Source organism: Flavobacterium panacis, assembly GCF_024649945.1.
Taxonomy (GTDB): domain Bacteria; phylum Bacteroidota; class Bacteroidia; order Flavobacteriales; family Flavobacteriaceae; genus Flavobacterium; species Flavobacterium panacis.
The window spans coordinates 1-115343 of sequence record NZ_JANKMS010000012.1 but is presented as its reverse complement, the minus strand read 5'-3'; the positions used below and the strand labels follow the sequence as shown (position 1 = coordinate 115343).

Genomic DNA, 115343 nt, shown 5'->3' with positions numbered 1-115343 from the left:
AATTCTAACGAGTTTATTTGGTGAATATAAAATCACAAAAAAGCTAACTGCTAAAGTGGCTGTAAGTGGCGACGTTTTAAATACCAAACAAAATTATTATGCGCCGTCTAATACCACAACCGGAGCTGGTACTAAAGGTTTAGCCTCTGTTGGAGATCGTTTGGTTGGTTCTGTTTTGAATGAAAACACTTTAAACTATAACACCAATTTCGGAGAAAGTCATAAGTTTTCTGCTTTAGGAGGTTATACGCTTCAATATACAAAAGGTGAAGTCGTAAATGCAGGAGCTAATACGTTTGTAAATGATGCGAATACTTACAATGCGCTTCAGGATGGAGTCGCTGTAAAACCATATAGTGAAGCTTACGAAAGTGTTTTAAAATCGTGGTTGGCAAGGGTAAATTATTCTTATAAAGGTAAATACAACTTTACACTTTCAGGACGTGCTGACGGATCTTCTAGATTTGGTACGGAATCACTTTGGGGTTATTTCCCATCAGCAGGATTTTCATGGAATATTACTGATGAAGAATTTGCCAACAACATCAAAGGTGTAACCGAAGCCAAACTTAGAATTACAGCGGGAACAACTGGAAACCAAGAAATTGGAAATTATCTTTCTCTTGCTTCAATGGGTTCTGTAAATTATTCTTTCGGCGGAACTTTATACACTGGAATTGCTCCTACCCGATTGGCAAATCCGGATTTGAAATGGGAAAAAACAACGCAATATAATGTTGGACTGGATTTATCCTTATTAGATAGAAAAATCAATTTTGTTTTTGATGTGTATTACAAAAAAACAAACGATTTATTAATCAGCGTTCCAGTTCCGTTGAGTTCTGGTTATGCGACTGTACTTCAAAATATTGGTGGAGTTGAAAATAAAGGTTTTGAAGTTGGTTTGACAACCGAAAATGTCAAAACAGAAAACTTCGCTTGGAATTCTAACATCGTATTTTCTTTAAACAGAAATAAAGTTACCGAGATCGGAAATGGTGTAAACGAATTTTTCCCAGTTGTTCCAAATGGTTCTTTATTACAGCAACAGCCTGTTATCGTAAAAGTAGGTTTGCCTTTAGGAACTTTTTGGGGATATAGAACAAACGGAATTTTCCAAACCCAGGAAGAAGTGAATACTCAACCAAAAATCAACAGTTTGGCCAATACAAAAGTTGGAGACCGAAGATATGTTGATACAAATGGAGATGGTGTAATTACTGCTTTGGACAAAGGAAACTTAGGAACTTCTCAGCCAAAATTTGTTGGAAGTTTCAGCAATACCGTTTCGTATGGTGATTTCGATTTGAATTTCTCTTTTCAAGGATCTTACGGAGCTAAAATCTTCAACGCTTTAAATCAGCAATTGGAAATTTCTACTCTTGGAACAAATGCTGCAGCGACTTTAAATAATCGTTGGACACCAACAAATCCGAGTAATGAAATTCCGAGAGCGACAAGTTCTCCTTTAGGAATTGTTTCTGAAAGATATGTGGAAGATGCTTCTTTCTTACGATTGAAATTAATCACATTAGGATATACTTTACCCAAAAGCGTTTCTAAAAAATTGGGAACAAAAAGCGTAAAAGTATATGTCTCTGCAGAAAACTTAATTACATGGACGAAATATACTGGATATGATCCAGAGGTAAGTTCATACGAACAAAACAACTTATATCCGGGAATTGACTTTGGTTCTTATCCAAACTCCAAAACATTCATCTCGGGCTTGAACGTAACTTTCTAAGTAAAAAAATATATCAAAATGAAAAAGATCCTTATAACATTCCTTTTAAGTGCCGGTTTATTGGTATCGTGCACGGAGCTTGAGGTAACACCAGCCTCTTTTGTAACCGAAGACAATTATTTTATAACACAAGATGATGCTGTTGCAAGTGTAACTGCTGTCTACGCTTCATTAAGTCTTGATCCAGGCGAACAGAGTTTGTTTGGAAGAAACCTTTATTTCTTAACAGATATGGCTTCTGATTATGCTGCAGCGGGAGTTTCTGCTACGAATCCACAAGTTAGGGCTTTGAGTAGTTTGACTCATGACGCCACTTCAGATCGTGTTCAGGTGGCTTGGAGACAAATTTATGCGGGAATCAATAGAGCAAATGTTTCTATAGATAATATTCCGAAAGTTTCGGGTTCTGAGGTTATCAAAACAAGATTAATTAACGAAGCTAAATTCATTAGAGGTTTACTGTATTTCCAAGCAGTTCGACTTTGGGGTGGTGTTCCAATTGTTTTACACGAAGCGACTTCTATCAAATTGGGAGATTTAAAAACCAACCGCGCTACAGTTGATGAAGTTTACGCTCAGATTATTAAAGATTTAACAGATGCTGAAAGTTTACCTGCAACTTATAGCGCTGCAGATGCTGGACGCGCGACTTCTGGAGCTGCAAAAGCGATTTTGGCTAAAGTATATATCACTAGAAAAGATTGGCCTAACACTATTTTAAAAGCCAGAGAAGTAATCAATGGTGGTTATGGATATGCTTTGTTTGAAGATTTTCAAGACATTTTCACTAAAACCAAAAAGAACGGAAAAGAGCATATTTTCTCTGTTCAGTTTGAACCCAATCAAGCTGGAAATGGTTCTAGCGGAAGTACTTTCCAAGCTACATCTTTCACCGGATTTACAGCTACTGAACCAGCCGATATTATCTCAGATGTTGCTTTATTCTATGACATTTATGCAGCTGGAGATAAAAGAAGAGATGTGAGTTATGCGAAACAATTGCTTAATCCGACAACGGGAACGCTTTATACTTTTCCGAAACCAATCTTTAAAAAATACTTGGATTTAACAAATCTGGCAACGCCTTCAAACGTAGCGATTAACTTTCCTGTGATTCGTTATGCAGACATTCTTTTGTCTTTAGCGGAAGCGATCAATGAACAAAGCGGTCCAACGGCAGAAGCTTACGAATTGATCAATCAGGTTAGAAGAAGAGCTTTCGGAAAAGCAATTACAACACCAGACGTAACCGTTGATTTAGTAGCGTTGAATCAGACCACTTTTAGAGCGGCAATTCAGGAAGAACGTAAAAAAGAATTTGTTCAGGAAGGACAAAGATGGTTTGATTTGGTGAGATGGGGAACTCTAGTTACCGAAGTAAAAAAAGTAACCGCTAAAAACTCTGTTTCGGAAAGAAATAATCTGTATCCGATTCCACAAAGTGAAAGAAATATCAATCCTGATGGATTACCACAGAATCCTGGATACTAAAATTTTAAACACATAGAAACATAGATTTTAAATTATTAATAAAGGAAGTAAAAGAGAAACTCGTTTCTCCACACATAGTTGCTATGTGAATTGAAACTAGTGAAACGCCTTTACAACAAACAATGTCTATGATTCTATGTGTTTAGAAAAACTATTAAAAAAGCCATATAACTAAAAAACTATACAACAATGAAAAATTTAAAAAATAGCATTGCAGTCAAAAGTCCGAAAAAAGGACTTTTGATTACCGCTTTCTTAATTGCTCAATTGGGAATAGCGCAGGAAAAAACAGAATTTAAAGGAACAATTGGAAAAACGTTGGCCGATTCTAAAGAATATTGGCCAGATCCAGTAACAGCCCCAAAAGGTGCTCCGAATGTAGTTTGGATTTTGCTAGATGACGTTGGATTTGGAGCTGCAAGTGCTTTTGGAGGATTGATCAACACACCAACTTTTGATAATTTGGCCAACAACGGTTTACGTTATACCAACTTTCATACAACAGCGATTTGTGCTCCTACCCGTGCCGCTTTGTTGACAGGAAGAAATTCGGGAAGAGTGCATGTTAGTGGATTTTCACATACTATTTTATCGGCAGGTTTTCCAGGTTGGGACGGAAGAATTCCTTCTGACAAAGGAACAATTGCAGAGATCTTACGTGAAAACGGTTACAACACTTTTGCCGTTGGAAAATATGGTGTTACGCCAGATGAAGACGCAACAGATGCAGGTCCGTTTGACAGATGGCCGACCGGAAAAGGTTTCGATCATTTCTACGGATTCTTAGGTTCTCAAACCGATCAGTACAATCCTGATTTGGTGGAAGATCAAACTCATATTAAACCTGATGGCCGCCATTTGAATGAATTGATTACAGACAAAGCCATCAGTTATATTCAAAAACAACAAAAAGCGGCGCCTGGAAAACCATTTTTCTTGTATTATGCGCCTGGAGCAGTTCACGCACCTCATCAGGTTGCTGAAAAATGGGTAGAACCTTACAAAGGCAAATTTGACGAAGGTTGGGATGTTTACCGCGAAAAAGTATTAGCAAACCAAAAGAAATTGGGTGTAATTCCTGCAAATGCCGTTTTACCAGAACGTAACGCTTTAATTACAGAATGGAAAAAATTATCTCCAGATCAAAAGAAAGTTTACGCAAGATTCATGGAAGTTTACGCTGGATTCTTGACGTATACTGATTATGAAATTGGAAGAGTTGTCGATTATTTAAAACAAAGCGGACAACTTGATAATACTTTGATTTTTGTTGCCATTGGTGATAATGGAGCAAGTAAAGAAGGAACTTTACAAGGAACAATTAGCCAAAGTTTATTCTCTCAAGGAAAAACGGATGAAGAGAACTTCCAAAGCAATTTGAATAATATTGGAGAAATCGGAACTGCAAAAGGTTTAAACACCAATTATCCTCTAGGATGGGCTCAGGCAACCAATGCTCCTTTCAAAAACTGGAAACAAGACGCACATTCAGAAGGTGGAACTCGTAACCCATTGATTGTATTTTATCCAAACGGAATTAAAGACAAAGGCGGCATCAGAAATCAATATAGCCACGTAACCGATATTTTGCCAACCACTTTGGATATTGCCGGAATTAAAGCTCCAGAATATATCAAAAACATCAAACAAGATATTATTCAAGGTTCAACTTTCAAAGCTTCAATCGATAATCCGAAAGCAGAATCTTTACATAAAGTACAGTATTACTACATTTTCGGAAATAGAGCGATTTATAAAGACGGATGGAAAGCTTCGGCAGCACATTTACCAGATTCATTCGCAGTGAAAAAATCTTTAGGAAATAATGAAAAACCAGCAGCAAGTAATTTTGATACTGATGTTTGGGAATTATACAACCTAAACGAAGACTTCAACGAACGCAACAATTTGGCAAAAAAGTATCCTGAGAAACTAGCCGAACTTCAAAAATTGTTTGATGAACAAGCAAAAGAAAACAACGTTTATCCGTTGATTGACTGGCAGGATGTTTACAACAGAAGAATTCACAACACTGGAGCTGACAAAGGAAAAACAGTTTCAGATTTAATCAAACAGGCTACAAAACCTGGAGGAACAAATAACTAATTAGTATTCAATGAAAAATTTAAAATATAACAGCACTATCAAAAGTCCTCAAAAAGGGCTTTTGGTTACTGCTTTACTTGTTGCTCAATTCGGTTTTGGGCAATCAAAACCAGATCCAAATTATAAAGGCGTTATCGGAAAAACCTTAGCCGATTCTAAAGAATATTGGATCGAACCTGTAAAAGCGCCAGAAGGTGCACCAAATGTAGTTTGGATTTTATTAGATGATGTCGGTTTTGGAGCAACAAGCGCTTTTGGTGGTTTAATTAATACACCAACTTTTGAAAAACTGGCGAATAACGGTTTGCGTTACACCAACTTTCACACCACAGCGATTTGTGCGCCAACACGTTCGGCTTTATTAACAGGACGTAATTCACATGCCGTTCATGTGGGTGGATTTTCGCATACTTCTATGTCTGCAGGTTTTCCTGGTTGGGATGGAAGACTTCCTTCTTCGGCAGGAACGATTGCAGAAATTTTACGTGATAACGGTTACAATACTTTCGCAGTTGGAAAATATGGTGTTACGCCAGATGAAGACGCCACAGATGCCGGTCCGTTTGACAGATGGCCAACTGGAAAAGGTTTCGAGCATTTTTACGGATTTTTGGGTTCTCAAACCGATCAGTACAATCCTGATTTAGTAGAAGATCAAACGTGGTTAAATGGAAGTACGAAATTAAACGGAGCCGAAAAAGACAAATCTAAAAATGAGTTTACAACTGATTTGAAAGGAAAACATTTAAGCGAATTAATTACAGATAAAGCGATTACGTACATCGACCGTCAGAAACATGCCGCTCCAAACAAACCTTTCTTTTTATACTATGCGCCGGGAGCAACTCACTCTCCGCATCAGGTAGAAAAACAATGGAGCGATAAATACAAAGGTAAATTTGACGATGGCTGGGATGCTTACAGAGATAAAGTAATTACCAATCAGAAAAAATTAGGATTGATTCCTTCTGACGCTAAACTGCCAGTTCGTGATTCTTATGTTCCTGCTTGGAATACATTATCTGCAGAGGAGAAAAAACTATACGCTCAGTTTATGGAAATATATGCCGGATATTTAGAATATACCGATTACGAAGTAAGCCGAATTGTAGATCATCTGAAATCAATTAATCAGTTAGACAATACTATTTTCTATGTTATTTTAGGAGATAACGGAGCGAGTAAAGAAGGAACTTCAATTGGATTGGTGGACGAAACTTTCAGAAAGCTTTCTGATCCTAAAATTAAAGAGGAATCTTTGAAATCTAATTTAGCTAAAACAGCTTTATTAGGAACTCCAGCTGCAACCAAAGAAAATTATCCGCACGGCTGGGCATTGGCGGCCAATACTCCGTTTAGAAATCTAAAACAAGATGCACATTCTGAAGGAGGAACTAGAAATCCGCTGATTGTTTATTATCCAAAAGGAATTAAAACACCTGGAATTCGTACGCAATACGGACACGTAATTGACATTTTGCCAACTACTTTAGAAACTGTCGGAATCAAAGCACCAGAAACCATCAGAGGAATTGCACAAGATTCTATTCAGGGAACTTCTTTGGCGTATTCTTACGCTGATGCAAAAGCGCCTTCTAGACATAAAATTCAGCATTATTATATTTTCGGTTCAAGATCTTTATACAAAGACGGCTGGAAAGCTTCGGCACCTCATCATCCAGATTATATTGACATTACTCAAAATGATGCTTTATCTAAAAAAGACGAACCAAGTAATTTTGACAATGATGTTTGGGAATTGTATAACCTCAATACCGATTTTAACGAAAGAGTTGATTTGGCTAAAAAATATCCTGAAAAACTAAAAGAACTTCAGGCAGAATTTGACAATCAGGCAAAGAAAAACAATCTCTATCCGTTAATTGATTGGCAAGACGTTTTGAGACAGCGCATTCACAAGAAGAATCAGTAAACTTTCTTCCATTTAAGAAAAAATACATTTTAAAATTCGACTAAATCTACAGAATTAAATCTTTAATATTAACTTAAAACGAACAATATGAAACGAATAGATTATGAAATTATAGGAAAAAAGATTGTCGTTGGAATAATCTTGTTTTTAGTACCATTGGCCATTTTGGCTGGAGGTTTAACCATTATTAATCAATTTTTAAAATAAGAAATCATGGCAATAGTTCAAAAAGAAAAATTAGTAAGAGACTTAACTATAAGTTTCTTTATTTATTCGCTGCCAGTATTGGCAATATACCTTTATTTTCAACTTGGAGGCGGCTCTGTAAGCGAATCACATTTAACAGTACCCTCATTTTTACAATTTCTACAACCTGTTTTTGCAAACATTAGATCTTGGGGATTAATCGTATTTATGATTGTTCTAGGAATAATCGAATTTGCAGCAGGTTTATACGATGACGAATGGACAGGCGAAGAACGCAAAATTGATATTGTTTCTTTCTTAGCACCAAAATTAATTCTACCTCCAATCATTGCTTTTTTCAGCTTAACGGCTTTACCCTATTTATTACCAAATGCAGCGAATGCTTTATCATGGGTTCCATTTTGGGGAGGCTTTTTCCTAATTGCCATTGCCGACGATTTAACACAATATTGGTACCACAGACTGCACCATCAGGTTCCGTTTTTATGGCGTTTTCACAGAACACATCATTCTGCACCATACATGGGAATGGCGATGGCTTCGAGACAAAACTTTATTTACACCGTTTTCTTTTCTCAAATTTATTTGACAGCCACTTTAACGTATTTAGGTTTAGGATTGCCTGCTTTATTTGTATTAGTAATTAAAAGTTTTATCACTTTAGGAGCACACTCAAGCATTCCATGGGATAAACCTTTCTACAAATACAAAGTGCTTCATCCAATTGCTTGGGTTTTAGAAAGATTGATTTCTACTCCAGCAACACATCAGGCACACCACGCCGATACCAGCGGAGACGGGGTTGGACATTTTAAAGGAAACTTTGGAAATATGTTCTTCATTTGGGATATCATTTTCGGAACGGGATTAATCACTCGAAAATATCCAAAAACATTCGGAACAAAATCATACAAACAAGAAGAATGGTACGCACAATTTCTTTGGCCGATATTCAAATCTAAAAAAGAAGGAAGTTCTCTTGCCGAAGGTGTATTGGCTTTTCCGTCAAAACCTAAAGAAATTGTTGTTGAAGAAACTCCTGCTCCAGTTTTGGAACAAGTTTAATCGAGCTACAATGAAAAATCAAATTTTAAAAACCAGTTTAACAGCAATTGCCTTTTTATGGGCAATTGTTGTTTTTTCTCAAGGACAAAGTGCCAATGTACTTTTAGATGCTTTTTATTCAAAAATCAAAACACAAAAAAGTCCGCAGATAATTGACGCAAGAGGTGCTGATGAATTTACGCTAAACCATATTGAAGGTGCTGTAAATTTCAATACAAAGTCAGAAGATTTTGAAAAACGAGTTGCAGAATTGGATCCCAAAAAACCAGTATTTATCTATTCAATAGCAGCTTACAGAAGTGGTCTTTTATCTACTGAATTATCTAAAAGAGGCTTTTCAGAAATATATATTCTCGAAGGCGGAATTGCGAACTGGATTGGCGGTGGAAAACCATTTTACAGCAATTTAAAAAGTAAATTATCATTAGCTGCATATAAAAAAATCATTAGTTCAAACGAATACGTTTTGGTAGATATTGGTTCAAAATATTGTGCGACTTGTAAAACCGTAAAACCCATTTTAGAATCTCTCCGAACACAATACGGAGAAAAACTAAAAATCATCGAAATTGAGCTAGAGGAAAGTCCGCAGGTAATTGCCGATTTAAAAAATGTAAAAGTCTTTCCAACTCTAATCTTTTACCAAAAAGGTAAAATCGTATTCAAAAAAGACGGTTTAGGCGATTTAAAAAATGATGTTGATGTGGCTTTAGCTTCGAAATAATCTTTTTCTACAAATATCTGAAAGACTTCCTGTTTGTCATTTCGAGGAACGAGAAATCGCACTAGAAATTCTGCTCACAGAAAGCCAATCTTTGTGGAGAAACGCGTCTGATTTCTCGTTCCTCGAAATGACAAAGCTGGACTAAAAAAACCTAAAAATAAAGTCATAATCAAAAATAAACCAAAACCAAAATATGGCAACCTATAAAAAAATAACCAAAATTGTTGTTTCCATTTTAATAGTGCTTCTCCTTCTGGCAGCATTTCTATTTTGGCCCATCAATACCGACGGAACTTTAATTAAACCAAACGAAAAATTAGTTGAAGGTAAAACAGCATTTTTAGCACAAAAAGATACTTCAACGGAAAGAAAACCGAATATCATCATTCTTCTAGCCGACGATTTAGGGAAATATGATATTTCGCTCTACGGCGGAAAATCGACTCCTACTCCGCAAATTGATTCTCTGGCGGCTTCAGGTGTTTCCTTTACAGAAGGTTACGCTTCTTCTTCTATTTGTTCGCCTTCCAGAGCAGGATTGATTACAGGAAGATATCAGGAACGTTTCGGACATGAATATCAACCAGGAGATCGTTATCCGAAAAACAATCTCGAATATTACGCTTTCAAATATGTAATGAATACGAATAATTGGAGATTAAACGATAAAATCAATTATCCAAATGATGCTTCGATTGCCACTCAAGGTTTGCCTCAGTCTGAGATTACCTTTGCAGATTTAGCCAAAAAACAAGGATACAGCACGGCAATTATTGGAAAATGGCATTTGGGACATAATAAAGGATTTTTTCCTTTAGATCGTGGTTTCGATTATCATTACGGATTTTATCAGGCATTTTCTCTTTTTGCTCCTGAAGATGATAATCCAGATATTATCAATCACCATCATAAAGATTTTACCGACAAAATGATTTGGGGTAAAGGCCGTGTCGGAATTGGTCAAATTCGTAGAGATTCTACGATTATTGATGAAAAGAAATATTTGACTGAAAAGTTTGCAGAAGAGGCGGAAGCTTTTATTGATAAAAATAAAACGAAACCATTTTTATTATATGTTCCGTTTAATGCGCCGCATACGCCATTTCAGGTAAGAAAAAAATACTACGATCGTTTTCCGAATGTTAAAGATGAAAACAAACGTGTCTATTTTGCCATGATCAGCGCGCTTGACGATGCGATTGGAAGAATTCGTGCAAAAATCAAAAAAGAAGGTTTGGAAGACAATACTCTGATTTTCTTTGCGAGTGATAATGGTGGCGCCGATTATACTTTTGCCACCACAAATGCTCCTTTAAAAGGCGGTAAATTTTCTCATTTCGAAGGCGGAATCAATGTTCCTTTTGCACTTTCGTGGAAAGGAAAAATCAAACCGAATACGGTTTACAAAAGACCTGTAAGTACCTTGGATATTTTCAGTACAATTGCAGCAGTTACGCATTCCGGATTACCAAAAGACAGAATTTATGACGGTGTTAATTTAGTTGATGTTGTAAACAACAACAAAGAAGCTCACAAAGATCTGTACTGGCGTTCTGGCGATGCAAAAGCAATTCGAAGCGGCGATTGGAAACTGATTATTAGCGGAAAAACGCATGAAACCTGGCTTTATGATTTAGCAAAAGATAAATCGGAAACCACAGATTTAGCTGCAAAAAATCCGGAGAAAGTCAAAGAATTGCAAACGGCTTTACAAAATTGGGAAAAAGGATTAATCAAACCGCTTTGGCCTAATCTAACGTATTATGAATTCGATTTTGGAAAACAAAAATACTTTGTCGATTTATGACAAAAAGAAATAGTTACTTTTTTTGATATTTTAGGTAATTATAAACAGAAGGCGATTGTATTTAGTACAATCGCCTCTTTTTATAAATAGTCAGAAATAATTAATTTCTAAACTCATTCAAAGATTTCTCGATAATCTCTAGACATTCCTGAATTTGTTCTTCGGTCATAACCAAAGGCGGCGCCAATCTAATTTTATTTCCGTGAGTTGGTTTTGCTAATAATCCGTTATCTCTGAATTTTAAACAGATTTCCCAAGCCAGATCAGATTCTTCGTCTGTGTTGATTACAATTGCATTTAAAAGACCTTTTCCACGAACTAGTGTAATTAGGTTATTTTTTTCGGCAATTTTATTCAATCCCTCTCTCAAAATTACTCCAAGACGTTCTGCATTTTCTGCTAATTTCTCGTCTTTAATCACTTCAAGAGCTGCAATGGCAACAGCGGCTGCAACGGGATTTCCTCCAAAAGTAGAGCCATGTTGTCCTGGTTTAATTACATTCATGATTTCATCATTACATAAAACCGCTGAAACTGGGTAAACTCCACCCGAAATTGCTTTTCCTAAAATTAGAATATCTGGTTGTACATTTTCGTGGTGAACCGCTAATAATTTTCCAGTACGCGCAATTCCAGTTTGAACTTCATCTGCAATAAAAAGTACATTGTGTTTTTCGCAAAGTGCTTTCGCTTTCGCTAAATAACTTTCAGAAGGAACATAAACTCCAGCTTCACCTTGAATTGGTTCAACCAAGAATCCGGCAATATTTTTAGATGAATTTAAAGCGTTTTCAAGAGCTTCTAAATTGTCATATTCAATTTTTATGAAACCGTCTGTAAAAGGTCCGAAGTTTTTACGAGCTGTTTCATCATTCGAAAATGAGATAATTGTAGTAGTTCTTCCGTGGAAATTATTTTCGCACACAATAACCTGCGCCTGATTTTCAGGAATTCCTTTTACTTCATAAGCCCATTTTCTACAAACTTTAAGCGCTGTTTCAACTGCTTCAGCACCTGTATTCATTGGCAGCACTTTATCAAAACCAAAATATTGGGTTAGGTATTCTTCGTAGTTTCCTAATTTATCATTGTAAAAAGCTCGAGAAGTCAAAGTCAATTTTTGAGCCTGTTCAATCATTGCATTCACAATTTTCGGATGACAATGTCCTTGATTCACTGCTGAATAAGCCGATAAAAAGTCATAATATTTTTTACCATCTACATCCCAAACGTAAACTCCTTCTCCACGCTCTAAAACTACGGGAAGCGGATGATAATTGTGGGCTCCGTATTTATTCTCTTTTTCAATCAAAACTTCTGATTTTGACGAAAGTGCTTTTTCTGTACTTATCATAATCTGCTTTTTATTTCTACAAAAATATCAAAATTAAATTAAAAAAGGGTTTTTAAATTATATTTTGACTTAAAAATAACAAATTTAAAGTCAAAACATATATTTTACATTTTAAAAAAAAGCAAATTTCCTTTGAGAGAAATATTCTTTAAATGATTATTAAAAAAAATAATTACTTTTATAAATTACAAAACGCAATTTTAAACGATTTTTTTTACCGCATGGAATTATTAGACGAATTTGATATTAACATTATTAAGGAATTAGAAAAAGACGGAAGAATGGCTTTTTCGGCAATCGCTACTAATTTAAAAATATCAAATACGATGGTGCATCAGCGTATTAACAGAATGATTGAACAAGGTGTTATTGGCGGGATCAAACCTATTATTCAAGAAAAGAAAATTGGTTACGACTGGGCTTCTTTTACTGGACTCACATTAAACAAAGATTCTGATTCTGAAAGAATTATTGAAGCGCTTAAAGAAATTCCTGAAATCACTGAATGTTATTATGTAACAGGTTCTTTTACACTTTACATTAAAATTATTGCCAAAAATCATGAGCACATGCGCCGCATTCTTTACGAAAAAATCGATGGAATTCCAGGTATCGATAAAACCGATTCTATTGTAGAACTGGGCTGTGCTTTTAAAAGAAATATTTCCTTATAAAAAGCTATTTTACTAAAACATTTTATTCGTTATAAACCTCACAATAATTTACTTGTGAGGTTTTTTTGTAACATAATATTTCTGATATTTGTTAAAAATTACCAAATTATGAAAAATCCCGTACTAATTTTATTCAGTGCAATCTTATTTTCCAACCTTATGAATGCGCAATTAAAACCAGTAAAATATAGCGAAGGAAGCCAGCAACTGAATGGCTTATTTATCAAATCTGCTAAAAAGAGCACTAACAATCCTGGAATCTTACTTTTACCAGCCTGGTTGGGGATCGATAACGCTTCTAAAGGAATTGCTGAAGAATTATCCAAACTAGGCTATCATGTGTTTATTGCTGATATTTATGGAGAAGGAAATTATCCAAAAAATACTGGTGAAGCAGGAAAACAAGCCGGTTTTTATAAAACAAATTATGAAGCCTATCAAAAACGCATCAATACGGCTTTACAAGAATTGATAAAATCTGGAGCCAATGCTGACAATATTGTGGCAATTGGTTATTGTTTTGGAGGAACTGGAGTTCTTGAAGCTGCCAGAGGTCATTTAAATCTAAAAGGAGTGGCTTCATTTCACGGAGGTTTAGGAAAAGATGCCACTAGAAAGACAGAAAACATAACTACAAAAGTTTTAGTTTGCCATGGAGCCGATGATCCATTTGTACCGAAAGACGAGATTACAGCATTTCAACAGGAAATGCGTGATTCTAAAGCAGACTGGCAAATGATTTATTATGCTAATTCTGTTCATTCCTTTACCAATCCGGAAGCAGGAAGCGATAATTCTAAAGGAGCAGCGTATAATGCCGTTGCAGCAAAACGTTCTTTTGATCATTTACAATTATTCCTGAATGAAGTTTTAAAGAAATAATACCACACAAAAACCGCCAAAAACAAATTAATCCAACCAAACCAATGTCACACAGTAAAATTAGAGAAGATAAAACTTGTTTAAATTGCAGGCATGTTGTAGAACAAAAATTCTGTCCAAATTGTGGACAAGAAAACAGCGACAGCCGAAAAACTTTTCATCATTTATTTATTCACTTTTTTGAAGATTTAACGCATTATGAAAATGCTTTTTGGAAAACGATAAAAAATCTTCTTTTTAAACCATCAACCTTAACTAAAGAATATCTTTCAGGAAAAAGATTGTCTTATCTGGCGCCAGTTCGACTTTATATCTTTATTAGTTTTATTACCTTTCTTTTAATTGCTTTATTTCCAAGTAATATAAGCGAAGACTTAACGAAAAATGACAAGGAAATCACGTCTAAGTTTGAAAAAGAAATTAATACAGAAAAGAAAAAATGGAATGAAAAATCATATTTGAAATCGAAAACATTGGACAAATCCTATTTTCAATTAAAAAGTATGAAGGAAATTGATTCCATTCAGAAATACGGAAAAGAAAGCGAAAAGCTAAATACAACATCGTACTGGTTTTATGAAAAAGCAGTTCATGTTACTGAAAAATACACTAAAAAAGAAATAATCATAAAATTCATAGAATCCTTTTTCCACAATCTTCCTAAAATTCTATTTATCATCATGCCATTTTTTGCCTTTTTCCTGTGGCTTTTTCACAACAAAAAGAAATGGTATTATTTTGATCACGGAATATTTACACTTCATTATTTCTCTTTTCTCTTATTGATTTTTCTAATCATGTTTATTATTGACAGATTGATTGGTTTATTTGGTGAAGACAGTCCGATGTCCTTCATCTCAGGAATTACAAACTTTGCAGGTACAATTTGGATGTGTTATTACTTTTATCCAGCACATCATCGTTTTTATGGAGAATCTAGAGCGGTATCTTTTGTAAAAAGTTTCTTTCTTTTTATAATAAATTCTCTTTTTATTATATTTTTACTTTCTTTATACGTTCTTTACACATTTATTAATTTACACTAACCATAGGAATGAAAAAATTACTCCTTTTATTACTCGTTGTTTCTGCGTATTCTTGTAAAACTGCGCAGTCTACAGCATCCAAAGACAATTCGGACCCAACCAAATATGTTAAAGCTATTAGCGAAAAAGATTTAAAGAAAATGCTTTACACGATTGCATCAGATGAAATGGAAGGTCGTGAAACAGGATCAAAAGGACAGAAAAAAGCAGGTCTTTATATGATTGATCAATATAAGAAAAACGGAATCTCTTTCCCAAAAGGAGCTTCTGATTACTATCAACATATTCCGGCAGCTTTCTTAAACGCAAGAAGAAACGAAAACTTACCTGATTCTGAGAATATCTGGGCTTACATTGAAGGATCAGAAAAGCCAGACGAAATTTTAGTGATTTCAGCTCATTATGATCACGTTGGAATTAAAGATGGTGAAGTTTACAACGGAGCTGACGATGACGGTTCTGGAACTGTAGCCGTTATTGAAATGGCAAAAGCATTTGCAAAAGCGAAAAAACAAGGACACGGACCAAAACGTTCTATTTTATTTCTTCATGTAACTGGAGAAGAGCACGGTTTGCATGGTTCTCGTTTCTATTCTGAAAATCCGTTATTTCCAATTGCAAACACAATTGCAGACATCAATATCGATATGATCGGACGTCGTGATGTCGAGCATTCAAACACAAACAATTATGTATATGTAATTGGTGCTGATAGATTATCATCTGACTTACACAATGCTGTTGTAGCTCAAAATGAAAAATATATCAAAATGGACTTGGATTTCAAATTTAATGATCCTAAAGATCCAAACCATTTTTATGAGCGTTCTGACCACTACAACTTTGCTAAACATGGCATTCCTTCTATTTTCTTTTTCAATGGTGTACACGAAGATTACCATGGAAAAGACGATACTGCCGAAAAAATTGAATATGATGCTTTAACAAAAAGAACAAAACTGGCTTTCGTTCTTGCCTGGGATTTAGCCAATAGAGAAAATAGACCGGTAGTTGATAAAAAATAGTTACAAAGGGACAAAGTAACAAAGGGACAGAGGTTTCCAATCTGTAACAAACAAAAAAGGGATGAGTTTTACTCATCCCTTTTTTTATTTTATATTTTTTTTGCTCAAAAGCGAAAACCTTTGTCCCTTTGTTACTATGAGCCTTTGTTCCTTTCAATTAATCATTCATCGAAATCAAAAACTCTTCGTTGTTTTTTGTTTTCTTGAAACGATCGTTTACAAAATCCATAGATTCTACTGGGTTCATATCTGATAGATATTTACGCATAATCCACATTCTTTGTAATGTTTTTTCGTCTAATAACAAGTCGTCACGACGTGTACTTGAAGAAGTAAGATCGATTGCAGGGAAAATACGTTTATTGGCTATCTTACGATCTAATTGTAATTCCATGTTACCAGTTCCTTTAAATTCTTCGAAGATAACCTCGTCCATTTTAGAACCTGTTTCTGTTAACGCAGTTGCTATGATACTTAAAGAACCACCGTTTTCTACATTTCTAGCCGCTCCAAAGAAACGTTTTGGTTTTTGTAATGCATTCGCATCAACACCTCCACTTAATACTTTTCCAGATGCTGGCTGAACTGTGTTATAAGCTCTTGCTAAACGTGTAATCGAATCTAATAAAATCACAACATCGTGACCGCATTCTACTAAACGTTTTGCTTTTTCTAATACAATGTTTGCAATTTTAACGTGTTCTTGTGGCTCTCTGTCGAAAGTTGAAGCGATAACTTCACCACGAACACTTCTTTGCATATCTGTAACCTCCTCAGGACGTTCGTCAATAAGAAGAACAATCAAATAAACTTCAGGATGATTGGCAGCAATTGCGTTTGCAATATCTTTAAGAAGCATTGTTTTACCTGTTTTAGGTTGTGCAACGATCATACCACGCTGACCTTTACCTATTGGTGAAAACAAATCTATAATTCGAGTTGAAATAGAACTACCTTTTTCGGCTAGTTTGAATTTTTCTGAAGGGAAAACCGGAGTTAAATGTTCGAAAGAAACTCTATCACGAACAACTTGCGGATCATGTCCGTTAATTTTAAGAACACGAACTAAAGGAAAAAATTTCTCTCCTTCTTTTGGAGGGCGAACCACTCCTTTTACTGTATCTCCAGTTTTCAAACCAAACAATCTGATTTGTGATGTTGATAAATAAATATCATCTGGAGAAGCTAAATAATTATAATCTGATGAACGTAAAAATCCGTAACCGTCAGGCATCATTTCCAAAACACCTTCACTTTCTATAATTCCGTCAAATTCGAAATCTGAATCTCTGAAATTATTATTCTTTTTATTTTTATGATTAGGATTTTGGTTGTTGTGATTTCCGTTTCCATTGCCATTCCCGTTCTGATTTTGGTTCTGATTCGGGTTTTGATTTTGGTTTTGGTTCTGATTTTTATTTTGATTCGGATTGATCTTTTTTGCAGGGGCAATAGCAGGAGTTTTTTCTGCTATTTCTGTTGTTTCGGCTACTGTTTCAGAAGGAGTTGTTTCTACAGGTTCTTCTGTTGTAGCAACTTCCTGTACCGTTTCTTTCTCTTTTTTAAGAGCTACTTTTTTCTCGTAAGCCTGTTTATTAAATTTTCCACCTTTAGGCTCTTTTTTCGCTGCTGGCGTTTTATTTTCCTGTACTGCTTCAGTTGCCGTTTCTGCAATTGGCTCAACTATTTCAGCAGTATCATATTTTTGAACAGTTTCCTCTACTTTATCAAATTCTAAAACGGGAGCATTTTTGGTATTTGCTGCTTTTGCTTTTACTGGTGCAATTCGAGCACGTTTAGGTTTTTCTTCTTTAGCTTCAGCAACAACGTTTGTTTGAGGAGCTTTAACAGGCTCAAGAGTGCTTTCCTGATGTGCTAAAATCTGGCTAATTAAAGTCTCTTTTTTGACACCGGTAATCTTTATTGTTTTAGCTAACTTAGCTATTTCTTGAAGCTCAGCAAGCTTCATTTCTTTTAATGCAGAAATATCAAACATGAATGTTCTATGAATTTAATTATTTTAAAGGAAATACTGTAAAAAGAATAGGTAGATAATAAATTTGAATTGACCGCAGTATGAAGTGCTTACGGTATTATGATGCAATAATACGAATAAAATTTTATCATACAATAGTATTTTAAAAAAAGAAAATATATTTTTGTAAAACATTTTTAGATCATGATACAAAGAATTCAAACTGTATATTTATTTCTGACTTTTGCTGTAACTGGCATTTTAATGCTTTTTGTTCCGCTTTGGACAACTGCTACGGGAAAACCTTTTTATTTTATGCAGGATATGATTTATACTTTTATCCTAGGTCTAACAACGATGCTTACCGTAGTGAGTATAATTTCATTTAAAAAGAGACAAAATCAATTTGTGTTAAACAGATTGAATATCATATTAAATTTAATTTTATTAGGATTATTTGTTTACCGATCACTAAATTTATCTGGAGAAGCGGAAGTTTCTGAGAAAGGTATTGGGATGTTTCTTCCGATTGTTGCTATCGTGTTATTAGTTTTAGCTAATAAGGCCATCAAAAAGGACGAAGATCTTGTAAAATCTGTAGATCGTTTGAGATAAACCTATAAACTTAGTTTATTGCGCGAAGAAGAACCCGAATTTTATATTCGGGTTTTTTTTGGTCTAAAACGAAATAAACGTAAGATAATTTTTCATAATTTTACTTTTTAATCAGTTTTAAAAAATGGCTTCATCAATAAAAATTCATCTCGCAGACGATCATCAGGTTTTAATTGATGGCCTCTCCAACTTATTAAAAACCGTTTCGAACTTCGAAGTGGTCGGAAGCTCACTTGATGGCACTTCTGTATATAATGATGTTGTTGCAGACGAAGCGGATGTTTTAATTCTGGACATCAGCATGCCGAAAAAAGATGGAATAGAAACGTTAAAAGAATTCAACGAAAAAGAATCTCCTTGCAAAGTTATTATCTTATCCAGTTATGATGATTTAAAAATAATTAAAGAAGTAATGAAACTGGGCGCAAAAGGTTATCTCACCAAAAATTGCGCAGGAGAAAATATCATTGAAGCTGTAGAAGCCGTTTACCAGGGACAGGAATATTTTAGCGACGCCATTAGACAAAAGATATTCAACACCTTTAAAGACAATCCGAAACTAAATCAAAATATCGTTATTGAAAGTCCAATCCTGAGTCCTCGAGAAGTTGAGATTATCATATTGATCGCCTTAGAATACAGTGGAAAAGAAATCAGCGAAAAGCTTTTTATCAGTTCGCATACCGTCGAAACTCATCGTAAAAATATTATGAAAAAACTAAACATAAAAAGCACAATTGGTTTGGTTAAATATGCTCTGAAAAACAATTTAATTAATCCCTAATTTATGTTTGGCCGTAATTTTATACTATCATTATTTTTATGTTTTGTTGTTAAAGGAACTTCTTTTTCACAACCCGTAAATACAAGTATCAATGCGAGTGGTTCTCCAACAGAAATCAAAAACAAAACAGAGCAGGATTCTATTAAAAAATCAGAACAATTACGAAATAAAAAAATAGTCAGTTTGTCTATTCTGCTCACTATTATTATCTTTTTTTTATTCTATTTTTTGTACCAGAACAATAAGTTAAAACAGAAAATAAAAAGAAAAGATACCAAACAAAAAATACTTCTTGATATCATTAATTCAGGAATTGACAGTCAGGAAATCGAACGGAAAAAAATCGCTTCTTTTCTTCATGACAACATCAATTCTCTCTTGTCATCGGCGGGATTGCATTTAAATACCTTTACGGCGCAACATGATATTAAATCTGATGAAATACAAAAAGCCAAAACTATTCTATCAGAAGCTCATGAACTCCTACGAGACATGTCACATGATCTTGTTCCTTCGCTTTTGGTTCGTTTTGGATTAATTTATGCTTTAGAAGATCTATGCGAAAAAAACTCTAATTCGGCTATTCATTTTGAATTTTCCAGTTCTATCCCAATCAGTACACGATATACTGAAAAATTTGAAATGAAGATTTACTTCATCGTCAGCGAACTGTTCAATAATATCATAAAACACAGCAAAGCCGTAAAAGCTAAAATTCATTTAATCGAAAAAAACAATGAGTTATTATTAACTATTCACGATGACGGAATCGGTTTTAAAACTCAAAAATTAAAAGATGCGGAAGGTTTTGGTTTAAATCGAATTAGAGCCCGAATTAAAAAATACAAAGGAAAACTGGCTATTACATCTAAAGAAAATGAAGGAACTAAAATTCAGATTCAGATTCCGTTGCCACTCTAAAATTATTTTTCTCCAATTTCGATGATTTCCAAATCTTTAATTTTATCATCGTCAATTACAAATCGAAGCATTGTTCTGACTTTGTGAAAACCACTTTTCCCAGCTGCACCAGGATTCATATGCAATAAATTGTTCTTTTTATCAAACATCACTTTCAAAATATGTGAATGTCCACATATAAACAATTTTGGAGGATTCAGAGCCAGCTCTTCTCTAACGTTCGGATTGTATTTTCCAGGATAACCACCAATATGTGTAATCCAAACAGAAACATTCTCACAAGAAAAACGATTGTTTAATGGAAATTCCAATCTTGCTTTTGCATCGTCGATATTTCCGTAAACAGCTCTTAAAGGTTTTAGTTTTTTAATGGTATCTGTAACGTTTAAATCACCAATATCTCCAGCATGCCAAACTTCATCTGCCTGTGCAACATATTTCAAAATAGTATCGTCAATGTGACTGTGAGTATCTGAGAGAAGAAGGATTTTAGTCATTTTTTTTTTAGGGACAAAGGTTCTGAGGTGCTAAGATACTAAGTTTTTCCTAGCATTTTAAATTGTAGAGCCCCACTGCCGTGCGTCTAATACTTTATAATATTAAAAACATCATAACATCTCTATAGAAAAAACTTAGAACCTTAGCATCTTAGCATCTTAGAACCTTTTTTCATACCTTTGCGCCTCAGAACCTTTGAACCTCAATTGTGAGATATTTTATTCAATTCGCTTATAACGGAACACATTATCATGGCTGGCAGATACAGCCAAACGCCTCTTCTGTTCAGGAAACTTTAAATAAGGCTTTTTCGGTTTTATTAAATGAACCCATTAGTATTATGGGAGCCGGAAGAACAGATACTGGTGTTCATGCTACTGAAATGTTTGGGCATTTTGATACCGAAAAAACTTTGAATATTCCGGTTTTGGTTCATAAACTGAATTCTTTTTTACCAAAAGATATTGCGATTTTTGATATTATTCCAGTTCACGATGATGCACATTGTAGATTTGATGCTTCCAAAAGAACGTATGAATATCATATCAATACAGTAAAAAATCCGTTTTTACAGGAACTGAGCTGGTATGTAAGTCAGAAACTGGATGTGGATTTTATGAATGAAGCCGCGCAGTTGTTATTGAAACATACCGATTTTCAGTGTTTTTCTAAAACAAATACAGATGTCAATACATTTGACTGCACGATTTTTGAGGCATTTTGGAAACAAGAAAATGGAAAACTGATATTTACCATTTCAGCAAATCGTTTTTTGAGAAATATGGTTCGGGCAATTGTAGGAACTTTAATTAATATAGGTTTACACAAAATTACATTGGCAGATTTAGAAAATATTATCGCCAGTAAAAACAGAGAAAAAGCAGGGTTTTCTGTCCCAGCGCATGGTTTGTATTTAACCAAAATAGATTACGATTACATTAAATAGCCCTGATTGAAGTGAAAAGCTTTTTTGAAAAAAATATAGTTTTTGTGTTTTGATAAAGCGACCAACGGAAGCTCTTAGCAAAACAATACAAAAACATATTTTTGAAAAAAACTTGTAACGGAAAGCAGGAAACAGCTCCTGAAAACAAATGAAAGCAAAAGCATTCGATACTGGATTATTCAAACGAATTTTAAAATATACAAGACCTTATAAATGGCGCTATTATGGCGTAATCATTTTTGCGGTTTCACTTTCTATTTTTGCTGCACTTCGTCCTTATCTTTTAAAAGAAACGGTTGACGGTTACATCAAAACTCATGACAAAATGGGATTGTTGATGTATATCATTTTAATGGGTGTAGTTTTATTGATGGAGGTTTTCTCTCAGTTTTACTTTGTATATTGGGCCAACTGGCTTGGACAGGATATTGTAAAAGATATTCGAACAAAACTTTTCAAACATATTTTAAGTTTCCGAATGAAGTATTTTGATTTGGTTCCGGTTGGACAGTTGGTGACACGTGCTGTTTCCGATATTGAGTCGATTGCTAGAATTTTCAGTCAAGGTTTGTTTATGATTATAAGCGACTTGATGAAAATGTTTGTGGTCCTGATTTTTATGTTTTACATGAACTGGAAACTGACTTGGATTGTAGTGGTTGCCATGCCAATTTTGGTTTACATTACTAGAATCTTTCAACGAAAAATGCAAGTGGCTTTTGAAGAAGTAAGAACTCAGATTGCTAATATGAACTCTTTTGTTCAGGAACGTGTGACGGGAATGAAAATCGTTCAGCTTTTTAACCGTGAAAAAATCGAAGCCGAAAATTTTAAAGAAATCAACAACAAACACAGAGTTGCCTGGATTAAGACGATTTTGTACAACTCCATCTTCTTCCCGATTGCCGATATTATTTCATCCATTACTTTAGGATTAGTTGTGGTTTACGGTGGATTCAGAATTTTGAATGGAGATCATTTTACGACTTTCGGAGATTTGTTTTCGTACACCATGTTTATCGGAATGTTGTTTAATCCTTTGAGACAAATTGCGGATAAATTTAACGAGATGCAATTAGGAATGATCGCTGCCAATCGCGTTTTTGATATTATTGACACGCAAGATCATATTCAAGATACTGGAAAAATTGAAGCTCCTGTTTTTAACGGAAGTATCGAATTTAAGCAAGTCCGTTTCAGTTATATCCCAGAAGAAGAAGTAATCAAAGGAATCGATTTATCTGTTTCGGCAGGACAGACTGTTGCCATTGTAGGTTCTACAGGCGCAGGAAAATCGACGATTATTAATCTCTTGAATCGTTTTTACGAAATTAACGGAGGTACTATTTCTATTGATGGAGAAAATATCGAAAACTATACCTTGGCTTCTTTAAGAAAACAAATTGCTGTGGTTTTACAAGATGTATTTTTATTTGCCGATACAATCTACAACAACATCACTTTGCACAATCAAGAAATTACTCGAGACAAAGTAATTGATGCAGCAAAGAAAATTGGAGTTCATGATTTTATTATGAACCTGCCAAATAATTACGATTTTGATGTAAAAGAACGAGGCGTTATGTTGTCATCTGGACAACGCCAATTGATTGCTTTTTTACGTTCGTATGTAAGCAACCCAAGTATTTTAATTTTAGACGAAGCGACTTCTTCTATCGATACGTATTCCGAAGAAATGATTCAGCGTGCGACAGAAACGATTACTAAAGGAAGAACTTCGATTATTATAGCACATAGACTAGCAACAATTGTAAATGCAGATAAGATTGTGGTGATGGATAAAGGATTAATTGTTGAACAAGGAACACATCAGGAATTATTACATAAAACTGATGGGTACTATAAAAATTTATATGACTCTCAATTTGCCGTCGCAAATTAAGTCATGATGATACTCTTTGAAATTTAGATTAAAAAATATTACTTCCAGACGGGCATTTGTAATTTACGTTATTGCCTCGATTCTGATTACGGTTACTTCGGTTTACATTTTGAGTAATCTGATAACTGATCTGACCGAAAAATCGAATGAAGATATGGCGCAGCGTAACTTCATTAAAAAACAGGAATTTTTATCTCAGGAATTATCCAAATTTCTAGAACAGGAAAAAAGAATTCAGCATGTTTTACAAATAAGCAGTGCTTCAAATCTTGACAATAATTTACAATTGCTTTCTTCGCTTCAGGCAAATAATAAACTGATTATACACAATTGGTTTCAGATTAATGAAAATGTTATTCATTACGGAGGTAATGAGATTTCAGAAGAAACCAAAAAAGATATTAAAGATTTTCTTTTTCAAAACAAAAACAAGCAACACATTAGTATTGTTCTTCCGCAGGGAAAAGAATGGGTTTGGCGTATTTATTTCAACCTTGTTTCAGCAAACAACACAACGGTTCGATATGGTTATGATATTGATTTAGGATTGCTTCATACTTATATTTCAAAAATAGACAAAACGGCTTCTAATTATGCTTTTGTTTTTGATAAAAAAGGAACTTGCGTTTATCATCCGGAAGCTGCTTTTATTGGAAAAAATATTTTTAAAGTTTCTTCTTTTCAGGCTTCTGATACAATATTCACCCAAAAACAAGATTTTGCGAAGAGAATTACCATGTCTGAGTTTTTAAAACTGGACGTTATCCGCTTTACTAAAAAATTAGATGTAAAAAATTCGAATTGGTTTGTTTGTGTAAACTTCCCGAAAATCTTTGTGGATGAGAATGTCGCGCAGATAAAAAAATATTCCACTTTAATTTATTCCATTACGACAGTAATGTTACTGTTGATTTTCTATCTTTTCTCTTATGCCAACAGACGTGCCTACAGAGAAAAAGGAATTGTTATTGAAGAGAAAAACAAACTCTTGGTTGAAAACGAAAAAATCATCAAAGAAAAAGCGTTGATTCAGCTGCAGCAATTAAAGGAGCAGATTAATCCGCACTTTTTGTTTAATTCGCTGAATTCACTTTATATGTTAATTGGAAGCGATATTAAAGTCGCACAAAAATTTACTTTAAACTTATCCCGAATTTATCGTTATTTAATTGATCCTCCAGAAAAGAACATTGTTCCTTTAAAGGATGAACTTTTATTTATCGAGAAATATATCTTTTTGCAGCAGACCCGTTTTAAGGAAGAGTTATTCTTTTCTATTGAAATTGAAAACGAAGCTGCATTAAACAAACATATCCCCTATCTTGCTTTTCAGATTGTGGTCGAAAATGCTATTAAGCATAATACAGCTACTCAGGAAAGTCCTCTTACTACAAAAATCCTGATTAAAGAAGATCAGGTTATCATTAGCAACAATCTTCAAAAGAAATTGAATGCTGAACCAAGTACTAAATTTGGATTAAATTATCTGAAGAGTATTTACAATTATTATTCGAAAAGCGAATTTAAGACATCAGAAAAAGATGGCACTTTCGTTTGCACGCTTCCATTACTATCCATTCACTCCTAAAAAAAATCCATTCACTCCTTTTTGTTTTTTTTCTGAACTAAAATAAAATAGTTTCGGCGAAAAATTAACCTAAACTTAACATCTGATGAAGGAAAAGAAATTCCTGCATAATTTGATAACATTTTGCATACTCCTATTATTATTATCTCCACTTACTGTTCATTCTCAAAAGAAAAAGAAAAAAGAAGATAACACTGAAATTAAAAAAGATTCTACCGATTCTAAAAAAGGTAAAAAATACAACGACCTTGTCAAAAAAGGAACGGTTAAAAAAGGGCTCTTCAATATTATTCAAGTTAAAACTGATGTTTATTTTGAAATTCAGGACAGTTTATTTCAAAGAGAATTTTTAGTTGTAAACAAGTTATCTCAGGTTCCTTTTCAGGTAAACGAAGCCGGTTTAAATAAAGGAATGAATTATGAAAACAAGATCATTAGTTTTTATAAAGATACAATCGCAAAGAAAGTCTGGGTAAAATCGTATGTTCCTAAAGTTTCTTCACCAAAAGAAGATGCGATTACAGAATCTGTAAAAAATAATTTTGCAGAATCTATTATTGAAGTTTTTGATATTGAAACTAAAAATAATGATTCGACTGCCATTGTTATTAAAGTAAATAAGATTTTTGACGGAAAACAAAAAAGCTTCAACGATGTTTTGAGTAGCACTGGTTTTGGCGGTTCTGTTAAATCTGATCTTTCTTATATTGAAGGTTTAAAATCTTTCCCTCAAAACATTGTTGTTAAATCACAACTGACAACTTCTGTAAGCGAAGGCGGTCCAGCATTGTCTGTGACGCTTGGCGTAACTAGTAATATTATTTTATTGGATAGAACTCCAATGAAACCTCGTTTTTCTGATAAACGAATTGGCTTTTTTACTGAAAAGCATTGGTACTTTGCCGATGCACAGCAGGCAATGCTTGAAAAAGAATTGATTACCCGCTGGCGTTTAGAACCAAAGAAAGAAGATGAAGAACGATATTTGAAAGGTGAATTAGTAGAGCCGAAAAAACCAATCGTTTATTACATCGATCCGTCGACTCCAAAACAATGGAGAAAGTATATTATTGATGGCGTACACGATTGGCAGGCAGCTTTTGAAAAAGCAGGATTTAAAAATGCCATTATTGCAAAAGAACCTACTGAACAAGATTTAGATTTTGATATTGATGACGTTCGTTATTCTGTCATTACGTATGCGGCTTCTCCAAAATCGAACGCCATGGGACCATCTGTAGTTGATCCAAGAAGTGGTGAAATTATCGAAGCCGATATTATCTGGTGGCATAATGTAATGACTTCGCTTCAAAGCTGGATGCGTATTCAGACTGGACCAATTGACCCAAAAGCTCGTGGAAATACATTTAGCGACGAACACATGGGTGAGGCAATTCGTTTTGTTTCTTCTCACGAAGTTGGACATACTTTTGGTCTAAAACATAATATGGGTTCTTCTTTTGCTTATGATGTGGAATCTTTACGTTCTAAAGAATTTACAGCAAAAATGGGCGGAACTGCTCCATCAATTATGGATTATGCCCGTTACAATTATGTAGCTCAGCCAGAAGATAATGTTACTGTAATTACTCCAAAAATCGGAGAATATGATAAATATGCTATCGAATGGGGGTATAGATGGTACGGTCCAAATGACAATGAGACTTTAAAGCTAAATACTTTAATTACAAAACATCAAAATGATCCGATTTATTTCTACGGAGAACAACAGGAAAATACTATTGATCCTCGTTCTCAATCGGAAGATTTAGGAAACGACGCAGTTAAAGCCAGCGAATATGGTTTGAAAAACTTAAAACGTGTTGTGGATAATATCCTAAACTGGACTTATGATAAAGATCAATCGTATTACGAAACTGGAAAATTATACATTGGAACTATCGGTCAATGGCAAATGTACAATCGTCATGTGATGAACAATATTGGCGGTGTTTATTTGAATGTAACGGTTCATGGTGACAACAAACAAAGTTATGTTCCTGTTCCAGCTACTATGCAAAAAAGAGCTGCTGACTATTTAGTGAAGAATGTAATTACGATTCCACAATGGTTATTTTTCAATGATATTTTAGACAAAACAAATCCGTTGAAAGATTCTCCTCTTGGGCCTTATGAATATACTCCATATACGCTTTCAAGAGAACTGCAGTACGACGTTATGTATAATTTATTCAGTGATGATCGTTTGCTTCGAATGACAGAAAACGAATTATATCAGCGTAACAAAACCAAAGACCCTGTTTTTACCGTAAATGACTTGTTTAAAAAAATGCATCAAAGTGTGTTTGCAGGAACCATTCAAAATAAATCTTTGAGCATTTTAGAAAGAATGACACAAAAGAATTATGTAGATGTTTTAATTGTTTCAACAAACAAATTATTTGAAAAAACAGATCCTAAAAAATTACTAGACATTCAGCAGACTTTAAACATGCCTCATTTGTGCAACTATTTAGATGATGCTCACATGGCACGAAACATCAATCAATCCACTTTGAAAAGAGTTACAGAAGTGACTTCAGATAAAAAAGGAGAATTAAGCAAAGTCCTTCAATTATTAAAAATTAAAAAGAATACTGGAGATCAATCTACCCAAAACCATTACAACGATTTAATACAACGAATCGAAAAAGCCCTGAATAATACAACCTTTTAATACACAACCAAAACATGACAAAATTTTTACAAACCCTACTGCTGTTCCTGGCCATCGCAGGATACTCGCAGGAATCCCGAACTATTTCGGGTATTGTTTTAGACGAAAATGACAAATCTCCGATTCCTGGAGCATCAATTTTTGTTGAGAACAATTCGATCTCTAGTAAAACAGCTATGGCTGGAATTATTCAGAGTGAAAGCATCGGAACTACTTCAGACTTTGATGGTAAGTTTCAATTAAAAGTACCTAAAAATGTTACCGCATTAAGAATAACATTTATGGGATACAAAGCCTATACTTTAGATTTATCTTCCTCTCAAAAAGAATATACAATCAGTTTAAAATCTGAAGTTGGAAAACTTCAGGAAGTTGTAGTAACGGGTTATCAAAAAATTGAAAAAAGAAAGCTTACTTCTGCAGTAGCAAAAGTTGATATGGCTTCTATTCAGCAAGCCGGAGTTGCAAGTGTGGACCAAATGTTGTTGGGACAAGTTGCCGGAGTTGCTGTAACTACACCATCTGGAGCACCTGGAGCACCAGCTAAAATCAGAATTAGAGGAACTGCTTCTCTTAACGGTTCTCAAGATCCTCTTTGGGTTTTGGACGGATTGCCATTAGAAGGTCGAGATGTGCCTACAAACTACGATAAAGACAACATAGATTTATTGGCAAATTATTCTATTGCAGGATTAAACCCTGATGATATTAAAGATATTACGATTTTAAAAGATGCAGCTGCAACTTCTATTTATGGTGCACGTGCTGCCAATGGAGTTATTGTAATTACCACTAAGAAAGGAAGAAGCGGTAAAATGGTAATCAATATCAACACTAACACTTTTATCACGCAAAGACCAGATTTCGATAAATTGAATTTAATGAACTCTAACCAAAAAGTTGATTTTGAACTTGGTATGGCTAGTCGTTCTGATTTAACATACAGAGATACTGGCGGTCAGGTAGCTCGTATTTTAAATGGAGCTAATGAATTAAATGCTTTCAGAACTGGGGGATTCTCTGCTTTGAGTCCAGCTACTCAAAATTCTATTAATGCTTTAAGAAACAATAATTTGAACTGGGGTAATTTAGTTTACCAAAACGCAATCAATACACAGCATGGTTTAAGCCTGTCTGGTGGAGGCGAAAAATCAGATTACTATTTCTCTACAGGTTTTTATGACGAACAAGGAACTACTATTGGAACTGGTTTCAAACGTTACAATTTAACCTTAAAAAACAACTACGAAGTATCGGACAGATTTAAAGTTGGTGTTGGAATTTTTGGTTCAGAATCTATCAAAAAATCTTACCTTACAGAAGCAAGTGGAAATACAAATCCTGCTAATTATTCAAGAAACGTAAATCCGTACCTTACACCTTACAATGCTGACGGAAGTTACAATTATGACCAGGATATTACAGGATATTCTGATCGTTACGTTCCATATAATCTTTTTGAAGAAAGAGCAAACACTTCTTACGAACTGAAAGCAAGAGCCATAAAAGCGCTTTTGGATGCTGAATACAAAATTACAGATCATTTAAAAGTAAACAGTCAGCTTGGACTTCAGTTGGACCAGACTTCTACTGATAAATTTGCTGGTCAAAACAGTTACTATACAAGAAGATACAAAGAAAAATCACGTTATTTTTCGAATGGTAATTTCAATTATTTCCTTCCAGCAGGTGGTGTAATCGAAAATTCTAATAACGACTTTTTTCAATACAATTTAAAAACAACGCTTAATTACGCAAACAATTTTGCTGACAAGCACGAGGTTGAAATTATGGTTGGTAATGAGTTAAGAAGAAATTACCAAACAATTATAGAAACTAGAGGATTCGGTTTTGATGAAAATACATTGACAACTCAGCAAATCGTTTTCCCAAATTCTGATTTTGCAAACAACGCTGAATACAGAACGTACCTGAAGTCGCAAAATGAAAATGCTTTTGCTTCTTTCTTTGCAACTGCTTCCTATACATATAACAAAAAATATACTTTCTTTGGAAGTGCACGTTATGATGGTTCAGATTTATTTGGTGTAGACCCGAAATACAAATACTTGCCACTTTGGTCTGCTTCTGGAGCTTGGTTGGTTTCTCAGGAAAACTTCTTAAGAGACAGCAACGTTATTTCTAACTTAAGACTACGTGCTTCTTATGGTTTACAAGGAAATATCGACAAAAACACTTCTCCATTTGTTGTAGGAGAAAACAAAACTACAACTATTCTTCCAGGACAAACAGAACCTACAATTGTAGTGGTTAGTCCTCCAAACGAAAAATTGCGTTGGGAAAAAACTACGAATACAAACTTTGGTGCAGATCTTGGATTGTTTCATAACCGTATTAGCATTGTTGCTGATGTTTACGGAAGAAAAAGTACCGATTTATTAGGTAATAGAGCATTACCTCTAGAAAATGGTTTTGAATTTACAAACATGAACTGGGCTCAGGTAACCAATAAAGGTTTTGAACTTTCTATTTCAACAAGAAATATCGATCGTCCAAATTTTAAATGGACTACCAACTTCAATCTTGCACAAAACAAGAGTAATGTTGACCGCATAGAAGTTCGTGATACTGATTATATGCCAAGCAGAGAAGGTCGTCCTGTAAATGCAGTTTTCGGATTTAAAACAAACGGAATCGACGAAAACGGAAATCCTTTATTTGTAAATAAAAAAGGAGAAACAGTAAACAGTCAAACTTTCTTTGGTTTATATGATTTATTTGCAGATTTCTTACCAGGAGAATTTTCGCAATCAAAATTATCTGCTGCAGAGTTTAGAGATTTATTTACTTATTTAGGAGATAGAGATCCTAAATATACAGGAGGTATTACCAATACTTTCAAAGTGGGTAATTTTGATTTAGCAGTTGTGGCTTCATTTACTTTAGACCAAACTGTTGTAGAAACTCCACCTTACAACGGAGCTGAAGTAGACAGAGGACGAAATTATTCAAGTAGAATTTTAGATGCTTGGTCGCCAACTAATACTTCCTCAAACTTACCAGGAATTACAAGCATGACTTCTGGATCAGGAGATGCTTGGATGGCCTACCAATGGTATTCTGGAGGAAACAATATTATAACTATGAATTACCTGGATACATGGGCTCGTAAAATGAGTTATATGAGATTGAACAGTATCCGTTTAGGTTATACACTTCCAAAAGCGTTTACAGATCACATTAATATTTCGAGTATTAGACTTAATGTTGAAGCAAGAAACTTATTTGTAATTAGTTCTGATTTCAAAGGTTACTTTGATCCAGAAACTTATGGAAATATTTATTCTCAGCCCGTTCCTAAGTCATTTACTGTAGGTTGTAATGTTACTTTTTAATACTATCAAAAGATGAAAAAATACTCAAAATATATATTGTTTTTTATCGCAGCGTTAACCCTAACCAGCTGTGATGATTATCTGGATGTAACACCTGTTGGTAAAGTAATTCCGGAAACATTACCACAATTTCGTGCCGTTTTAACAACAGGATATTCTACTTATCCTCAACATAAATCATTGAGCGCAGTTCGTGCAGACGAACTTACAATGAATGAATTCTTTGACGATTTTATCTATTTCAGAGATATTTACATTTGGAAAGATGCAAATCCCGACAAGATTACCACTTCTTTTCAATATCAAAATTTATATACTGTAATTTTCTACACGAATGTATTAATCAACGAAGCTTCTAAAAAAATAGGAGCTTCGGCAGAAAGAGATCAATTAATCGGAGAAGCTTATGCATTGAGAGCAATGGCATATTTTGATTTGGTTAACCTTTTTGCAAAACCTTACAATGCAGCAACTGCAACAAGCGACAAAGCAGTTCCTTTAGCATTAGAAATAGATTTAGAACAGGCATTTATTCCAGAAAGTGTAGAAGTAATTTATAATCAAATTATTTCTGACACTAACGAAGCAGAGAAATTACTTAATGTAGTATCTCAGCCAAAAGGATTAAATTACCGTTTTTCAAAAGTTTCCTTATATAGTTTAGAAAGCCGTATTTACTTGTATCAAAAACAATGGCAAAAATCTCTTGATGCTGCAAACAAAGCATTGGCAATCAAGAATGATTTAGTTGATTTAAATTCAACTAAAGTTTTAGCCAACAGATTTGATGGTGTAGAATCGATCTTAGCACTTGAAAATGTATTCAATAATAGTTTGAAATCAGTTTCATATGCTTCTCCTGACTTACTTTCGGCTTACAACAAAACAACAGATATACGTTACTCACTTTACTTTTTAGCAAACGGAAGCCGTTTCAGAATCCAAAAAGGTGGAGAAGACGCTCAAAAATGTTCTTTTAGAACTTCAGAATTATACCTGACAAAAGCAGAAACTTTATTGGAATTAAATAATTTGACAGATGCTAAAACAACTGTATTAGATTTCGCATCGAAACGTTACACTCCAGCTGGTTTAACTACCGTTACTGCTTCTGTTAATGCCATGAATGCAACTGATCTAGCCATATTTATTGGCAACGAAAGACGTCGCGAATTTGCTGCCGAAGGACACCGTTGGTTTGACTTGAGAAGAACTACTCAAAAGGAAATCGTTCATACTGTTGATGGACAAGATTATACATTGATACAAAATGATCCGCGCTATACGATTGTTTATCCTGCAAACGCGAGATTGAACAATCCCAATCTATAACACCTATTTGTTTTTTTTAAAAGGTCCGGTTTTTGTAAACCGGACCTTTTTTTATTGGAAAAACTATTTAGTGAAGTATCTTTGCAAAATAATACCAGAAAACTAAATGTTTAAAAAATGAAAATCGCTATTGTCGAAGACGAATATCTAGCTTCTAGTTATCTAAAATCCATTTTAGAGCAGCAAGATATTTTACCGATTTTAGAAATCAGTGTTTTAAAATCTGTGAAAGAAGCCGTTATTTTCTTTAGCGAAAACAAAGTCGATTTAGCCTTCATGGACATTCATTTAGGAGATGGAAAAAGTCTCGAAATCTTCGAAAAGACCATCATTGCCTGCCCTGTTATTTTTATTACAGCTTACGATTCTTATGCGATTTCTGTTTTCAAACACTTCACTATAGATTATCTTTTAAAACCATTTGAAGAATCAGAATTGCTGGAAGCACTTCAAAAATTCAAAAAAATAAAAAACAGCTTTAATAGCAATTCTACGCTTCAATCTTTAGTTGCTATAGAAAATCCCGAAAACAGTAAAATAAAGCATCATTTCCTGGTTAATCACGGTTATAAACTGATTTCTGTCAATGAAAACGAAATCAATTATTTTGCAGCGACTGGCAAACATTTGTTTATTTATTTAAAATCAGGAAACAGTTACTTGTACAATAGTACCATAACAGACATTATAAATAGTCTCGATTCATTTCATTTCTTCAAAATAAACCGAAAATATATTGTGCATCGAAACACTATCAAAGAAGTTGTAAAACATTCGCATCAAAAAGTCGAACTTATTCTTACGGTTCCTTCTGTCGAAAACGATCCGATTTTTATCAGTAAAAAAGAAATCCACAACTTTAAAATCTGGCTCGATCAATAAAATAATGGTAATTTAATCTAAATTTTACGCTTTTGCGAAAAATTAAAAACTGCATATTTCACAATTTGTGATTTAAAATCCGACTAAAAACTGCTAAAAAGATTTTAAAACGTTAAAAATGCGTTATAGAAATCATAAAATTGATGTTTCACAATCAACAAGATAGCGTTCATTTTTGGTTTATTAATTATCTTTGAGAGTATAGAAGTTAAAAAATCAAATGTAAAAGAATATGCCACAAAATCGATTTTATCCAGACGAACAGTTTAAAGAAATAGAAATAAATGCCTCATTACAATTAAAATATGCCATTTCAAACAGAGGAAGATTAATAAGCTTTACTGACGAAATTGAAAATGGCCGCATCTTAAAAGGCGGTTTAAGCGACGGATATCCAACATTCCGTTTTAAGGTTAAAAAAGACGATAAAATCGTCAACAAATATCTTTTCTTATACAAATTAGTTGCTCAATATTTTATTCCGAAAGAATCTGATGAACAAACTTATGTTTTACATCTTGATTACAACCGAAGCAATGATGATGTTAGAAATTTACGCTGGGCAACCAAGCAGGAAATGATGGCACACAGCCGCAAAAGCCCTCGTGTGATTCAGGCCAAAAAAAATCTAATAGAACACAACCTAAAAGCCGACGGAAGAAAATTAACAACTACAAAAGTAATGTTGATTAAAAAAATCCTGGCAAGACCGGAACAAAAAACACGATTGAAAATGATTGCAAAACAATTTGGCGTAAGCGAAATGCAGATCAGAAGAATTGCCAGCGGAGAAAACTGGGGACACGTGAAAGTTTAATTAGGAATTCTAAATACTGAATTCTTAATTCTTTTTTTTAATTGCAATAATAGTCACAGATTACTTAGATTAATACTGATTTAAAAATCATTCTAATCCTAATAATCTGTGACTTATTTTTTTTTTGCAAAAAACAATCAACGACCAACCAACAACCATCAACTATAAACAATTACATACCAAATCTCAAAATTCGCTTCATAATTCACAATTTGCAATTCACAATTACTTCATTTTCTGTGAAAAGACCAAAATCTCTGTCTTTAAAAACAAAATTTCAGGTGTTCATATAAAATAAATCCTTAAATTCGCAATCACAAATAACAAAAGAATAAATCGAAAGATGAGTTTCGGAATTGTAGAATTCATTTTTCGATAGTTAATACTAAAAACAAAAAAAATGAAATACGACGTTATTGTTTTAGGAAGTGGTCCTGGAGGATATGTAACAGCGATTAGAGCTTCTCAATTAGGCTTTAAAGTAGCTGTAGTAGAAAAAGAAAATCTTGGTGGAGTTTGCCTTAACTGGGGATGTATTCCAACAAAAGCTCTTTTAAAATCTGCTCAGGTTTTTGATTATTTAAAGCATGCTTCTGACTACGGATTGAAAGTTTCTGAATTCGATAAAGATTTCCCAGCTGTTGTTCAACGTAGCCGTGGTGTTGCGGAAGGAATGAGCAAAGGAGTTCAATTCTTAATGAAAAAAAATAAAATTGACGTTATCGAAGGTTTTGGTAAATTAAAACCAGGGAAAAAACTTGACGTTACGGATAAAGACAATAAAGTTACAGAATATAGCGCTGATCACATTATCATCGCAACTGGTGCTCGTTCTCGTGAGTTACCAAACTTACCTCAAGATGGTGTAAAAGTAATTGGATACCGTCAGGCAATGACTTTGCCAACACAACCAAAATCTATGATTATAGTTGGTTCTGGAGCAATCGGAGTTGAGTTCGCTCACTTCTACAACTCAATGGGAACAGACGTTACTATCGTAGAATTTATGCCAAACATTGTTCCTGTAGAAGACGAAGACGTTTCTAAACAAATGGAACGTTCTATGAAGAAAGCGGGTGTAAAAATCATGACTAACTCTTCTGTAGAAAAAATTGATACTTCTGGAAACGGAGTAAAAGCAACTGTAAAAACAGCAAAAGGGGAAGAAATTCTTGAAGCTGACATCGTACTTTCTGCAGTTGGAATCAAAACAAATATCGAAAACATCGGATTAGAAGAAGTTGGTATTGCTGTTGACAGAGATAAAATCTTAGTAAACGCTTACAACGCAACTAATATTCCAGGATACTACGCAATTGGAGATGTTACTCCAGGTCAAGCTTTAGCTCACGTTGCTTCTGCTGAAGGAATCAATTGTGTGGAGAAAATAGCTGGTATGCACGTAGACCCAATCGATTACGGAAACGTTCCTGGTTGTACTTATGCAACTCCAGAAATCGCTTCTGTTGGTTTAACTGAAAAACAAGCTAAAGAAAAAGGTTACGAATTAAAAATTGGTAAATTCCCATTCTCAGCTTCTGGAAAAGCAAAAGCTGCTGGAGCTGCTGACGGATTCGTAAAAGTAATCTTTGATGCTAAATACGGAGAATGGTTAGGATGCCACATGATTGGTGCTGGTGTTACAGATATGATTGCTGAGGCAGTTGTAGCTCGTAAACTAGAAACTACAGGTCATGAAATCCTTAAATCTATCCACCCTCACCCAACTATGAGCGAGGCTGTTATGGAAGCTGTTGCTGATGCATACGGCGAAGTAATTCACTTGTAAAAATATACAATGTAAAGATTTGTTTCTTTACGGAGTTATATATAATTTTCAATTTATAAAATCCGATTTGCGAAAGCAGGTCGGATTTTTTTTGTCTTTTAAAAAAGGGATATTCTTTATTAAAAAATCAATGTTCTAGAATTAACATTCAAGACACATTCTTTATTTAATTTCAATTTGCAAACCGTAATTAACCATTTACAGAAAAGATAGCGCAAAATAAAAATTTATCTTAAATTTTACGTAAGAAAACCTTTTTATTGTAGCAAATTTCCTATTTTTATTACCTTTAAATAGATTTGCAATGAAACTACCTTTTATAGAAATAATCGAAGCTACAACAAGTGATCCTAATTTATTAATGTGGAAGCATCATGATGAAGATAAAGAAATAAAAAATGGAGCTAAATTAACCGTTCGTGAAAGTCAGCAGGTAATGTTATTAAACGAAGGACAGCTTGCAGACGTATTTTCTCCAGGACTTCATTCATTATCAACAGCAAATATTCCCATTTTAAGCAGATTAAAGGGTTGGAAATATGGTTTCGAAAGTCCATTTAAAGCTGATATTTATTTTTTCAATACCCATCAATTTATCAATAACAAATGGGGAACTCCTGCTCCTATTCTGCTTAATGATCCGCAATTTGGTCAGATTAGAATTCGTGCTTTTGGAAGTTTTGATATAAAAATTAACGATGTCGCTAAATTTTTCCGTCAATATGCTGGAACTTATAAACAGCTCACCATTTTTGAATTACAAAACCAATTAAGAGATTTCATAGCTCCAAAATTTGGAGAAGTGCTCTCTAATGAAAATATTACGATTACAGACGTTGCTGGAAACATTACACAATTAGGTAAAAAAATAGAACCTTATCTAAAACCCTATTTTGAACAATTAGGAATCGAACTGACTCTGTTTGTGATTACGAGTGTAACCTTGCCCGAAGAAGTTACAGCGCATTACGATAAAATCACCAATATGAATATGGTAACCGACATGGATAAATTTACCAAATTCAATACTGCAACTGCAATTGGAGATAAAGGAACTGTTCTTCATGACGCTACTCAAAATGCTTTGGGAATGGGAATTCTTTTAAATCAGTTACAGCAAAACAAAGAAACTCCAAAACAAGAAACTGCAGACGATTTAACTTCAAAACTTCAAAAACTAAAATCATTATTTGATGCTGGTTTAATTGATGAAGACGAATTCAAAACAAAGAAAACCGAATTATTAAATCAGTTGTAATGGAAGAGAAAAAAGTCAATTCGTTTTTAGATAAACTGAAGCAGAAAGCGCAAAATCAAACCAATTATGGAGGAGAATACGAAACAACAGATGCACAAATGAATGCAAGAGATTGCCCTAATTGCGGCGCTGGACGTGCCAAGCAAGACGGTGTAACCCATTGCGCCTATTGTGGATTTGAATTTTTAAGCACCAAACTTTCAGACGGACTTTACATTAAAAAAGAAGATAATTCAATTTAAAAAATCAAAATAAAGTGTTCGGATTATTCAATAAAAAAAAGGAAGAAAGAGAACCAGAATGGTATCCTGAACTTCAGGAATCAAAAGAAAGATGGTTCGCTTTTCTGGAAAAACTGGAAGCCAAAATGGAAGAATTGGCAACGGCTGCAATTCCAGAGTTAAAACAAATCTTGCAGGAAGATGATGATTTATACAAAAGAACTTTTCATAATGTATATTCTGGTGTAAATGGTCAACTCAGTAACATTAGAACAAAAGCTAGGGAAACTTACGAAGAAAAAATAAACAATCTCTATTATAGTCTCAATTCTCAGGTTTCTGTACTTAGTAAACAGCATGGTGTGATTTCAGATTTTAGAAATGCTTCTTCGAACCGCTATTATGAATTTGAAAACAAATGCGAGTATTGGAGAAAACAGATTGAAAAAACAAAAGAACGCGATCTTGAAATCGAGTACCAAAAAATCTTAGCCGAATTTGAAACCATAAAAGATAAATTCAGCTGTACACAATGCGGTGGAAATTTGACTATAGACAAAATATTTTTAATCGAAACCTATGTTTCTTGTCCGTATTGCAAAACCCAAAATACATTTACACCAAGTACACTCGGAAGAAATTTACAAAATATTGCGCGAGAACTTGCAGAACAGAGAACAGCACATTTACTGGAAGAATTTGAAAACGAAGTAGAGAAAGAAAGAGAATTATATCACGAGCATCATAAGTTGAGTTTAAGTACCATTCATGAATCCAATAAAAAAGTATTGAGCGAAATTCAGTCCAAAATGAAAGACTTGGAAGAACAGAGGCAATTTGCTATTCAAAACGCACCAAAACTACGTCAGATTTATCTACGAGCAATGTACGACGAATGGAACAAAATCACTCCGGATTTGAAAGAACACAACGAAAAAATGTATCAGAATCAATTAAAATATTAAATTATTAATCCAAAAAAATCGACAAATGTTTAAAAAATTTTTTGAGTCTCTAACTGGAGATAGCAAGCAAGAAAACCAGAATTATGAAGCTTCAAATGATAATTTTGAAAATGATTATGAAGATGAATATCAGGAAGTAGAATACGATCCTGAAACTCTACATGGAACCCATTATTCTGTTGATGATTTTGATGCAGAAGTAGCTAAAAGAGCCGAAGCATGGATCGCAGATGAACGCGCAAGTGGCGAAAATTTAGAAGATAAAGACATTCAGAACATCTATTTTAATTACAGAAGAGAAGTTTACACAGAATGGAACAACTGTGATTCTGATCAAATGATTCGTTTTGAACACGCTAATTCTCTAAAATACACCGGAATTCAGACTTCAGGATTTGTAAAAGTAGAAGATAATAATCCACTATTAGAACCTGTTCACGGTGTAGATTTAAGAACTTATACTGCAATGTGCCTTAAAATAAGTGCCGGAATCGATCATCTGGAAGTTTGTAAAGCAATGGGATTTGAACCTATTATTTGGGAAGAATTAAATACCATCTGGCCACAACGTATGGGCGAAGATACTTCGTTTACGGTTACCACCCTTTTCGGGCAATATTATGCTGAAAATGTTACTGTTCCTCAATTGGAAAATCTTAAAGCAGAAATTTCAGAAGAAGGAGCCGCAAACTTAGAAAGAATGAAAAGTGATCGCTATTTTTACGAAGAATTGGCTGGCGCAAGACAAGCAGCTTACGAATACGGAATTGATGGCGCTCAATGGATTTTAGAAAACTTCGGAATCAATTTAGCAGATTTTCAATCGGTAGCGATGCAATGGATGACAGAACAAAATCAAAACTGGAACTCAGAGAGTATTCTTGAATTTTCTAATTACCAGCAGGAAAAACAAAAAGAATACGCAGCAAAATTTGCCGCAGAACAAGGCGGAAATATTGCAGACGACGTAAATTTCTAAATTCTTTTCTGATCATAAAAAAAACCGATTTGCAAAAAAACAAATCGGTTTTTTATTCGTTTAAAGTAATTCACATCCCAACAAAATCATTTAAAATACAATATAATGGAAGAAACAAAAATATTCTACGCTGACGGAGAAAGCCCAAAAATGATCGAAGCTTACAAAAAAGCTCAGGAAACTTTTAAATATTTCTGGAGAGAATTATCTTGGGAATACCGCCGCATAATTCCAGGATTGGATGTTGCTTGTGTAAAACTGGCTTTTACTCAAGAAATCGACGGCGAAACTGTAGTAGAACACATGTGGATCAATGATGTAAATTTTGATGGCGAAAACATATACGGAATCTTAGTAAACGATCCAGATGAATTAACCAATGTAAATAATGGCGACGAAATACAAATTCCGATCAATCAAATTAGTGATTGGTTATTTGCAATTAACGGCAAAACTTACGGCGCTTTTACGATTCAAGCGATGCGTTCTGAAATGAGTGAAGACGAAAGAGAATCTCACGATGAAGCCTGGGGATTAGATTTTGGAGATTATAATGATATTTTGGTGGTTAACGAACAAAAAGAAAAGCCTGAAAATTTGGTTGAACATCCAATGAGCAAAAACATGAAGGAAAGCCTTATTGATTTTGTAAAAAATAATCCAGAAGAAGTAACTCATCAAGATGAATTAGGATACACTTTTTTACATCGCGAAACGATTGCAGGAAATCAAACTTCAATTGAAGTTTTGTTAGAATCCGGAGCAGATAAAAGTGCTAAAACAGAAAATGGCAAAACTGCACTTGATTTTGCCAAAGAACTAAAATGGGAACATCTGCTGCCATTGCTTCAATAAATTACGAAAAATCCGATTTACACAAATCGGATTTTTTTTATTCCATTCTATGAGAAATAAATATTGATTTTTCGTAACAAATTGGATATTAATTTTTAATAATAAAGCTTTAATTTTGCACTGCCCAAAATCAAAATCTGACATGAAAAAATTATTGTTGCTTTTTATAATTGTTCTTTTTCTACCAAATTATTCTTCTGCACAAACCAAACCTGACCCAGAAACTATTTTTGCAAAATCTTACGATTATGTAAATGATTTTGAAAAGATCATGAGTCCAAGTCAGGCAAAAAGTTTAGGAGATTTTTTGAAAACCAGTGAAGCCAAAACAAAAAGCAAAATACTTATTGTGACAACCTCCTCTATAAGTCCTTATACAGATTTGACTGAGTACTCTTTAGATTTAGATAAATATTTGATTTCTAAGTTGAAAATTGACACTTCAATATTGATTGTAATAAGCAAACAATTAAGGCAAATTCAGGTTCAGGGAGTAGACAAGATTCGTGTTAAAATGACTGATGAAGAAATGAAAAATATCATTTCAACTTATGTGGTTCCAGAATTAAAAAAAGGCGATTATTACAAAGGTTTACAACTTGGCACTGAGCAACTAATCAAAAAAATAGAATAAAATACGCAATCCGATTTTTGAAAGAAAATCGGATTTTTTTATGTTCTGAATTTACTTTTCTCCAATAAAAACAATATCTTGTATCTGCTTTAAACCAGAAAACTATAAAAATGAACTTAGAAGAATACAAAAAAGAATTTACAGAAGATGATGCTGTCGGCTGGTTAGAAATCGATAAAGAATTTGATCGTTTATATCCTGGTCAGGAACCTAAACATTTTGCTCCTGCCCTTCCGTACATGCTTGGTGGTGATAGTCCGCTAGACGGAGTAAGCTATTACGAAAGTAAAAAACAAGAAGACCATTATCATTTCATCACTTATGGTTTTTCGGAATTGTATTATAATGAAGAAAAAGTAGATGGCGAATTTAGTAAATGGGGATTTGAACTTACCTTCAGACTAAAACCTTACGAAGCCGATAATGGAAATCCAAGTTGGGCTGTCGCATTGTTACAAAATATTGCCAAATATGTTTTCGATAGCGGAAATTGGTTCGAAGAATTTCATTATATGCCAGCCAATGGTCCGATTCGTTTAAACACCGATACCGAAATTACCGCATTGGTAATTGTGGCAGATCCTGAAGTTCCCAAAAAACAAACTCCTCATGGCGAAGTTTCGTTTCTTCAAATCGTAGGAATAACTTCTGCAGAATACGAACACATTGTAGAAAATCCAGATAAAGTGGAGGAATTAGTTAATAAACTAAAAGAAAACAATCCGTTACTTATAACCGACTTAAACAGAAAATAATGGCTAATAGTTTTTATTCCTATTCCGCTTATATATTGCCTTCTTCAAATGCAACCATTATGGCTTTAAAAGAGTATTTAGAGGAATTTTATCAAAATGAGGGCGCTGGAGAGCAACCAGAAATTAACCTGAGTGATAATCAGATTACCCTAATTTTTAATGATGAATATCGTTTCTATATTTATCTATCAGAGGAAAAACATGTAAATGAAGAAGCTTTAGAAATTACCGAAGATCTAGAAAAAGACTGGAACGAGGAACCTTTCGATAAAGAAAAATTAAAAACTGCTCAAAAAAGATTTGAATTATGGGGAGATGAGGATTTTGATATGGATTACTTTAATGATAGTTTATTTATCATAGATCAGATAGAAAAATTCTCAGACATTATTATTTTTCAAAATAATTAAAAACAGTTTTTAAAGAACATCAATTCTAAAAGAGTAAAATTTCGCATTACAAAATGATCAATTATAATAATAAAATTTTTAAACCTGTAAGCAATACCGAAAACGGAGAAACTTCCAATGAAACAACATTTCTCTACAAACAAGACGGCAATATTTTAACTTCTCAATATGCAGGAGGAAAAATCATTTCAGGTCATTTGATTGGTTTAGTGGATAATCAGGGAAATATCGAAATGCGTTACCATCAAGTAAACGAAAAAGGTGAATTAATGACAGGAATCTGTACTTCTAAACCAGAAATTTTAGAAAATGGAAAAATAAGACTTCATGAAATCTGGCAATGGACATCGGGAGACCAATCCAAAGGGAATTCGATAATTGAAGAACAATAAATTCGATTAATAACCAAACCGCATTAACCCAAAACCAAAATGAAATTTTTTCAATTAACCGCCTTTATATTTTTAACCACTATAACTTTTTCACAAACCAAAATGCGCCCCGTAAACGAACTTATAGACCAAGATGATTCTGGATGGAAACTAATAAAAGAATGGATTGACAGCGCCAAAAACAAAGTAGAAGTTCTGCCTGCCGACCCGCAAAAAGCCAAAGATGCGCTGTATCAAGTACAAGTCACTACAAAATCGCCAATGGGAGCCGTGGTTTACAAAACTGGTGGCATCTTAATCGATAACGGCTGGATTAGAATTTTAGGCTCAGGAAGTTCCAAACTTAATCGAAGTCTTCCAGACTGGAACAAAGGCAAGTCTTTTAAAGAAGCAGGAGAAACGCCTTCTTTTCTCTTAATTGCCGATGATGCCCTTGGCGGCTTTTACATTTTAAATGGCGGAGCTCTTGGCCAAGATCTTGGCAAAGTCTATTATTTTTCGCCCGATAATTTAGAATACGAACCTTTGGATATTTCCTATTCTGAATTCTTAGGCTTCTGTTTTACAAACGATCTCGACAAATTTTATGCGGGCAGCAGATGGGAAAACTGGAAAAAGGAAGTACCAGAACTTCAAGGCGATCAAGTATTTAATTTTTATCCATTTTTGTGGACAGAAGAAGGAAGCGACATTAACAAAGTGCAAAGAAAAATCATTCCTATTGAAGAGCAATACAGCTTAAATTTAGATTTAAGAAAACAGCTTGGACATTAAAATTTATCGTTCAAAATAAAGTAAGCATTTTATGGGCGTGCCCCTCCGGGTCAGGCTGTCCGTTATATCTTTTATATTCCCGATAGCCATCGGGAATATAAAAGGATGCCACTTCCATCCTTCACGCATTGTGTTTTCAAAAGAACATTTTGTGTTAAAATAATTAGTATTTTAGTAAGATCAGAGCTACAACCTAAAAACTTCTAAATCATGCTAAAACAAATTTTACTTCTCCTGTTTTTTTGTTTCGGAGTACAAATGTATTCACAAGAACTTGGTTTTACAACTCCCGATTACAAAGCGATTGAAAAAGAAATAAACAATAAAAACTCCCAATTTTTCTATCCTAAATTGATGGAAAGACTCATGAAAAATGATACTCTTTTAACACAGGAAGAATATCGCCATTTGTATCTGGGATATGTTTTTCAGCCCAAATACAATGCTTTCTGGAGATCTCCGGATGAAAAAAAACTCAATGAATTTTATAGCAAAGAAAAACTGGAAACCTCAGATTATGATGAGATCATTAAATTATCTAATCATTCTTTGAGTGAATTCCCATTCGATCTAAGACAACTGAATTACCTCTCTTACATTTATCATTTAAAAGGAGATGAAGCAGCTTCAAAAATTACCTCTTTCAAATTTCATAGCATTATGAATGTAATTCTGTCTTCGGGAGACGGAAAAAAATGCGAAACTGGTTTTCATGTTTTACTCGTTGAACATGAATATGTCTTATTAAATCTTTTTGAACTCGAATCAAAAGGACAATCATTAATCGAAAATTGTGATTATCTCAGTTTTGAAAAAGGCGCTTACAAAGTAGAAGGAATTTATTTCAATATCGAAAAAATGCTGGAAAACGAAAGAAAAGCACTTCGATAAACTGCCTTTTTTAATTTTCACAAAAGAATATTCATCACTCCAACAGAGAATAGCTGTTGGAGTTTTTTTTTGATTATTAAAATAAATTTATCGTTTATCAATAAATATTTATTACTTTAGCACAATAAACTTTAATCTTAATTACAAATGGAAATTAAAATTGGAACATCGCAAATCCTGAAAATTTTAAACATTTTATCTTGGATCATCTTTATTGGTTTATGTGTAGACGCTGGTATGTATCTCTTTAACGGAATTTACACTATGACTATAAATTCGTACAACGCACGTTTTTTAGACTTACTGGACATTTATAATTTTAATACTTCTTATTACATTCAGGAAATGTGTTTTATGAGTATTGTCGCCATTCTAAAAGCCATAATGTTTTACTTAATCGTAAAAATGCTACACGAAAAAAAGCTAAACATTGCTCAACCGTTTACTGCAGAAATGGGAAAATTTATCTCTTATATGGCCTATCTGGCTTTCGGAATTGGTTTGTTTTCACTTTGGGCAGCAAAATTCAACAACTGGCTAATGACAAACCATGTAAAAGTTCCAACATTAGAAAGCTTAAATCTAGAAGGCGGCAGCGTCTGGATCTTTATGGCAATCGTATTATTTGTTATCGCGCAAATTTTCAAAAAGGGAATCGAAATACAATCTGAAATTGAATTAACCATCTAAACGAAAAAATTATGCCTATTATAGTAAATTTAGATGTCATGATGGCAAAACGAAAAATGTCATTAAACGAACTTTCAGAAAAAGTAGATTTGACTTTATCCAACCTTTCCATTTTAAAAACCGGAAAAGCAAAAGCCATTCGTTTTAGCACTCTCGAAGCAATCTGTAAAGTTTTAGACTGCCAGCCTGGAGATATTTTAGAATTTTCTGAAGATTAAATGATGAATATTATTTCGGTTTAATTTGTATTTTCGTACAAAACAAAATTCAATTCAACAAGGAAACTAAAATGAATATTTTAATTGTTTATGCACATCCGAGCAAAAAATCGTATACTTTTAAAATTTTAGAAAGATTGAAATCGGTTTTAGATGTTGAAAAATGGAATGTCAAAGTTTCTGACTTGTATGCTTCCAACTTTCAAAGTGACATGACTGATGAAGAATATCAAAGAGAAGGTTTTGCAAAAACTAATCTTCCGATTTCTTACGATGTTTTAAATGAGCAAGAAAAAATAGAAAAAGCGGACTGTATCATTTTTCTCTATCCAGTTTGGTGGAGTGACTGTCCAGCCAAATTAAAAGGCTGGTTTGATCGCGTTTATTCTGTTGGATATGCTTACGGACAAAATGAAACTTCCAGACAAATGAAAACTATTCCGTTAGGATTGGTAATTTGCACAGCAGGACACCCTAATGTTTTTTTAAACGAAATAGAAATTGCTCAAAGCATGGAAAAAATAATGCTAGAAGATCGACTCGGCAAACGTTTCGAAAACAAAGAAATGCTTATTTTAGGCGGAACTTTAGAACTTGAAAAAGTAATGCCAGCCCATTTTGAACTAATTAATCAAATTCCACAAAAAATTAAATCTCAAATCTATACATAATGTCAACAGAAGAAAATGTAGAAAAATCCGTTTTTGAAGAAATCCCAACCGAAAAAATTTACTCAGAAAAAGCCATTCGTATTGGAACATTCTTAGCTGGACCACTAGTCGCTGGCTATTGCATAGCTGAAAATTTTAAAGTTTTTAATGATGCCGAAAAAGCACGAAAAACTTGGACAATTACGGCTATCTCATCCTTTTTTATACTTTGTTTGGTTTTTCTTTTACCAGAAAATTTTCCATCTATCGTTTTTCCCATAGTTTATTCTTTTGTAGCTTCTTACTTTTTAAAAACATATCAAGAAAAGAACATTCAAAACCATTTAAATAATGGAGGTGAAACTTATAACGGGTGGAGAGTTACCGTAATTGGGATTATCAGTCTAATTGTTTTTTTAAGCTTGATTATGAGTGTGGTTTTCTTATTTGATTATCTGTAAATCTTGTCCGAAACACACCTTAAAATTGTCCTATTAACACCTTAAACAATTGATTATTAGATTGTAAATTTACTTTACTAATCTAATAATCAATCCAAAATGCAGACAAACAATTTTACCACAACAATACTAGTTGATCATTCGTCTGAAGAAGTTTTTAAAGCAGTTCAAAACGTACGAGGCTGGTGGTCTGAAGAAATTGAAGGCAAAACAGCTGAATTAAATGACGAATTTGATTATCATTATGAAGATGTTCATCGCTGTAAAATAAAATTGATTGAAGTAATTCCGAATCAGAAAATGGTTTGGTTTATCGAAAAGAATTATTTCAAATTCACTGAAGATAAAACCGAATGGACAGGAACAAAACCTACTTTTGAAATCAAAGAAAAAGACGGAAAAACTCAATTGACTTTCACTCATTTCGGATTAGTTCCAGAAGACGAATGTTTTGAAATCTGTCGTGATGCTTGGACAAATTATATTCAGAACAGCCTAAAAAAACTTATTGAAACAGGAAAAGGAGAACCTAACGCTACAGGAAAACCGCAAACAGAAAATGAAAAGAAGTTATCGGCAGGAAATTAATTTTTCATAAATTCGTTGTACTAAATCACGAAAATTATGAATCCACTTTTTAGAAACACTTTGGCTGTTCTTGCTGGCCTTGTTATTGGAAGCATTATCAACATGAGTATTATTTCATTAAGTGGTTCTATAATTCCGCCTCCAAACGGCGCCGATGTTACAACTGCAGAAGGATTAAAAGCAACTATGCATTTGTTTGAACCCAAACATTTTCTGTTTCCGTTTTTGGCCCATGCCATCGGAACTTTTGGCGGTGCTTTGACTACAGCATTGATTGTTGCTTCAAACAAAACCAAACTGGCTTTTTTTATTGGCGCTTTCTTTTTGTTTGGTGGCATTGTCATGGTTTATACGCTTCCGTCTCCAATTTGGTTTAGCATTATCGACTTAGTTTTTGCTTATCTTCCAGCAGCTTATTTAGCTTCAAAAATTGCTACAAAAAAGAAATAATCATGAGTGATGAATCTTCTATAAAACCAGCAAAAAAATGCTACGAACATCTCGGTGGCAAACTCGGCGAATTGCTTTTGGAGAACTTTGCCGACAAAAAATGGATTGCTAAAAAATCCCCCTCCGACAAACATTTTTACATAACGGAATTGGGAGAAAAAGAATTCACTAAACTCGGTATAGACCTTTCAAAAATCAAATCGTAAGCAATTTAATTTTATAAAATTCAACTCGTTTTCTGCAATAATTATAGCGCTTAATTTCATACCTTAGTTTGCTTTAAAACATTGAATTATGACTAAGAAAGAAATCGCTAGAAACTTCCTGAATCTCGCAGCAAAAGGGCATTCTCATGAGGGTTTTCGATTATATGTCGGAAAGAATTTCAAACATCATAACGCACACTTCAAAGGCGATGCAGAAACTTTGATGCTTGCTATGGAAGAATCGGCCAGAACAAACCCGAATAAGATTTTTAAAATTCATCATATTTTGGAAGACGAAAATCTCGTTGCGGTACATTCACATCTTAAACAAACCCCTACAGATATTGGTTTCGCCGTAGTTCATATCCTAAAATTCAAAGAGGATAAAATCATCGAACTTTGGGATTTAGGACAACCAATTCCAAAAGAAACTATTAATGAAAATGGGATGTTTTAGTTTAATTGTTAATGGTAAATGGTAAATTATTAATTATATCAAGACTATAAAAACTAACTCTGAAACAAAATCGACAAACAAACATTAACAATTAACAATTTACCATTAACAATTTACCATTAACAATTATAAATGAACTTCATTACCAAAATCGCCTTCTTAGCTCTAATCATTTTAACAAGCTGTAATTCAACGGCACAGAAAAACGACAAGTATCAAAAAAGTATTGATAGTATACTTCAAAATGCCAATCCGAAATTTAATGGCGTGGTTTTGATTTCGAAAAATGGGAAGACAGTTTATTCAAAAGCAAAAGGATTTGCTAATTTTGAAACCAAAAAACCTTTGACAATCGATAGTCAATTTGAAATTATGTCTTTAACCAGACAAATTACTGCTTCTTTGGTTTTGCAAGAAGTGGAGAAAGGTAAGATCGATCTCCATACTCCGATAAAAAAATATTTGCCCAATTTAAAACAAACATGGGCAGACACAATCACAGTGCATCAGTTATTAAATCATTCGCATGGCATTACTGATTTACAAAAACCTTTGCTTTTTAAACCCGGAACTGATTTTAAATATGGTAATGAAGGTTATCCGATATTAGGTCAGATTCTTGAAGCCGTTTCTAAAAAAAGCTATTCAGAACTGGCGAATGCTTTGTTTAAAAAACTTAAAATGAATCATACCTTTTGCTACTCTAAAGACAGTGATCAAAATTTAGTTACAGGATACATGAGCAACAATACTAATTTTAAAAAAGCTGAAAATAATTTAATAAGTCCTTACAGAGTGCCTTCAAGTGGTCTTGTTTCTAACGTTAAAGATCTTTTAATTTGGAATAATAATCTTCATAAAGGGAAAATCTTAAAACCTGAATCATACAAATTAATGACCTCTTACACCATTAAAAATCAGCATAATTTCTTTGGAAAAGAAAAAGAAGGATACGGTTACGGTTTAAGAATTATCGAAAAAGAACCTGTAAAATATTTTGGACATACTGGTCTTGGAAACGGATTTTCTGCTGTAAATTTATACTTTCCTGAAAGTGATGTGAGTCTGATTGCTTTAGAAAATCAGATGCCGGAAGATGCTAACTTGTTTTATGCAACTGAATTCAAAATCAAAAATATTCTTTTTAAAAGTGATTTATTAAGTAAAAATGGCAAAAAATAAAACTACAGAAACCCAAAACAGCGTTACTGAATTTATTAATGCTGTCGATAATGAAGTTAAAAGAAATGATGCTTTTGAACTTCTTACAATCATTCAGGAAACCACAGGTTTTGAACCCAAAATGTGGGGACCAAGTATTATTGGCTTTGGAAGTTATCATTACAAATATGAAAGCGGACATGAAGGTGACGCGCCATTAGCGGGTTTTTCGCCAAGAAAAACTGCAATGACTGTTTATTTTTATCTGCCTGAAGAAAATAGAGAAGAACTTTTATCTCAACTTGGAAAACACACTTCTTCTAAAGCTTGTATCTACATTAAAAAATTAGCCGATATCGACATAGAAATCTTAAAAAAGATAATTTTACGTTCTATTGAATACACTCAAAAATTATATCCCTCCAAATAAATATGATCACATTCTTAATTCTAATACTTTTAATCGTTATTGCTTCTTACCGATTTCTAAAACATCCAAAATTTGGAAAAGCGCCTTCTGGCGAAAGACTTACTGTAATTCAAAATTCGCCTCAATATAAAAATGGTAAATTCGAAAATCAATCGTTCACTCCCGATCTTGCCGAAGGCGCAAGTATGGCGGGAGTTTTATTTGAATTCTTCTTCAAAAAAGTAGATAGAAAAACGCCAACCGATTTGATTCCGTCTGTAAAAACCAATTTAAAAGAACTTTCTGCCAATCAAGATGTTTTAGTTTGGTTTGGGCATTCTTCTTATTTTATTCAGTTGGAAGGAAAACGTTTTTTAATTGATCCAGTTTTCAGTGGCAACGCCTCTCCTATTCCCGGAACTACAAAATCTTTTAAAGGATCTGATATTTACACAGTTGAAGATCTTCCAGAAATTGATTATTTATTGATTACACACGATCATTACGATCATTTGGATTATGATACCATTCTGAAATTAAAACCTAAAACTAAAAAAATTATAACGGCTCTTGGTGTGGGTTCACATTTTGAATTCTGGGGTTTTCCTTCTGAAAATATTATCGAAAAAGATTGGTTTTCTACCATTCAATTAGATGAAAATCTAACGCTTCATACAGCTCCATCCAGACATTTTTCTGGAAGAAGTTTTAAAAGATGCAATACACTTTGGACTTCTTTCATTTTAGAAACCAAAGACTTTAAAATGTATTTGGGAGGCGATAGTGGTTATGATACTCACTTTGCCCAAATTGGCGAAAAATATGGTCCTTTTGATGTTGTTTTGCTTGACAATGGACAATATAATGAGAAGTGGAAATACATTCACAATATGCCAGAAGACGTGATTAAAGCGATGAAAGACTTAAGAGCGAAAAGAGTTTTTCCTGTACATTCTTCAAAATTTGCTTTATCGTTGCATTCTTGGGACGAACCATTAAATAGAGTAACCGAATTAAATAGTTTGTCTGACAATCCGATTCCATTAATCACACCAATGATTGGAGAAGTGATTGAATTGAAAAACGAAAAACAGGAATTTAAACAATGGTGGAAAGGAGTTAAATAATTTTAGATTGTAGATTTTAGATTTTAGATTTTAGATTGCCATGAAACTGAAAACTGTGACTGTGACTGAGACTGAAAACTGAAAACTAAGACTGAAAACCGAGACTTAAATATGAAACAAAAAACATACTATTTTTCAATTGCATTTTTATTAACGATAAACCTTTTTTCTCAAAATACTTATGTCTTTTTGGGATCTTACAATCGTGATAAAACCGCTGAAGCAATTCAGGTTTACGAATTGGACACATTGAACGGAAAATTAACCAAATTTACTTCGGTTAAGAATGTTGTGAATCCGTCTTATTTGGCAGTTTCTCCAAACGGAAAATATGTTTATGCTTGTACCGATACTAAAACGCCAAATGCAGGAAGTATCAGTAGTTTTGAATTCAATCCTAAAAATAAAAGTCTAACTTTTTTAAACAGTCAAAGAAGCGGAGGCGAAAATCCTGTCTATGTTTCTGTACATAAAAGTGGTAAATGGATTGCAAATGCTAATTATACAGAAGGAAGTGTTTCTGTTTTTCCGATTTTAGAAAATGGTAAAATAGATTCGCTTGCGCAGAATTTTCAATATTCAGATGGAAGCACTCATAAAGAAAGACAAACCAAATCACATGTACATTCGGCTGTATTTTCGCCTGAAAACGATTACCTATTTTTACCTGATTTAGGAGCTGATAAAATACGTTGTTATGCTTTTGATGAAAATCAGAAAAAGCCTTTAGTGGAAACTAAAAATCCATTTACAAAAACCGATTTAGAAGCTGGTCCAAGACATTTTACTTTTCATCCTAATCAAAAATTTGGGTATTGTATTGAAGAAATGGCGGGACAGATAAGTGTTTATAAATATGAAAATGGCACTTTGAATAAAATACAACGTATTGCAACACATCCTGATAAAATAAAAGAAGGTTTTGAAAGCTCTGATGTTCATATTTCGCTAGACGGAAAATTTCTGTATGCAACCAATAGAGGAAAAGAAAACAACATCGCCATTTTCTCCATAGACGAAAACGGATTACTAAAAAATATTGGCTATCAATCTACTTTAGGAAAACATCCACGTGTTTTTGCCCTTGACGAAAGCGGGAAATTTTTAGTCGCTTCAAATGTTCAAACCGGAAATATTGTTGTTTTTAAAAGAGATCCTAAAACCGGATTATTGAAAAAAACAGGAAAACAGGTTAAAATGGAGAATGTTTCTTGTGTACAGATTAAGAGAATTTGATTCTTGTGTCATTTCGACCGAAGGGAGAAATCACACTCGTAATTCTAAAAAGATTGGAACTTTTCTGTACGGAAATACTAGTGTGATTTCTCCCTTCGGTCGAAATGACAAACTTGACTTAATTAAAAAATCAAAAAAAAAACATAAACAATGTCAACATCAAACTTCAATTTACAGCCGGATTTCTTAGAAAACGAAATCACAAAATTAATTCCGTTAGAAGAAAAACATTTTGAAGCATTATTTGAAGCAGCTTCCGACCCGTTAATTTGGGAACAAAATCCTGTGAAAAACCGTTATCAAAGAGAAGCTTTTAAAACTTTTTTTGACATCATAATTACAAAAAGTCCGTTTTTAATTCTCGATAAACAAACCAATGAAGTAATGGGAACAACTAGTTTTTACGATTACAATCCCGAAAAATCGAGCGTTGCAATTGGATACACTTTTATTACCAGAAAATATTGGGGCGGACTTTACAATAAGTCAAACAAGCAATTATTGATTGACTATGCTTTTCAATACGTTGATTCTATACTTTTTCATATTGGGTCAGAAAATTTCCGTTCGCAAAAAGCTGTTTTAAAACTCGGAGCAGAAAAAATTAATGATTTGACATTTAATGTGAATGGCGTCGAAGTACCGTACTTTGAGTATGAATTGAAGAAATAATTGAGTCACAGTTTGCAGTTTCAGTTTGCAGTAAAATCGAATAAAAATACTTTACAGCAATCCTCTAACTTTTTACTTTTAACATTTAACTACTACAACAATGAAAAGAATAACGGTCTTCTGTGCCTCTAGCTTCGGTACAGAAAAAATATACGAAGAACAAGCTGCTGCTTTAGGAAAAACACTTGCAGAACAAAATATAGAATTAGTTTACGGAGGTGCGAATGTCGGTTTAATGGGAGCTGTTGCAGACGGAGCTTTGAACGCTGGTGGAAAAGTAATTGGTGTATTGCCAAACTTTTTACGATCAAAAGAAATTGCTCATTTAAATTTGACCGAATTAATTGTCGTAGAAAGCATGCACGAACGCAAGACAAAAATGAATGATTTATGCGACGGCGTGATTGCTCTTCCTGGCGGTTTCGGAACTCTCGAAGAGCTTTTCGAAATGTTGACTTGGGCACAATTGGGACTTCATAAAAAACCAATTGCCGTTTTGAATGTAAATGGCTTTTATGATTCTCTTATAGCACTACTTAAAACTATGACCTCCCAAGGTTTGCTTAAAGAAGTAAATAGAGAAATGCTTTTAGTAAGCGATAATGTTGAAGATTTATTACAGCAAATGAGAAATTACACCGCTCCTACTGTTGGAAAATGGATTGATAAAAAAGAAATTTAAAACAGAATAAACACTGCTTATTACAATCCTGAATAAGCAGTTTTTGTATACATTCGCAACAAATTAATCCAACCCAAAAACATGAAGAAAATTACTTTTTTATTATTTACTATTTCTTTAATCACTTTCAAAACAACAGCACAAGATTCTAAAGCAAAATTCGGAATACAAGCAGGTTTAAACTACTCAAGTCTTAGAGGTTACGATTCTTATTCAGACAAAAATCCAGGTTTTGCTTACGTATTTGGACTTTCTTTTCAACATGAAATTCAGGAAAATTTATCACTAAGAGCAGATCTGAATTATGAAAGAAAAGCTCAAAATTTTAAAGGCAAAATCGATGTTCTGAATCCGGATTTACCAACCGAACCGATTGATGGGAATTATAGATATAAAGTCACAGCCTATTTAAACTATATTGTACTTCCAATTATGTTAAAGTATAATTTCTCTGGCGATAAAAGTTTTTACATAAATGGTGGACCTTATTTGGGTTATTTACTGAAATCTGGACAAAAATCAGAATCAAATATCCCTGGTACAATTGGTTCGGATGATGAAGATACAAAATATAAAAAATCAATAGATTTTGGTTTTTCAGCCGGAATCGGAAAGGAATTCAAACTGAATGAAAACAATCAAATCTATATTGAAATAAGAGAAAATTTAGGTCTAACAAATATTTCTGATACAGAGATTATCCACAATGGTACTATTAAAACCAATTCCCTTAATTTATTACTAGGTTATAGTTTTAATTAAACTTTGGCACATTTTACTACAGTAATTTCATAATTTAGAGGTCAGAAGAAAAAAAAGAAGTTTTGAGATAAAATCGACTTCTTATATTCAACTTATAACCTCTAACTTCTAAAGAATGAAAACAGAAAACAACAAATATGCAAAGGCCGAAATGCTGATTCGAAAACCTGTTTCAGAAGTTTTTCAGGCTTTTATTGATCCTCAGATTACCAGTAAATTTTGGTTTACCAAAGGATCAGGAAAATTAGAAGAGAATCAAAAAACAGAATGGACCTGGGAGATGTATGGTTTTTCTCTCTCGGTTAAAACACTGGTTTTACAAGAAAATAAAAAGATTGTAATCGAATGGGGAAATCCTGATGAAATCACTTTGGTGGAATGGGTTTTTAATCCGTTAAACGAAAATGAAACTTTTGTCAGTATTACCAATTCAGGATTTCAAGGAGATTCAGATAAAATAATTGATCAAGTTCGTAATTCTACTGAAGGTTTTACATTGGTTTTAGCAGGCGCTAAAGCGTATTTAGAACATCATTTATTACTGAATTTAGTTTTAGATCGCTTTCCTAAAGGTTTAGCATAATTTTGATTTAACCGAAAGGTACGCAAAGGTCGCTAAGTTTTTTTAGATCCATTAAATAATAAGTTCGCAAAGCTTTGTCTTTACAATATTTCATCAGCACAAATCTTTGCGAACTCTGCGGTAAAAAAAAAGTAAAGAAACTCAACTTGAAACAAAAAACGTTATGGAAACAAAAAAACCTGAAAGTATTGACGAATACATTGGTGGATTTCCCAATGATGTTCAGGAAATTCTGGAGAAAGTTAGAATGACGATTCAGAAAGCAGCTCCAGATGCTAAAGAGAAAATCAGTTATTCGATGCCAGCTTTTGATCAGAACGGAATTGTAGTTTATTTTGCTGCTTATAAAAATCATATCGGACTTTATGCTCTTCCGAGTGGTCATGAAGCTTTTGCAGAAAAACTTTCAAAATACAAATCTGGTAAGGGCTCTGTTCAATTTCCTCTTAAAGATCCAATGCCTTATGATTTAATTACCGAAATCGTAAAATTTAGAGTTAAAGAAAATTTGGCAAAACCAAAAAAGAAATAGCGAATAAATCCTGATAAACACTTATTCAATGAAAAAATTAAACCTTCTGTTTATTGTTTTTATTCCCCTTTTAAGTAATTTGAGTTTTGCTCAGGATGAAACTGCAATCGAAAAAGAAATTTTAGAACTGCATAGAACAACTAAAAAAATTCACGACTCTATTGCTGCAATTCAAAAAGAAATTATATCAAAAATTGAAATTGAAAAGGATTCACTTATTAAAAGTCAGTTACTTCTTCGTGTAGATGATTTGGAGAACATTATAGATCAAAATGACATTAATGAATTGAAACTTGATTTTGTTTTTGCTAAAAATCATCCCAATTCGTTTCGCGCTTTGCAATTAATTCGCGTGCCTGTTAATCGTTATATCGGAATGAATTTTTATGACACTTTTGTGGAAGTTTTTGAAAATTTCACACCCGAAATTAAGAATTCTCCTAAAGGTCTAGAGATGGCTGAAAAACTTAAATACTTTAAAAAAAGTAAAGTGGGAAGTATCGCTCCAAATTTCAGTTTGGAAGACAGCAAAGGTAATATGATTTCGTTGGATGATTTTAAAGAAAAACAATATGTTCTGATCGATTTTTGGGCAAGTTGGTGTCGTCCTTGCAGAGAAGAACTTCCATACATCAAGGAGTTGTATAAAAAATACCATCAACATGGTTTTGAAATCATCAGCATAGCAAAAGATGACAAACTTGATCTTTGGGGAAAAGCCATTGCCAAAGAAAAAATTGAAAGCTGGAGGCATATTTTTTTATCACAGGATAATGCAAATATTATTAAAGACTATTTCGTTAATGGGATTCCTCACAAAGTTTTAATTGACAAAAACGGCACTATTATTGGAAAATGGAAAGGCAGTAGCGAAAACAATAAACACGATTTGCAATCGAAATTAAAAACGATTTTTGAAGCTGAATAATATATAATGAGCAAACTAACTAAACATTACGATCAACTTTATAAAACCTCTTCTGAAGCAATTTCAGCAGGAAAATATGCGATTGATTCAGAGCTTAAAAACGAATCTGATTCTAGGTTCGGGATAACACTTTTAATACGTCCAAGTGATGAAATAAAAGCCAATATTCAGCATTTCATTAACGAACTAAAAAAAGCAGAACCAGAACAGTATTTTTATCCTGATAGCGATATTCATATTACAGTAATGTCCATTATATCTTGTTCGACAGCATTTCAATTAAATCAGATTTTACCAAACGAGTACATCGAAATTATCTGCAGAAGTCTTGTTGATGTAGATAAAATCAAAATTCATTACAAAGGTGTGACGGCTTCTCCATCGGCAATAATGATTCAAGGGTTTCCTAGCGATGAAACTTTAAATAATTTAAGAAATAGATTGCGAGAGAACTTTAAAAATTCGGACTTGCAACAAAGTATTGACAGCCGATATGAGATTTCTACGGCACATTCTACCATAATGCGTTTTCAAGAAAAACTTCATGATCCTAAAAAACTAATCCAAATAGCAGAAAAATATCGTGATTATGATTTTGGCGAATTTGATGTAAAAAATATTGAATTAGTCTATAATGATTGGTACCAGCGTAAAGGAACTACTCGCGTTTTGGGCGATTTTGGTTTGAGGTAATTTCTTTTTTGCCACGAATTTCACTAATTTTTTATTTTTTAATTCGTGAGTATTAGTGAAATTCGTGGCAAAAAAATCTTATTTAAATTTTCCGAAATGCCACAAAACACCAGACGGATCATGCAGAAAACATTCGCTTCCCCAATCTAAATATTGTATTGGAGTCAATCTAGCTCCTTCATACTTTTCTGGAAGCTTTAAAGCCGTTAGTTCACTATAATAACGCTCTACATTGTCAACTTCAACAAAAATCATAGTATTGTCAATCCAATCTTGAACGTAAGCGTTTTGCACATAAAATGCAATTTCATTACTTTTAAAAACAGACATTTTTGCATCTAAAACAGTTTCTTCAAAGCCTAAATCACGATAGAAACTTCTTGAAATTTCAAAATTTTTGGAACCAATAAATGGTCGAATTGATTTTATGTTGTGCTTCATTTTACTATAAATTTATATCGTTATAATAAATTAAAAACCATTTGTTTTTGATCAGTTTAAATTGCCTTTCAACTTCAAAACCACTATCTGGAATCCAAAATCTTTCGGTGATCAATGTATCGGTTTTTACTAAAGTATGCTGGTATTCTTCAATTTCTGATTTTTCTTGAACAGGAATAGCGTGAAACTGCCAATTTTTTCGTGTCCAACTGTATTGCTCAAATCCGTAAATATGTTTTCCTTCAATTGGGAAATCAACTCTTGAAACCTGAAAAAGAGAATCCGAATGAAATTTTTTATTGAATTCATCAAAATTCTCAGGCAATTCTTTTTTGGTAGTTTTTACAATACTATCACCTTTATTAATAGTAGCTTCAGAATTTGAATTCGTTTCTTCTTTTACTTTATTACAGCTTGAAAAAGTAAAAACAATACTAAAAACAGCTAAAACAATCGAGATTTTCATAAAGATGAAATTTAGCCTTTCTTCAAAATACTTCCCAAACCACGTCCAATCTGTTCGATTGCCTCGATTCCTTTTGCCAAAGGTGAAGCTGTAAAATCTTCGTAAGCATCCATCGCACTTTCTTTACGATCATCTTGCGGATAGACAAGCATTACATTATTGGTATCAAAATATTTTTCAAACTTCTGAGGTAATCTATCAAAAATAGATTGATATGAAACTGAACCTTTTCTAGATAGATTGAAAACAACTAAATCTGTTGGTTTCATTTCATCAGAAATAGATTCAAAATCTTCCCAATCTGAAACATTCTTAAATCCTAATTTGGCATTCAATTTCAAATTATTAGCAATTTGCTGAATGGTTTCGTGCGTTTTGTATTCAGCGTAAACCACAATCGGAATGCTTAATTCTTGTGATAAACGACATATTTTCTGAAGCAATACTTGAAAACCAATTCCTCTTTCAGAAAATGGAGGACAGACAAAAACCAGTCTTTTTTCTTCAATAAAATTCTTTTGAAACCTACAGATAAACAAACTCTTATCGACATTATTGATAATCGAATCTACATTTTCTCCAAAGATTTTATCAATAAATCCTGTTTTTCTAGGCCAGCCTACAATCACAATATCAGACATGATTTCTTTAGACGTTCTGGCAATTCCACTTGCAGGATTATGGTCAATTCTAGCGATTGTATTAATTTTCACTTCTGAAGCTGAAGCCTGAATCACAAATTTATCTACCGCTTTTTTGTATTTTAAAATATTCTTTTCCGCCTGATTATTGTTTGGAACAATCGTTAATAAAGTAACAGGATTAGACGATTTTTTATCTTTTATTAAAAGAGCAAAATCTAACAAACTAGCTGTTGCAGAAGTCTTCGCCAATGGAATTAAAATGTGTTCATCTAAGATTTGATCTCTTCCTGTATCTTCTGGTGAGATTTCTTCTTCGCAAATAGCTATTTTTTTAGCTGCTTTTTCAGTTGCAAAAGAAGCTACAATACAAGTAATCAGAATTAAAATAATGGTTCCGTTTAGGATATTTTCGTCTAAGATTTTAGCTTTAAATCCTACTAAAATTACTGCCAAAGTAGCTGCAGCATGCGCACTACTCAGTCCAAAAATAAGCTGTCTTTCTGTTTTAGTATATCTGAAAACCAATTGTGTAAAAAAGGCTGCAATCCATTTTCCAAATATTGCTACAACACTCAGTGTTCCTGCAACGATCAAAGCTGTTGGTCCGCTTAAAATAACACTTACATCAACCAGCATTCCCACTGAAATCAAGAAAAACGGAATAAATAAAGCGTTTCCAATAAACTCAATTCTATTCATCAAAGCAGAAGAATGTGGAATTAAAGGATTTAACGCCAAACCTGCAACGAAAGCTCCAATAATCGGTTCTACTCCCGCAACTTCAGCCAAAAAAGCGGCAAAGAAAACTACAGAAAGTACAAAAATGTAATGAGCATGTTTTTCACTTTCTAATTTTTTGAAAAACCATTTTGCAACACGTGGAATAATCAAAAACATTATAGCTGAAAAAATAGCCAAAGAAACAATCAATTTGACCCAAAATGCCTGATTTAGATTTCCTTGACTGCTTCCCATAATGACAGCCAAAATAATCAAAACCGCTGTATCTGTTAAAATTGTTCCTCCAACTGTAATAGCAACTGCTTGATTTTTAGCAATTCCTAGTTTACTTACAATCGGATATGCTACCAATGTATGAGTAGCAAACATACTTGCCGTTAAAAAACTCGCATTAAAATCATATCTCAGTAAATAGAAACAAACTGGAAATCCGATCGAAAGAGGCAGAATAAAAGTAAAAAAACCAAACAATAAACTTTTGTTTCGATTGGCTTTAAACTCATTCATATCCAATTCTAAACCGGCTATAAACATAATGTAAAGAAGTCCAATTGTTGAAAAAAGATCGACTGCAGAGTTTTTTGCCAAAATATTTAATCCATGTGGACCAATGATTACTCCTGAAATAATAAGACCAATAATTCCGGGAATATTAATCTTTTTAAGTAAAATTGGCGAAAGCAGAATTATAAAAAGTATTAGCGAAAAAATCAATACGGGATTGGTAAGCGGCAATTCGAATTCTTGTAATAGATGTTTGAAAAATTCTATCATATTGTAAATTTATCTTCTTGTGGTATTAATATTTGTAAAAAGACATTTTCAGAATTAAAACAAAATCCAAGAGGTATTAATATAAAAAATCAAGTTCTTTATCAACTTGTTTCATTACAAAAATACCGAAAAAACGCTTACTTTCTACGAAAACCGCATATTAAGGATTTAAATTTATTTCGTTGCCAAATTATTAATATTTAATATTTTTTTTAACAAATACGCAAGATTAACATTAAAATATAAATCTTCATTGCATTATTCAATTATCTTTGTCTTAACAAAAAACGAACAATGGAAGAATGTATCTCAGTTTTTGATATGCTTAAAATTGGCGTTGGCCCTTCAAGCTCACATACTTTGGGACCTTGGCGTGCTGCCGAACGCTTTCTGGAAGAGCTTAAAGAGGAAGCTATTTTAGAAGATATAACAAGAGTAAAAGTCGATTTGTATGGCTCTCTCTCTTTAACTGGAAAAGGTCACGCAACTGATCTAGCCGTTATGTTGGGTTTGAGTGGTCAGGATCCTGAATATATTCCCGTTGAAGATATTGCAGGAATCATAAAAAAAATCGAAACTAACAACGAAATCAATTTGGGCAACCAAAAAGTGATTCCGTTTTATTTTCTCCAAGACATTGTTTTCAACAAAGATTTTCTTCCTTTTCACGCAAACGGTTTGAAATTTACTGCTTACAAATCTGACAATTCTGAATATGAATCTACTTTTTATTCTATTGGAGGCGGATTTGTGGTAAAAGAAGAGCGTACCAATGCGAAACTGAAAGAAGTTATAAAATGTGCTTTCCCTTATCCGATTCAGAACGCAGCTGAATTATTGAATTATACCATTTCTGAAAACAAATCGATTTCTGAAATTGTATATGAAAACGAAATTTCAATGCGTCCAGAAGCTGAAGTGCATTCAGAATTAATGCGTATTTGGAATACCATGTTAGAATGCATGTACATTGGTTGTCACTCCGAAGGAATTCTTCCAGGCGGACTCCATGTTCGAAGAAGAGCTTTTGATATGCATCAAAACTTGATCGGATTGTCTAATTATACCGATCCGCAAAGCTGGTTGGAAGAAATTAGAAAAACCGAGGTTAAATTCCGTCAGATTTTAAAATGGGTAAGTTGTTTTGCACTTGCCGTGAATGAAGTAAATGCTTCTTTAGGGCGTGTTGTAACAGCTCCGACTAATGGAAGTTCTGGTGTAATTCCAGCCGTTTTAATGTATTATATGGTAATTGAAAACCACAATGCAGGCGAAAAAGAAATCAAACAATTTTTGATGGTTGCAGGAGAAATTGGAAGCATCTTTAAAAAAGGTTCGACTATTTCGGCTGCTATGGGAGGTTGTCAGGCAGAAATTGGTGTTTCCTCATCGATGGCAGCAGCGGCACTTTGCGAATTAATGGGCGGAACTCCTGCTCAAGTTTTAATGGCTGCCGAAATCGCAATGGAACATCATCTTGGTTTAACCTGTGATCCAATTGGCGGTTTGGTTCAAATTCCGTGTATCGAGAGAAATACCATGGGAGCGATAAAAGCGATTAATGCTGCAGAATTAGCTTTAGAAACGGATTCTAAAAATGCCAAAGTTCCTTTAGACAAAGTGATTAATACCATGTGGGAAACCGCAAAAGACATGAATTCAAAATATAAAGAAACATCAGAAGGCGGACTTGCAATTGCGGTAAACATGGCAGATTGTTAAAAAACAAAGTTCCTTTAGCTGTCTGAAAAAGCTTTCATTGAAAATTTGATTCACTTATTAAAGGTTCTTTACAAACAAAACATCCCTACTCTATCACAATGAAAAACAGTCATTTTCAATTAGATTTCAAACCTGAGGAATTATTCTTGGTCGAAATATTCTATTATTGCTGATTCCTGTTTTACAATTATTCAATACTTTTACAATATCAAAAAAAAATAAAATGTCAGTAGCAAAGAAAGATTATAAAAGAATCACAACAAAGTCATTAATTGAAATGAAAAGCAATGGAGAAAAAATCTCTATGCTTACTGCATACGATTATACAATGGCTAAAATTGTTGACACTGCAGGTGTTGATGTAATTTTGGTTGGAGATTCTGCATCAAATGTTATGGCTGGTCACGAAACGACACTGCCAATTACGCTAGATCAAATGATTTATCATGCTTCATCTGTAGTTCGTGCTGTTGAAAGAGCTTTGGTTGTGGTAGATTTACCTTTTGGTAGTTATCAATCAGATCCTAAAGAAGCGCTGCGTTCTTCTATCAGAATAATGAAAGAAAGTGGCGGGCATGCAGTGAAATTAGAAGGTGGAAAAGAAATTAAAGAATCTATTAAAAAAATATTACATGCCGGAATTCCTGTTATGGGACATTTAGGTTTAACACCACAATCTATTTACAAATTCGGTACTTACAGTGTTCGCGCAAAAGAAGAGGAAGAAGCTGAAAAATTAATCGAAGACGCACAAATGTTAGAGAAAATCGGATGTTTTGCTGTTGTTTTAGAAAAAATCCCTGCAGATCTTGCTAAGAAAGTAGCCGACAGTATTTCGATTCCCGTAATCGGAATTGGAGCCGGAGGTGGTGTTGACGGTCAGGTTTTAGTAATTCACGATATGTTGGGAATGAATAACGAGTTCAGTCCACGTTTCTTACGTCGTTACTTAAATCTTTACGAAGAAATGACTAAAGCAATCGGTCAATATGCAGCGGATGTAAAATCTAGTGATTTCCCTAACGAAAAAGAACAATACTAAAAAAGGTCCTAAGGCTCTAAGATGCTAAGGTTCTGAGTTTTTTAGGCTCAAAGCAACAGAGGAACAAAGAAACAAAGATAATTGCCTCCAGCTTTAGCTGGAGGTTCTTTTTACAACAATATCAAAGGCTTTAGCCAAACTTCTCAATCTAAAATCTGAAATCTAAAATTCTTTTAATGAAAATCATTTCTCATAAAGACAACTTACAAATATTACACGAAGACAATCACATTATTGTGGTTAACAAACGTGTTGGCGATATTGTACAGGGAGATAAAACGGGCGACAAACCTTTATCTGATATTGTGAAAGAATATATCAAAGTTAAATACAACAAACCTGGAGATGTCTTTTTGGGTGTAATTCATCGTTTGGATCGACCTACAACAGGAATTGTAGTTTTTGCCCGAACAAGCAAAGCTTTATCCAGAATGAATGAGCTGTTTAGTAATCGTGAAACTAAAAAAACATATTGGGCTGTTGTGAAAAACAAACCAAAAGAAGCAAAAGCAAAGTTGGTTCATTATTTAAAAAGAAACGAAAAAAACAATACTTCGAAAGCACATTTAAAAGAAGTTCCTGATAGTAAATTAGCAAGTTTAGATTACACCATTATCAAAGAGCTTCAGAATTACACTGCTTTAGAAATCAATTTACATACAGGGCGTCATCATCAGATTCGAGCGCAGTTATCGGCAATCGGATCTCCAATCAAAGGTGATTTAAAATATGGAGCAGACCGAAGTAATCCTGATGGAGGCATTCATCTTCATGCTAGAAAACTTACTTTTGTTCATCCTGTTTCAAAAGAAGATATTACAATTATTGCTCCAACTCCAGAAGATCCGATTTGGAATGCTGTATGATTTTTATGATTTAATTGTTAATTTTTAAATTTTTATCGATTAACTTGCATAGAGAAAAAACAAGCGGATCGAAAAAATGGATTATAAAAGTGACATCAGATATCGAAAAGAAACACTGAAAAAGTTATTATATAACATTCAGAAAAGCGAAGATTTAATCATCAAAGCTTTATACGATGACTTTCAAAAACCGGAGTTTGAAGCTGTTGTTACCGAAACCCATTATGTAATATCAGAACTTAAAGACGTAATCAAAAACATGAATTCCTGGGCAAAACCCAAACGTGTTTTTCCGTCTCTTCTTAATTTTCCTTCCAGCGATTATATTTACAAAGAACCTTATGGTCATGTTTTGATCATTGCTCCTTGGAATTATCCTTTTCAATTAGCTTTATGCCCTTTGATTGCTGCTGTTGCCGCAGGAAACAAAGTTGCTCTAAAACCTTCTGAACTTACACCAAACACCTCTGCTATAATCGCAAAAATTATAGAAAAAACATTTCACATTAATCATGTAGAAGTTTTTGAAGGTGGTATAGAAGTTTCAAACAAATTACTGGCCCAGCGCTGGGATTATATATTTTTTACAGGAAGTGTTGCTGTTGGTAAAATTGTTGCAAAAGCAGCAGCTGAAAACCTAACTCCCGTTACATTAGAATTAGGCGGAAAAAACCCGTGCGTTGTTGACGAGACAGCAGATTTAAAACTTGCAGCCAAAAGAATTGTCTGGGGAAAATTTATCAATGCCGGACAAACTTGTATTGCACCTGATTACATATTGATTCAAAAAAATATGAAAGTCAATTTTATTACCTATTTAATTGAAGAAATCATTAAAGCTTACGGAAAAAAAATAGACAAATCACCTGATTTTGCCAGAATTATAAATACCAAAAACTGGTATCGTTTAACCAATATGATTCAAGGTGAGCATATTTTGTTTGGCGGAGAAAGCGATGCCAACAAACTTTATATTGCCCCAACTTTACTTGAAGAACCCGATTTGGAGAGTCCAGTAATGAAAGAAGAAATCTTTGGACCTATTCTACCAATTCTTATTTATGAAAATGAAAATGACATCGAAAACGTCATCAGTCGTTATGAGAAACCTCTTTCATTTTATATTTTTAGCGAAAATAAATCATTCACAAAAAAATTAATTTCAAAATACTCTTTTGGAGGCGGATGTGTTAATGATACAGTCGTTCATTTTTCTAATAAAAGATTGCCTTTTGGCGGTGTTGGACAAAGTGGAATCGGCGCATACCACGGCCAGCTTAGCTTTGATACATTTTCGCATCATAAAGCTATTGTAAAAAAAGGAAACTGGCTCGATTTGCCCATGCGTTACGCACCTTACAAAGATAAACTAGCTTCTATTAAACGAGTTTTAGACTGGATATAAATGCGTTAGAATCATTTTAGAATGTTTTAGAGATTTTTATATGGAATTGATTAAAAATACTATATTTACGTCAAGATACCCGTATCTTATTACAAGTCAATAAAACAATTTTACATATAAAATGAAATCTACCCTTGACCAAATTGAGGACATTAAAAAAAATGGCTATTCCCTTGATTTTGCTACAGTTTTTAATCATGCCTTTGAAAATTATAAAAAAATAGCACTTTACTCTGGACTTATCATTCTGGTTTTTTCTATTCTTGCAGCAATGGCCTTTATGGGAATAATGATTGCTTACTTTGGAATAGGAAGTCTTACTAGAGATTTTTTAATGGATTTAGAAAACCAACAATTCACCTCAATTGAACTGGTAATACAAACTTTTGTAGTTTCTGCAATTGCAGGAATCACAGCTCCGTTTGGTGCAGGTTTTTTAAAAATGGCAGATTCTGCAGACAAAGACATTCAATTTAATGTTTCCACTATTTTCACTTATTACAAAGCACCTTATTTAGGGCAAATTTTTGTTGCTGCCTTTATCCCTGCTCTTGTAGGAACTGCACTTTCTAATTTTATTGACAGCTTTGAAGTTTTATACGTTGGAAATGTAATTTCATTCATGGTCTCTTATTTTATGTATCTGTCGATTCCATTAATCGTATTCGGAAACTTAAATGCAATTGACGCCATCAAATCAAGTATTACGGTTGTTACCAAAAATCCGCTTAACATATTTGCATTTTTCATCATAGGTTTTATTGGTTCGCTTATCGGTATTTTCGGATGTTGCATCGGAATTATCTTTACTGTTGTCTTTAACAGCTCTATGATTTATGCAACTTATTTTGGGATTTTCGGTATAAATGCTGAAGAAGAAGATTCAATTGATTCAATTGGACAAATGTAGATTAAACAGAAAATATGTTTTTAAGAGAAATTAACCAATTCTCTTAAAGGTTTTTCAAAAAGACGTTTACTAAACCAACATACCCCAAAATCTATGGCCGCAGACTATAGTTTTTTCAATTCGGTTGTTTCAGGTATTTCCAGTATTGGTAATACCTTCAAATCAATTATGACCGCATGGTATGTATTTCATTCTGATATTATTTTTTATAATAATCCTAAGCTTATTGTCTTAGGATTATCTCTTTTTGCATTTCTTTCTCTTTTAGTTTACCAGTTTTTTAAAATCAAAGCAAAGATTGGGTATTTCATTGAAAAAAAGAAAGAACACGATACCAATAGCAAAGAATACCAACTTTACATTCTCTTTTTTGGTATTGCAGTAATTGTAATCGAAATCATTAATGAAATTTTTAAAATAAGGCCTAAAAGCCTCTTATTTATAAATGTCTCAATTGGTGTTGGCGTTCTTTTAATTTATTCGATAACAGATAGAATAAAATGGTTTAGAGATCATATTCAGCAGATTTTTATTTTCTGTTTCTTTATTTACATCTCCTATGTAGCATTCAATATTGTGATGCTTTCTAGTGATGTTGTCCCTATTATCGTTTTTTTAATTTCCTTTTTCTTCTCCTACAGCATTCTTAAGCCCATCAAAATTTACTGGTTCTTTGTCGGACTTACTTTTCTGTTTTTAATTTCTACAGTAACTTTTCAACTCATTCCTGTAAAGTCTTCCATTTTATTGATTAATTTCTGTATTCTCATCTTCATTATTAATCAGGTAAAATATGCTGTTTTATTAAACAATCGTGACAATTTCAGGTTTGCAAATGAAATTGTCCATAAAGGAAATTCACTTACAATTGCTTCAAATCAAAAAGGCGAAATCCTGTTCTGCAGTGAAACCATTACATCAATTTTAGGTTATCAGCCAGAAGAAGTAATGGGACTTAAATTCTGGGAACTAACTCAGGATACCGAATTCAATCAAAAATTGAATCCCGTAAACAATACTGAAAACAAACTTTATATTAGAAAATTAAAAAGTGAAAACGGAGAATTTAAATACATTCAGTGGAAAGACAAAAAATTCTCAGACGATTTAATTATCAGTATTGGTCAAGATGTAACAGAGCAGATAATTGTTCAGGATCAGTATAAAAATCTAATTCAGACTGCAACAGATATCATTTTCGAAATTGACGCTGAAGGTCATTTTACTTTTATAAATGAATTTGGCTTTTCAATTCTTGGTTACTCTGAAAATGAAATCATTAAAAAACATTATTCCAATATCATTCACGAACATTACATCAAAAGTGCTGCTGACTTTTATGAAAATTTAGTTCTTAACGACAATAATTATCCTGTAATTGAAATCCCTATTTTAAAGAAAAACGGGGAAGAAATATGGATTTCACAAAAAATTATTGTTCGCAAAAATGATCTCGGACTCACAACGGGTTTCTCTGGAATTGCAAGGGATATCACTGAGAAAAAAAACATTGAAAAAGAGAAAAAAAGACGTCTCAAAAAAATCGAAGCCTACAACAATTCGACCAAAAGATTATCAACAACCGATTTTAGTAAATACGACAAACTAAACACCGTTATTGATCTCATTCTAAAAGAAGCTGCTTTAATCAGTCGTGCTAATCGTGTAAGTTTCTGGAAATATCACAAAGACATCATTACATGTAAAAACCTTTTCAGTCTTGACAATCAAAATCTAAGTGATAAGAATATTTTAAACAAAGAATCGTATCCTATTTATTTTGAGACTTTAAGCAACAAAGCCATTATCAATGCGCCAGATGTATTCAATAAACTAGAAACGTCTGAATTTCAAAAATTATATTTTACCAAAAACAACATTAAGTCCATGCTGGATGTCCCTATTTTTCTAACGGGTCAGCTGGCTGGAGTTGTTTGTTTTGAAAGCACTGAAAGAAAACGAGAATGGGATAATGAAGACATTAATTATGCCCGAACGATCTCAGATGTAATTTCGCTTGCCATTTCTTCTCAAATGCGTTTAGAAGCAGAAAGAAAATTAGAATTTAAAAGTCAGCTTTTGTCTGCCCTTTCTTTATGTACCGAAAAATTCCTGCTAAGTAAAACAACACAGCAAATGTTTCAGGAAACCTATGATATTATTGGAAAAGCAGCCAAAGTAGATCATATGTATTATTACGAAAAAGATCCGATTTACAATACTGTCAGTCAAAAATACAAATGGTCGCGAGAAGGCATCGAACATCAAATTACGCCTTTACGTCACATGACCGAAGAAAACCTAAAAGAAATCTATGAAGCAGCCCAACAGAAAAAAATTCTGAATACACTAACCCGCCACTTAGACGAAGGTTTTTTCAAGACACTTTTAATCAATAATGAAATCAAATCTATTTTGATTTTACCGCTTTATATCAATGATATTTTTACCGGTTTTATTGGTTTCGATGATTGTACAAAAGAAAAAAATTGGTCTGAAGATGAGATTTATATTTTTCAGGTATTGGCCAATAACATTTCATCGGCTTTAGAAAGAAATAGAAATGAAACTAAAATTGTTGAAAGCGAAGAAAAATTCAAACTGATTGCCAACAATATCCCTGGAACCGTTTATTTGTCAAAATTTGATGCATTCTCTACGAAAATCTTCCTAAATGATGAAGTTTTAAATTTAACTGGATATTCAAAATCAGAATTTATAGAAAACAATTTATCGTTCCTTTCTCTAATTCACCATGATGACAAAGAAGAAGTCATCAACAACCAAATTGATAATCTACAAAAAGGAATGCCTTTACATAATGTATATCGCATTAAACGTAAATCGGGCGAATATATTTGGGTAGAAGAATTTGGAGATGTAATTAAAAGAGATGATGAAATTGAATTTGTTGGAGGAATCTACTTCGACATCACCAACAAAAAAGAAATTGAAGACGCCATAAAAGCCAAACAATTAGCAGAAGCGGCAAACAAATCTAAATCTGATTTCTTAGCCAATATGTCTCACGAAATTAGAACTCCTCTTAACGGAATTATCGGATTTACGCATTTGTTGATGAAAACAGAACTGGAGGAAATTCAGGAAAAATACATGACAACCATTAATCAGTCGGCGCATTCGCTGCTTGAAATCATTAATGACATTCTGGATTTCTCTAAAATTGAAGCTGGAAAACTAGAGCTTTTTATTGATCTTTATGATATTAAAAAAGTATTAGGACAAGTTTTTGATCTAATTGTTTACGAATCCAATCAAAAGAATCTTGAACTTGAACTCAACATCGATTCTGATGTTCCTAAATACATCTGGACTGATATCGTAAGAATCAAACAAATCCTGATTAATCTTCTTTCAAATGCTGTAAAATTTACAACTGAAGGTTCCATAAAACTAAATGTTTCTGTTTTAGAAAAAAAGAAAAACAACAATTGCATTATTCGTTTTTCTGTAGTAGATACAGGAATTGGTATTCTTGAAAAGAACCAAAAGAAAATTTTTAAAGCATTTTCACAGGAAGATAGCTCTACAACGAGAAAATTTGGAGGAACCGGTTTAGGTCTTACCATTTCAAATCAGCTACTTGCTTTAATGGAAAGTCGTTTACAACTTGAAAGTAAAATTAACGAAGGAAGTAATTTCTTCTTCGATTTAAATTTAAAAACAAGCAACCAAAGCATTAACGACAAATACAATGCTGAACTCAAAAGCTTAAACATTGAAGTAGATTCTGAAAATATTGAACCTAATGAAAACAATATTACTTTTTTAATTGTAGAAGACAACAAAGTGAACATGCTGCTTCTAAAAACAATTATAAAAAATCTTTACAACAATGCTTATATCCATGAATGTGAAAATGGATATGAAGCCATCCAACAGTTTGAAAAAATAAACCCAACTATTGTTTTCATGGATATCCAGATGCCAATTATGAATGGCTATGAAACCACAAAAGCAATACGAAATACTAAAAAAGGACGAGATATTCCTATTATCGCAGTTACGGCAGGAGCCGAAAAAGACGAAAAAAACAAATGCATTTCAGCCGGAATGGACGACTACATTTCCAAACCTATTATGAAAGGAAGTGTTGAAGAAACCTTAATTAAGTGGCTTGGCTAATTTTTTTTTAGTTTACAGTCGAAGATATCAGATTTCAGAAAAAACTATTAACCGTGACAGAGACTGTGACTGTGACTGTGACTGTGACTGTGACTGCAACAGCGACTGAAAACTAAAATCTATCTAAATCTAAAATTTATCATAAAAAATCTATAAATTCGTACATCCCTTTTGATAATAAATTAAAAAACAATTCAGTATGAAATGGCAAGGCAGAAGACAAAGTGATAACGTAGAAGATCGAAGATCTATTTCTGGCGGTGGTAAAGCGCTAGTCGGCGGTGGCGTTATTGGGATTATTATTCTACTACTTAATGTTTTTGGTGGCGAAACCGGACAACAAATAGCTCCAATTTTGGAACAAATGCAGGGCGGACAATCACAACAAACAGAGGCTGCTGCACCGTTAAGTAAAGAAGATGAAGAAATGGGGAATTTTGTTAGAGTTGTTTTAGCAGATAACGAAGACATTTGGAGCAAGATTTTCGCAGAACATGGTATGACATACGAAAAACCAAAATTAGTACTTTTTAAAGGAGGCGTTCAAACCGCATGTGGAGGTGCCTCATCAGCATCAGGACCTTTTTATTGCCCAGGTGACCGAAAAGTGTATATGGATCTTGGCTTTTTTGAAGAATTGAAAACAAAATTTGGCGCAAAAGGAGGCGATTTTGCGATTGCTTATGTAATTGCGCATGAAATTGGCCACCACATACAAACTTTGCTTGGAACGTCTGCAAAAATGCGTCAAGAGCAACAAGGAAAGAGCGAAGCTCAGGCCAATAAATTATCTGTAGCTTTAGAATTACAAGCCGATTTTTATGCTGGAGTTTGGGCACATTACAATCAGGAAAATTTAGACACAGGCGATATTGAAGAAGCGTTAAGTGCCGCAAATGCTGTCGGTGACGATGCCATTCAGAGTAAAATGCAGGGACATGTTGTTCCAGATTCCTTTACGCATGGAACTTCAGAACAAAGAATGTATTGGTTTAAAAAAGGGTACAAAACCGGAGATATTAAACAAGGAACTACATTTGAAGAAATCAGATAATCCAATAAAACCAAATATATTAACCACCAGAAAAGCATGACTTAATCGTCGTGCTTTTTTTATTTAAACCATATAAGTGATATAAGTCATTTTAGATATGCTTTAAATTAAGCTTATTACAAAGAAGTAAAACTTAGATTACTTGTATGAAATTATATAGCTCAAAAGAAAAATATAAGTACAAAAAAAGCCTTGAATTTCTTCAAGGCTTTCTATCTGGGTGGCTGACCGGGTTCGAACCGGCGACCCGCGGCACCACAAACCGCTACTCTAACCAGCTGAGCTACAACCACCATTTTTCTGCTTAGCGAGTGCAAATATAGAACAAAGGTTCAGTTCTACAAAGAAAAAAATGAAAAATTTTTATAAAATTTAAATCAAATTATCTAAGCTACTGACTGCCAAACACCTTTCAACAGTAAAACCTTCTGCAAAATCTTTCCCAACCAGTCTTCCTAGGTCTTGCGCACGATAATTTAAGCTCTCAAAAAAGTTTTTACTTGTAATTGGCGTTGCAGGTTCATTTGAATTCGGATCATAAAATTGCGTTTTATAAGCCATAATCGCTTCAATTTTCTTCTCTTCGAATCCTGTGATGTCTACCACGAAATCCGGTTCAATGTTTTTCCACTGAATATAATGATACACTATTTTAGGTCTCCATGCTTCTTGTTGCACTCCATCGATCGAAGTTTCAATTTTCATCAAACCTGAAAGGAAACAAGCGTCAGAAACTAATTTACTTCCTTTTCCGTGATCAATATGACGATCATCGATTGCATTGCACAATACAATTTCAGGTTTGTACTTACGAATCATTTTAATGACTTCTAATTGATGCTTTTCATCATTAACGAAAAAACCATCACGCATCGCTAAATTTTCGCGTACTAAAACCCCTAAAATCTTTGCAGCATCTTTTGCTTCCTGATCTCTGGTTTCTGCCGTACCACGCGTTCCCAATTCGCCACGCGTTAAATCTACAATCCCTACTTTTTTCCCAAGGGAAACTTCTTTTAAAATTGTTCCAGCACAACCTAATTCTACATCGTCCGGATGTGCACCAAATGCTAATATATCTAGTTTCATATTTTTTAAATATCAATTTCAAAAATCAATTTCAAAAATCAATTTCAATAACAATACTGAAAAAATCAAATTGATCTTTTGTCGATTTCTTTATTCTATTTTCTTTATTCTATTTTCTTAAAACTCTTTTCATCGTCATCGACTTGTTGACGCTTTCTTCCCATTCTTTCTCAGGAATACTTTCTTTTGTGATACCGCAGCCCATGTACAAAATCGCTTTGTCTTCCTGAATCTGCATGCATCGTAAATTTACGAATAAATCAGAACTCGTATTAGTTTCTGTAAAAGTGCTGTTTAATTCCCCCAGAAAACCCGTATAGAAAGTCCTTTCGTAATTTTCATTTTCTAAAATAAATACTTTTGATTTCTTTTTTGGAAGTCCGCAAACGGCTGGTGTTGGGTGTAAAGTATCGATAACTTCTTCTAAAGTTGAATTCTCCTTTAGAACTCCAGCAATATCCGTTTTAATATGCCAGATCGATCCCGCTTTTAAACTGTAAGGTTCAGAAACTACAACCGAAGCGGTAAATTCTCGAAGTCTTTTTACGATAAAATCAGTTACAAATTGCTGTTCGTCTTTTTCTTTTTGTTGCCAAACAATTTCAGTTTCCTGATTATCTTTTTGTGTTCCTGCCAAAGCCATGGTTTCAAAAGCATTTCCATTTGCTTTTAACAACTTTTCAGGAGTTGCTCCCATCCAAAGTCCAATTTTTGGATGAAAGAAACAATAACAGAAAGTCGCAGAATATAACTGAACCAAATGCTGAAAAGTTTCAACAAAATCAAATTCAGACAAAGGCACTTCTTCGCTTCGCGATAAAACGACTTTTTTGAATTCTTCATTTTTTATGGCTTGAATTCCTTGAGCAACTAAATATTCATATTGAAATTTCGCTTCAGGATCAAAACTCAAATCATCAATTTCGATTGGTTCGAATGAAGTTGCTTCTTTTTCAGTCGTAATAATTTCTGATTCATTTTCAGGAATCAGAACTAGTTGTTTTTCATCAAAAGAGGCAAAAACAAATCCTTTTTCACTGTAATCAGAAACAGTATGTAAAATATTATTTTGTTGTAAAATCCCGACAAGATTTGTTGTGTTGGGTTTTGAATAAAGTACAAAAGGTAAATTTTGTTCTTTATGATTTTTAATTTTTAAGAAAAATGGATTCATAATTTACTCACTTTTCTTTCTATCCAAAACAATATTCGTCAGTTTGCAAAGCGAAACCAGATTTCCTTCTTCATCGATAATTTTAATTTCCCAAAGATGAAGACTTCTTCCTTTGTGAATAATTCTGGCGGTTCCGAAAACATAACCTTCACGAATACTTTTTAGATGATTTGCCGAAATTTCGATGCCTCTTACCTCCTGCTCTTTCGGATTGATAAAAAAGAAAGAAGCGGCACTCCCAACGCTTTCTGCCAAAGCAACAGAAGCGCCTCCATGAAGCAATCCCATTGGTTGGTGAACACTTGGATTTACAGGCATTTTTGCAGTTAAAAAATCTTCTCCGGCGTCGATATATTCAATTTTCAGCGTTTCCATTAATGTGTTTTTAGAAAACTCATTACAGCGCGCCAAAATCTGCTCTTTTGTATGATTCATTAAAATAAACTTTAAAATCGTAAAATTAAAGAAAGATAAGACATAAATCTAAAATCCGATTCTAAAATTTAAAATTCAACTTCAAAGCTGTAGGTTTTTTGTTATTTTTACAAAAACAATCAGAATCAATCTTTGGCATTTTTTTGGCCACAGATTACACAGATTAATTTTTGTTTGCCACGAATTACACCAATTTGCACTAATTTAAATTCGGAGAATTCGTGTAATTCGTGGCAAAAAAGCCCTTAATCTGTGGCAAAAAAACTATATAAATGCGTCAATATTTTACTCTTTTCATTCTTGCAATACTTATAACTTTCAGTTCTTGTCGAACTGACTTTGATACCGTTGCTAGTACTGGAAATTTGAAGTTCTCCAGAGACACTGTTTATTTAGATACCGTTTTTAAAAATATTGGATCAAGCACTTATCAATTGAAAGTCTATAATCAAAGTAAAAATGACATTTCGATTCCTGTTGTACAATTCAAAAAAGGCTTAAGTTCAAAATACCGTATGACTGTTGACGGAATGAGCGGAACAGATGGAAAAATCTTTAAAGATGTTACGCTTTTAGCAAAAGACAGCTTGTATATTTTTATTGAAACTACTGCTGATATTACAGATGCCAATCCAACTGATTTTTTGTATACTGATGAAATCCAGTTTGACAGCGGTGCCAATCTTCAAGAAGTCGCTTTGGTTACTTTAATTCAGGATGCCATTTTCTTCTATCCAAATCAAAATGCTGATGGTTCAAAAGAAAAAATAAAAATAGACGGCAAAGATGTGGATGGTTTTTACTTAAGCGAAAATGATCCAACAAACGGAAATGAACTTCTTTTTACCAAACAAAAACCATACGTCATTTATGGATATGCAGGAGTTCCCGAAAATAAAACGATAACTTTTGAAGCTGGTGCACGAATCCATTTTCATGCTAATTCCGGTTTATATGTTGGAAAAAATGCTTCGCTTCAAATTAATGGAACTGCTTCAACAAATGAAAAATTAGAAAATGAAGTAATTTTCGAAGGTGATCGTTTAGAATCGCTTTATTCTGATATTCCTGGGCAATGGAAATCGGTGATTTTTGAAAAAGGAAGTACCAATCATTCCATTAATCATCTTACCTTAAAAAATGCCGTTACTGGCTTAGATTTTAGAAGTCCTTTAAATACCGTTCAAATTAAAAACTCACAAATTTACAATTGTGTGGAAAACGGAATTCTAGCACAAAACACTCAAATCATTGGAGAAAATCTTGTCATTAATTATGCAGGACTTGCTAGTTTAGCTGTCGTTTATGGTGGAAATTATAAGTTTACCCATTGTACTTTTAATAATAACTGGTCAGGTCCATCCCAATTTGCTGTAAGTTTAAGCAATTCGCTAGCTGGAGCAGCTCCAGAAACAAATGCGTTGACTCAGGCAACTTTTAACAATTGTATCCTTTACGGTTCGGCTACAAATGAATTTAACTTAATCAAAAATACAGCTGCTCCCTTTGTTTATCAATTAAATAATTGTCTTTTAAAATTCAGCAGTTCTACAACAAATCCTGATTATCAATTCAAAACCGACACAGAACATTACACAAACATTATTTTGAATGAAAATCCGAAGTATTATAATGCTTCTCAAAATAAATTCAATATTGATAAAACTTCCTCCGCTTTCGCGAAAGGAAATCAGTCCTATATCATTACGACAGATATTTTAGGAATTTCCAGAACTTCTCCTCCCGATTTGGGAGCTTATCAGAGTCAGGACTTTCCGAAATAGATGAGCTATAAGTTGAGATAAATGTCTTTCATAACAGGATTCGTTTGGCATTAAAAGTCAAAAAATAATCATGGCTTAACATGTTTTTTTCATTAAAACTGTAATCTTGTTCAGAATTAAATTTCTACATAAAACATTATTACAATTTAAGATTTCCCCAATCTCAACTTATCTATTTATGAAAAAAAACTACTTTTTTTTACTTTTTTTCGCTCTTACTTCTGCTTTTGCGCAAATACCAACAGGATATTATGATACTGCAACTGGCACTGGCTACACTTTAAAAACACAATTATACAATATCATAAAAGGACATACTGATAATGGATACGCAGGTTTATACACTACCTATGCGACTTCGGATATTGATAATTTTTACGAAAATGATGGATCCGTTTTAGATATGTATTCTGAAAATCCATCTGGAACGGATCCGTATACTTATAGTATTGCTACTACGCAGAGATGTGGTAATTATGCAGCTGAAGGTGATTGTTACAATAGAGAACACATTATTCCTCAGTCTGTTTTTGATGAAAAATCGCCAATGGTCGCTGATGCTCATTTCATCACGCCAACCGACGGAAAAGTAAACGGAATGCGATCTAATTATCCTCATGGAAATGTTGGTACAGCAACTTATACTTCACTAAACGGAAGCAGATTAGGATCAAGTTCAATTTCTGGATATTCAGGAACTGTTTTTGAACCAATCGACGAATTTAAAGGTGATATTGCCCGAATGTATTTTTACTTTGCAACGCGTTATGAAAATACCATTGCTGGATATCCTTACCCAATGTTTAACGGAACAGCGAACAAAGTTTTTACACCTGCATTTTTAAGTATGCTTATTGCTTGGCACAAACAAGATCCCGTAAATGCTAGGGAAATTGCCCGAAACAATGCCATATACGCCCGTCAAAATAATAGAAACCCGTTTATTGATCATCCAGAATATGTAGAAGCAATCTGGACAACTGAAGCAGATGACACTACTCCTCCAACCACTCCTTTAAATTTAACTGTTACAGCAAGCACTTCAAATACAATTAGTTTGAGCTGGTCTGCCTCGACAGATAATGTTGGAATTTCTGGATATGCTATTTATGTAAACGGAATTTTCAAACAAAATGAAACAGGAACAACCGCTACTGTCACTGGCTTAACTGCATCAACAACTTATTCTTTTTATGTAGTAGCCAAAGATACTTCAAACAATTTATCAACTGCAAGTACTACTGTTAATGGAAGCACCACTGAATCTACAGGAGGTGGAACAATTGCGAATGAAATTTTATTTTCAGAATATATTGAAGGTTCTGGTAATAATAAATATTTAGAAGTTTCAAACTTCACAGGAAACACTGTCGACTTAACACAATACACCATCAAAAAACAAGTAAATGGAGCTGGTCCGTGGACATCAACAGCAGGACTAGCACTTACTGGAACTTTAGCTCAGGGAGCATCCTATGTTATTGCTTACAGTCAAGGAACTGCAACTTGTTTTCCGCCAGCAAATGCAAATTTATCAAGCGGTGCAGCTGAACTTCAATTTAATGGAAACGATCCGATCGGATTATTCAAAAACGATGTTTTAATTGATATTATTGGAACATTAGGAAATACAGCCAATTTTTCTATCGATGAAACTTTAAGAAGAAAACCTACCGTTTCTTCACCAAACACTACTTTCGACAAAGCCGGAGAATGGGATGTGTATGCAAAAGACAAATGCGATGGATTAGGAAGTCACACGTTAGCCAATTTAGGAACAGGAGATTTTGATTCCACTACATTTTCTATTTATCCAAATCCTTCAAATGGGAATTTTACAATTCAATTAAATGGTTCCGAAGAAACATCAAATATTGAAATTCTATCCATTTTAGGGCAAAAAATATTCACCAAAGAAAACAACGATTCTTCTTCGATCACAGTAAACAATATTCCTAAAGGAATATATATCGTTCGTATCATTCAAGGTTCAAAAACGAGCAATAAAAAGATCATAGTTAACTAGAAACTAGATTTTCTTTACTACAAAAGCGGCAAAATTGCCGCTTTTTTTGTCTCAATAGGGTCATTTTCTAGAAATATTCTAGTTTATTCTTTTCTAAGTTTTCGTAAAATTTGCAAATTACTTTTCAAACAAATACTCAAAAATAAAGTTTCAGTTTTAATTTTTTCCTTTCTAAAAGTTTAATATAACAGTGCTTATCAAAAAAGAAATTTTATTAAATCTTTAAATTTTCAAAAAGCCCGAAACTTATTGATTTTGCGTCTTTTTGGTAGAAAAAATGCAAGAAAAAAGCAATTTCATTTTTTTTGAAAAGAGATCGTTTTCAAATTTGCGCTTACTATTTATTTACACTAAATTTGCACCTTCAAAACAACAAACTACACAAATGATCCATTTCTTTGAAAACCAAAGCAAAACTGTTTTTGCCGTACAAACGCAAAACGAAATTTCAGCTCAAGACATTTCAAAATTAAACTGGCTTTTTGCCGACGCGAGTAAAATCGAAAAATCTGCATTAGCAGGATTCTTTGTTGGCCCGCGCGCTACAATGATTACACCTTGGAGTACAAATGCTGTAGAAATTACTCAAAATATGGGTATTTCAGGTATTATCAGAATCGAAGAATTTCATCCTGCAACGGAAGATTTCAATGATTTTGATCCGATGCTTTCTCAAAAATTCAACGAATTAGATCAAGAAATCTTCACTATCAACATTCAGCCAGAACCAATTTTGGAGATTGATGATATTGCGACTTACAACAAAGTTGAAGGTTTAGCTTTAAGCGAAGAAGAAGTTGAATACTTAAACAATCTTTCGACTAAACTTGGAAGAAAATTAACTGACTCTGAGATTTTTGCTTTTTCTCAAGCGAATTCAGAGCACTGCCGTCACAAAATTTTCAACGGAACATTTGTTATCGATGGCGAAGAAAAAGAAACTTCTCTTTTTAAATTAATCAAAAAAACATCTCAGGAAAATCCTAACGATATTGTTTCTGCTTACAAAGACAACGTTGCTTTTGTAAAAGGACCAAAAGTGCAGCAATTTGCACCAAAATCGGCTGATAAACCTGATTTTTACGAAATAAAAGAATTTGATTCGGTTTTATCTTTAAAAGCCGAAACACACAATTTCCCAACAACTGTCGAGCCTTTCAACGGAGCTGCAACAGGATCTGGAGGAGAAATCCGTGACCGTCTTGCAGGTGGCCAAGGTTCTTTACCATTGGCTGGAACTGCTGTTTATATGACATCGTATTCTCGTTTGAACAACGACAGAAAATGGGAAAATGCAGTGGAAGAAAGAAAATGGTTGTACCAAACTCCAATGGATATATTGATCAAAGCTTCAAACGGAGCTTCTGATTTCGGAAATAAATTTGGACAGCCGCTTATTACAGGTTCTGTTTTAACTTTCGAACACGAAGAAGAAAACAGAAAAATTGGTTACGATAAAGTAATCATGCAAGCGGGTGGAATTGGTTACGGAAAATTAAATCAAGCTATCAAAAACAAACCACAAGAAGGTGATAAAATCGTTATTCTTGGTGGAGAAAATTATAGAATCGGAATGGGTGGTGCTGCGGTTTCTTCTGCAGATACAGGAGCTTTCGGTTCAGGAATTGAGTTGAATGCGATTCAGCGTTCAAATCCAGAAATGCAAAAACGTGCTGCAAATGCAATCCGTGGATTAGTAGAAAGCGACAATAATCCAATTGTTTCGATTCACGATCACGGTGCGGGCGGACACTTAAACTGTCTTTCTGAATTGGTTGAAGAAACTGGAGGTTTGATCGATTTAGACAAATTGCCTGTTGGAGACCCTACTCTTTCTGCAAAAGAAATTATTGGTAACGAATCTCAAGAAAGAATGGGATTGGTTATTGGTCAAAAAGATATCGATACATTACAAAGAATTGCTGACAGAGAGCGTTCGCCAATGTACGAAGTTGGAGATGTAACGGGAGATCACCGTTTTACTTTCGAATCAAAATCTAACGGTTCTAAACCAATGGATTATGCTTTGGAAGATTTCTTTGGAAGTTCTCCAAAAACGATCATGACAGATAAAAAAGTAGACAGAAAATATGCTGATGTTGCTTACAATGCAGGAGATTTTGAAAGCTACTTAAAAGACGTTTTACGTTTAGAGGCTGTTGCTTCAAAAGACTGGTTGACAAATAAAGTTGACCGTTGTGTTGGAGGAAGAGTGGCAAAACAGCAAAATGCAGGTCCGTTACAATTGCCTTTGAACAATGTGGGCGTAATGGCTTTGGATTATTTAGGAAAAGAAGGAATTGCAACTTCTATCGGGCACGCTCCTATTGCTGCTTTGATTGATCCAGTTGCGGGATCTAGAAATGCGATTGCAGAATCGTTATCAAACATTATCTGGGCTCCAATTAAAGATCAGTTAAAAGGAGTTTCATTATCTGCAAACTGGATGTGGGCTTGTAAAAACGAAGGTGAAGACGCTCGTTTGTACGCAGCTGTTGAAGGTTGTTCAGAATTTGCAATTGAATTAGGAATCAATATTCCAACAGGAAAAGATTCACTTTCAATGAAACAAAAATATCCAAATGATGAAGTAATTGCGCCGGGAACGGTTATTATTTCTGCAGCTGGAAACTGTACAGATATTAGAAAAGTAGTTGAACCTGTTTTACAGAAAAACGGTGAATCAATTTATTATATCAATTTGTCTCAAGATGATTTCAAATTAGGAGGTTCTTCTTTCGCACAAATCAGAAATACAATCGGAAACGAAACTTCAACTATTAAAGATTCGGCTTTCTTCAAAAATGCATTTAATACAGTTCAGGAATTAATCGGCGAAAGCCAAATTTTAGCGGGTCACGATATCGGAAGCGGTGGTTTAATCACGACTTTATTAGAAATGTGTTTTGCTGATGTAAATCTTGGAGCTAAAATTAATTTCAGCGCTTTCGCGGAAAAAGACTTATTGAAAATCCTTTTCGCAGAAAACATCGGAATCGTATTCCAAGCTAAATCTGATTCAGCTGTTGAAGCTAAATTAAACTCTAACAACATCGAATTCTTCAAATTAGGTTCTGTTCAAGAAACTGCAAGTTTGGAATTTGGAACTTATAAATTAGACATTCCAACTTACAGAGATGTTTGGTTTGAAACTTCTTATTTATTAGACCAAAAACAATCTAAAAACGGAACTGCAAAAGCACGTTTCGAAAACTATAAAAATCAGGTTCTAAATTATACTTTCCCTGCACACTTTACAGGAAAGAAACCAGAAATCGACAACTCTAAACCAAGACCAAAAGCAGCGATTATTCGTGAAAAAGGAAGTAATTCTGAGCGTGAAATGGCAAACGCAATGTACTTGGCTGGATTTGACGTAAAAGACGTTCACATGACCGATTTAATTTCTGGACGTGAAACTCTAGAAGATATTCAGTTCATCGGAGCTGTTGGTGGATTCTCTAACTCTGACGTTTTAGGTTCTGCTAAAGGTTGGGCTGGAGCTTTCTTATACAACGAAAAAGCAAAAACAGCTTTAGATAATTTCTTCAAAAGAGAAGATACTTTATCTGTTGGAATCTGTAACGGATGCCAATTGTTTATGGAATTAGAAGTGATTAATCCAGAGCACGAAATTCACGGAAAAATGCACCATAACGAAAGCCAGAAACACGAAAGTATCTTTACATCTGTAACAGTTCAGGAAAACAATTCTGTAATGTTATCGACTTTAGCAGGAAGTACTTTAGGAGTTTGGGTTTCTCACGGAGAAGGTAAATTCAAATTGCCTTATGCTGAAGACCAATACAACATTGTTTCTAAATATGCTTACGAAGGATATCCAGCAAACCCTAACGGTTCTGATTACAACACCGCAATGATGTGTGACAAAACTGGAAGACATTTGGTTATGATGCCTCACATTGAGCGTTCGACTTTCCAATGGAACTGGGCACATTATGCAAAAGATAGAAATGACGAGGTTACGCCTTGGCACGAAGCTTTTGTCAATGCAAGAAAATGGATTGACAAAAACTAAGAAATATATTTTTAATAATGAAGCGCTCGAATTTATCGAGCGCTTTTTTTTTGCCACGAATCACACAAACTAAATTTACGTTCATTCGTGGCAGGGAAATACCTCAACACTATCCCCAAATGGTCGAGATATTTTTATCCTTAATCTTTAAAAGCTGAAGCAATTCCAGTAACTATATTAGCCGTTCCAAAAGCAAATAATCCAGAAGCAATTGCAGCCTGCCCCGAAAAGAATTGACTTTCTCGAATTACCACACTAAAAACAGTTCCACCTGCCAGTCCGGCAATTAAACCTAATCCAATTGTTGAAATAACCCACCATGGTTCTGGTTCAGGAAATGGTGGTTTCTTTAAAAATTTACGCCACCAGCCCGGATATTTTGTCCCACACCAACCCATCGCTAAGAAGAAAGCAGTTTCCATAGTATTTTAATTTATGTAACGCCTACTCTTTTGCTTTTCGGCCTCCGCATTTTGACGGGATAAAAGTAAGATTCGAACTTTTGAAATCTTCCATGAAAATTCCCGTTTTTAAAAGGGGAAAAATCCCTTTTTTTATCATCTTAATTTTATTTAAAGTAAATCATTAAAAAGCCCTAAGTCTAATTTAATAATATCTTAAGGCGCTTTATTCTCTTGTATTTCATTCGATAAATAACTTTGTCATATGAAAAAATGGAAACAATATTTAGTTCTTGCAATTTTACTATTTGCAATAAACCAATCTTCTTTTAGCCAAAAAACAAATACAATAAACGGAACTGTTTCAGATGGAAAAAATCCAATCGAGTTTGTTGATGTGGTTTTAAAACCTATTACAGATACTACCAAAACAGTTGCATACGCTATTACAGATTCTTCTGGAAAATTTATTCTCGAAAATATTAGTCCTGCAGATTACATATTAAAACTTAGATTAATTGGTTTTAAAACATCCTCTCAAAAAGTAAAATATACAGGAACTCCTCTTTCAATTGGAAATATTGTATTACAAGAAGATGCTAATTTGTTGAATACAGTAGTAGTAACTTCACAGAAAAAACAAATTCAGAAAACCAATGAAGGTTTCGTTTTTAATGCTGTTTCTAATATCTCACAATCTGGAGGAACAGCTATTGATATGCTGAAAAATATTCCAACTGTTGCCGTTGATGCTGATGATGCGATTACCTTAAGAGGAAAAAAACCTATGATTTTAATTAATGGGAAAAACTCAGCCATTACTAATATGGATCAGATTCCAGCCAGTAGCATTGAAAGTATCGAAATTATTACGAGTCCAACTGCAAAATACGATGCCAATGCCGAAAGTGGTATTATCAATATTAAGCTCAAGAAAAACAATTTAAACGGAATAAACGGAGCGGCGGTTCTTGGTGGTGGTTTTGGTGCAAAAGGACGATTAAGTAGTTCGGTTCTTTTAAATCAGAAAACAGATAAATGGAATATCGGACTTGCTTATGACAATCGTTTTGCAGGAAGAACCAAAAGCATCAAAGGAGACCGAACGAATTATTTTATTGAAGACGAACATTATATTCATCAGGATCGAAGCGATCAACGAACAGAAGGTTTACAAAACTTAAAGTTCAATGTTGATTTTTCGCCAAATGAGAGAAATACTTTTTCATTTGAAGCACTTGGTAATCTTGAAAACAAAGACAATGAAGAAACTTTAAAAACAACTATTTTCAATAATTCGAATCAATTTTTCTCTGGAAATCAACGATTTTCTTCAGAAATACAAAAAGAAAAAGCGGCAGAAATGGCTTTCAATTATGATAGAAAATTTTCTGATGACCGCAAAAGTCTAAATGCCAGTCTTACGACATCATACAATTTTGGAAGAGAAAATACAGATATCAATACTCAAAATTATAATGAAAATGAAAACGGAATTGGAGATCCATTTTTACAGCGAACTCACAATTATTCAAAAGAAAACATTTCTAATGCAATATTAAACTACAGCTTTCCTATTTCTGAAAAATCAATAATTGAAACAGGATACAAGGGAACTTTTAGATTTTTTAATTCTGATTTTCAAAGTGCTGATTTAATCAATGGCAATTATGTCATTAATACGCTAACCAGTAATATTTTTGATTTTAATGAACAAATCAATGCGGTTTATGGACTTTTGAATTCTTATTCTGGTTCTAAAGACAATCAGAAATGGAAGTACAATTTGGGACTTCGAGCGGAACAGGTTACCAATAACGGAAAAACAGGGAACGGAAGTGATCGTTTTTCAAACAATTACCTAAAACTCTTTCCATCAGCTTATATTCAACTCAATTTAAAATCAGATGAATTTTTAAAATTCGGTTACAGCAAACGGATCAACCGACCAGATTTAGACGATTTAAATCCGTTTGTTGATATTACCGATGCCCTGAATCCGCATGGAGGAAATCCCTATTTGAAACCTGAAATCATTCATATTGTAGAATTGACATACAACAAAGACTGGGATACTTACTCGTTTTCTGGAAATGCATTTTATAGAAATGCCAATAATACCATTCGACAATATTCTATACTTCAGGACAATGGAGTTGTTTTGTTACAACCTCAAAATATAGGGAATACGGTTACTTACGGACTTGAAACTATTTTCAGCATAAAACCTTTTTCCTTTTATGATGCCAATATCAGCTTAACCGCTTTCCAACAGCATATCAATGCTGGAAATCTAGATCAAGCAGAATATGTAGTAACCAATGCTTTTAGCTGGTATGGAAAATTAATCAATAATTTTACTCCTTGGAAAGGTGGAAAACTTCAAATCATTGGAAACTACAATTCATCGGTTGCAACAGCTCAAGGAAAAAGGATTCCGATTTATAATGTAGATTTAGGATTTCAGCAAAAATTAGGAAAAAGCAATGCACGTCTGGGATTGGTTGTAACTGATATGTTTAATACTTTAGAAAGTGGTTACAAAAACAATACATTATTATTTAGAAACAACAGAACCTCAAAATCTGACACACGTGCTTTGATGGTTACTTTTGCTTATACATTTAAATCTGATTTTAAGGAAAAGTTACTCGAAAATCAATTTTCAACAGAGTAAAAAAGGAATCAAAAAACAACAAATAGTAAAAATTTCATTCTTGTATTTTTAAGCGTCAATTCTATTAAAAAATTGAATTATATTCGCCAGAGAAAAAATGTAGCAATAGATTTTCTCCAGCCCAAAAACACTTAAACCTACATAGAATGAAATTTTTAAAATTACTTTTTATCTGCAGCTTCTTTTTTGTTGCAGCAACTTCACATTCACAAGTTCACGTAGATCAGATTACCCACAATTCCAGAGACCGATTTATAACAACAACTATCGGATATCCGGTTCAAGGAACTTATGCTCCATTAAATCAAAAACAACCTATTACGGTGTTAAATCCAGATGGAACAGGTTCTATTCAGGCAGAAGATTTAAGCAAACAAAAAATCAACTGGGGAATCGAATGTTCGGAAGAAGGTGTTCCTGTTTTTAAAGAAGGATTCAATAGTGCTTCTTATACCTTTTGGTACAGACCAAATGACAGCGAAGAATGGTATTATTCTCAATTTTCTATTCATTTTGCCAAGAAAAAAATGTTCTTGATGGGAGAAAGAGTAAAAGATTATGTTGATTATAATGTTCAATAAGCTGTAAAAAACAGTCATCTCATTAAATATTTATTCAATTTTAGTATCATTTTCTAAAAAAAAGAAAACGTTTTCGTTGAATTTTAAAAGTACCCGTAAATTTTCCGATTAAATTTTATAAATATAAAAATCATACCCAAATTTTATTTAATTTGCAGTAAAATTCAATATATTAAACATGGTTTCAATCACACGCCTTTTTGATTTTCCTTATTATCAACAAGAAACTTACAACCTTGAAGTTGCTTTGGCAACCAAAAAAAATGGAGCCTGGGAAAAAACATCCAGTCAGGAATATATTGCAAAAGCAAATGCTGTTTCGAGAGCATTATTGCGAATGGGCGTTCAGAAAGATGATAAAATTGCCTTAATTACTTCGAACAATAGAACGGAGTGGAATATCATGGATATTGGTATTTTGCAGACAGGTGCTCAGAATGTTCCGATTTATCCAACAATTGCTGAAGAAGACTACGAATATATTTTAAACCACAGCGGCAGTATTTACTGTTTTGTTTCTGATGAGGAAGTTTTACAAAAAGTAAACGCTATTAAAGCTAATGTGCCAACTTTAAAAGAGGTTTATTCTTTTAATGAAATTCCAGGTTGCAAACATTGGTCAGAATTACTGACTTTAGGTGCAGACGAAAGCAATCAGAATGAAGTTGAAGCCAGAAAAGACAGTATCCAAACAGATGATTTGGCTACAATCATTTATACTTCAGGGACAACTGGAAAACCAAAAGGTGTTATGCTTTCGCACAAAAATATTGTGTCGAACGTTTTAGACAGCGCACCAAGAATCCCGTTTGATCCAGGAAAAAGTACGGCTTTGAGCTTCTTGCCTATCTGTCATATTTTTGAGAGAATGATTTTATACATCTATCAATTTTATGGAGTTTCGGTTTATTTTGGAGAATCAATTGATAAAATCAGTGACAACCTAAAAGAAGTTAAACCAACTGTAATTACAGCAGTACCAAGACTTTTAGAAAAAGTTTATGATAAAATTTATGCTAAAGGAGCTGAATTAACTGGTATTAAGAAAAAACTATTTTTCTGGGCTATTGATTTAGGTTTAAAATACGAACCTTACGGAGCAAACGGATTCTGGTATGAATTCCAATTAAAAATTGCCCGCAAATTGATTTTCAGTAAATGGAAAGAAGGTTTGGGCGGGAATTTAGATTTGATGGTTTCTGGAAGTGCCGCTTTACAGCCACGTTTGACAAGAGTTTTTGCTGCAGCAGAAATTCCGGTTATGGAAGGTTACGGTTTGTCTGAAACTTCGCCAGTAATTGCCGTTAATGACCAAAGAAATAAAGGATTTAAAATTGGAACTGTCGGAAAGCCGATTCGTAATCTTGAAGTTAAAATTGCTGAAGACGGTGAAATCTTATTGAAAGGTCCAAACGTAATGTTGGGTTACTATAAAGATCCTGAAAAAACAGCTGAAGCAATTATAGACGGTTATTTTCACACAGGAGATATCGGTGAAATTGACAGCGAAGGTTTCTTGAAAATCACCGACCGTAAAAAAGAAATGTTTAAAACTTCGGGAGGAAAATATATCGCGCCTCAAATGATTGAAAATGCCATGAAGCAATCTCGTTTTATTGAACAGATTATGGTAATTGGAGAAGGAGAAAAAATGCCAGCCGCTTTTATTCAGCCAAACTTTGAGTTTGTAAAAGAATGGGCTAAAATTCATAAAATTAGTTTAGGAGATTCTACTGCTGAAATTGCCACCAATCCAGATGTGATTAAACGTATTGACAATGAAGTGGAAGAAATCAATAAAAAATTCGGACACTGGGAACAAATTAAACGCTTTGAGTTAACTCCCGATGTTTGGTCTATTGATGGCGGACAGCTTACTCCTACATTGAAATTAAAACGAAAAATTATTAAAGAGATTTATAAAGATCTTTATGCTAAAATATACGGCAACAATTAATAAATCAAAATAATATAACCAAAGTAAAAAAGGCTATCTCCATGAGATGGCCTTTTTAGTATCAAAAAACGGGTATTTTTACTTTAAAAATCAAACTATAATTCACGTATTTTTATGTTTTCTTTCAATTAAAACTGATAAGTATGCCTTGGACAGTTCTCGAACAATTATGGAAACGCACTATAAATCCCGAAAGTGCAAATTCAGACCTATCCAATTGGGACAATGAAATTAAAACTTTGTACCAATTAGGTATTGGAATGGAAGATACTTTGTATTTTTTATATTTTGAAAAACCTGATTTTGAAACTTTCAAAACATGGATTAATGGCAGAAAAAGAAATACTTCTCCAGAAATTGAAGATTTAATTGAAGATGTATTATCTGAAGAAGATCTTGAATTTTGGAATCAGAACGGTTATGTTGTAGTTAAAAATGCTATTTCTAAAGAAGATTGCGAAGCTACACAAAAAGCCATTTGGGAATACTTAAAAATGGATCCGAATAAAAAAGAAAGCTGGTATAACCGACACGAAGAGCAAAAAGGGCTGATGCTTAATTTTTCAGATCATGAAACCCTAAACCGCAACCGTTTTTCACCACGAATAAAAAAAGCTTACGAACAGCTTTATAAAACCACAAAAATCTACAAAACTATCGACAAAGTAAGTTTCAATCCGCCAGAAACAGATGATTTCATTTTTTTAGGAAGTTCGCTACATTGGGATATGAGTTTAAAGAAACCTCTTACTTACGGTCTTCAAGGTTTACTTTATTTAACTGAATGCGGAGAAAATGATGGTGCTTTCCATTGTGTGGCTGGTTTTCATAACCAAATTAATGAATGGCTCGACCAACTTGAACCAAATGAAAATCCTCGAGAAAAAGCTTTAAAAACTTTACAACCAAAACCAATTACAGGAGATGCAGGCGATTTTATAATCTGGCATAATACACTTCCGCACTGCGCAACACCCAACAAAGGACAAAACCCAAGAATGGTACAATATCTTACTTATCTTCCAGATGATTATAATGCGGCAGGAGAATGGATTTAATAGCAATTGTAGAAAATACGAAAAACTGTAAACACAATGTTTTACAGTTTTCTACAGCTATCAGCTATCCTTTTGATAACTGTGATTAACAAATTAAATTCTAATTTTTCAGACACCAATTCAAAATCTTAGCGATGTTTTTGGCATCGTCAATTCCGCGGTGATGTGTTCCTTCTAATGGAATATTCAGCATATGAAGCGCGCCATTCATTCCCGTTGGTTTAACCAAACCAAACTTTTCAGCAAAATACTCTTTTACGTTGATATGCTCCTCTCCCATCGGATACGAAACGCCAAACGATTTACATTGTTTTTTCAGCATATTGAGATCGTATTGACCGTAACTTGCCCAAGTATACAAATCGGGATTATACTCGTCGATAAGCTGATTAATCGCTTCTTCAAAACTAACACCGTTTTTATCTAATAAATCTTGAGTAATCGTAGTCAATTCGGTACAAAACAAACTAACGCTCGAGCGCTTTGGCTTTACCAATATTCCTTTATTCTTAGAAATTGCTCCAGTTTCTGTATCCAGTACAGCCAAACCGATTTCTATAATTTCATTTTGCTGGCCACTCGGGACCGCGCCTTGCCAACATGTGGCTTCTAAATCGATAATAATAACTTTATCTGTAGTTTTCATTTTTTCTAATTTTTAAATAATTGTATTTAATCTTTTAACCGCAAAGGCACGCTAAGATAAGTTTCACGCAGATTAAACAGATTTGAGCAGATTTTTTTAACAATCCTTTTAATCCCTTAATCTATGGCTAAAAACTTTGCGACTTAGCGCCTTTGTGGCAAAAATCCTTAGAAGAACATGCTTTTTAAATCTCGAAAGAAACTTCTTTCCTTAGACTTTTTTTCAGGTTTTTCTTTTTTCAGAGCACTTTTCTTTTCAAAAATAGCTTTAGCTTTCTCAAGTTTTTTAACTGGTTTTGTTTCTTCTTTTTTAGAAGTTTCGTAAAACTTTTTGAAAGGTCTAGGCTCAAAATCAACCAAAATAGCTGCCATGTTTATAGCATCAATATTTGATGGATCTGTTTCTCCTTTTAAGAACGTTTCGATCGGTCGGAATTTGTCTTTCTTTTCCTTGAACTTGTTCTTTTTGGTATGATCGAAATCTAGTCCCAATAGATTCTTGAAGACATTCAAATCCTCTTGAGTGGGGTTATTTTCGAAAATAAGCCAGCACAAATCACGAAGTTTACCACGAGAAGGCTTGTACAAATAATCAAAGTATTGACCGCCTTTTTCTGTCTCGTATTTATTTCTAATCGCTTTTTTATATTTTTCTAGTGTATTGTTTTGCATGATATTTTTCTTTTGCAATTCTTGGGAATCTCAGGAAATCGAAGGCTTTTCTGGGAAATCTAATATCACAAAAGTTCAAAAGCACGCTTGCTTTACCAGAGAAATATCTCTACATGATATATATAATATCCCAAAAATTCACCTTCTCATTCCATAGGCTAGTGCATCCTAAATCTGCTTCTATACTCGAGGCAAACGAAGATTCACTAAACTCCACTGTATCTATCTTACCTTTACAGGCCGATCCAAATCCTATTTCTTGATTCATCCTTAAATTTTTATTATTAAACTTAAACGATCAACATTTACTGTTAATAGTTCTTTTATTTTACGAAGATTTCTTTTAATTGACCAATTACGTTTCCTCCGCCAGAAATGGTGATTTCACCAATTTTATCCGCGATTTTTTCAACGTACTCCATCTCTTTCAACTTCCACAACATTTCATTTTCTTCCATCAGCTTTGCTGTGTTAAGCAAACTTCTTGTTGCTGCAGTTTCTTCTCTTCTCATAATGCTGTTGGCCTGTGCTTTTTTCTCAGCAACCAAAACCTGATTCATGATTTCTTTCATATCTCCTGGAAGAATTACATCTCTTATTCCAGCATCAGAAATTTCTAAACCTAAATCTTTGATTTTAGTTTTTGCTTCTTCCAAAATAGCCTCGGCAATAGCATCTTTTTTAGTTAACAATTCATCTAAAGTCAAGCCTCCAACAAAGGCTCTTAAAGCCAATTGCATTGCGACATACAATTGTTTTTCAAAATCTTTATTTTCAATCAAAGCTTTCATGATATCAACCACTTGGTATCTCACAAAAAAGTTGATTCTCAATCCTGCTTTATCTTTAGTCAACAATTCTTGGCCAGAAATCTCCAATTGTTGTTGTCTCGTATCGACAGTTTTCACTTCGATTGTAATGGCGTTATTCCAGAAATAATGTGTTCCAGATTTCAATTCCTTCACAAAAGTTCCATTCACAAACAACAATGCTTTATCGTTGCTTGCCACAATGAATTTTCTTGTGAAGTATCTCATCTTAACATTTTCCAATAAGTTTATTGGAATGTTCTCTGTGATTTCAATCTTAGATAAATCTGCTTTAATGAATTCGTTTTTTACAACTCCTTTCCAAAAAGCATACTTTCCTGGCACCAAGATTTCTTTGAAGTTTCCTTTTACGAATTGCAATACAATTTCGTTATCAGCAACTTCAACAACTTCCAAAAGAGAAGCTAATACTTCATTTTGCAATAAAATATCCAACTCAAAAGGAGCCTGAAAAGATCCGTTTAGATCGTAAATCATAACTTCTTTGTTTCCAAAAATCCAGTGTAATCCTTCTTCGATTACTTTAATTAATTTTCTATTTTCGAACACCAAGCCTACTTGGAAATTTTCGATTTTAATTCTTTTTATCATAATTATATTTTGTTTCAGGTTTCAGGTTTCAAGTTTTGAAATTTGTAAACCTCTGTTATCTTTCTTCTTTTATCTTTCTTCTATAAATCTTCTAAATAAAAAACCTTTTTGCCTTTCTCCTCTAAGAAAAACGGACAAATAGTTTGTTCTTTGTCTATTTGAATTGTTTCTGATTCTATTTTATTGAGAGAATCCCCAAGTTCTCTTAACAATCAAATCAAAAAGAAAACAAACTTTTCAAAACACATTTCTATTTGCACTGGCTTTATCAGAGTGTGAAACTTCAGATTCTAAAATCCTAATTTCACTGACAAAGACAAATCAGTTTTTTTCTAATGGTCATCTTTTTAAGAGTGATGGTCTCTACTGTTGACAGGTTTTTGAGACCCGTTGACTTACCAATTCGTCCAACCGAAACGAGTTCGGTGCAGGATTCGAACCTGCAAAACACATCCAATGCTCTATCCATTTGAGCTACCACATTACTGCGAATGGGATTCGAACCCATAACCCTTAGATCCCTTGTGCGATAATTTTTTGGAAAACCATCAAAACCTCCAAACCAAGCTGCATAGAAAAACATAATACGCTTTCGCGAAAAGTCCTCTACAATAGTGCTATACAGAAACACCCAACAAGGCTTGTTTGATATTGTAAATCAAAGTTTTCTTTGATGTCTTTTCATTTTATTAAAGAACGTTTTTATTTCTTGAACAAAGATTCAAATGATCCTGCGCAATTATTTTGCGCAGGATATTTTTTTAGTTAATCCATTCTATAACGGTCGATAAATAAGCTTCTCTTACTTCATCAAATCGAGTTATGTTCGGAATGTGATTTACTTCTAATAAATATTTAGAACCATCTTTTCCAATGATATAATCATTTCCAATCATATCCATCTTTAAAGTTTCTTTGATATGAATGGTATCAGCCAGCAAATCTTCATCAACAACCATAAAACCTGCATTGTCAGGATGAATAGATTTTAACCAATCGTCTCCTTCTAATTTAATCTGCCAATACGTGTCTCCAATCATCATGATACGAACAGCTTCTCCTTCATAATAAGGTTCAATAGTAGCGGTAAATTCACTTTCCCATTCTCCTGTAAAACGATGTTTATTCTCGCCGCAATGCCAATTACCCCATTTGGCAACTGTATCATTAGCAGTATTTACAGAAGCTCCTGCACTTATAAATCCACGAGGTGCGCTAAATCTTGAAAGCAATAATGCTTTTACCAGACATGGAATCTTAAATCTGCAATCCATCATCGCTGCAGCATTCGGATAACAGTCACCTCTCCAGATTGCTAAACCAGTAATAAAATCGAAATCATTATCGTAAATTCCGTAATAAACTACTTTATCAACCGGAAGCATTCCAACTCCATTGGCTTTTTCCATATAAAGCACTTCGTCTTTTACTACGATTTTAGGAATAGATTGATGCCAAATAATATGTCCTGAATAATTGGCTTTTATAACATCATACTCTTCTTGTTCAATTCCAACAAAGGCTATTCGGTTGAATAATTCTTTCATTTTTTTACTTTTTAGCGTTATTTACTTTTTACACAGATTCTAATTTCATTCGTTTAATACCAAAATCTGATTTTCTTAATTTGCACATTCTTTCATCTGAAATGTGATGGAAAACAATACCTTCAATGTCATTCTCTGATAAGAATATTTCTAAATCCTTAAAATCAAGACTTACAAAATCAAGTACTTCGCTTCCGTGTTTTACCAATGTATGCTTCTCGAAATTTTCAGGATTTCCTTGTACTTTAGGTCCGCATAATTCGTATGTTCCGTCAACTTTGTTTTCTAATCCATCAAAACCTTCAAAGAAATGTTTGTCCTCCGATTTTGAACGATCGCATTTTAACCAGTGCGGGTGATGTCCTGATTTTGGATCTGCTTCTTGACAAGGAATTGCTCCTATCGGAATAACTCTTCCTTTTTTGGCATCGAATCTTTTAAATATTTCTCCGTTAATAATCGCTGCTGATGTACCATCAAACTTTCTGGTTGCAACAGCTTCTCCATCAAAAACCCATTTGTTTTCGATATTAATTTTATCTATCACTCTACCTAAATCTTTAGGATCTTTGGCGAATAATGTGCTTATCTTTTTCATTTTCTTTTCTTTTTTTTGGCCATTTTGCCACAAAGGCTCAAAGACACAAAGTTTTCTTTCTTTTTTCTTTGTCTGAATCTCTCGCAAAGTTTTTACTCTTTTTATTTCTTTGCTCTTTCGTGACAAAACAAATATCTCTTAATGAGAAACAGGAATCGAACCTGTAACCTCCCGCATATAAGGCGGACGAACGACCATCGTTCTCTTCTCATTTTATTGTCTGGGAAGCAGGATTCGAACCTGCGACCTCCCGCGTCCAAGGCGGGTAAACAACCTCCGTTATCTTCCCAGTTTTTTTTCCATCTTTTTTTGCCACTAAGGCGCTAAGACTCTAAGTTTTTTTCTTATATGTTTTTTCAGAATCTCTCGCAAAGTCGCAGAGTCGCTAAGTTTTTTGTTTTCTTTATTTCTTTGTGTCTTTGCGAGAATTTTGATTTTCCTTTAAATTTCTCTGTGCCTTCGTGCCTTTGTGGCAAAAAAACTTTAAAAAAAGACATAAAAAAAGCACCCGATTAAAGGTGCTTGCAGAATTTATAAGATATACGTATCCTATTGTCCATGTTCATGCACCTGTATTTTTAGACATCCAAGATCTAGGCTCGGAAGTTGTGATTCTATTCTATATGCGAAATTGAATTTCATTTTATATGCTGTATTATATTTTAAAATCGTTTTTATTTGAAAATCTTTGTTGAGATTTTGTTTGGCAAAGATAATGTCGAAAAAATCATATTTCCAAATCATTTTTAAAATTATTTTATTGATTATCAATTAGTTATACTAAAAGTTAAAGAAAAGAAATTCCTGTCCGCATACTAGTGCAGATTTCTCTTTTTATCAAATGGCTGTCGCTCATCGGGTTACTCACCAAGATTATATTTCGCTATTTTGATTAATCATTAAACATTTTGTCAATTATTTTTTTGATTTTTTTTTAGTTATGGTTCAATATTCTATCATTTTTCTTGTAATCCTATCCTATTTTGTTTTTACACTGAGCGAAGTCAAAGTAGTTTAAAACAAAAAAAGCGCCCTACTTTGAGGACGCTTTCTATTTTATGATGAGTTTGACTCTAAATATTACATTCTAATTTCATAAAAATACATATTGCATCCTGATACTTCAGCCGGAAATGATCCTGCTAAGTGGTCAAAATATTTTGCTATTGAAAGTGTCATATGTATTTTTCTGTTTTTTAATTACGGTACAAATGTAGTCTTTTATTTCATAATTTAACAAAATCCTAAGAAAATTTTAAAAAACTAACATTTTTAAGTTTTTACGAAACAGTCATTTTTACTGCTAAAATATGCTTGCAGATTCCTCTTTTTCCTTGATAAGCCGTAAACCAATCACATGTACATTTCTGAGAATTGTTGTCAATTATCACTTTATGTACCACACCCGAACCTTTTACTTTGGCTTCAATATAGTCAGCTCTGCGTTCTGTGATTTCTACTTCTTCATTATCAATTAACTTTTTGGCATTTTTAAGTCTTGGATTTAAAGAAAGTATTCTTTCTGTTTTAAACGGAAGACGTCTGTAAAAATGTGCTTTTTCGCTTAAATCATAACCTAACAATCCCATTGAAGATAAATTAGAAGTCAAGTTGTCCATTGTTCCAAAGTCGATATCATTTTCTATAGAAAGCATCGTTGGGTCAAACATTTCATTGGACTTTAATAAACTGTTTAAACCATAAACCCATTCCATTGGAAGATTTTCTGTCATGGTTTCTAATACATTTCCTTCTCCTGAAAATCCGCGATATGAATCTGGAGAAAACGCCATTAACAACTGCATTTTCCCAAATTCACATACAATCGAACACGTTTGTTTGTCTGATGATTCATAAACGAAGATTTTATCAACTATAGAAAGAATTCCTTCTAACAATCGTAATCTTTGCACGCCTCCTATTCGTACACTATCGGCTGTAGCCAAAGTTGAAAACATGAATTTTCCAGCTCTTTTGGTTATAAAAAAATCACCTTTTACACTTCCTTTTGGCAGACTTTGAAATAATTGAATAGTTTGAATTTTATTCAATTCGAATTTCAAATCCATATCAGCAAGATACAATTGAACGCTGGTTAGACCTTTTATCCAACGCATAGGTAAAGTCACTTTTTTCTCTACAACTTTTGCTTTGCTCGTAATTACCTGAACATCTTGCTGACCAACAGCTAAAGTCACTTTTTCATTTTTCTGAATGGCGTTCAAAGCATTCAACATTGGATCATTGAAATCAACATTAGTTGTTCCGCTGGCAATAAACTCTCCGTCGATTGCTTCTGGTTTCATATCTAGTCTGACATAAACTCCGTTGCAAGAAGAAAATCCCTCAAAACGTAATCTCTCTGAGCCTGCAGAAACAATTGGATCACGAAGACTTGGCGGAATCGGTCCAAAACTCGAACGAACCACTTTTGCAATTGTACTCCAGCATTTTGCGGTAACATAAGGATCTGTCAAACTTCCCCAGAAAAAACACGGAATATTGTTTACTTCCTCAATTTCGGTTTGATGCGCCAAAACGAGATTGTTGATTCCTTTGGTTTTGCTGTAAGTCGAAATTCCTTTATAATTATATTCTAAATCTGTCATTTTCTTTATTTTAAAATTTGCTTAATCAACGATTTCAGCGAAGCATTATCTTTCCATTGTTCGAAAAAGGCAATTGCTTTTTCTGATGGTTTCTGATTCGTTTTAATTAAAACATCGACATAATTTTCTACCATTTTCTTAAAATTCGTTGGCAGTTTTTCTTGTACATCCAGATTAGCAAAGAAAGTATTAAAAAACAGAAGTAATGCGCTGTTGTGTAAAGGCGAAATATCTTTTAAAGCGATAATTCCGTCAGTTAATCTAGAAAAAGCACCATATTTTCCTGTCGCTGTAAAGGCTGCTTTTTCGGCAAATTTCTCCATATCTATAACTTGTCTTTCGATCAAATTAATTAACGTTTCCGATGCTAGTAAACGTAGTTCTTTCTTTTCTTGAAAGAAACATAGTGCAAATAGAAACAAAACGTTTTCAGAGAATCTAAATTCTGGTCTATTTGTTACATCGATAAAACCTCTTAATTCTGGTTTTGAACCGTCTGGAATTACACAATTGTTCAGCAAAGTCATTGCCAAAGCATCTGAGTTTTGCGGTGTTAAACTATGCCAGTAAAACGTATTTCCAGCGTAGTTTAAATTGTAATCCCAGCTGTTTGATCTTTTGTAAATATCAAGACTGTATAAGAGATAATTTGGTGTTTTAATATATTGTGGTAATTCTAAACGAAGCTCGTACCATGATGGAGATTTTTCTCTCGCTCCAGTTTGATAGTTTTTCCATTCGTTCCATTTTTCTTTAAATGAAAATTCGGTTTGGAAAGGCGAAACCACAAATGGAACTTCTTTTAAATACGTACTTTCAAATTCTTCAAATGTATTGTCTGGGTAAAAAGTTCTAGCTGCAACCGCCCATAAAGATAGATTTCCAGTTTCTTTGGTCGTTTTGCCCAATGTTGCCAATACTTTTGAAACTAATGATGTGGAATCGATCGTCAGTTTGTCTTCTGCTCCTAAAGCAAATGACAATAACGATTTTAATTCGCCTTCAATTTGAGCTAATAACGGAATTGCCTCTTCTGTATTTTCTCTTGGCATTCTGGCAATTGCAATCGCTAAATCCAGATTATCAATTTCTTCGTTTGCTTTTTGATATGCAATTACTCTTTCCAACAAAACTTTTGGAGCCACCCAATATGGTTTATGACTCGGGAAAGAAAGCATTGGTAGTTTTGATTTGGATTCAATTTTCTGCTGTACTTTTTCTAACAAAGGTTTGATTAAAGTCAGCGTATTTATTTTTAAATAATGACCGTTTCTCGCATCAAATTTGCTGTTGATATTCGCAATTTTCTGAGACAAAAACGATTTCATGTAGTTCTTATGAACGCTTTCGAAATAATGTTTGTTCAGCTGTTTTTCGTACGGCTGTAATTGTTTACTATAATCATCTGGAAATAAATCTCTTTGTTGAATATAAGTATTCATCAAGATTTCGGTATCTAAAACTTCTTCTGAACCAATGAAATTTCCAAATTGAAATAAAATCTCATTCCAATCTTTCGGCAACTCAACTTCTTCTGTCAATAATAATTCTTTTTTAGTTTCGAACTGATAAGCTTCAAAACCAGCATCATCAACAGCTAATGAATCTTCATCCATAAACTGACTTAAACCTGATTTGATATTTCCCTGCATTAAAGTCGCATACGAAGACAATTTTTCTTTTAGCGCTTTATCTTTTGGAGAACCTAATTTTACAAGGATTTTGCTCGCGCGTTCTTGTAAAGTCAAATCAGCAATTACAAAAACGTCTGTAATGATTGCAGCAATTTGATTGTTTAATTTCGAATTCGCTTTGCTTATTTTCTCTAAAACTGGCAATACGTTTTTGATTCCAGCTTTGCAGTCGCTTCGCATCATCATCGGTTCCAGCCATTCTAAAAATGATTTGGTTTTAAATTTCGGGTGTGTATATATTTTCTTAACCAATTCAATTCCGTAACTCGTAATTGGCGGATAAGCATTGTGTAAAAGCGAAAATATATTTTCTTGAAAAGGAATCAACTCGTCTTCTGTAGCATTGAATTCTTCAATTCTTTTTCTAAAAAACGATTTGATATTATTGTTCCATTCTTTGGTCTGAATCTGAATCGCGTTTTCAAAAAAGAAAGCACGATCCATTTTTTTCTGATCTAGTAATTCTTTGTAGATAATCGCCCAAGTACTAAACTCATCATGACTTTGTTTGTCATTATCTCTAAAAGAAATATTGTGAAGAATGGTTTCGTAATTGAACATCTCAGGAATATCTCTCTGATACGTTGTTTTATCTTCTAAAACCTTAGCAATAAAAGCTCTAGATTTCATTTTAGCACGCCATTCGTTGGTATTAGCCAGACATAAAGCGTACAACTCCGGATTGAATTGTATCATTCCTTCGTCTTCAAACTGACGTAAAATAGGATAATTAAAACTCAACCAATCTGATCTTCTTACTTTTTCTAGAATAAAAGTTTCCAGCCAATTTGGTTTTGCCCACTGAAGCGTTTCCAAAACATATTTTTTATGATCTGTTTCATCTAATAACTGAAGAACTTCATCCCACGAATTAATATCTGTTTTATCAAATAATGCGATAGCGCTTAGTGTGATGATTTCTTTTTGCTGAAAATCGCCACGCATTCCCCATCCGTAATCATGTTTGTCTTTTTTTACATAACCTGGATCTTTTGTCAAATCTGTATACGTCATCCAATAACGTTTAGACTTTTTTACGTGTTTTTTTAAAACTTCAACATTACCTTTTGATTTTTCTTTTAGAAAAGGAAGCAATAACTCAATTTTTTTTGCTTTTATGATGGCATCATATTCTTCAATTATCTCATCGGCATTTTTACTTTTAGCCGACTTTGGTTTTGAAACAACATCAACTTCTCCAGATTCAGAATAGCCTTTTTTAACTTTTTCTGCCAGAATTTTTTCTGCCATTTTCAGACATTCTTCATCCGAAGCAAAGCTTTTAGTTTGAGTTGTTCCAGAGGTTCCGTTCTTACCGTAAGTTACCGTATAATTAGATCCTGTTACTTCAATTTCCCAGAATTTATCTGAATTTCCTTCGATGTATTTTAGACTTTTTTTCATTCTTTTCTTTTTCTGAAAGATTTTAAATGTACGTAATTTTTAGACGCAGATTTTACGGATTCGCTCTAGCGAAAACGCAGATTTAAACGGAATTTTATTTCCTGCCCTATTTTTAAACATTACCCACGGATTCAACCGTGGGAAACGTTATGTTGGGATTGCATTCCTATTTTGCTGATTCAAAATACGCAAAAATCAGACGCGGATTTTACGGATTCGCTCTAGCGAAAACGCAGATTTAAACGGATTTTTATTTTCTCCCTATTTTTAAACATTGCCCACGGTTTCAACCGTGGGAAACGTTTGTTTTTTAAGCGTACGTCTTATCAATCTGGCTCAAAATAGTTGGATCCTGAATTTCATTGTCTTTTGCAAACAATAAAACTTTAGACATTACCTCAGCTGATTTCGGATCATCATCTGCAAACGGAAGGAACAAACGTCCTCTGTGTTGCGAATGAATTGGAAGAACCGACAAATATTTACCAGGAAGCTGATGTACAACCGCGCTTCCTAAATGTACACTGTAATTGGCTAGTTTTCCTTTTATGATGGCGTGGTTCTCTTTGATTTCAACATTTTTCACTTTAAACAATCTCAATGTTTCTCTCAATAAAACGGCTCTCATTTCAATTGAAGAATGACTTGCTTCTGGATCTACGCCTCCAACGTGGGCAACGCTTACGACCAAATCAATATCTCGCATTACTTCTGAGAAAATCCTCGGATTTATATCTTCAAAAGCGATGTTTTTATAATCTTTTAAAGAATGGAATTCAATCGTTTCTAAAGTCGGCGCCTCAACATCTGCTGGCGAAAACCAATCTGCCATGGCATACATTTTTACCTGATAACCTTCTCTATGGAAAACTTTCTGCAATCCTTCTTCGTAATCAACTTTCCATCCTCTTGTTTTCAATAAAGCCAAAGTTTGGTTTGGCTGAACCTGATGTCCTGCATAACGTCTTGAAATAGATTTCTCTTTCAATTCGTCTGGCGTTGGAACATACAATTCTCTGAAAACTTGTTTAAACGGCTGTTGCAATTTATTATCAAAACAATATTTCTGGTAATCTACCCAAACGTTATTTTTATGCAAATCAAAACAGTGTGCGATTCTAAAAGTCTGTTTTTCGTTTAACGAAATCATTTCACCTAAACCAGTTACTAAACTTCCATCGACATAAAAACCAATCTGATTGTCATTAGAAATAAAAACTAATTTCTCCAGATGTTTTGAAATAATGGGATGTTCAAAAAGGTTTTGCATTTCTGCGAATAAAAACTCATCGCCACGAATCATACTTTCCTCCAAACCTTTTCTCGAACGTGTCCATTGTTCACGCATGGTTTTTCTGTAATTCGTTAATTCCAGAATGCCTTTGTCTTTTTTGTATTTCGGCGGAACCGATTTTAATTCTTTACCTGCTTTATAAGTTACCAAATCGGCTTTTCCTTCTTTATTGATGACCAAGCTAATCGTAAAATCATCTAAAACCACTTCGGTTTCTTTTGATAAAATATTCTGAACTTGCTTCGTTTCCATTGCCCAAGTCAAACGCACTGGATCTGGATAACCCGCATTTCTCGCTAAGTTTTCTAGCGCCACGCGAATTGCCAAAGCTTCGCTCGCTTGTTTCATCGAACCGAATTCTTTGCTTTCTTTTTTAAACTGCTGTAAATATTCGTAACGCGCCAAAATATCTTTTTCTGGACTCGCTTTACTTAACGGAACCAATCCGTAAACTCTTAAATAATCCTGATCACGTTTGTCTTTTACTTTGGCCGTAACTTCTCTAATTTTCAAATCTCCCGTGATTGTATCAGCATATAATCGTGCACGTCTATGTCCGTTTCCGTCGGTTACGTATTTCGCAGATTCATATAAAAGTTCCCATTTTGCTTTTCCTAATTTTTTATAAGCCGAAATAAACCAGTCTTTATCAACCGCTCCATCTTTAAAATCTTGCAAATCGATTGACGAAAACTTCGCTACTTCACTTTCCAATTCAGAATTTACAGCGCTATAACTTGCCGTTTTAGTATGGGCATGAAACCACCAGATTCCTTCGTCTAAACCTTTCCAGTCTAAATAATTGCTGATTAATTTTTGCCATTGTGGCGCATAAATAGCCGTTTGAATTAATCTTTCTTCAGATATTTTGGCTTTTTTAACCACATTATTAAAAATTTCCTGTGTATCTGATTCTAACGGATAACATCTTTTCAGCAAATAACTAAACAGTTTTTGTTTGGTCAATTCGGTATAACTCCACGAGTAAATATAACCTTTGTACAAACTTGCTTTTCCAAGTGCCGTAAGCATTTCGACCAAACGATTGATTCCAAATATTTTCTGGAAACTCTGAACCAAAGGTGTAACCGAAGTATTCGAATCACCTCTTTTGACTTCAATATCCAAAAATGCTTCTCTGATTTTATCAATCATTGGCACCAGAAATGGGAATGTTTTAAGCAATTCTTCACTTCCGTAATGTCTGTAATGCTTGCTTTCGCTGGTTAAAACAGAAATTCTTTCTGGTTCCAGAATTCCTTCATACAATTCGCCTTCTGTAATTAATTGTTGTTTAAAAGCGGTGCAATACAAATGAATTGGAGGCCTGTTGTACGAAATATTTCTTTCAAGCCCGTTTAATTGCCTCCATCTGTACAGCTTCCAGACTTTACTTTCTTGTTCTGGTGTTAAATTTCCTAAACCAATTTTATGTAGGTAAACATCAAAAAAGCCCTGATTTTGCCAACCATTTCCATTATTTGAATTATAGTAATATTCATCTTTAGATGGTTTGTACTCATACTCCAAAATAGATTGCGGAAGATTAGCATACAAAGTGCTGCAGGCATCAATTAAAAAATCTGTTTTTTCTGTAAAGGCATATTTTAGCTGTAAAGCGTTCAAAATATTTAAAACAGCATTATCCCAATCGTAACCTCTTTTGTTTTGGTGTGGTAATAATTCTTTATAATAAAAAACATGCTTATCCAGAAAATCACGCCAGATTTTTCGATCACAATTGTTTACTAATGTTATTAAAAACAAATCTCTTTCTGCTAATCCTGAATTTTGAAACCAATTTTCCCAAACTTCATATAAAGGATAATTTGTTGCAACTACCTCAGCATCTTTTTCGTCTTTCAGATATTTTATTTCTCTGAAAGTATTGCCCAATAAAACGGTCGATTTACTGTTATCGTAATTTTCGATTTCGTATTCATAATTTCGATTTTCTTCATACAATTTATACAATTTCGAAATCTCTGTTTTAATATGCGACATCGATTTGGAGAAACCATACTCCTCTTCTTTTACTGCTTGAGAATACAAGGAATCTGAAACAGGTTTTGGCAATTCATAAGGCGAAATTTCATTTGGATTAAAAAATCCGTATCCGTTTTCGGCGCTTAGGAGATTTTTCTTTTGCGAAGGTTCTAATTGCTCAATAAACTTGGTTTCTTTTTCGGTAATTTTTGGCCTTGCCGAATATTCTTTTACCCAATCATTTACTTTATCTGTTAGCTTACTGTTTTTCTGAAGTTGAAGCATAATATCCAAAGCCGACATACGCTGTTCCAAATCGCCTTTTTCTAGAATAGCATCTACAAAAGAAGTTATTTGTGGCTCTCCTTGTTTCAGTAAAATTGCAGTTAGATTTTTCTTTAAATTGGAGTTTTTACGTTTGTACAATTCCTGAAAAATAGCCAATTCGTCGGCGCTCAAACTCAAATCATTTAATGTATTTATTGCCGAAGCTACCAGAGATTCTCCTCTGTCTTTCAGGATTCGTAAAGCGAAACTTCTTTGGAAATCGGTTGGTTCTTTTTTCTCTTTTTCGTTATTGCTTTTTAAATAATAAAAAGAATAACAGTAGAAATCGCCCAGAATCTGACGGGTTACTTTTTCTCTTAAATTGATTGAAAAACTTTCGAACTGATTCAAAATAAGATCTAATCTATCACTATGATCTCCAATTAGATTAATGGCTGCCGAATACAAAGTATCTTTTTCGAATTTGGCATTAAGCCATGAAAATACTTTTCCTTCAAAAGTTTTTTCTTTTACGGTTATTGATTCGGCAAGATTATATACTTTGTTGAAGAAATCTGGATAATCAGGATTTTCAATATAAAATTTCGTACTCGTATTGGCATTCAATAATGAATCTATTCTTGGTACGGCAAATGCCAGAACCTGAAGATTTTCATCGTCCAAAACTTTAAAATAAAGCGGCATTTCGATATAAGGATCTTGGGTTTCTCCAGCAAATTTCAAGGCGAGACATTTCTTTTCGACTGAACCTTTTTCAACTAATTCATGCAGATACGGAACCGTTTTTTCTACATCTAAAACACCCTGAACCCAAAGCGCCATATAGGCTTCATTATTATTTTTACTGCGAATCCCTGCCGGAATAGTTTCAGGATTCGAAAAATAACCGTAAGCCAAATCCAAAATATTACGAACCGTCGTTTCTTTTTCAGAATCCCAGCCCAAGCCTGTCCATGTATCAATTGCTCTTACCACCGATGAAAAACGAGTCATTTTATTGTCAATAAGCACTTTTATCATGAATTGCAAAGCTCCAATACTCGTTTCGTCCAACGCTTCTAAGATAGTCTGGCGTAAACCTTCCTGACGTTGTGCTGCCAACAATAATTTTTCTACCAGTTCCCAGTTTTCTTTTTTCTCGCTGTTTAGAAGTGCTTTGATGATATTTCTGGAAACTTTTCCGTGTGCATCTTTATTGAAAATAATATCTTCAAACAATTGAAAAAGGTTTTCTTTTCCACAATCCAACGCAGCAGACCAAATCATGAATTGATTAGGAGCGTTTGAAACCTCTGTATCATAACGAATCTGATCTTCAATACTCAAATTATAAAATAAAGTGGTCCCTTCCTGATAATTATATTTACTTGCGTTACTAAGTGCAGAGCTAAGAAAGTTAATCTGATTTACCAGTAAATATTTTTTATGATTTGGAGCCCTAAAAGATCGTCTGGCATAACCTGTCTGATACATTTTCTTTGGCAATCTATTCCAAGCTTCTTTTACATAAACGGCATTCTCCTCTCCAAAGAAATAAACTAAAAGATCATAATAGTTCTTATCTTCCCATACATCCTCTTTTAGCAATGTTGCAAATTTCCCTGCCTCTTTAGAGCCTAAAGAAATGTAATGATTGTAGCTATCGTTATCCTTAAGTTTAACCAATTCTAAGCCAAACTCAGCAACTTCTTTTTTTAGTTTTGTTCCAGAAAACAACTTGCTAACCAGATTGCTGTTTAGAATTTCTTCCAGTTCTTTTCTTAATTTTTTAATTGGTTTCTCAACTACTTTGCCTTTTAAAAGATCTTCAATTGTCATAATTATTTAGATTTTTGATTTCAGATTTTAGAATTGAAAATGATCCTTAAAATCCTTTAAATTTTGAAATTGACATTGCATTTGATTTTTGCAATTGTCATTGATTTTTTGATTTTACCAATAACTTCCTGCCAAGAAAGTCAGTCTGATAAAAGTGATAGATTTGTTTTTGGATAAATCGATTTCTTGGGAGAGTGTTTCGAGTTGGTCATCGCCGTAGAAAACTGCGTATAAGCCGTCTTCAAAAGCAACGATGGCATTTTCCTGCGCTTTGGCCAAATCTACTTTGTTGTGATTATAAAGTGCACCAAAACCTACTTTTCCGGTATCGGTCAAAATAGGAAGATAATTTTCTTTTGGAAGATGGATTTTATCTTCGTCTTCAAACTCAAATGAGGAAGCGTGAAAAAGTTCGACCTGATTCTTTACGATTAATTCTAAGAAAGTACGAACAGTAACGATTGAAGTGGTATTATCTAAACTGATTATTTTTTCATGAAGAATAGGATGTTTTCTTCCTAATTGTTTAACTGAGATGCTTATATTCATCGTTATCGGCTTTTATTTTTGAAGCGGTAATGTAAGAATTTTAAAACGATTTTTTCTTAAAATAACGTCTTTTAAATGTTAAAAAATCTCCGAAATAAAAGTACGATTTGATGTCAAAAAAATACCCCGCCAATTGGTATTGGCAGGGTTTGGGTTTTTATTGGTACTATCTTTAACTGATTTTTATTCTTTATAAAATTGTTTTGTTATATAGAAAACAGTGTCGATAAAAAATAAAGCATCTTGAAAAGTCAAAACATTTTCGTCATGCAAATCTTCCAGAATAATTCCTAACTCAGGATTAAAATAATCATTATTTCGAGTGTTTAGAAAACCATTTGAAGCTAAAAAATCTTTTACGTTTTCTAATTCTGTATCCGCATCAGATTCCGCAAACTTTTGTTCTACCACAGCAAAAAGCACATCATCTTGTTCATAAAATCCAACTAACTGATATGCAGTATCTGAAAAAAAATAATTATTGAGCAATAAATTATTTAAATAGTCTTCCCAAGTTTCGTAATAAATACCATCGTTTAGTTTTATTACTTTATGCTTGTTTTGGAGGTAAACTTTCTGTTCGGCTCCTGAGGAAATAAAAGCATTGATATTTATCGAAGTAATCCAAAAGCTATTTCGATTACAAAATTGTTTTATTAACGCTGTTTCTTCACTTTTGATTTGCTTGCTTGACTCAAACGTTCCGCTTGGGCTCTTGCTTTTTCTAAGGTAACGGGAGATTGTTTGGATAGTATCTCCATGCCTAACTTGGCTCTTTCCTGAAATGATATTTTGTAGTTCATTTTTCATGAAATTTAAAGTTCAAAGATACGAATTATTCTATTACTGACTTATAACGTTAAAATACCCTGCAAACTAGATATTTGCAGGGTTTTCTGTTTTTATTGAATTGTTTTTAAACTGGCACAAGCCTTATGAATTTGCTTCTCTGAAAACGGGGCTAAAGTTTCTGCCAGATTTCTGCTTGTTCGTAAGCAGCTTAGCATTTTTTGCCTTAAATGTTGATCGTCGCCAAATTCTGTATGCATGAGGAGCTCGAAGATTTCCTGCAAATACATGGGCTGTTCTTTGTAATCTCCATCAAACATCTCGTCTGAAAGGAAATTAAGTACGGATGGCACTACATCACGATGTGTTGGTTTTTGATTTTCTTTTTGCATAATAGAAAATTTTAGATGCACGAATACCTCGCTTTAGGTGTGCAAAACATTCAAAGGAATGATTTAGGACAGTTTCCTGTTCCTTCACCGTGACGAGGTATTCGTTTATGTTAACTTAAAAAAAGTTTAAGGATTACTCCTTTGATTGTTTTGCATCGCAAAGATATTCTTTTATTTAAAAAAAATAAAGAAAAAACTTACTTTTTATGTTTGAGAAAATTATAATAACTAAAAGCTGCTCCTTTAAAACCTAATTCATCTAAAATACCTTTTAAAGCGGGTTTTTTAATTATTCTTCGTTTTATATTTTTTAATTCGATTGGTAATCTTTTGAGCTGTGTTCTCCTTCTTCTATCTAAATATTTTAATTGGGATACAGTAATTTTATTTTTATTTAAGATTTTAAATCCATTTGTCCAACACAATCCCTGTTGCTCAGGATCTTTATGATTCAATAAATTAATCCTTCCAACTGACATCGAAATTAGTTTTTTCTGCAATGTGGCAACCATTTGATTTATTGTCACTCTAGATTTCATTTCATCAATTTGATCTCTTCTATTTAACTTACCTAAAGATTTCAATAATTTCTGAGCAGTAGCAGTTTGTTTCTTTGTTTCTTTTTTTAGCGTTGCTTTTCTAACTCTTATTCTTCCATAAAAATCTAGTTGATACCCGACAAATGAAACCCATGGAATATTATTTTCATTCACATGCTTATCACCCCAATAAAACGGCAGTTTAGATTTATTTTTCCAAAACTTCAAACTATTTTTACGCAAACTATAATTTATAGTTTTTTTAGGTTCATGATATAGAAGGAAATTTTCATGCAAACTGCGCATAAAAATTTCTAAGTTTTCGTGACAAACTTTTTCCTCTGGATGCATTAAAACCATATCATCACAATATCTTATATAAAAAACATCATCTTTATTTCCTAAAATTTTTTCATCAACATTATGAAGAATAAGATTTGAAATAAAGCAGGAAATTGCATTTCCTTGTGGTACTCCAATTCTGTGGTTTATTGTATAATTTTCTCCAAATTTTTCATTCAATTCCTTTTCTACCCAATCAAAATTACCATCGGGAAGTCCACGTTCACTAAACCATTCTTTGTCATTATTTAATATCAAAACATTATCCTGAAACGAAAATGAATCTAAAAATAATTGAAAAACTTTTTTCGATTTACTATCTAAAGCCACTCCACTTTGTGATTCTATTCTTAAAGAAAGCTCATTAAAAACTTTCATGAGATAATCATGCTGTACAGTATCAAAAAATTTTTGGATGTCACATTCAGCAACCCATAAATCCTTTTCTTTTTTTCTTTTTTCAATTATTTTCTCTATACAATCATGATGAGTTCGAACATTATTATCTTTCCTCTTTGCTCGAAAAGCATAAGAACAATCTAAAAAAGCATATTCAAAAAAATGGGTAAAGTATTTAGCTGTTAGTGAACAAATGATTTTATCTTTTATATCATACAAAGCGATTGGTCGGCAAATTAGAATTTTTTTTCCATCATCTTTCAGCTTGACTTTTTTCTTTATACCCCGTATTTCTGGACTATTGATTACGTGATTAGACGTTTCTATATTAAAAATGGTATCTTGAATACTTTGCACATATTCCATAAGAGCTAAATACCAATCTGGAGCAATAATTTTCTCTTCTTTAATATTTTTTTTTGTTAAAATATAAGTTTTGTATAGTCTTAATTGATTAATCTTGATACTATCTTTACAAGATTTTCTTTCTGACTGTTTCAATTGAATCCATTGTCTCCTATTGGGAAATAACTTTCTTAATTCATTAAATTCAGGATCACTTTCTGAGCTTAAAATCTTATTAGTTCTTTCATGCAAACTTACATTTCTCAGCATATGCTTTTCATGTCTTTTATTTGCAACTTTAGCCCTGTACTTACACAATGTAAGTACAAGGTTATTGTCTGAAAAAAAGGAATTGTAATTCATTGTTTTTCTAAAAAAAATACGTAAATGTGGTAATCTAATTAGGTGATACATTTTTTTGAGTCAATATAAAAAATTGTCAGGACCCATTGGACTCGTTGGATTTTTCGGTTTGACCCTAGTTAGTGGAGTACTAACACCCTGCAAAAATTAATGCAAATAAGCACCGTCTAGCTACGTTTTTAAACAAATATATGTATTTTTGGATATATATATGAAAAAACTTTCAACAATAAAGGTTACAAAATTCTTTAACTTAAAATCTACTAAAGAATATTCAAACATAACTATGTTTGAAGAATTAAATCATATAAAAAATGGTACTTATAAAGATATAGTCGAAAACTGTAGAAAAGCACTTCAACAAGGAGATAAAGATTTATATACTAAACTAAAAAGTACTCTACCAGCAGTAACTTTTTGCGGAGAATTCAAAGGACGGAAAGCAAACGAAATCATTGAATACAATAATCTAATGATTTTAGACATCGATGATCTTCCACAGGAAAATTTCTTAGAAATTAAAAAATCTCTTTCAAATGATAAATATATACTTTCATTATGGGAGTCTCCATCTGGTAAAGGGCTCAAATGCCTCATAAAAATAGATAGCTCGATTAATAAACATAAACTAGTATTTAATTCTTTAAGTTTATACTTTTTAGAAAATTATCAAATAATTCTCGATAAAAGTGGAAAAGATATTTCTAGATTATGTTTTTCGTCTTGGGATGATAATATATACTACAATGGCAATTCTGAAATTTATACAGATTATGCAGAATTAAAAATTATCACAGATAAAAAACCAAAAGCATTAAAAGCTGTAACTTTAACTAAAAGTGCCTATGCAACAGAGGGACTTAATAAAAAAGGAGATCGGCTTATAATGAAAAAAATAATTGATTATCTAACAAAAAAGAATTTATCAATTACAAATGATTACAATTCTTGGGTAAACGTAGCATTAGGCATATCATATACTTTTAGTTATGATATTGGTGAAAAATATTTTTTGAGTTTATGTCAACTGGATTTACAAAAACACAATGAAGAAAAATCAATTACATTATTGCAAAATTGCTATAATAATCGAAAAATAAATTCTGAAGAAACAATAACATTTGCATCTATAATTTTCCTAGCTAAAGAGAATGGATTTGTATTAAAAACATTTAAAAAATGATTGATATTAAACCATTTCAAAAATTAAAAAAATCAAATTAAAACTAGAAGAAATACAAATGACAATATTGAATTAAACAGATCTAAATCCCAAAAAAGCCTTTAGCATTCCTCGTCGTTTCCTCCACAACTTTATCCAAAACAATACTTTTAAATTGTGCCATTGTTCCCGCTACATAAGAAAGAAAATCAATAATCTTCATCCTCTTGCGGAGCGGTTTTATTTCGGGTGGCGATTTCCCAATTTTCTTTTTGATACGGATTATCAATTTTTTCAAGCTGTACTAAAAAACGAAGTTCGTTTTTCTTTGGGTTATTCTGCTGGATTAACACTCTAAAGCTATATCCTTCTACTGTTTCTATAGATTTGTCGGTTACAGGATTTTGTTCGTAGTACTCAACCATAATATCAATCTCTTCCGAAAACTGAGTATTCGCTGATAAAAATTTCAAAAGTTCTAAAGTAGTATTCTTTCTAAACGTAGCATTTTTAAGCTTACTTTTTTCGACATTATAATCGGTATCAAAACTCAGTAATAGATTGTCACAACCTTCTAAATCAGCATGAATACGTACATCACCTTTTTTATACACTTCGCCTATCGTTTCACAGTAATTATGCCATTCTATGCTTCGAGTGCGATTGATTACTTCAGGCATATCATTAAAAATAGTTTTAGATTCTAACTGTGCTAACTTACAATCAGATAAATAGGATTCTTCGTAAAGATTTCCGTCTTTATAAACAAAAGACAAAGAAGCTGTTTTTAAATCCTGAGTCATATACGTTCTAAAATTTTGAGTGATTTTGACTTTAAATGTATCTCCCTCAAATTTTGCTTCGTCAATTATATTATAAGAAAATGGCGCATAACCCAGAATAGTATGCGCTTCTTTGTAATTAACCTCATCTTTCATAATATAATAGATATATCTCTGGTTTGTATTTGCGTTTCCGCCCAACATTCCTTCTGAATCTACCGATACTACATAATCTATAATTCCGTCGTTATTAAAATCTTTCTCTTTTACTATATCAAAATCAACAGAATAGGAATCGCCATCATTAGCAAAATGGACACTGTAAGGCGCTTTTTCTGTTTGCAGATCGTCATACTTTTGTTCTCCAATTTCTTCCTTTACCAATTGTTTCAAAAAATTGCTTTGAGCTTCCTCTAGAATTCTTCCTTCAATTTCTACTTTTTCAGGTTTGGCTTTTGCAACTTCTTTTTTAATGCTCTTTTTAAGCTTGGTTTTCTTTTCTTCTTTACAAGAAAAAAGTAATAACAAAACTGCCGAAAATAAAAGTAATCTGCTCTTTTGAATGTTCATTTTATGTTACTAAAATTTGGAATTAGTATTCTCTTTGAATGTATTTTTCATTATAATTCTTTTCAAATATAAATAAACAGAAAGTTACAATGTAAGCAATTACATCTATTTTTCATTTTATTTCGAAGTTGCTAACCTACAAAGCTTTTTTGGTTCAGTACGAAAAAGATAAAGTTGAATATTTAGAAAAATTGCTGAAAGGAAATGGGAATTTTTCTTTTTATATAGAGTTGAAAAAAGCGCAAATCTTTAAAAGGTTTGCGCTTTTTTTATTGGTATAGTTCTTCTCTAATTTTAATCAAAGTTTGAACTGCTTTCTGTTCATCTGGTTTTTCAGGAAGAATCGTTGTTTCATAATGATTTTCTATTGAAGCAATTAAATGATCTGCCATCTCAAGTAAATCATCATATTCTTTATTTCCTGCTTTTATATCTAATAATTCCTCTCGATTTGAAACTCTAATGTTTAACTTTCCTGTTGAAAGAATTTGTTCGGCAGTTTGCAAAAGTCTGATGGTGTGCATCATGTTTTTGCTGTCGTAATTTTTGCCATGTTTTTGGTTGGTATTGTAACGATCTTCGTTTCGTTTCTCAATCCATTCCCAATATTCTGTGTATTCTTTGCAATACTTTGAATAGCCATCTTGATTGCACGATAAATAACCGATTAGTTTTTCGTTTTTGGGAATTGATGACAACGAAACTTCGTTAGAGTTTTCTTTCTTAATAATTCCTTTATAACCCAATGTTTTTTCAAGATCGTAGAACATTACAAACATTCCTTTTGAATTTGGTAAATCGACCAAACCAATCTGCTCTTGTTTTAAATTGTTTTCGGCTAAAAATTCTGAAACTGAAACGGTTTTATAATCTTTCAAAACATAACAAAAATCCAAAAGACTTTTCTTTTCCTTTGGCAGCGGATTTACAATTTTCTTGTTTAAACCTCTTGCCTTTTTGATTTGCGTTACAGCATAACCCGCAAAAGAATCTTTGCAGAGTTTCGACAAGAAATCTTCGATTTTTAAGCGCTCCATCAGCGGATGTTTGTACAAAATACAATCGTCTGGCGAAGCCAAAATCTCCAAAATATTTGGATTGTTTTTAAGCAATAATTCTATAAAACGACCAATTTCGTAATACACCTCATCATTGGTTTCATTACTCACTTGCGGAATATAATCTAACCCAAAAAACTTTTCTTTCGGCAGATAATAAACTCCTTTTATATCAGTATCCGAAGTTGGTGTATTTAACCCAAAAGATTTACTTCCCGAAATAACTTCGAAAAGGATTAGGTTTTGGGATTTTAAGTCGTTGATGGTCATTTTAATTATTTTCTTAAACTATCTACAATTTCTTTTGCAACTCTCAAACCACATTTTAATTCTGAATGAACTATTGAAACTGCTTCTGCAATATTATTTTGCTCTATCAAAAGTAAAACTTCTAGTTTTGTTTCATATTTTAGGTTTTCTACTTTCATATTTTAATTATTTTATCATCTCCCTAAAAAACAAATCCAGCTCCTCAGCCATCTTCTTCCCGCTTCCCAACTTACTCGCATTTTCCTGATTAAATTTTACGGTTTCGAGTAAAAAATCAGTTATCAGGTTTTCTTTTGGATGCAGATATTTTTCGTCTTGAGTGGCTTTTATTTGTTGTAATTCCAGTATTTTTTCTTGAATGCTTTTTGGCGCAATTGGCAATAAATCGGCAAAAGCTACGGGCGGAAAAGTATGATTTTCTATAATCCATTTTCCGGCTAAAGCGGTGCGTAAAGCGTAGAAATAACTTTTTAGTTTTACTTCTTCCATTTCGCAGACTTCCATAAAATTCTTTGTCGTTCCCAAATAATGGTGCAAAACCGCTATTGGCGAAAAACATTGTTTAGCTATAGCACGCATTTGTTTTACAAAAATTTCATTTTCATAGTACACAACTGGCGAAAACAACCATTCAATCAAAGATGAGTTCGATTTTGCTAATAAGATTAAGGCTTTCCGTAAATCCCAACCAGAACCATCAAGATCGTCTTCTGTCATGAATTCTATTACATCTGATTTTTCCCAAAGTGACAAATAATATTCAGGTTTGTGTTTATATATAAAACGAATATCATAGTCGCTGTCTGGAGAGGCAAATCCCCATGCGCGACTTCCAGATTCTGCAGCAAAAAGTATTTCTACCTCTTTTTGTTTCTCTATTTCTCTTAATTTTTTAAGTATTTTTTCTTTCATGATGGTTTTGTTTTTTGCCACGAAGGCGCTAAGGCACTAAGTTTTTTTTTAATCTCACAAAGGCGTATAGTCGCTAAGAACTTATTTTATTAAGTTTTTAAAACTAAAAAAAGGTGATTTTTAATTATTCTTTTTTTCTTCCCTCTAAAAAATAAATTATTCTTCTAAAAAATCTTCTAAAAATCCTATGAACTGTTTTCCGTCGGCGGTCCAGCGCATTCCTTGTCCGTTTTCTATTCGTATTTCGTACACCAAGTTGTGTTTGTAATGATAGAAAATATTCCACCAAGTTTTATTGATTATTATATGATGAACCAGTTTTTCTACCTTTTCTCTTTTTTGGATTGTGTTGCCTTTTATTTCTCCAAAAATGCTGTTTTTGTTTCTTCCAACATGTTTTTCCCAAGCTCTTGCTGCAATTGAAATTTCTTTATTGAAAGGTTCAAAACAGCTTTCTAAAAGAATTTCTTTTGCTGGCGGAATTCCGTTTTCATCACGCTGACTTGCCGAAGTTAAACGCTGTCCTAAAATAAGCAGTAGGTTTTCAAATGACGTTTTTTGCAATGCCTGAATCAAACTTTCACGCAAGTGGTTGGAGCCGTTTTCAAAATCTTCTAAAGCATTTTTAAAATAGAAAACAGCATCCTGTAACGAAACTACAATTTCATCTTTAAAATAAGGCAATCTCAAAATTTCTGATTTCTGATTGTGAAATGAAATCAAGTTTTCTGAAAAGAGCTTTAGATTTTCATCTGTCAAAAACAAAGCATATTTTTCTTTCCATTCTTTATCAAGATCTGGAATTACCGATTTAATTTCGTTAAAGAGATTGTGTTTCATTTTTATCAAGGCAAATTACAGTTTCTTTTTCACTCATTTGCGATAGCATATATTTCATTAAATTGAAATTAGCAGAAACGTTATCCAGAATCCAAGCGTCTGAAGTTACTGCTATGTAATTACTTTCAGCCATTACTTTATCGGGATTGTTTACTAATTGTACTTCCCAATTTAAATTATTGTTTAAAGCGAATTCTTCGATCATTTGCTTTAATTTTCCGCTGTTTGAAACGGGTTTGTCAAATAACCAAAGTGCTTTATTAATTTTTTCATTTCTAAAAAAATCGCCAATCAATTCAATCGCCTCAGAGGTTTGTTTTACTTTTTTATACGTTCCATAAACACTTGACAAATCTCGGATAAAACCGTCTTGTCCTTTAAAAACATAGGCATTTGACAAAATACTTTCAAGTAAAATCAAAACATTAAATCCGTCAAAACAAATTTCTTTTCCTTCCAGATTCTGACTTTCAATTTCTTTTGCTTTTCGGTCATCAATCTGACTTTGAGAAGCGCTCATTCCGCGAACCGCTTGTTGCTGACGTGCATTTAAGCGATAACGGTTTCCAACTAAAGCCAATGTCGATTTTTCGCCATAACCTCGGCTTAAAAAATAATGCATATCGGTTACGGCTTCTTTTAGTTTGAACTGCATTTTCTCAGTTCCAAACAAAGCGTCGTCGCTGGCTTCTTTTCCTCGGTTTTTGAGATTTGTCATGGTTAGTAAATGTATGTTTTTAATCTCGTAAAGACGCTAAGTCGCAAAATTTTCTTAACGCTGGATATTTTAAGTTTTATTTGCAAATCTTTCTCCTAAATCCCGAAAAAGTCTTTAGCATTCCTTGTCGTTTCCTCCGCAACTTTATCCAAAGCAATTCCTTTAAACTGTGCGATTGTTCCCGCTACATACGGCAGAAAAGAGGGTTCGCATCGGCGTTCGTGGTATTTCTTCAAAAGGCTGTTCGGTACGTTTTTAGGAAGCATAAACGGCGCATCGGTTTCAATCATCATTCGGTCGAGCGGTACGTACTGAATGACTTCTTTTAAATGAGCGAAACGTTTGGCATCTGAAATCGCTCCCGTAAAACCTAGATAAAATCCGTTATCGAGATAGGTTTTGGCCTCTTGCAGACTTCCTGTAAAACAATGTACAACGCCTTTTGGTAGTTTCGGCAGATAGTCTTTTGTGATATTCATAAAAGAACTAAAAGCGGCTCTTTCGTGCAAAAACAAAGGTTTCTGAACTTCAATCGCCAGTTCTAACTGGGCTCTATAACATTCTTCCTGTTTATTTCGGGGCGAAAAATCACGATCAAAATCGAGTCCGCATTCGCCAACGGAAACTACATGTTTCTGCTGTAATAAATTCTTTAGTTTCGAAATGCTCTGCGCATCAAAACTCTTCGCATCATGTGGGTGAATTCCTGCCGTTGTATACAACACGCCTGGGTATTGTCGGGCAATTTTAGCGGATTCTTCGCTATTTCGTACGCTCGTGCCTGTGAGTATCATTTGCGATACGTCGGCATCGAGGGCGTCTTGTACAATATCGTCTATATCGTTTTGGAATTGTTTGTTGGTTAAGTTGATTCCTATGTCTATGTATGTTTTCATTTTTTTTGTTTTTTGCCACGAAGGCACTAAGACACAAAGTTTTTCTTTATTCTTTGTGTTGTATTATTTTTTTTGCCACTAAGGCCCTAAGGCACAAAGTTTTTTGTTTCACGCAGATTTTAAAAGATTTAAGCTGATCGCGCAGATTATTAAAAAAAATCTAATTAAATCTGCTAGAATCTGCCGAATCTGCGTGAAATATTTTTACAGATTTACAGGCGAAAAA

Annotated in this window: 97 protein-coding genes and 3 tRNA genes (1 of these 100 running past the window's edge); 68 read left to right on the top strand and 32 right to left on the bottom strand. The window is 33.4% G+C overall.

Translation table 11 applies throughout. The features are described 5' to 3' along the window. The 7 genes from NQQ59_RS21695 to NQQ59_RS21665 form a co-directional block, all read left to right on the top strand. A protein-coding gene (locus tag NQQ59_RS21695; protein WP_144219001.1) for a SusC/RagA family TonB-linked outer membrane protein crosses the window boundary here: on the top strand, nt 1–1747 show its 3' portion. Its footprint begins 1376 nt before the window's first position; the window shows 1747 of its 3123 coding nt (coding positions 1377–3123); its start codon lies beyond the left edge, outside the window; the stop codon is at nt 1745–1747. Between the two features lie 18 nt (nt 1748–1765). Beyond that, a complete protein-coding gene (locus NQQ59_RS21690) occupies nt 1766–3238 on the top strand; it encodes a RagB/SusD family nutrient uptake outer membrane protein (RefSeq protein WP_144219000.1) in 1473 nt (490 codons plus the stop codon). 189 nt (nt 3239–3427) lie between these two features. Then, the gene (locus tag NQQ59_RS21685; protein WP_144218999.1) at nt 3428–5344 is read left to right on the top strand and encodes an arylsulfatase; all 1917 of its coding nucleotides are present in this window, start codon (nt 3428–3430) and stop codon (nt 5342–5344) included. Between the two features lie 10 nt (nt 5345–5354). Continuing rightward, complete coding sequence (locus NQQ59_RS21680) at nt 5355–7277, top strand: arylsulfatase (protein ID WP_144218997.1); 1923 nt, start codon at nt 5355–5357, stop codon at nt 7275–7277. A 213-nt stretch (nt 7278–7490) separates the two neighbouring features. Then, complete coding sequence (locus tag NQQ59_RS21675) at nt 7491–8549, top strand: sterol desaturase family protein (protein WP_144218995.1); 1059 nt, start codon at nt 7491–7493, stop codon at nt 8547–8549. A gap of 10 nt (nt 8550–8559) precedes the next feature. Next, on the top strand, nt 8560–9273 hold the full coding sequence (locus NQQ59_RS21670) for a thioredoxin domain-containing protein (RefSeq protein WP_257698432.1): 714 nt from the start codon (nt 8560–8562) through the stop codon (nt 9271–9273). Nucleotides 9274–9466: 193 nt separating this feature from the next. Further along, nucleotides 9467–11080, top strand: a complete 1614-nt coding sequence (locus NQQ59_RS21665; protein ID WP_144218991.1) for a sulfatase-like hydrolase/transferase — start codon at nt 9467–9469, stop codon at nt 11078–11080. Nucleotides 11081–11180: 100 nt separating this feature from the next. On the opposite strand, the gene rocD is transcribed toward NQQ59_RS21665, so the two are convergent. Continuing rightward, entirely contained in the window at nt 11181–12434 is a 1254-nt protein-coding gene (gene rocD / locus NQQ59_RS21660) for an ornithine--oxo-acid transaminase (RefSeq protein WP_144218989.1), read from the bottom strand. 221 nt (nt 12435–12655) lie between these two features. Between rocD and NQQ59_RS21655 the strand changes: the two genes are divergently transcribed. From NQQ59_RS21655 to NQQ59_RS21640, 4 genes are all read left to right on the top strand, one after another. Further along, complete coding sequence (locus NQQ59_RS21655) at nt 12656–13108, top strand: Lrp/AsnC family transcriptional regulator (protein WP_144218986.1); 453 nt, start codon at nt 12656–12658, stop codon at nt 13106–13108. Nucleotides 13109–13216: 108 nt separating this feature from the next. Continuing rightward, nucleotides 13217–13990 (top strand): dienelactone hydrolase family protein, encoded by a 774-nt coding sequence (locus NQQ59_RS21650; RefSeq protein WP_144218984.1) that lies wholly within the window; start codon nt 13217–13219, stop codon nt 13988–13990. Nucleotides 13991–14034: 44 nt separating this feature from the next. Next, a complete protein-coding gene (locus NQQ59_RS21645) occupies nt 14035–15036 on the top strand; it encodes a DUF3667 domain-containing protein (RefSeq protein WP_144218982.1) in 1002 nt (333 codons plus the stop codon). Nucleotides 15037–15044: 8 nt separating this feature from the next. Continuing rightward, nucleotides 15045–16061 carry a M28 family peptidase gene (locus NQQ59_RS21640; RefSeq protein WP_144218980.1) on the top strand — a complete coding sequence of 339 codons (1017 nt, stop codon included), beginning with the start codon at nt 15045–15047 and terminating at the stop codon, nt 16059–16061. Nucleotides 16062–16218: 157 nt separating this feature from the next. On the opposite strand, the gene rho is transcribed toward NQQ59_RS21640, so the two are convergent. Then, nucleotides 16219–18057: a transcription termination factor Rho gene (gene rho, locus NQQ59_RS21635; protein WP_257698431.1), complete on the bottom strand. Its 1839-nt coding sequence runs from the start codon at nt 18055–18057 to the stop codon at nt 16219–16221. A 183-nt stretch (nt 18058–18240) separates the two neighbouring features. On the opposite strand from rho, the gene NQQ59_RS21630 reads away from it, so the two are divergent. The 3 genes from NQQ59_RS21630 to NQQ59_RS21620 all read left to right on the top strand — a co-directional run bounded on the left by NQQ59_RS21630 (nt 18241) and on the right by NQQ59_RS21620 (nt 20356). Beyond that, entirely contained in the window at nt 18241–18651 is a 411-nt protein-coding gene (locus NQQ59_RS21630; RefSeq protein WP_144218976.1) for a DUF4293 domain-containing protein, read from the top strand. Nucleotides 18652–18775: 124 nt separating this feature from the next. After that, on the top strand, nt 18776–19435 hold the full coding sequence (locus NQQ59_RS21625; protein WP_144218974.1) for a response regulator: 660 nt from the start codon (nt 18776–18778) through the stop codon (nt 19433–19435). A gap of 3 nt (nt 19436–19438) precedes the next feature. Continuing rightward, entirely contained in the window at nt 19439–20356 is a 918-nt protein-coding gene (locus NQQ59_RS21620; RefSeq protein WP_144218972.1) for a sensor histidine kinase, read from the top strand. A 2-nt stretch (nt 20357–20358) separates the two neighbouring features. Here NQQ59_RS21620 and NQQ59_RS21615 read toward each other — a convergent pair whose 3' ends face one another. Continuing rightward, nucleotides 20359–20853 (bottom strand): metallophosphoesterase family protein, encoded by a 495-nt coding sequence (locus NQQ59_RS21615; RefSeq protein WP_144218970.1) that lies wholly within the window; start codon nt 20851–20853, stop codon nt 20359–20361. A gap of 209 nt (nt 20854–21062) precedes the next feature. Between NQQ59_RS21615 and truA the strand changes: the two genes are divergently transcribed. The 39 genes from truA (at nt 21063) to NQQ59_RS21420 (ending at nt 56783) form a co-directional block, all read left to right on the top strand. Further along, entirely contained in the window at nt 21063–21800 is a 738-nt protein-coding gene (truA, locus tag NQQ59_RS21610) for a tRNA pseudouridine(38-40) synthase TruA (protein ID WP_144218968.1), read from the top strand. Between the two features lie 148 nt (nt 21801–21948). Further along, entirely contained in the window at nt 21949–23703 is a 1755-nt protein-coding gene (locus tag NQQ59_RS21605; protein WP_144218966.1) for an ABC transporter ATP-binding protein, read from the top strand. A 16-nt stretch (nt 23704–23719) separates the two neighbouring features. Continuing rightward, nucleotides 23720–25291, top strand: coding sequence for a histidine kinase (locus NQQ59_RS21600; RefSeq protein ID WP_144218964.1), 1572 nt, complete (start codon nt 23720–23722; stop codon nt 25289–25291). Nucleotides 25292–25376: 85 nt separating this feature from the next. Continuing rightward, on the top strand, nt 25377–27968 hold the full coding sequence (locus tag NQQ59_RS21595) for a zinc-dependent metalloprotease (protein ID WP_144218962.1): 2592 nt from the start codon (nt 25377–25379) through the stop codon (nt 27966–27968). A gap of 14 nt (nt 27969–27982) precedes the next feature. Further along, a complete protein-coding gene (locus NQQ59_RS21590) occupies nt 27983–31324 on the top strand; it encodes a SusC/RagA family TonB-linked outer membrane protein (RefSeq protein WP_144218960.1) in 3342 nt (1113 codons plus the stop codon). A 12-nt stretch (nt 31325–31336) separates the two neighbouring features. Beyond that, complete coding sequence (locus tag NQQ59_RS21585) at nt 31337–32656, top strand: RagB/SusD family nutrient uptake outer membrane protein (RefSeq protein ID WP_144218958.1); 1320 nt, start codon at nt 31337–31339, stop codon at nt 32654–32656. 117 nt (nt 32657–32773) lie between these two features. Then, a complete protein-coding gene (locus tag NQQ59_RS21580; RefSeq protein ID WP_144218956.1) occupies nt 32774–33538 on the top strand; it encodes a LytR/AlgR family response regulator transcription factor in 765 nt (254 codons plus the stop codon). 232 nt (nt 33539–33770) lie between these two features. Then, nucleotides 33771–34355, top strand: a complete 585-nt coding sequence (locus NQQ59_RS21575; protein ID WP_144218954.1) for an NUMOD4 domain-containing protein — start codon at nt 33771–33773, stop codon at nt 34353–34355. Between the two features lie 400 nt (nt 34356–34755). Beyond that, a complete protein-coding gene (gene lpdA / locus NQQ59_RS21570; RefSeq protein ID WP_144218952.1) occupies nt 34756–36144 on the top strand; it encodes a dihydrolipoyl dehydrogenase in 1389 nt (462 codons plus the stop codon). A 304-nt stretch (nt 36145–36448) separates the two neighbouring features. Beyond that, on the top strand, nt 36449–37402 hold the full coding sequence (locus NQQ59_RS21565; protein ID WP_144218950.1) for an SPFH domain-containing protein: 954 nt from the start codon (nt 36449–36451) through the stop codon (nt 37400–37402). After that, nucleotides 37402–37644 (top strand): hypothetical protein, encoded by a 243-nt coding sequence (locus NQQ59_RS21560; protein ID WP_144218948.1) that lies wholly within the window; start codon nt 37402–37404, stop codon nt 37642–37644. Before NQQ59_RS21565 ends, NQQ59_RS21560 begins: the two co-directional genes overlap by 1 nt. A gap of 14 nt (nt 37645–37658) precedes the next feature. Further along, nucleotides 37659–38588: a hypothetical protein gene (locus NQQ59_RS21555; protein ID WP_144218946.1), complete on the top strand. Its 930-nt coding sequence runs from the start codon at nt 37659–37661 to the stop codon at nt 38586–38588. Nucleotides 38589–38613: 25 nt separating this feature from the next. Next, a complete protein-coding gene (locus tag NQQ59_RS21550; protein ID WP_144218944.1) occupies nt 38614–39567 on the top strand; it encodes a DUF6620 family protein in 954 nt (317 codons plus the stop codon). A 105-nt stretch (nt 39568–39672) separates the two neighbouring features. Then, complete coding sequence (locus NQQ59_RS21545) at nt 39673–40422, top strand: DUF2314 domain-containing protein (RefSeq protein WP_144218942.1); 750 nt, start codon at nt 39673–39675, stop codon at nt 40420–40422. A 142-nt stretch (nt 40423–40564) separates the two neighbouring features. Further along, nucleotides 40565–41056 carry a TPM domain-containing protein gene (locus NQQ59_RS21540; RefSeq protein ID WP_144218940.1) on the top strand — a complete coding sequence of 164 codons (492 nt, stop codon included), beginning with the start codon at nt 40565–40567 and terminating at the stop codon, nt 41054–41056. Nucleotides 41057–41166: 110 nt separating this feature from the next. Then, nucleotides 41167–41811 carry a suppressor of fused domain protein gene (locus tag NQQ59_RS21535; RefSeq protein WP_144218938.1) on the top strand — a complete coding sequence of 215 codons (645 nt, stop codon included), beginning with the start codon at nt 41167–41169 and terminating at the stop codon, nt 41809–41811. Continuing rightward, entirely contained in the window at nt 41811–42221 is a 411-nt protein-coding gene (locus tag NQQ59_RS21530; protein WP_144218936.1) for a hypothetical protein, read from the top strand. The genes NQQ59_RS21535 and NQQ59_RS21530 overlap by 1 nt, the downstream gene beginning before the upstream one ends. A 53-nt stretch (nt 42222–42274) precedes the next feature. Beyond that, nucleotides 42275–42613 (top strand): n-acetylglutamate synthase, encoded by a 339-nt coding sequence (locus NQQ59_RS21525; protein WP_144218934.1) that lies wholly within the window; start codon nt 42275–42277, stop codon nt 42611–42613. Between the two features lie 39 nt (nt 42614–42652). Further along, nucleotides 42653–43387 carry a DUF2625 domain-containing protein gene (locus NQQ59_RS21520; protein WP_257698430.1) on the top strand — a complete coding sequence of 245 codons (735 nt, stop codon included), beginning with the start codon at nt 42653–42655 and terminating at the stop codon, nt 43385–43387. 210 nt (nt 43388–43597) lie between these two features. Further along, a complete protein-coding gene (locus NQQ59_RS21515; RefSeq protein ID WP_144218932.1) occupies nt 43598–44278 on the top strand; it encodes a DUF4919 domain-containing protein in 681 nt (226 codons plus the stop codon). Between the two features lie 147 nt (nt 44279–44425). Beyond that, a complete protein-coding gene (locus tag NQQ59_RS21510; protein WP_144218930.1) occupies nt 44426–44968 on the top strand; it encodes a DUF2975 domain-containing protein in 543 nt (180 codons plus the stop codon). An 11-nt stretch (nt 44969–44979) separates the two neighbouring features. Continuing rightward, nucleotides 44980–45186 carry a helix-turn-helix domain-containing protein gene (locus tag NQQ59_RS21505; protein WP_008468622.1) on the top strand — a complete coding sequence of 69 codons (207 nt, stop codon included), beginning with the start codon at nt 44980–44982 and terminating at the stop codon, nt 45184–45186. A gap of 71 nt (nt 45187–45257) precedes the next feature. Beyond that, nucleotides 45258–45857 (top strand): NAD(P)H-dependent oxidoreductase, encoded by a 600-nt coding sequence (locus NQQ59_RS21500; RefSeq protein WP_144218928.1) that lies wholly within the window; start codon nt 45258–45260, stop codon nt 45855–45857. Beyond that, on the top strand, nt 45857–46297 hold the full coding sequence (locus NQQ59_RS21495) for a hypothetical protein (RefSeq protein ID WP_144218926.1): 441 nt from the start codon (nt 45857–45859) through the stop codon (nt 46295–46297). Before NQQ59_RS21500 ends, NQQ59_RS21495 begins: the two co-directional genes overlap by 1 nt. 99 nt (nt 46298–46396) lie before the next feature. After that, nucleotides 46397–46885, top strand: coding sequence for an SRPBCC family protein (locus NQQ59_RS21490; protein ID WP_144218924.1), 489 nt, complete (start codon nt 46397–46399; stop codon nt 46883–46885). Nucleotides 46886–46921: 36 nt separating this feature from the next. Next, nucleotides 46922–47335, top strand: a complete 414-nt coding sequence (locus NQQ59_RS21485) for a hypothetical protein (protein ID WP_144218922.1) — start codon at nt 46922–46924, stop codon at nt 47333–47335. 2 nt (nt 47336–47337) lie between these two features. Beyond that, nucleotides 47338–47541, top strand: a complete 204-nt coding sequence (locus NQQ59_RS21480) for an ArsR family transcriptional regulator (RefSeq protein ID WP_144218920.1) — start codon at nt 47338–47340, stop codon at nt 47539–47541. An 88-nt stretch (nt 47542–47629) separates the two neighbouring features. Continuing rightward, nucleotides 47630–47998, top strand: a complete 369-nt coding sequence (locus tag NQQ59_RS21475; RefSeq protein WP_144218918.1) for a nuclear transport factor 2 family protein — start codon at nt 47630–47632, stop codon at nt 47996–47998. Nucleotides 47999–48130: 132 nt separating this feature from the next. Next, nucleotides 48131–49180 (top strand): serine hydrolase domain-containing protein, encoded by a 1050-nt coding sequence (locus tag NQQ59_RS21470; protein ID WP_144218916.1) that lies wholly within the window; start codon nt 48131–48133, stop codon nt 49178–49180. Then, complete coding sequence (locus NQQ59_RS21465; protein WP_144218914.1) at nt 49167–49589, top strand: DUF1801 domain-containing protein; 423 nt, start codon at nt 49167–49169, stop codon at nt 49587–49589. The genes NQQ59_RS21470 and NQQ59_RS21465 overlap by 14 nt, the downstream gene beginning before the upstream one ends. A gap of 2 nt (nt 49590–49591) precedes the next feature. Beyond that, nucleotides 49592–50695: an MBL fold metallo-hydrolase gene (locus NQQ59_RS21460; protein WP_144218912.1), complete on the top strand. Its 1104-nt coding sequence runs from the start codon at nt 49592–49594 to the stop codon at nt 50693–50695. Nucleotides 50696–50806: 111 nt separating this feature from the next. Beyond that, nucleotides 50807–51931 carry a lactonase family protein gene (locus tag NQQ59_RS21455; protein ID WP_144218910.1) on the top strand — a complete coding sequence of 375 codons (1125 nt, stop codon included), beginning with the start codon at nt 50807–50809 and terminating at the stop codon, nt 51929–51931. 150 nt (nt 51932–52081) lie between these two features. Then, nucleotides 52082–52603: a GNAT family N-acetyltransferase gene (locus NQQ59_RS21450; RefSeq protein ID WP_144218908.1), complete on the top strand. Its 522-nt coding sequence runs from the start codon at nt 52082–52084 to the stop codon at nt 52601–52603. A 100-nt stretch (nt 52604–52703) separates the two neighbouring features. Then, complete coding sequence (locus NQQ59_RS21445) at nt 52704–53285, top strand: LOG family protein (RefSeq protein WP_144218906.1); 582 nt, start codon at nt 52704–52706, stop codon at nt 53283–53285. Nucleotides 53286–53366: 81 nt separating this feature from the next. Further along, nucleotides 53367–54047, top strand: coding sequence for a porin family protein (locus NQQ59_RS21440; RefSeq protein ID WP_144218904.1), 681 nt, complete (start codon nt 53367–53369; stop codon nt 54045–54047). 115 nt (nt 54048–54162) lie between these two features. Beyond that, nucleotides 54163–54630, top strand: a complete 468-nt coding sequence (locus NQQ59_RS21435) for an SRPBCC family protein (protein WP_144218902.1) — start codon at nt 54163–54165, stop codon at nt 54628–54630. Nucleotides 54631–54793: 163 nt separating this feature from the next. Next, nucleotides 54794–55162, top strand: coding sequence for an iron chaperone (locus NQQ59_RS21430; RefSeq protein WP_144218901.1), 369 nt, complete (start codon nt 54794–54796; stop codon nt 55160–55162). 28 nt (nt 55163–55190) lie between these two features. Then, entirely contained in the window at nt 55191–56090 is a 900-nt protein-coding gene (locus NQQ59_RS21425) for a TlpA family protein disulfide reductase (protein WP_144218899.1), read from the top strand. Between the two features lie 6 nt (nt 56091–56096). Then, the gene (locus NQQ59_RS21420; protein ID WP_144218897.1) at nt 56097–56783 is read left to right on the top strand and encodes a 2'-5' RNA ligase family protein; all 687 of its coding nucleotides are present in this window, start codon (nt 56097–56099) and stop codon (nt 56781–56783) included. 78 nt (nt 56784–56861) lie between these two features. On the opposite strand, the gene NQQ59_RS21415 is transcribed toward NQQ59_RS21420, so the two are convergent. The 3 genes from NQQ59_RS21415 to NQQ59_RS21405 are packed head-to-tail and all read right to left on the bottom strand — an operon-like array spanning nt 56862 to nt 59849. Beyond that, complete coding sequence (locus NQQ59_RS21415; RefSeq protein WP_144218896.1) at nt 56862–57224, bottom strand: VOC family protein; 363 nt, start codon at nt 57222–57224, stop codon at nt 56862–56864. A gap of 4 nt (nt 57225–57228) precedes the next feature. Next, the gene (locus NQQ59_RS21410; RefSeq protein ID WP_144218894.1) at nt 57229–57690 is read right to left on the bottom strand and encodes a DUF4348 domain-containing protein; all 462 of its coding nucleotides are present in this window, start codon (nt 57688–57690) and stop codon (nt 57229–57231) included. A gap of 11 nt (nt 57691–57701) precedes the next feature. Further along, nucleotides 57702–59849 (bottom strand): cation:proton antiporter, encoded by a 2148-nt coding sequence (locus tag NQQ59_RS21405; protein ID WP_144218892.1) that lies wholly within the window; start codon nt 59847–59849, stop codon nt 57702–57704. A 294-nt stretch (nt 59850–60143) separates the two neighbouring features. Between NQQ59_RS21405 and NQQ59_RS21400 the strand changes: the two genes are divergently transcribed. The 7 genes from NQQ59_RS21400 to ypfJ all read left to right on the top strand — a co-directional run bounded on the left by NQQ59_RS21400 (nt 60144) and on the right by ypfJ (nt 70994). Next, nucleotides 60144–61571: an L-serine ammonia-lyase gene (locus NQQ59_RS21400; protein ID WP_144218890.1), complete on the top strand. Its 1428-nt coding sequence runs from the start codon at nt 60144–60146 to the stop codon at nt 61569–61571. Between the two features lie 223 nt (nt 61572–61794). Next, nucleotides 61795–62613 carry a 3-methyl-2-oxobutanoate hydroxymethyltransferase gene (gene panB / locus NQQ59_RS21395; protein WP_144218887.1) on the top strand — a complete coding sequence of 273 codons (819 nt, stop codon included), beginning with the start codon at nt 61795–61797 and terminating at the stop codon, nt 62611–62613. Nucleotides 62614–62789: 176 nt separating this feature from the next. Beyond that, the gene (locus NQQ59_RS21390; protein ID WP_144218885.1) at nt 62790–63479 is read left to right on the top strand and encodes an RluA family pseudouridine synthase; all 690 of its coding nucleotides are present in this window, start codon (nt 62790–62792) and stop codon (nt 63477–63479) included. A 76-nt stretch (nt 63480–63555) separates the two neighbouring features. Continuing rightward, nucleotides 63556–64884 carry an aldehyde dehydrogenase gene (locus NQQ59_RS21385; RefSeq protein ID WP_144218883.1) on the top strand — a complete coding sequence of 443 codons (1329 nt, stop codon included), beginning with the start codon at nt 63556–63558 and terminating at the stop codon, nt 64882–64884. Between the two features lie 121 nt (nt 64885–65005). Next, nucleotides 65006–65794 carry a hypothetical protein gene (locus NQQ59_RS21380; protein WP_144218881.1) on the top strand — a complete coding sequence of 263 codons (789 nt, stop codon included), beginning with the start codon at nt 65006–65008 and terminating at the stop codon, nt 65792–65794. Between the two features lie 93 nt (nt 65795–65887). Further along, nucleotides 65888–69940, top strand: coding sequence for a PAS domain S-box protein (locus NQQ59_RS21375; protein WP_144218878.1), 4053 nt, complete (start codon nt 65888–65890; stop codon nt 69938–69940). 199 nt (nt 69941–70139) lie between these two features. Continuing rightward, nucleotides 70140–70994, top strand: coding sequence for a KPN_02809 family neutral zinc metallopeptidase (gene ypfJ, locus NQQ59_RS21370; protein ID WP_144218876.1), 855 nt, complete (start codon nt 70140–70142; stop codon nt 70992–70994). Nucleotides 70995–71213: 219 nt separating this feature from the next. Here ypfJ and NQQ59_RS21365 read toward each other — a convergent pair. From NQQ59_RS21365 to NQQ59_RS21350, 4 genes are all read right to left on the bottom strand, one after another. After that, nucleotides 71214–71287, bottom strand: a tRNA-His gene (locus tag NQQ59_RS21365). A 79-nt stretch (nt 71288–71366) separates the two neighbouring features. Continuing rightward, a complete protein-coding gene (gene bshB1 / locus NQQ59_RS21360) occupies nt 71367–72083 on the bottom strand; it encodes a bacillithiol biosynthesis deacetylase BshB1 (RefSeq protein ID WP_144218874.1) in 717 nt (238 codons plus the stop codon). Between the two features lie 109 nt (nt 72084–72192). Further along, nucleotides 72193–73257, bottom strand: a complete 1065-nt coding sequence (locus tag NQQ59_RS21355; RefSeq protein WP_144218872.1) for a chorismate-binding protein — start codon at nt 73255–73257, stop codon at nt 72193–72195. 3 nt (nt 73258–73260) lie between these two features. Then, complete coding sequence (locus tag NQQ59_RS21350; protein ID WP_144218870.1) at nt 73261–73692, bottom strand: PaaI family thioesterase; 432 nt, start codon at nt 73690–73692, stop codon at nt 73261–73263. Nucleotides 73693–73964: 272 nt separating this feature from the next. Between NQQ59_RS21350 and NQQ59_RS21345 the strand changes: the two genes are divergently transcribed. The 3 genes from NQQ59_RS21345 to purL all read left to right on the top strand — a co-directional run bounded on the left by NQQ59_RS21345 (nt 73965) and on the right by purL (nt 81541). Next, the gene (locus NQQ59_RS21345; protein WP_144218868.1) at nt 73965–75476 is read left to right on the top strand and encodes a hypothetical protein; all 1512 of its coding nucleotides are present in this window, start codon (nt 73965–73967) and stop codon (nt 75474–75476) included. Between the two features lie 178 nt (nt 75477–75654). Continuing rightward, complete coding sequence (locus NQQ59_RS21340; RefSeq protein WP_144218866.1) at nt 75655–77502, top strand: endonuclease; 1848 nt, start codon at nt 75655–75657, stop codon at nt 77500–77502. Nucleotides 77503–77887: 385 nt separating this feature from the next. Beyond that, entirely contained in the window at nt 77888–81541 is a 3654-nt protein-coding gene (gene purL, locus NQQ59_RS21335) for a phosphoribosylformylglycinamidine synthase (protein WP_144218864.1), read from the top strand. Nucleotides 81542–81681: 140 nt separating this feature from the next. Here the strand turns inward: purL and NQQ59_RS21330 are convergent, their stop codons facing one another. After that, a complete protein-coding gene (locus tag NQQ59_RS21330; RefSeq protein ID WP_144218862.1) occupies nt 81682–81963 on the bottom strand; it encodes a hypothetical protein in 282 nt (93 codons plus the stop codon). 244 nt (nt 81964–82207) lie between these two features. On the opposite strand from NQQ59_RS21330, the gene NQQ59_RS21325 reads away from it, so the two are divergent. From NQQ59_RS21325 to NQQ59_RS21310, 4 genes are all read left to right on the top strand, one after another. Continuing rightward, a complete protein-coding gene (locus NQQ59_RS21325; RefSeq protein WP_144218860.1) occupies nt 82208–84619 on the top strand; it encodes an outer membrane beta-barrel family protein in 2412 nt (803 codons plus the stop codon). 146 nt (nt 84620–84765) lie between these two features. Then, the gene (locus NQQ59_RS21320) at nt 84766–85200 is read left to right on the top strand and encodes a hypothetical protein (protein WP_144218858.1); all 435 of its coding nucleotides are present in this window, start codon (nt 84766–84768) and stop codon (nt 85198–85200) included. 178 nt (nt 85201–85378) lie between these two features. Beyond that, nucleotides 85379–87157 carry an AMP-dependent synthetase/ligase gene (locus tag NQQ59_RS21315; RefSeq protein WP_144218856.1) on the top strand — a complete coding sequence of 593 codons (1779 nt, stop codon included), beginning with the start codon at nt 85379–85381 and terminating at the stop codon, nt 87155–87157. A gap of 143 nt (nt 87158–87300) precedes the next feature. Continuing rightward, on the top strand, nt 87301–88215 hold the full coding sequence (locus NQQ59_RS21310; protein ID WP_144218854.1) for a phytanoyl-CoA dioxygenase family protein: 915 nt from the start codon (nt 87301–87303) through the stop codon (nt 88213–88215). Between the two features lie 100 nt (nt 88216–88315). On the opposite strand, the gene NQQ59_RS21305 is transcribed toward NQQ59_RS21310, so the two are convergent. The 14 genes from NQQ59_RS21305 to NQQ59_RS21240 form a co-directional block, all read right to left on the bottom strand. Then, nucleotides 88316–88861 carry a 3'-5' exonuclease gene (locus NQQ59_RS21305; RefSeq protein WP_144218852.1) on the bottom strand — a complete coding sequence of 182 codons (546 nt, stop codon included), beginning with the start codon at nt 88859–88861 and terminating at the stop codon, nt 88316–88318. Nucleotides 88862–89028: 167 nt separating this feature from the next. Beyond that, the gene (locus tag NQQ59_RS21300; RefSeq protein WP_144218850.1) at nt 89029–89532 is read right to left on the bottom strand and encodes a hypothetical protein; all 504 of its coding nucleotides are present in this window, start codon (nt 89530–89532) and stop codon (nt 89029–89031) included. 323 nt (nt 89533–89855) lie between these two features. After that, the gene (locus NQQ59_RS21295; protein WP_144218848.1) at nt 89856–90953 is read right to left on the bottom strand and encodes a slipin family protein; all 1098 of its coding nucleotides are present in this window, start codon (nt 90951–90953) and stop codon (nt 89856–89858) included. 761 nt (nt 90954–91714) lie between these two features. Next, complete coding sequence (locus NQQ59_RS21290) at nt 91715–92500, bottom strand: ATP-grasp domain-containing protein (protein WP_144218847.1); 786 nt, start codon at nt 92498–92500, stop codon at nt 91715–91717. Nucleotides 92501–92528: 28 nt separating this feature from the next. Then, a complete protein-coding gene (locus NQQ59_RS21285; protein WP_144218845.1) occupies nt 92529–93098 on the bottom strand; it encodes a hypothetical protein in 570 nt (189 codons plus the stop codon). Between the two features lie 140 nt (nt 93099–93238). Beyond that, nucleotides 93239–93310 (bottom strand) — tRNA-Ile (locus tag NQQ59_RS21280). 7 nt (nt 93311–93317) lie between these two features. Further along, nucleotides 93318–93389 (bottom strand) — tRNA-Pro (locus NQQ59_RS21275). A 989-nt stretch (nt 93390–94378) separates the two neighbouring features. Further along, nucleotides 94379–95707: an SWIM zinc finger family protein gene (locus NQQ59_RS21270; protein WP_144218843.1), complete on the bottom strand. Its 1329-nt coding sequence runs from the start codon at nt 95705–95707 to the stop codon at nt 94379–94381. 5 nt (nt 95708–95712) lie between these two features. Next, nucleotides 95713–98805 (bottom strand): DUF6493 family protein, encoded by a 3093-nt coding sequence (locus NQQ59_RS21265; RefSeq protein WP_144221575.1) that lies wholly within the window; start codon nt 98803–98805, stop codon nt 95713–95715. Nucleotides 98806–99115: 310 nt separating this feature from the next. Further along, a complete protein-coding gene (locus tag NQQ59_RS21260; protein ID WP_144218839.1) occupies nt 99116–104191 on the bottom strand; it encodes a DUF4132 domain-containing protein in 5076 nt (1691 codons plus the stop codon). Nucleotides 104192–104305: 114 nt separating this feature from the next. Next, nucleotides 104306–104740: a hypothetical protein gene (locus NQQ59_RS21255; protein ID WP_144218837.1), complete on the bottom strand. Its 435-nt coding sequence runs from the start codon at nt 104738–104740 to the stop codon at nt 104306–104308. 183 nt (nt 104741–104923) lie between these two features. Further along, the gene (locus NQQ59_RS21250; protein ID WP_144218835.1) at nt 104924–105550 is read right to left on the bottom strand and encodes a putative polyvalent protein kinase domain-containing protein; all 627 of its coding nucleotides are present in this window, start codon (nt 105548–105550) and stop codon (nt 104924–104926) included. Nucleotides 105551–105642: 92 nt separating this feature from the next. After that, complete coding sequence (locus NQQ59_RS21245) at nt 105643–105921, bottom strand: hypothetical protein (RefSeq protein ID WP_144218833.1); 279 nt, start codon at nt 105919–105921, stop codon at nt 105643–105645. Between the two features lie 197 nt (nt 105922–106118). After that, nucleotides 106119–107960 (bottom strand): reverse transcriptase domain-containing protein, encoded by a 1842-nt coding sequence (locus tag NQQ59_RS21240; RefSeq protein WP_144218831.1) that lies wholly within the window; start codon nt 107958–107960, stop codon nt 106119–106121. A gap of 160 nt (nt 107961–108120) precedes the next feature. On the opposite strand from NQQ59_RS21240, the gene NQQ59_RS21235 reads away from it, so the two are divergent. After that, entirely contained in the window at nt 108121–109092 is a 972-nt protein-coding gene (locus tag NQQ59_RS21235) for a BT4734/BF3469 family protein (RefSeq protein ID WP_144218829.1), read from the top strand. Between the two features lie 188 nt (nt 109093–109280). Here NQQ59_RS21235 and NQQ59_RS21230 read toward each other — a convergent pair whose 3' ends face one another. The 7 genes from NQQ59_RS21230 to NQQ59_RS21200 form a co-directional block, all read right to left on the bottom strand. After that, the gene (locus tag NQQ59_RS21230) at nt 109281–110423 is read right to left on the bottom strand and encodes a hypothetical protein (protein ID WP_144218827.1); all 1143 of its coding nucleotides are present in this window, start codon (nt 110421–110423) and stop codon (nt 109281–109283) included. Between the two features lie 269 nt (nt 110424–110692). Further along, nucleotides 110693–111751: a nucleotidyltransferase domain-containing protein gene (locus NQQ59_RS21225; protein ID WP_144218825.1), complete on the bottom strand. Its 1059-nt coding sequence runs from the start codon at nt 111749–111751 to the stop codon at nt 110693–110695. Between the two features lie 5 nt (nt 111752–111756). After that, on the bottom strand, nt 111757–111909 hold the full coding sequence (locus NQQ59_RS21220) for a hypothetical protein (RefSeq protein WP_186296634.1): 153 nt from the start codon (nt 111907–111909) through the stop codon (nt 111757–111759). Nucleotides 111910–111916: 7 nt separating this feature from the next. Next, nucleotides 111917–112663 (bottom strand): nucleotidyltransferase domain-containing protein, encoded by a 747-nt coding sequence (locus tag NQQ59_RS21215; RefSeq protein ID WP_144218823.1) that lies wholly within the window; start codon nt 112661–112663, stop codon nt 111917–111919. Nucleotides 112664–112819: 156 nt separating this feature from the next. After that, nucleotides 112820–113503 carry a hypothetical protein gene (locus NQQ59_RS21210; RefSeq protein WP_144218820.1) on the bottom strand — a complete coding sequence of 228 codons (684 nt, stop codon included), beginning with the start codon at nt 113501–113503 and terminating at the stop codon, nt 112820–112822. Continuing rightward, nucleotides 113484–114221 (bottom strand): DUF434 domain-containing protein, encoded by a 738-nt coding sequence (locus tag NQQ59_RS21205; RefSeq protein ID WP_144218818.1) that lies wholly within the window; start codon nt 114219–114221, stop codon nt 113484–113486. The genes NQQ59_RS21210 and NQQ59_RS21205 overlap by 20 nt, the downstream gene beginning before the upstream one ends. 95 nt (nt 114222–114316) lie before the next feature. Beyond that, nucleotides 114317–115117 (bottom strand): TatD family hydrolase, encoded by an 801-nt coding sequence (locus tag NQQ59_RS21200; protein ID WP_144218816.1) that lies wholly within the window; start codon nt 115115–115117, stop codon nt 114317–114319. Nucleotides 115118–115343 lie beyond the last annotated feature (226 nt).

What these genes read in the sequence shown, in the direction of transcription:
- NQQ59_RS21690 (WP_144219000.1), top strand. Translation starts at nt 1,766, where the DNA reads ATGAAAAAGATCCTTATAACATTCCTTTTAAGTGCCGGTTTATTGGTA.
- NQQ59_RS21685 (WP_144218999.1), top strand. Translation starts at nt 3,428, where the DNA reads ATGAAAAATTTAAAAAATAGCATTGCAGTCAAAAGTCCGAAAAAAGGA.
- NQQ59_RS21680 (WP_144218997.1), top strand. Translation starts at nt 5,355, where the DNA reads ATGAAAAATTTAAAATATAACAGCACTATCAAAAGTCCTCAAAAAGGG.
- NQQ59_RS21675 (WP_144218995.1), top strand. Translation starts at nt 7,491, where the DNA reads ATGGCAATAGTTCAAAAAGAAAAATTAGTAAGAGACTTAACTATAAGT.
- NQQ59_RS21670 (WP_257698432.1), top strand. Translation starts at nt 8,560, where the DNA reads ATGAAAAATCAAATTTTAAAAACCAGTTTAACAGCAATTGCCTTTTTA.
- NQQ59_RS21665 (WP_144218991.1), top strand. Translation starts at nt 9,467, where the DNA reads ATGGCAACCTATAAAAAAATAACCAAAATTGTTGTTTCCATTTTAATA.
- rocD (WP_144218989.1), bottom strand. Translation starts at nt 12,434, where the DNA reads ATGATAAGTACAGAAAAAGCACTTTCGTCAAAATCAGAAGTTTTGATT.
- NQQ59_RS21655 (WP_144218986.1), top strand. Translation starts at nt 12,656, where the DNA reads ATGGAATTATTAGACGAATTTGATATTAACATTATTAAGGAATTAGAA.
- NQQ59_RS21650 (WP_144218984.1), top strand. Translation starts at nt 13,217, where the DNA reads ATGAAAAATCCCGTACTAATTTTATTCAGTGCAATCTTATTTTCCAAC.
- NQQ59_RS21645 (WP_144218982.1), top strand. Translation starts at nt 14,035, where the DNA reads ATGTCACACAGTAAAATTAGAGAAGATAAAACTTGTTTAAATTGCAGG.
- NQQ59_RS21640 (WP_144218980.1), top strand. Translation starts at nt 15,045, where the DNA reads ATGAAAAAATTACTCCTTTTATTACTCGTTGTTTCTGCGTATTCTTGT.
- rho (WP_257698431.1), bottom strand. Translation starts at nt 18,057, where the DNA reads ATGTTTGATATTTCTGCATTAAAAGAAATGAAGCTTGCTGAGCTTCAA.
- NQQ59_RS21630 (WP_144218976.1), top strand. Translation starts at nt 18,241, where the DNA reads ATGATACAAAGAATTCAAACTGTATATTTATTTCTGACTTTTGCTGTA.
- NQQ59_RS21625 (WP_144218974.1), top strand. Translation starts at nt 18,776, where the DNA reads ATGGCTTCATCAATAAAAATTCATCTCGCAGACGATCATCAGGTTTTA.
- NQQ59_RS21620 (WP_144218972.1), top strand. Translation starts at nt 19,439, where the DNA reads ATGTTTGGCCGTAATTTTATACTATCATTATTTTTATGTTTTGTTGTT.
- NQQ59_RS21615 (WP_144218970.1), bottom strand. Translation starts at nt 20,853, where the DNA reads ATGACTAAAATCCTTCTTCTCTCAGATACTCACAGTCACATTGACGAT.
- NQQ59_RS21605 (WP_144218966.1), top strand. Translation starts at nt 21,949, where the DNA reads ATGAAAGCAAAAGCATTCGATACTGGATTATTCAAACGAATTTTAAAA.
- NQQ59_RS21595 (WP_144218962.1), top strand. Translation starts at nt 25,377, where the DNA reads ATGAAGGAAAAGAAATTCCTGCATAATTTGATAACATTTTGCATACTC.
- NQQ59_RS21590 (WP_144218960.1), top strand. Translation starts at nt 27,983, where the DNA reads ATGACAAAATTTTTACAAACCCTACTGCTGTTCCTGGCCATCGCAGGA.
- NQQ59_RS21585 (WP_144218958.1), top strand. Translation starts at nt 31,337, where the DNA reads ATGAAAAAATACTCAAAATATATATTGTTTTTTATCGCAGCGTTAACC.
- NQQ59_RS21580 (WP_144218956.1), top strand. Translation starts at nt 32,774, where the DNA reads ATGAAAATCGCTATTGTCGAAGACGAATATCTAGCTTCTAGTTATCTA.
- NQQ59_RS21575 (WP_144218954.1), top strand. Translation starts at nt 33,771, where the DNA reads ATGCCACAAAATCGATTTTATCCAGACGAACAGTTTAAAGAAATAGAA.
- lpdA (WP_144218952.1), top strand. Translation starts at nt 34,756, where the DNA reads ATGAAATACGACGTTATTGTTTTAGGAAGTGGTCCTGGAGGATATGTA.
- NQQ59_RS21565 (WP_144218950.1), top strand. Translation starts at nt 36,449, where the DNA reads ATGAAACTACCTTTTATAGAAATAATCGAAGCTACAACAAGTGATCCT.
- NQQ59_RS21560 (WP_144218948.1), top strand. Translation starts at nt 37,402, where the DNA reads ATGGAAGAGAAAAAAGTCAATTCGTTTTTAGATAAACTGAAGCAGAAA.
- NQQ59_RS21550 (WP_144218944.1), top strand. Translation starts at nt 38,614, where the DNA reads ATGTTTAAAAAATTTTTTGAGTCTCTAACTGGAGATAGCAAGCAAGAA.
- NQQ59_RS21545 (WP_144218942.1), top strand. Translation starts at nt 39,673, where the DNA reads ATGGAAGAAACAAAAATATTCTACGCTGACGGAGAAAGCCCAAAAATG.
- NQQ59_RS21540 (WP_144218940.1), top strand. Translation starts at nt 40,565, where the DNA reads ATGAAAAAATTATTGTTGCTTTTTATAATTGTTCTTTTTCTACCAAAT.
- NQQ59_RS21535 (WP_144218938.1), top strand. Translation starts at nt 41,167, where the DNA reads ATGAACTTAGAAGAATACAAAAAAGAATTTACAGAAGATGATGCTGTC.
- NQQ59_RS21530 (WP_144218936.1), top strand. Translation starts at nt 41,811, where the DNA reads ATGGCTAATAGTTTTTATTCCTATTCCGCTTATATATTGCCTTCTTCA.
- NQQ59_RS21525 (WP_144218934.1), top strand. Translation starts at nt 42,275, where the DNA reads ATGATCAATTATAATAATAAAATTTTTAAACCTGTAAGCAATACCGAA.
- NQQ59_RS21520 (WP_257698430.1), top strand. Translation starts at nt 42,653, where the DNA reads ATGAAATTTTTTCAATTAACCGCCTTTATATTTTTAACCACTATAACT.
- NQQ59_RS21515 (WP_144218932.1), top strand. Translation starts at nt 43,598, where the DNA reads ATGCTAAAACAAATTTTACTTCTCCTGTTTTTTTGTTTCGGAGTACAA.
- NQQ59_RS21510 (WP_144218930.1), top strand. Translation starts at nt 44,426, where the DNA reads ATGGAAATTAAAATTGGAACATCGCAAATCCTGAAAATTTTAAACATT.
- NQQ59_RS21505 (WP_008468622.1), top strand. Translation starts at nt 44,980, where the DNA reads ATGCCTATTATAGTAAATTTAGATGTCATGATGGCAAAACGAAAAATG.
- NQQ59_RS21500 (WP_144218928.1), top strand. Translation starts at nt 45,258, where the DNA reads ATGAATATTTTAATTGTTTATGCACATCCGAGCAAAAAATCGTATACT.
- NQQ59_RS21495 (WP_144218926.1), top strand. Translation starts at nt 45,857, where the DNA reads ATGTCAACAGAAGAAAATGTAGAAAAATCCGTTTTTGAAGAAATCCCA.
- NQQ59_RS21490 (WP_144218924.1), top strand. Translation starts at nt 46,397, where the DNA reads ATGCAGACAAACAATTTTACCACAACAATACTAGTTGATCATTCGTCT.
- NQQ59_RS21485 (WP_144218922.1), top strand. Translation starts at nt 46,922, where the DNA reads ATGAATCCACTTTTTAGAAACACTTTGGCTGTTCTTGCTGGCCTTGTT.
- NQQ59_RS21480 (WP_144218920.1), top strand. Translation starts at nt 47,338, where the DNA reads ATGAGTGATGAATCTTCTATAAAACCAGCAAAAAAATGCTACGAACAT.
- NQQ59_RS21475 (WP_144218918.1), top strand. Translation starts at nt 47,630, where the DNA reads ATGACTAAGAAAGAAATCGCTAGAAACTTCCTGAATCTCGCAGCAAAA.
- NQQ59_RS21470 (WP_144218916.1), top strand. Translation starts at nt 48,131, where the DNA reads ATGAACTTCATTACCAAAATCGCCTTCTTAGCTCTAATCATTTTAACA.
- NQQ59_RS21465 (WP_144218914.1), top strand. Translation starts at nt 49,167, where the DNA reads ATGGCAAAAAATAAAACTACAGAAACCCAAAACAGCGTTACTGAATTT.
- NQQ59_RS21460 (WP_144218912.1), top strand. Translation starts at nt 49,592, where the DNA reads ATGATCACATTCTTAATTCTAATACTTTTAATCGTTATTGCTTCTTAC.
- NQQ59_RS21455 (WP_144218910.1), top strand. Translation starts at nt 50,807, where the DNA reads ATGAAACAAAAAACATACTATTTTTCAATTGCATTTTTATTAACGATA.
- NQQ59_RS21450 (WP_144218908.1), top strand. Translation starts at nt 52,082, where the DNA reads ATGTCAACATCAAACTTCAATTTACAGCCGGATTTCTTAGAAAACGAA.
- NQQ59_RS21445 (WP_144218906.1), top strand. Translation starts at nt 52,704, where the DNA reads ATGAAAAGAATAACGGTCTTCTGTGCCTCTAGCTTCGGTACAGAAAAA.
- NQQ59_RS21440 (WP_144218904.1), top strand. Translation starts at nt 53,367, where the DNA reads ATGAAGAAAATTACTTTTTTATTATTTACTATTTCTTTAATCACTTTC.
- NQQ59_RS21435 (WP_144218902.1), top strand. Translation starts at nt 54,163, where the DNA reads ATGAAAACAGAAAACAACAAATATGCAAAGGCCGAAATGCTGATTCGA.
- NQQ59_RS21430 (WP_144218901.1), top strand. Translation starts at nt 54,794, where the DNA reads ATGGAAACAAAAAAACCTGAAAGTATTGACGAATACATTGGTGGATTT.
- NQQ59_RS21425 (WP_144218899.1), top strand. Translation starts at nt 55,191, where the DNA reads ATGAAAAAATTAAACCTTCTGTTTATTGTTTTTATTCCCCTTTTAAGT.
- NQQ59_RS21420 (WP_144218897.1), top strand. Translation starts at nt 56,097, where the DNA reads ATGAGCAAACTAACTAAACATTACGATCAACTTTATAAAACCTCTTCT.
- NQQ59_RS21415 (WP_144218896.1), bottom strand. Translation starts at nt 57,224, where the DNA reads ATGAAGCACAACATAAAATCAATTCGACCATTTATTGGTTCCAAAAAT.
- NQQ59_RS21410 (WP_144218894.1), bottom strand. Translation starts at nt 57,690, where the DNA reads ATGAAAATCTCGATTGTTTTAGCTGTTTTTAGTATTGTTTTTACTTTT.
- NQQ59_RS21405 (WP_144218892.1), bottom strand. Translation starts at nt 59,849, where the DNA reads ATGATAGAATTTTTCAAACATCTATTACAAGAATTCGAATTGCCGCTT.
- NQQ59_RS21400 (WP_144218890.1), top strand. Translation starts at nt 60,144, where the DNA reads ATGGAAGAATGTATCTCAGTTTTTGATATGCTTAAAATTGGCGTTGGC.
- panB (WP_144218887.1), top strand. Translation starts at nt 61,795, where the DNA reads ATGTCAGTAGCAAAGAAAGATTATAAAAGAATCACAACAAAGTCATTA.
- NQQ59_RS21390 (WP_144218885.1), top strand. Translation starts at nt 62,790, where the DNA reads ATGAAAATCATTTCTCATAAAGACAACTTACAAATATTACACGAAGAC.
- NQQ59_RS21385 (WP_144218883.1), top strand. Translation starts at nt 63,556, where the DNA reads ATGGATTATAAAAGTGACATCAGATATCGAAAAGAAACACTGAAAAAG.
- NQQ59_RS21380 (WP_144218881.1), top strand. Translation starts at nt 65,006, where the DNA reads ATGAAATCTACCCTTGACCAAATTGAGGACATTAAAAAAAATGGCTAT.
- NQQ59_RS21375 (WP_144218878.1), top strand. Translation starts at nt 65,888, where the DNA reads ATGGCCGCAGACTATAGTTTTTTCAATTCGGTTGTTTCAGGTATTTCC.
- ypfJ (WP_144218876.1), top strand. Translation starts at nt 70,140, where the DNA reads ATGAAATGGCAAGGCAGAAGACAAAGTGATAACGTAGAAGATCGAAGA.
- bshB1 (WP_144218874.1), bottom strand. Translation starts at nt 72,083, where the DNA reads ATGAAACTAGATATATTAGCATTTGGTGCACATCCGGACGATGTAGAA.
- NQQ59_RS21355 (WP_144218872.1), bottom strand. Translation starts at nt 73,257, where the DNA reads ATGAATCCATTTTTCTTAAAAATTAAAAATCATAAAGAACAAAATTTA.
- NQQ59_RS21350 (WP_144218870.1), bottom strand. Translation starts at nt 73,692, where the DNA reads ATGAATCATACAAAAGAGCAGATTTTGGCGCGCTGTAATGAGTTTTCT.
- NQQ59_RS21345 (WP_144218868.1), top strand. Translation starts at nt 73,965, where the DNA reads ATGCGTCAATATTTTACTCTTTTCATTCTTGCAATACTTATAACTTTC.
- NQQ59_RS21340 (WP_144218866.1), top strand. Translation starts at nt 75,655, where the DNA reads ATGAAAAAAAACTACTTTTTTTTACTTTTTTTCGCTCTTACTTCTGCT.
- purL (WP_144218864.1), top strand. Translation starts at nt 77,888, where the DNA reads ATGATCCATTTCTTTGAAAACCAAAGCAAAACTGTTTTTGCCGTACAA.
- NQQ59_RS21330 (WP_144218862.1), bottom strand. Translation starts at nt 81,963, where the DNA reads ATGGAAACTGCTTTCTTCTTAGCGATGGGTTGGTGTGGGACAAAATAT.
- NQQ59_RS21325 (WP_144218860.1), top strand. Translation starts at nt 82,208, where the DNA reads ATGAAAAAATGGAAACAATATTTAGTTCTTGCAATTTTACTATTTGCA.
- NQQ59_RS21320 (WP_144218858.1), top strand. Translation starts at nt 84,766, where the DNA reads ATGAAATTTTTAAAATTACTTTTTATCTGCAGCTTCTTTTTTGTTGCA.
- NQQ59_RS21315 (WP_144218856.1), top strand. Translation starts at nt 85,379, where the DNA reads ATGGTTTCAATCACACGCCTTTTTGATTTTCCTTATTATCAACAAGAA.
- NQQ59_RS21310 (WP_144218854.1), top strand. Translation starts at nt 87,301, where the DNA reads ATGCCTTGGACAGTTCTCGAACAATTATGGAAACGCACTATAAATCCC.
- NQQ59_RS21305 (WP_144218852.1), bottom strand. Translation starts at nt 88,861, where the DNA reads ATGAAAACTACAGATAAAGTTATTATTATCGATTTAGAAGCCACATGT.
- NQQ59_RS21300 (WP_144218850.1), bottom strand. Translation starts at nt 89,532, where the DNA reads ATGCAAAACAATACACTAGAAAAATATAAAAAAGCGATTAGAAATAAA.
- NQQ59_RS21295 (WP_144218848.1), bottom strand. Translation starts at nt 90,953, where the DNA reads ATGATAAAAAGAATTAAAATCGAAAATTTCCAAGTAGGCTTGGTGTTC.
- NQQ59_RS21290 (WP_144218847.1), bottom strand. Translation starts at nt 92,500, where the DNA reads ATGAAAGAATTATTCAACCGAATAGCCTTTGTTGGAATTGAACAAGAA.
- NQQ59_RS21285 (WP_144218845.1), bottom strand. Translation starts at nt 93,098, where the DNA reads ATGAAAAAGATAAGCACATTATTCGCCAAAGATCCTAAAGATTTAGGT.
- NQQ59_RS21270 (WP_144218843.1), bottom strand. Translation starts at nt 95,707, where the DNA reads ATGACAGATTTAGAATATAATTATAAAGGAATTTCGACTTACAGCAAA.
- NQQ59_RS21265 (WP_144221575.1), bottom strand. Translation starts at nt 98,805, where the DNA reads ATGAAAAAAAGTCTAAAATACATCGAAGGAAATTCAGATAAATTCTGG.
- NQQ59_RS21260 (WP_144218839.1), bottom strand. Translation starts at nt 104,191, where the DNA reads ATGACAATTGAAGATCTTTTAAAAGGCAAAGTAGTTGAGAAACCAATT.
- NQQ59_RS21255 (WP_144218837.1), bottom strand. Translation starts at nt 104,740, where the DNA reads ATGAATATAAGCATCTCAGTTAAACAATTAGGAAGAAAACATCCTATT.
- NQQ59_RS21250 (WP_144218835.1), bottom strand. Translation starts at nt 105,550, where the DNA reads ATGAAAAATGAACTACAAAATATCATTTCAGGAAAGAGCCAAGTTAGG.
- NQQ59_RS21245 (WP_144218833.1), bottom strand. Translation starts at nt 105,921, where the DNA reads ATGCAAAAAGAAAATCAAAAACCAACACATCGTGATGTAGTGCCATCC.
- NQQ59_RS21240 (WP_144218831.1), bottom strand. Translation starts at nt 107,960, where the DNA reads ATGTATCACCTAATTAGATTACCACATTTACGTATTTTTTTTAGAAAA.
- NQQ59_RS21235 (WP_144218829.1), top strand. Translation starts at nt 108,121, where the DNA reads ATGAAAAAACTTTCAACAATAAAGGTTACAAAATTCTTTAACTTAAAA.
- NQQ59_RS21230 (WP_144218827.1), bottom strand. Translation starts at nt 110,423, where the DNA reads ATGAACATTCAAAAGAGCAGATTACTTTTATTTTCGGCAGTTTTGTTA.
- NQQ59_RS21225 (WP_144218825.1), bottom strand. Translation starts at nt 111,751, where the DNA reads ATGACCATCAACGACTTAAAATCCCAAAACCTAATCCTTTTCGAAGTT.
- NQQ59_RS21220 (WP_186296634.1), bottom strand. Translation starts at nt 111,909, where the DNA reads ATGAAAGTAGAAAACCTAAAATATGAAACAAAACTAGAAGTTTTACTT.
- NQQ59_RS21215 (WP_144218823.1), bottom strand. Translation starts at nt 112,663, where the DNA reads ATGAAAGAAAAAATACTTAAAAAATTAAGAGAAATAGAGAAACAAAAA.
- NQQ59_RS21210 (WP_144218820.1), bottom strand. Translation starts at nt 113,503, where the DNA reads ATGAAACACAATCTCTTTAACGAAATTAAATCGGTAATTCCAGATCTT.
- NQQ59_RS21205 (WP_144218818.1), bottom strand. Translation starts at nt 114,221, where the DNA reads ATGACAAATCTCAAAAACCGAGGAAAAGAAGCCAGCGACGACGCTTTG.
- NQQ59_RS21200 (WP_144218816.1), bottom strand. Translation starts at nt 115,117, where the DNA reads ATGAAAACATACATAGACATAGGAATCAACTTAACCAACAAACAATTC.